General features: G+C 71.7%; 104 protein-coding genes, 2 tRNA genes and 1 pseudogene (1 of these 107 running past the window's edge). 40 read left to right on the forward strand and 67 right to left on the reverse strand.

Annotation, left to right across the window (positions count from 1 at the left end; translation table 11 throughout):
• Positions 1 to 116: 116 nt before the first annotated feature.
• The 10 genes from AB0K18_RS21205 to topA all read right to left on the reverse strand — a co-directional run bounded on the left by AB0K18_RS21205 (position 117) and on the right by topA (position 11646).
• A complete protein-coding gene (locus AB0K18_RS21205; protein ID WP_364916596.1) occupies positions 117 to 506 on the reverse strand; it encodes a hypothetical protein in 390 nt (129 codons plus the stop codon).
• 119 nt (positions 507 to 625) lie between these two features.
• Positions 626 to 699: transfer RNA gene (locus AB0K18_RS21210), tRNA-Thr, on the reverse strand.
• 139 nt (positions 700 to 838) lie between these two features.
• Entirely contained in the window at positions 839 to 1675 is an 837-nt protein-coding gene (gene ricT / locus AB0K18_RS21215; RefSeq protein ID WP_364917152.1) for a regulatory iron-sulfur-containing complex subunit RicT, read from the reverse strand.
• A 222-nt stretch (positions 1676 to 1897) separates the two neighbouring features.
• Positions 1898 to 2812 carry a permease-like cell division protein FtsX gene (locus tag AB0K18_RS21220; RefSeq protein WP_364916599.1) on the reverse strand — a complete coding sequence of 305 codons (915 nt, stop codon included), beginning with the start codon at positions 2810 to 2812 and terminating at the stop codon, positions 1898 to 1900.
• 104 nt (positions 2813 to 2916) lie between these two features.
• The gene (locus AB0K18_RS21225; protein ID WP_364916601.1) at positions 2917 to 3444 is read right to left on the reverse strand and encodes a SigE family RNA polymerase sigma factor; all 528 of its coding nucleotides are present in this window, start codon (positions 3442 to 3444) and stop codon (positions 2917 to 2919) included.
• A 53-nt stretch (positions 3445 to 3497) separates the two neighbouring features.
• Entirely contained in the window at positions 3498 to 4670 is a 1173-nt protein-coding gene (locus AB0K18_RS21230; RefSeq protein ID WP_364916604.1) for a DNA polymerase III subunit delta', read from the reverse strand.
• 59 nt (positions 4671 to 4729) lie between these two features.
• A complete protein-coding gene (gene tmk / locus AB0K18_RS21235) occupies positions 4730 to 6772 on the reverse strand; it encodes a dTMP kinase (RefSeq protein ID WP_364916607.1) in 2043 nt (680 codons plus the stop codon).
• 138 nt (positions 6773 to 6910) lie between these two features.
• Positions 6911 to 7471, reverse strand: coding sequence for a helix-turn-helix transcriptional regulator (locus AB0K18_RS21240; RefSeq protein WP_364916610.1), 561 nt, complete (start codon positions 7469 to 7471; stop codon positions 6911 to 6913).
• A 74-nt stretch (positions 7472 to 7545) separates the two neighbouring features.
• Complete coding sequence (locus tag AB0K18_RS21245) at positions 7546 to 8883, reverse strand: metallophosphoesterase (RefSeq protein WP_364916612.1); 1338 nt, start codon at positions 8881 to 8883, stop codon at positions 7546 to 7548.
• A gap of 72 nt (positions 8884 to 8955) precedes the next feature.
• Entirely contained in the window at positions 8956 to 11646 is a 2691-nt protein-coding gene (topA, locus tag AB0K18_RS21250; RefSeq protein ID WP_364916615.1) for a type I DNA topoisomerase, read from the reverse strand.
• Positions 11647 to 11835: 189 nt separating this feature from the next.
• On the opposite strand from topA, the gene AB0K18_RS21255 reads away from it, so the two are divergent.
• Positions 11836 to 12021: a DUF5703 family protein gene (locus AB0K18_RS21255; RefSeq protein WP_103957247.1), complete on the forward strand. Its 186-nt coding sequence runs from the start codon at positions 11836 to 11838 to the stop codon at positions 12019 to 12021.
• 107 nt (positions 12022 to 12128) lie between these two features.
• On the opposite strand, the gene AB0K18_RS21260 is transcribed toward AB0K18_RS21255, so the two are convergent.
• Together AB0K18_RS21260 and AB0K18_RS21265 are read right to left on the reverse strand one after the other, a co-directional pair.
• The gene (locus AB0K18_RS21260; protein ID WP_364916618.1) at positions 12129 to 14207 is read right to left on the reverse strand and encodes a chaplin family protein; all 2079 of its coding nucleotides are present in this window, start codon (positions 14205 to 14207) and stop codon (positions 12129 to 12131) included.
• A 348-nt stretch (positions 14208 to 14555) separates the two neighbouring features.
• The gene (locus AB0K18_RS21265; RefSeq protein WP_364916621.1) at positions 14556 to 15179 is read right to left on the reverse strand and encodes a hypothetical protein; all 624 of its coding nucleotides are present in this window, start codon (positions 15177 to 15179) and stop codon (positions 14556 to 14558) included.
• 330 nt (positions 15180 to 15509) lie between these two features.
• On the opposite strand from AB0K18_RS21265, the gene AB0K18_RS21270 reads away from it, so the two are divergent.
• The 3 genes from AB0K18_RS21270 (at position 15510) to AB0K18_RS21280 (ending at position 17414) form a co-directional block, all read left to right on the forward strand.
• Positions 15510 to 15595, forward strand: a tRNA-Leu gene (locus AB0K18_RS21270).
• A 194-nt stretch (positions 15596 to 15789) separates the two neighbouring features.
• Positions 15790 to 16014 carry a hypothetical protein gene (locus tag AB0K18_RS21275; RefSeq protein WP_364916623.1) on the forward strand — a complete coding sequence of 75 codons (225 nt, stop codon included), beginning with the start codon at positions 15790 to 15792 and terminating at the stop codon, positions 16012 to 16014.
• A 152-nt stretch (positions 16015 to 16166) separates the two neighbouring features.
• Positions 16167 to 17414: a hypothetical protein gene (locus tag AB0K18_RS21280; RefSeq protein ID WP_364916626.1), complete on the forward strand. Its 1248-nt coding sequence runs from the start codon at positions 16167 to 16169 to the stop codon at positions 17412 to 17414.
• A 429-nt stretch (positions 17415 to 17843) separates the two neighbouring features.
• Here the strand turns inward: AB0K18_RS21280 and AB0K18_RS21285 are convergent, their stop codons facing one another.
• Genes AB0K18_RS21285 through AB0K18_RS21340 form a run of 12 tightly spaced genes read right to left on the reverse strand, consistent with a single transcriptional unit; the run spans position 17844 to position 36808 of the window.
• Positions 17844 to 28031 carry a hypothetical protein gene (locus AB0K18_RS21285; RefSeq protein ID WP_364916628.1) on the reverse strand — a complete coding sequence of 3396 codons (10188 nt, stop codon included), beginning with the start codon at positions 28029 to 28031 and terminating at the stop codon, positions 17844 to 17846.
• A 15-nt stretch (positions 28032 to 28046) separates the two neighbouring features.
• Complete coding sequence (locus AB0K18_RS21290; protein WP_364916631.1) at positions 28047 to 28385, reverse strand: hypothetical protein; 339 nt, start codon at positions 28383 to 28385, stop codon at positions 28047 to 28049.
• Positions 28382 to 28783 (reverse strand): YbaB/EbfC family nucleoid-associated protein, encoded by a 402-nt coding sequence (locus AB0K18_RS21295; RefSeq protein WP_364916633.1) that lies wholly within the window; start codon positions 28781 to 28783, stop codon positions 28382 to 28384. The genes AB0K18_RS21290 and AB0K18_RS21295 overlap by 4 nt, the downstream gene beginning before the upstream one ends.
• A 51-nt stretch (positions 28784 to 28834) precedes the next feature.
• Positions 28835 to 29215: a hypothetical protein gene (locus tag AB0K18_RS21300; RefSeq protein ID WP_364916636.1), complete on the reverse strand. Its 381-nt coding sequence runs from the start codon at positions 29213 to 29215 to the stop codon at positions 28835 to 28837.
• A complete protein-coding gene (locus tag AB0K18_RS21305) occupies positions 29212 to 30069 on the reverse strand; it encodes an SseB family protein (RefSeq protein ID WP_364916639.1) in 858 nt (285 codons plus the stop codon). The genes AB0K18_RS21300 and AB0K18_RS21305 overlap by 4 nt, the downstream gene beginning before the upstream one ends.
• A 25-nt stretch (positions 30070 to 30094) precedes the next feature.
• Positions 30095 to 31273 (reverse strand): ABC transporter permease, encoded by a 1179-nt coding sequence (locus AB0K18_RS21310; protein ID WP_364916641.1) that lies wholly within the window; start codon positions 31271 to 31273, stop codon positions 30095 to 30097.
• Positions 31273 to 31956 (reverse strand): ABC transporter ATP-binding protein, encoded by a 684-nt coding sequence (locus tag AB0K18_RS21315; RefSeq protein WP_364916644.1) that lies wholly within the window; start codon positions 31954 to 31956, stop codon positions 31273 to 31275. The genes AB0K18_RS21310 and AB0K18_RS21315 overlap by 1 nt, the downstream gene beginning before the upstream one ends.
• Positions 31949 to 33688, reverse strand: a complete 1740-nt coding sequence (locus AB0K18_RS21320; protein ID WP_364916646.1) for a peptidoglycan-binding protein — start codon at positions 33686 to 33688, stop codon at positions 31949 to 31951. The genes AB0K18_RS21315 and AB0K18_RS21320 overlap by 8 nt, the downstream gene beginning before the upstream one ends.
• Positions 33689 to 33695: 7 nt before the next feature.
• Positions 33696 to 34586, reverse strand: a complete 891-nt coding sequence (locus AB0K18_RS21325; protein ID WP_364916649.1) for a hypothetical protein — start codon at positions 34584 to 34586, stop codon at positions 33696 to 33698.
• Positions 34586 to 35461 carry a hypothetical protein gene (locus tag AB0K18_RS21330; protein WP_364916652.1) on the reverse strand — a complete coding sequence of 292 codons (876 nt, stop codon included), beginning with the start codon at positions 35459 to 35461 and terminating at the stop codon, positions 34586 to 34588. Before AB0K18_RS21330 ends, AB0K18_RS21325 begins: the two co-directional genes overlap by 1 nt.
• 34 nt (positions 35462 to 35495) lie before the next feature.
• Positions 35496 to 36488, reverse strand: a complete 993-nt coding sequence (locus AB0K18_RS21335; RefSeq protein WP_364916654.1) for a hypothetical protein — start codon at positions 36486 to 36488, stop codon at positions 35496 to 35498.
• Positions 36485 to 36808 (reverse strand): PadR family transcriptional regulator, encoded by a 324-nt coding sequence (locus AB0K18_RS21340; protein WP_364560402.1) that lies wholly within the window; start codon positions 36806 to 36808, stop codon positions 36485 to 36487. Before AB0K18_RS21340 ends, AB0K18_RS21335 begins: the two co-directional genes overlap by 4 nt.
• A gap of 261 nt (positions 36809 to 37069) precedes the next feature.
• Between AB0K18_RS21340 and AB0K18_RS21345 the strand changes: the two genes are divergently transcribed.
• The gene (locus AB0K18_RS21345) at positions 37070 to 38359 is read left to right on the forward strand and encodes an MFS transporter (protein WP_364916657.1); all 1290 of its coding nucleotides are present in this window, start codon (positions 37070 to 37072) and stop codon (positions 38357 to 38359) included.
• Here the strand turns inward: AB0K18_RS21345 and AB0K18_RS21350 are convergent.
• Entirely contained in the window at positions 38320 to 39480 is a 1161-nt protein-coding gene (locus tag AB0K18_RS21350; protein WP_364916660.1) for a globin domain-containing protein, read from the reverse strand. The genes AB0K18_RS21345 and AB0K18_RS21350 overlap by 40 nt on opposite strands.
• A 138-nt stretch (positions 39481 to 39618) precedes the next feature.
• Positions 39619 to 40056: a hypothetical protein gene (locus AB0K18_RS21355; protein WP_364916663.1), complete on the reverse strand. Its 438-nt coding sequence runs from the start codon at positions 40054 to 40056 to the stop codon at positions 39619 to 39621.
• A 278-nt stretch (positions 40057 to 40334) separates the two neighbouring features.
• Here AB0K18_RS21355 and AB0K18_RS21360 point away from each other — a divergent pair, with 278 nt between their 5' ends.
• The 5 genes from AB0K18_RS21360 to hypF are packed head-to-tail and all read left to right on the forward strand — an operon-like array spanning position 40335 to position 44620.
• A complete protein-coding gene (locus AB0K18_RS21360) occupies positions 40335 to 40826 on the forward strand; it encodes a helix-turn-helix transcriptional regulator (protein WP_364916665.1) in 492 nt (163 codons plus the stop codon).
• Complete coding sequence (locus tag AB0K18_RS21365) at positions 40805 to 41407, forward strand: SIS domain-containing protein (RefSeq protein ID WP_364916668.1); 603 nt, start codon at positions 40805 to 40807, stop codon at positions 41405 to 41407. Before AB0K18_RS21360 ends, AB0K18_RS21365 begins: the two co-directional genes overlap by 22 nt.
• A complete protein-coding gene (locus AB0K18_RS21370) occupies positions 41404 to 41613 on the forward strand; it encodes a HypC/HybG/HupF family hydrogenase formation chaperone (protein ID WP_364916670.1) in 210 nt (69 codons plus the stop codon). Before AB0K18_RS21365 ends, AB0K18_RS21370 begins: the two co-directional genes overlap by 4 nt.
• Positions 41610 to 42338: an SIS domain-containing protein gene (locus AB0K18_RS21375; protein WP_364916673.1), complete on the forward strand. Its 729-nt coding sequence runs from the start codon at positions 41610 to 41612 to the stop codon at positions 42336 to 42338. The genes AB0K18_RS21370 and AB0K18_RS21375 overlap by 4 nt, the downstream gene beginning before the upstream one ends.
• 5 nt (positions 42339 to 42343) lie before the next feature.
• Positions 42344 to 44620 (forward strand): carbamoyltransferase HypF, encoded by a 2277-nt coding sequence (hypF, locus tag AB0K18_RS21380; protein WP_364916676.1) that lies wholly within the window; start codon positions 42344 to 42346, stop codon positions 44618 to 44620.
• Positions 44621 to 44675: 55 nt separating this feature from the next.
• On the opposite strand, the gene hypE is transcribed toward hypF, so the two are convergent.
• The 12 genes from hypE to AB0K18_RS21440 all read right to left on the reverse strand — a co-directional run bounded on the left by hypE (position 44676) and on the right by AB0K18_RS21440 (position 55071).
• Positions 44676 to 45761, reverse strand: coding sequence for a hydrogenase expression/formation protein HypE (hypE, locus tag AB0K18_RS21385; protein ID WP_364916679.1), 1086 nt, complete (start codon positions 45759 to 45761; stop codon positions 44676 to 44678).
• Positions 45758 to 46897, reverse strand: coding sequence for a hydrogenase formation protein HypD (hypD, locus tag AB0K18_RS21390; protein WP_364916682.1), 1140 nt, complete (start codon positions 46895 to 46897; stop codon positions 45758 to 45760). Before hypD ends, hypE begins: the two co-directional genes overlap by 4 nt.
• Before the next feature lie 11 nt (positions 46898 to 46908).
• On the reverse strand, positions 46909 to 47181 hold the full coding sequence (locus AB0K18_RS21395; protein WP_345392733.1) for a HypC/HybG/HupF family hydrogenase formation chaperone: 273 nt from the start codon (positions 47179 to 47181) through the stop codon (positions 46909 to 46911).
• A gap of 153 nt (positions 47182 to 47334) precedes the next feature.
• Positions 47335 to 47544 (reverse strand): hypothetical protein, encoded by a 210-nt coding sequence (locus tag AB0K18_RS21400; protein WP_355412822.1) that lies wholly within the window; start codon positions 47542 to 47544, stop codon positions 47335 to 47337.
• A 10-nt stretch (positions 47545 to 47554) separates the two neighbouring features.
• The gene (locus AB0K18_RS21405) at positions 47555 to 48148 is read right to left on the reverse strand and encodes a DUF5947 family protein (RefSeq protein ID WP_364916686.1); all 594 of its coding nucleotides are present in this window, start codon (positions 48146 to 48148) and stop codon (positions 47555 to 47557) included.
• Between the two features lie 68 nt (positions 48149 to 48216).
• Positions 48217 to 48615 carry a hypothetical protein gene (locus AB0K18_RS21410; RefSeq protein WP_364916689.1) on the reverse strand — a complete coding sequence of 133 codons (399 nt, stop codon included), beginning with the start codon at positions 48613 to 48615 and terminating at the stop codon, positions 48217 to 48219.
• Complete coding sequence (locus tag AB0K18_RS21415) at positions 48608 to 50401, reverse strand: nickel-dependent hydrogenase large subunit (RefSeq protein WP_364916692.1); 1794 nt, start codon at positions 50399 to 50401, stop codon at positions 48608 to 48610. The genes AB0K18_RS21410 and AB0K18_RS21415 overlap by 8 nt, the downstream gene beginning before the upstream one ends.
• 36 nt (positions 50402 to 50437) lie before the next feature.
• The gene (locus tag AB0K18_RS21420; protein WP_364916695.1) at positions 50438 to 51496 is read right to left on the reverse strand and encodes a hydrogenase expression protein HypE; all 1059 of its coding nucleotides are present in this window, start codon (positions 51494 to 51496) and stop codon (positions 50438 to 50440) included.
• Positions 51493 to 51852: a hydrogenase maturation nickel metallochaperone HypA gene (locus tag AB0K18_RS21425; protein WP_364916698.1), complete on the reverse strand. Its 360-nt coding sequence runs from the start codon at positions 51850 to 51852 to the stop codon at positions 51493 to 51495. The genes AB0K18_RS21420 and AB0K18_RS21425 overlap by 4 nt, the downstream gene beginning before the upstream one ends.
• Positions 51845 to 52339 carry a hydrogenase maturation protease gene (locus AB0K18_RS21430; RefSeq protein WP_364916700.1) on the reverse strand — a complete coding sequence of 165 codons (495 nt, stop codon included), beginning with the start codon at positions 52337 to 52339 and terminating at the stop codon, positions 51845 to 51847. Before AB0K18_RS21430 ends, AB0K18_RS21425 begins: the two co-directional genes overlap by 8 nt.
• Positions 52336 to 53640, reverse strand: coding sequence for a hypothetical protein (locus AB0K18_RS21435; RefSeq protein ID WP_364916703.1), 1305 nt, complete (start codon positions 53638 to 53640; stop codon positions 52336 to 52338). The genes AB0K18_RS21430 and AB0K18_RS21435 overlap by 4 nt, the downstream gene beginning before the upstream one ends.
• Positions 53641 to 53844: 204 nt before the next feature.
• The gene (locus tag AB0K18_RS21440) at positions 53845 to 55071 is read right to left on the reverse strand and encodes a riboflavin synthase (protein WP_364916706.1); all 1227 of its coding nucleotides are present in this window, start codon (positions 55069 to 55071) and stop codon (positions 53845 to 53847) included.
• Between the two features lie 304 nt (positions 55072 to 55375).
• Between AB0K18_RS21440 and AB0K18_RS21445 the strand changes: the two genes are divergently transcribed.
• Positions 55376 to 55603 (forward strand): hypothetical protein, encoded by a 228-nt coding sequence (locus AB0K18_RS21445; protein WP_364916708.1) that lies wholly within the window; start codon positions 55376 to 55378, stop codon positions 55601 to 55603.
• A 94-nt stretch (positions 55604 to 55697) separates the two neighbouring features.
• On the forward strand, positions 55698 to 56519 hold the full coding sequence (locus tag AB0K18_RS21450) for a hypothetical protein (RefSeq protein ID WP_364916710.1): 822 nt from the start codon (positions 55698 to 55700) through the stop codon (positions 56517 to 56519).
• Positions 56520 to 56607: 88 nt separating this feature from the next.
• On the opposite strand, the gene AB0K18_RS21455 is transcribed toward AB0K18_RS21450, so the two are convergent.
• Positions 56608 to 57525: an NADP-dependent oxidoreductase gene (locus tag AB0K18_RS21455; RefSeq protein WP_364916712.1), complete on the reverse strand. Its 918-nt coding sequence runs from the start codon at positions 57523 to 57525 to the stop codon at positions 56608 to 56610.
• Between the two features lie 103 nt (positions 57526 to 57628).
• Here AB0K18_RS21455 and AB0K18_RS21460 point away from each other — a divergent pair, with 103 nt between their 5' ends.
• On the forward strand, positions 57629 to 58468 hold the full coding sequence (locus AB0K18_RS21460) for a helix-turn-helix transcriptional regulator (protein WP_364916714.1): 840 nt from the start codon (positions 57629 to 57631) through the stop codon (positions 58466 to 58468).
• Between the two features lie 96 nt (positions 58469 to 58564).
• On the opposite strand, the gene AB0K18_RS21465 is transcribed toward AB0K18_RS21460, so the two are convergent.
• The gene (locus tag AB0K18_RS21465; RefSeq protein ID WP_364916716.1) at positions 58565 to 59038 is read right to left on the reverse strand and encodes a MarR family transcriptional regulator; all 474 of its coding nucleotides are present in this window, start codon (positions 59036 to 59038) and stop codon (positions 58565 to 58567) included.
• A gap of 95 nt (positions 59039 to 59133) precedes the next feature.
• On the opposite strand from AB0K18_RS21465, the gene AB0K18_RS21470 reads away from it, so the two are divergent.
• Positions 59134 to 59556 carry a RidA family protein gene (locus AB0K18_RS21470; RefSeq protein ID WP_364916718.1) on the forward strand — a complete coding sequence of 141 codons (423 nt, stop codon included), beginning with the start codon at positions 59134 to 59136 and terminating at the stop codon, positions 59554 to 59556.
• Between the two features lie 5 nt (positions 59557 to 59561).
• Here AB0K18_RS21470 and AB0K18_RS21475 read toward each other — a convergent pair whose 3' ends face one another.
• The 3 genes from AB0K18_RS21475 to AB0K18_RS21485 are packed head-to-tail and all read right to left on the reverse strand — an operon-like array spanning position 59562 to position 61960.
• Positions 59562 to 60614: a LacI family DNA-binding transcriptional regulator gene (locus AB0K18_RS21475; RefSeq protein WP_364916720.1), complete on the reverse strand. Its 1053-nt coding sequence runs from the start codon at positions 60612 to 60614 to the stop codon at positions 59562 to 59564.
• 43 nt (positions 60615 to 60657) lie between these two features.
• Positions 60658 to 60993: a hypothetical protein gene (locus AB0K18_RS21480; protein WP_364367939.1), complete on the reverse strand. Its 336-nt coding sequence runs from the start codon at positions 60991 to 60993 to the stop codon at positions 60658 to 60660.
• A 4-nt stretch (positions 60994 to 60997) separates the two neighbouring features.
• The gene (locus AB0K18_RS21485; RefSeq protein WP_364916723.1) at positions 60998 to 61960 is read right to left on the reverse strand and encodes a DUF6772 family protein; all 963 of its coding nucleotides are present in this window, start codon (positions 61958 to 61960) and stop codon (positions 60998 to 61000) included.
• A 536-nt stretch (positions 61961 to 62496) separates the two neighbouring features.
• Between AB0K18_RS21485 and nikB the strand changes: the two genes are divergently transcribed.
• The 8 genes from nikB to AB0K18_RS21525 are packed head-to-tail and all read left to right on the forward strand — an operon-like array spanning position 62497 to position 70553.
• On the forward strand, positions 62497 to 63420 hold the full coding sequence (gene nikB / locus AB0K18_RS21490; protein ID WP_345392793.1) for a nickel ABC transporter permease: 924 nt from the start codon (positions 62497 to 62499) through the stop codon (positions 63418 to 63420).
• 2 nt (positions 63421 to 63422) lie between these two features.
• The gene (locus AB0K18_RS21495) at positions 63423 to 64340 is read left to right on the forward strand and encodes an ABC transporter permease (RefSeq protein ID WP_364916725.1); all 918 of its coding nucleotides are present in this window, start codon (positions 63423 to 63425) and stop codon (positions 64338 to 64340) included.
• The gene (locus AB0K18_RS21500; RefSeq protein WP_364916728.1) at positions 64340 to 65344 is read left to right on the forward strand and encodes an ABC transporter ATP-binding protein; all 1005 of its coding nucleotides are present in this window, start codon (positions 64340 to 64342) and stop codon (positions 65342 to 65344) included. The genes AB0K18_RS21495 and AB0K18_RS21500 overlap by 1 nt, the downstream gene beginning before the upstream one ends.
• Positions 65328 to 66341, forward strand: a complete 1014-nt coding sequence (locus AB0K18_RS21505; RefSeq protein ID WP_364367947.1) for a dipeptide ABC transporter ATP-binding protein — start codon at positions 65328 to 65330, stop codon at positions 66339 to 66341. The genes AB0K18_RS21500 and AB0K18_RS21505 overlap by 17 nt, the downstream gene beginning before the upstream one ends.
• Complete coding sequence (locus AB0K18_RS21510) at positions 66338 to 66985, forward strand: histidine phosphatase family protein (protein WP_364916732.1); 648 nt, start codon at positions 66338 to 66340, stop codon at positions 66983 to 66985. The genes AB0K18_RS21505 and AB0K18_RS21510 overlap by 4 nt, the downstream gene beginning before the upstream one ends.
• A gap of 19 nt (positions 66986 to 67004) precedes the next feature.
• Positions 67005 to 67814 (forward strand): hypothetical protein, encoded by an 810-nt coding sequence (locus AB0K18_RS21515; RefSeq protein WP_364916735.1) that lies wholly within the window; start codon positions 67005 to 67007, stop codon positions 67812 to 67814.
• A gap of 10 nt (positions 67815 to 67824) precedes the next feature.
• Positions 67825 to 69336 (forward strand): ABC transporter substrate-binding protein, encoded by a 1512-nt coding sequence (locus tag AB0K18_RS21520; RefSeq protein ID WP_364916737.1) that lies wholly within the window; start codon positions 67825 to 67827, stop codon positions 69334 to 69336.
• Positions 69337 to 69359: 23 nt separating this feature from the next.
• The gene (locus AB0K18_RS21525) at positions 69360 to 70553 is read left to right on the forward strand and encodes a phospholipase D-like domain-containing protein (protein ID WP_364916739.1); all 1194 of its coding nucleotides are present in this window, start codon (positions 69360 to 69362) and stop codon (positions 70551 to 70553) included.
• 55 nt (positions 70554 to 70608) lie between these two features.
• Here the strand turns inward: AB0K18_RS21525 and AB0K18_RS21530 are convergent, their stop codons facing one another.
• The 3 genes from AB0K18_RS21530 to AB0K18_RS21540 all read right to left on the reverse strand — a co-directional run bounded on the left by AB0K18_RS21530 (position 70609) and on the right by AB0K18_RS21540 (position 73108).
• The gene (locus tag AB0K18_RS21530; protein ID WP_364916742.1) at positions 70609 to 72045 is read right to left on the reverse strand and encodes an NAD(P)/FAD-dependent oxidoreductase; all 1437 of its coding nucleotides are present in this window, start codon (positions 72043 to 72045) and stop codon (positions 70609 to 70611) included.
• Between the two features lies 1 nt (position 72046).
• Entirely contained in the window at positions 72047 to 72607 is a 561-nt protein-coding gene (locus tag AB0K18_RS21535) for a hypothetical protein (protein WP_364916745.1), read from the reverse strand.
• Between the two features lie 72 nt (positions 72608 to 72679).
• Positions 72680 to 73108: an organic hydroperoxide resistance protein gene (locus AB0K18_RS21540; RefSeq protein ID WP_364916748.1), complete on the reverse strand. Its 429-nt coding sequence runs from the start codon at positions 73106 to 73108 to the stop codon at positions 72680 to 72682.
• Between the two features lie 239 nt (positions 73109 to 73347).
• Between AB0K18_RS21540 and AB0K18_RS21545 the strand changes: the two genes are divergently transcribed.
• The 3 genes from AB0K18_RS21545 to AB0K18_RS21555 are packed head-to-tail and all read left to right on the forward strand — an operon-like array spanning position 73348 to position 75765.
• A complete protein-coding gene (locus tag AB0K18_RS21545) occupies positions 73348 to 74661 on the forward strand; it encodes a molybdopterin-dependent oxidoreductase (RefSeq protein ID WP_364916750.1) in 1314 nt (437 codons plus the stop codon).
• Positions 74658 to 75110 (forward strand): hypothetical protein, encoded by a 453-nt coding sequence (locus AB0K18_RS21550; RefSeq protein WP_364916752.1) that lies wholly within the window; start codon positions 74658 to 74660, stop codon positions 75108 to 75110. Before AB0K18_RS21545 ends, AB0K18_RS21550 begins: the two co-directional genes overlap by 4 nt.
• A gap of 43 nt (positions 75111 to 75153) precedes the next feature.
• A complete protein-coding gene (locus tag AB0K18_RS21555) occupies positions 75154 to 75765 on the forward strand; it encodes an SAM-dependent methyltransferase (protein WP_364916755.1) in 612 nt (203 codons plus the stop codon).
• A 49-nt stretch (positions 75766 to 75814) separates the two neighbouring features.
• On the opposite strand, the pseudogene AB0K18_RS21560 reads toward AB0K18_RS21555, so the two are convergent.
• The 8 genes and pseudogenes from AB0K18_RS21560 to AB0K18_RS21595 form a co-directional block, all read right to left on the reverse strand.
• Positions 75815 to 76624, reverse strand: a pseudogene (locus tag AB0K18_RS21560) (RNA-guided endonuclease TnpB family protein); the annotation flags it as partial.
• 95 nt (positions 76625 to 76719) lie between these two features.
• Complete coding sequence (locus AB0K18_RS21565) at positions 76720 to 78138, reverse strand: glycosyltransferase 87 family protein (RefSeq protein WP_364916757.1); 1419 nt, start codon at positions 78136 to 78138, stop codon at positions 76720 to 76722.
• Positions 78139 to 78222: 84 nt separating this feature from the next.
• A complete protein-coding gene (locus AB0K18_RS21570) occupies positions 78223 to 79212 on the reverse strand; it encodes an NAD-dependent epimerase/dehydratase family protein (protein ID WP_364916760.1) in 990 nt (329 codons plus the stop codon).
• The gene (locus AB0K18_RS21575; protein ID WP_364916762.1) at positions 79209 to 79853 is read right to left on the reverse strand and encodes a TIGR04282 family arsenosugar biosynthesis glycosyltransferase; all 645 of its coding nucleotides are present in this window, start codon (positions 79851 to 79853) and stop codon (positions 79209 to 79211) included. The genes AB0K18_RS21570 and AB0K18_RS21575 overlap by 4 nt, the downstream gene beginning before the upstream one ends.
• A complete protein-coding gene (locus tag AB0K18_RS21580; RefSeq protein WP_364916765.1) occupies positions 79850 to 80515 on the reverse strand; it encodes a glycosyltransferase family 2 protein in 666 nt (221 codons plus the stop codon). The genes AB0K18_RS21575 and AB0K18_RS21580 overlap by 4 nt, the downstream gene beginning before the upstream one ends.
• Before the next feature lie 104 nt (positions 80516 to 80619).
• Positions 80620 to 80742, reverse strand: a complete 123-nt coding sequence (locus AB0K18_RS21585; protein WP_364916767.1) for a hypothetical protein — start codon at positions 80740 to 80742, stop codon at positions 80620 to 80622.
• Complete coding sequence (locus tag AB0K18_RS21590; RefSeq protein ID WP_364916770.1) at positions 80739 to 81086, reverse strand: STAS domain-containing protein; 348 nt, start codon at positions 81084 to 81086, stop codon at positions 80739 to 80741. The genes AB0K18_RS21585 and AB0K18_RS21590 overlap by 4 nt, the downstream gene beginning before the upstream one ends.
• Before the next feature lie 23 nt (positions 81087 to 81109).
• On the reverse strand, positions 81110 to 82174 hold the full coding sequence (locus AB0K18_RS21595) for an AraC family transcriptional regulator (RefSeq protein WP_364916773.1): 1065 nt from the start codon (positions 82172 to 82174) through the stop codon (positions 81110 to 81112).
• 112 nt (positions 82175 to 82286) lie between these two features.
• Between AB0K18_RS21595 and AB0K18_RS21600 the strand changes: the two genes are divergently transcribed.
• Positions 82287 to 83765, forward strand: coding sequence for a nitrilase-related carbon-nitrogen hydrolase (locus AB0K18_RS21600; RefSeq protein ID WP_364916776.1), 1479 nt, complete (start codon positions 82287 to 82289; stop codon positions 83763 to 83765).
• On the opposite strand, the gene AB0K18_RS21605 is transcribed toward AB0K18_RS21600, so the two are convergent.
• The 4 genes from AB0K18_RS21605 to AB0K18_RS21620 all read right to left on the reverse strand — a co-directional run bounded on the left by AB0K18_RS21605 (position 83731) and on the right by AB0K18_RS21620 (position 88365).
• Entirely contained in the window at positions 83731 to 84744 is a 1014-nt protein-coding gene (locus AB0K18_RS21605) for an AraC family transcriptional regulator ligand-binding domain-containing protein (RefSeq protein ID WP_364916779.1), read from the reverse strand. The genes AB0K18_RS21600 and AB0K18_RS21605 overlap by 35 nt on opposite strands.
• Before the next feature lie 119 nt (positions 84745 to 84863).
• The gene (locus AB0K18_RS21610) at positions 84864 to 85682 is read right to left on the reverse strand and encodes a patatin-like phospholipase family protein (protein ID WP_364916780.1); all 819 of its coding nucleotides are present in this window, start codon (positions 85680 to 85682) and stop codon (positions 84864 to 84866) included.
• A gap of 42 nt (positions 85683 to 85724) precedes the next feature.
• Positions 85725 to 87926, reverse strand: a complete 2202-nt coding sequence (locus tag AB0K18_RS21615) for a polysaccharide lyase 8 family protein (RefSeq protein WP_364916783.1) — start codon at positions 87924 to 87926, stop codon at positions 85725 to 85727.
• Between the two features lie 22 nt (positions 87927 to 87948).
• Entirely contained in the window at positions 87949 to 88365 is a 417-nt protein-coding gene (locus AB0K18_RS21620; protein ID WP_364916786.1) for an ATP-binding protein, read from the reverse strand.
• Positions 88366 to 88611: 246 nt separating this feature from the next.
• On the opposite strand from AB0K18_RS21620, the gene AB0K18_RS21625 reads away from it, so the two are divergent.
• Positions 88612 to 88770: a hypothetical protein gene (locus AB0K18_RS21625; RefSeq protein WP_364916789.1), complete on the forward strand. Its 159-nt coding sequence runs from the start codon at positions 88612 to 88614 to the stop codon at positions 88768 to 88770.
• 18 nt (positions 88771 to 88788) lie between these two features.
• On the opposite strand, the gene AB0K18_RS21630 is transcribed toward AB0K18_RS21625, so the two are convergent.
• Positions 88789 to 91077: a xanthine dehydrogenase family protein molybdopterin-binding subunit gene (locus AB0K18_RS21630; protein ID WP_364916791.1), complete on the reverse strand. Its 2289-nt coding sequence runs from the start codon at positions 91075 to 91077 to the stop codon at positions 88789 to 88791.
• A gap of 73 nt (positions 91078 to 91150) precedes the next feature.
• Here AB0K18_RS21630 and AB0K18_RS21635 point away from each other — a divergent pair, with 73 nt between their 5' ends.
• The 5 genes from AB0K18_RS21635 (at position 91151) to AB0K18_RS21655 (ending at position 94822) form a co-directional block, all read left to right on the forward strand.
• Complete coding sequence (locus AB0K18_RS21635) at positions 91151 to 91630, forward strand: MSMEG_6728 family protein (RefSeq protein ID WP_364916794.1); 480 nt, start codon at positions 91151 to 91153, stop codon at positions 91628 to 91630.
• 101 nt (positions 91631 to 91731) lie between these two features.
• Positions 91732 to 92331, forward strand: a complete 600-nt coding sequence (locus AB0K18_RS21640) for a sulfite oxidase-like oxidoreductase (protein WP_364916797.1) — start codon at positions 91732 to 91734, stop codon at positions 92329 to 92331.
• Position 92332: 1 nt separating this feature from the next.
• Positions 92333 to 93061 (forward strand): ferredoxin reductase, encoded by a 729-nt coding sequence (locus tag AB0K18_RS21645; protein WP_364916800.1) that lies wholly within the window; start codon positions 92333 to 92335, stop codon positions 93059 to 93061.
• A 1-nt stretch (position 93062) separates the two neighbouring features.
• The gene (locus AB0K18_RS21650; RefSeq protein WP_345392893.1) at positions 93063 to 93329 is read left to right on the forward strand and encodes a DUF6510 family protein; all 267 of its coding nucleotides are present in this window, start codon (positions 93063 to 93065) and stop codon (positions 93327 to 93329) included.
• A 92-nt stretch (positions 93330 to 93421) separates the two neighbouring features.
• The gene (locus AB0K18_RS21655) at positions 93422 to 94822 is read left to right on the forward strand and encodes an LCP family protein (protein WP_364916803.1); all 1401 of its coding nucleotides are present in this window, start codon (positions 93422 to 93424) and stop codon (positions 94820 to 94822) included.
• A gap of 69 nt (positions 94823 to 94891) precedes the next feature.
• On the opposite strand, the gene AB0K18_RS21660 is transcribed toward AB0K18_RS21655, so the two are convergent.
• Positions 94892 to 95062 (reverse strand): DUF3073 domain-containing protein, encoded by a 171-nt coding sequence (locus AB0K18_RS21660; protein WP_364916805.1) that lies wholly within the window; start codon positions 95060 to 95062, stop codon positions 94892 to 94894.
• A gap of 86 nt (positions 95063 to 95148) precedes the next feature.
• Here AB0K18_RS21660 and AB0K18_RS21665 point away from each other — a divergent pair, with 86 nt between their 5' ends.
• A complete protein-coding gene (locus AB0K18_RS21665; RefSeq protein ID WP_043615149.1) occupies positions 95149 to 95481 on the forward strand; it encodes a metalloregulator ArsR/SmtB family transcription factor in 333 nt (110 codons plus the stop codon).
• Here the strand turns inward: AB0K18_RS21665 and AB0K18_RS21670 are convergent.
• On the reverse strand, positions 95478 to 96035 hold the full coding sequence (locus AB0K18_RS21670) for a hypothetical protein (RefSeq protein WP_364916808.1): 558 nt from the start codon (positions 96033 to 96035) through the stop codon (positions 95478 to 95480). The genes AB0K18_RS21665 and AB0K18_RS21670 overlap by 4 nt on opposite strands.
• A gap of 77 nt (positions 96036 to 96112) precedes the next feature.
• On the opposite strand from AB0K18_RS21670, the gene AB0K18_RS21675 reads away from it, so the two are divergent.
• From AB0K18_RS21675 to AB0K18_RS21685, 3 genes are read left to right on the forward strand one after another with little or no spacing between them, the layout of a single operon-like run.
• Positions 96113 to 96625: a PadR family transcriptional regulator gene (locus AB0K18_RS21675; RefSeq protein ID WP_364916811.1), complete on the forward strand. Its 513-nt coding sequence runs from the start codon at positions 96113 to 96115 to the stop codon at positions 96623 to 96625.
• Between the two features lie 10 nt (positions 96626 to 96635).
• On the forward strand, positions 96636 to 97514 hold the full coding sequence (locus AB0K18_RS21680) for a 1,4-dihydroxy-2-naphthoyl-CoA synthase (protein ID WP_345392905.1): 879 nt from the start codon (positions 96636 to 96638) through the stop codon (positions 97512 to 97514).
• A 9-nt stretch (positions 97515 to 97523) separates the two neighbouring features.
• Positions 97524 to 98453 carry an aminoglycoside phosphotransferase family protein gene (locus tag AB0K18_RS21685; protein ID WP_364916814.1) on the forward strand — a complete coding sequence of 310 codons (930 nt, stop codon included), beginning with the start codon at positions 97524 to 97526 and terminating at the stop codon, positions 98451 to 98453.
• Between the two features lie 67 nt (positions 98454 to 98520).
• Here the strand turns inward: AB0K18_RS21685 and AB0K18_RS21690 are convergent, their stop codons facing one another.
• Positions 98521 to 99444, reverse strand: a complete 924-nt coding sequence (locus tag AB0K18_RS21690; protein ID WP_364916817.1) for an NADP-dependent oxidoreductase — start codon at positions 99442 to 99444, stop codon at positions 98521 to 98523.
• Positions 99445 to 99577: 133 nt separating this feature from the next.
• Here AB0K18_RS21690 and AB0K18_RS21695 point away from each other — a divergent pair, with 133 nt between their 5' ends.
• From AB0K18_RS21695 to AB0K18_RS21705, 3 genes are read left to right on the forward strand one after another with little or no spacing between them, the layout of a single operon-like run.
• Complete coding sequence (locus tag AB0K18_RS21695; RefSeq protein ID WP_364916819.1) at positions 99578 to 100129, forward strand: hypothetical protein; 552 nt, start codon at positions 99578 to 99580, stop codon at positions 100127 to 100129.
• Positions 100129 to 102222, forward strand: coding sequence for a flotillin family protein (locus AB0K18_RS21700; protein ID WP_364916822.1), 2094 nt, complete (start codon positions 100129 to 100131; stop codon positions 102220 to 102222). The genes AB0K18_RS21695 and AB0K18_RS21700 overlap by 1 nt, the downstream gene beginning before the upstream one ends.
• Positions 102219 to 107036: a DNA repair ATPase gene (locus AB0K18_RS21705; protein ID WP_364916824.1), complete on the forward strand. Its 4818-nt coding sequence runs from the start codon at positions 102219 to 102221 to the stop codon at positions 107034 to 107036. Before AB0K18_RS21700 ends, AB0K18_RS21705 begins: the two co-directional genes overlap by 4 nt.
• 116 nt (positions 107037 to 107152) lie before the next feature.
• On the opposite strand, the gene AB0K18_RS21710 is transcribed toward AB0K18_RS21705, so the two are convergent.
• Together AB0K18_RS21710 and dapA are read right to left on the reverse strand one after the other, a co-directional pair.
• A complete protein-coding gene (locus AB0K18_RS21710; protein WP_364916827.1) occupies positions 107153 to 108862 on the reverse strand; it encodes an ABC-F family ATP-binding cassette domain-containing protein in 1710 nt (569 codons plus the stop codon).
• 146 nt (positions 108863 to 109008) lie between these two features.
• Positions 109009 to 109878, reverse strand: coding sequence for a 4-hydroxy-tetrahydrodipicolinate synthase (gene dapA, locus AB0K18_RS21715; protein WP_364916829.1), 870 nt, complete (start codon positions 109876 to 109878; stop codon positions 109009 to 109011).
• Between the two features lie 71 nt (positions 109879 to 109949).
• Here dapA and AB0K18_RS21720 point away from each other — a divergent pair, with 71 nt between their 5' ends.
• Positions 109950 to 110819 (forward strand): LysR substrate-binding domain-containing protein, encoded by an 870-nt coding sequence (locus tag AB0K18_RS21720; RefSeq protein ID WP_364916832.1) that lies wholly within the window; start codon positions 109950 to 109952, stop codon positions 110817 to 110819.
• Between the two features lie 7 nt (positions 110820 to 110826).
• Here the strand turns inward: AB0K18_RS21720 and AB0K18_RS21725 are convergent, their stop codons facing one another.
• The 3 genes in view from AB0K18_RS21725 to AB0K18_RS21735 are tightly spaced (at most 40 nt apart) and all read right to left on the reverse strand, a layout consistent with a single transcriptional unit that may run on beyond the window.
• Entirely contained in the window at positions 110827 to 111762 is a 936-nt protein-coding gene (locus AB0K18_RS21725) for a serine hydrolase (RefSeq protein ID WP_364916835.1), read from the reverse strand.
• Positions 111759 to 112286, reverse strand: coding sequence for a flavoprotein (locus AB0K18_RS21730; protein WP_364916837.1), 528 nt, complete (start codon positions 112284 to 112286; stop codon positions 111759 to 111761). The genes AB0K18_RS21725 and AB0K18_RS21730 overlap by 4 nt, the downstream gene beginning before the upstream one ends.
• A 40-nt stretch (positions 112287 to 112326) precedes the next feature.
• Positions 112327 to 112877 carry the 3' end of an MFS transporter gene (locus AB0K18_RS21735; protein WP_364916839.1) on the reverse strand. The gene runs 811 nt beyond the window's last position, so the window shows 551 of its 1362 coding nt (coding positions 812-1362); the start codon falls outside the window, past its right edge — the gene reads right to left on this strand; it ends in the stop codon at positions 112327 to 112329.

A 112877-nucleotide genomic window follows, 5' to 3' on the forward strand; every position in this document is an offset into this window, starting at 1 on the left:
CGTCGTCATCTGGCACAACTGGAACATCGGCGCACCCGTGAAACGATCCCTGATCGCCTACGATCACTAACCCGAATTTCACATCAACGATCTAGGGGATGGTCTCCGCTGCGGTTCTAGGCGTGGGTCATCTGCAAGTCGCCTCCCCAACTTCGGGCGATGACAGCTCCATCCTCGAACTCGAAGGACATGCGCATGCGTTGGCCGGACAAGTCATCGAACTCCTCCACCAAGCGCCGCAACCGCTGACCGATGTACCTCACGAAGGGAACTTCATCGGGAGCGGTGATCACGTCCACGCGACTGCCCAGTTCCTCCATCACGTAGCCCTCCCCCGGCTCCTCGGGGTCGATCCTGAGTTCCCAATCAGCGGCAACACCTAGGTTGACAGTCAACGCCTCGAATCTGAGCCAGACCTCGCCTATGACCGGGGCTTCAGATCGATGTGTGAACTGACTTGCTACCACGCCCGCCAAGCGCAGATTCTCCAGGGCAGTCACATCCACCGGATCAGCCTAATCCGTAGCCCATCAATGGGCATCGGCTGCAGGGGTTGCTGTATGGCGCTGCTGTACGGAGATCAAAAAGGCCCTCCCGGATCATCCGGGAGGGCCTTTGACCTGGGAGCCGCCTTGGGGATTCGAACCCCAGACCCCTTCATTACGAGTGAAGTGCTCTGGCCGACTGAGCTAAGGCGGCATCTGCCGTGCAGCGTGAGAGAGTCTACAGGAGCCCGAGGGGTTCTCGCTCCCATCGGTCCCCCGATGTCAGGAAAGCCCCCGGCGGCGGGCCGGCTGCGCCCGTGGCCTCACGGCTCGGCCCATATCCGCACCCCGCCCTATGACGTGCCGTCCCCGCCGCCCCCGTACGTCGAGTCGTACGCCTTCCGTGGCCCGCACACGCTGGCCCGGGAGCACGAACAGCGGCGTCCGCCGTCGTTGAGCCGCACCACCACCGAATCGGACGGGACGTTGTGGCCCACCACCGTTCCGGGCCCCTCGGGGGTTTCGACGCTCGTGCCCGTGCGGGGGGCTGAGGCGCGGAACTCCTGGTACAGCGGGTGTTCGTACTTGAGGCAGCACATCAGCCGACCGCATGCCCCCGCGATGCGCAGCGGGTTGACCGGGAGGTCCTGGTCTTTGGCCATGCGTACGGAGACCGGCTCGAAGTCCTTGAGGAAGGTCGCGCAGCACAGGTCGCGGCCGCAGGGGCCGATGCCGCCCTGGAGGCGGGCCTCGTCGCGGGGGCCGATCTGGCGCAGCTCGACCCGGGCCCTGAGGTTGCGGGCCAGGTCGCGCACCAGGGCGCGGAAGTCGACCCGGTGCGGGGCGGAGAAGTAGACCGTGTAGACGTTGTCCTCGTCGAGGTAGTCGATGCCGACGACCTTCATCGGCAGCGAGTGCCGCTTGATGAGCCGCTTGGAGACGCTGCGAGCCTCGGCGCGGCGCCGCTTGTTCGACTCGTCACGGGACAGGTGTTCGTCGCCGGCGAGCCCGGCGCACACCGGCAGGCCGTCAACGTCTTCGCTCGTGTACTGCGGCGCCCAGACGCACTCCGCCACCTCAGGTCCCGAATCCGTTGGTACGAGCACTTTGTCGCCCACCTTGTAGGTGTGCTGGCCGGGATCGAGGTAGTAGAGCCTCCCGTAACGGGTGAAGCTCACGGCCATGATCATTCCCATGGGCTCGAGCTCGCCTCCTGACGGCCTAGGGGTCATTTACCGTCTCCCCTGCCACATTACGTGCGCAGGCCCGCAGTGGTGAGGGGTGGGCGGCGGCGGATCTTGAGCTGGGCCCCCGCCGCCGGTGACCCCACGCCCCCGATCAGCCCGTCGCCCCACAATCAGCCAGCCGCCGTTCGTACGATCAGCAGCCGCCACAACCCTCCAACAGCAGCGTCATCCCACGCCGGAGCACATGACCGAGGCGGGCAGATCCAGGCCGAAGTCGAAGGACAGCGTCCGCCGCGCGGGCACGCACGTTTGAGAGACCACTGCCGCCACCCCCGGTTGCCGGTTCAACCGCTCGACCACCTCGCCATCCTCCGCCTCGTTCTTCAGCGTGATCCTGAAGGACTCCGGCAGGTCCTCCACCTTGGTCGCTCTGACCATCGCCGGACTGCTCTCCTGGAACGACTTCTTGAAGTTCTCGTAGGCCGCCTCCTTGCTCTCGAAGACGTGCTCCGCCACCTGCGGCGCAGCGCCGATCAGCTTGTCGAGCGCGCGCTTCTGCGCGGCCGTGGCGGCCTTTCCCCCATCGCGGCCGGCACCGCACTGGGGGATGCTCGTGCCCTCGTTGCACAGGAAGACGCTGATATGCCACTTGAGATCATCAGCGGTCGGCAGCTTGGTGATGTCGGGCGAAGCTCGGTCGACGATCGTATGGAACCCCTCCAACCTGAAGACGGCTTGGTTCACCTGCGCCCTATCTCCGCCTTTCTTGATCTTCAAGTGGAACGAAGGCGGCAGATCAGCCGGCTTGACCGCGTCGAGCACGGCGGTGTTGCCCGCGTAGCTCTTCCTGAACCGCTCGTAGGCCGTCGCCTGATCCTCGAACGACACCTCGTTGACCTGAGGGAGCCCGCGCAGCACCGCCCCGATGGTTTCGACCTGCTGAGGGGTGGCGTCACGGCCACTGCACGGCGCCTCGGTCACTGCCTTCGAGCACAGGAAGACCGCCATCCCGGCCGCCTCGCTCGGCGCGGGCTCGACCGCCGCCACATGATCCTGGCCGCCGGTGCCCAGGGCCACGGCGGTCGCCGCCCCCGCGAAGACCACCACCGCCGCCGCCACGCCGAGCAGCCGGTAGTCCACGCGCCACCGCCGCTCGGGTGCGCGAAGGGGACGCAGAGTGGCGGGGTCCAGCGAGGCTCCGGCCTCGGCGAGGGCCTCGCGCAGCCTGTCTTCCATGGGACTGCTCATGAATCCTCCCCAAGGGCCCGGCCGAGCGCCGCCAGCCCACGCGTGACCGTGGAGCGTACGGTGCTCGCGTTGATCTTCATAGTCTCGGCGATCTCCTGGTCGGTGAGATCGAAGTAGTAGCGCAGCGTCAGCGCCTCGCGCTGCCTGCCGGGCAGCTCGCGCAGCGCGAGCAGGACCTCCCTGCGCTCCTCCCCCAGCAGCGCGGCGCTCTCCGCGGACCAGACGGGCGGCTCGTACGGCGGCGCCTTGCGGAAGACCGTCGCCCGCCGCCGCAGCACGGAGCGGCACCCGTTGAGCACCGCGGAGCGCACGTAGGACAGCAGCTTGTCGGCGTCGCGCAGCCGGACCCGGCCGGCGCACGTGCGCTCGAACGCCTCCTGCACGACGTCTTCGGCGGTCGCCTGGTCACCGACCATGATGAGGGCCAGCCGGACGAGCCCGACGTGGTGCTCGGCGAAGATCGACGCGACGTCGACCCGGCGCCGCGCGAGGTCTTCTTGCTGGGTGAGTAGTTCGACTTCCACGCAACAGAGACGCCTGGCGTGCTCATCTGCTGCTTCGGTCGGCCAACTGTTTTTCAGCGCAGTGCCAGCATCATCGCCTCGACGGCCATCTGCGGGTTGACGCTGGCCGCGAGGCGTTCGCGGCACTGCATGATCGCGTCGATGCGCCGCAGCGTCTCCTCCGGCGTCGTGGACTTGGCGAGCTGGTCGAGGTCGAAGCGCAGGTCGTCGTTGGCCAGCTCGACGCCCTCGGCCCCGAACTGCATGGTGAGCACGTCGCGGTAGAACGACACGAGCTCCAGCAGGGCGCTGTCGAGCGAGTCGCGCTTGATGCGGGTGGCGCGCGACTTCTGCCGGTCCTCCAGCTCCTTGAGCGCCCCTGCACCGCCCCTGACCAGGCCCCGGTTGAGCCCCTTGCCGGTGGACCCCTCGCCGTACAGCTTGCGCAGCTCCGCCGTCTCGTTCTCGTTGAGCGCGGCCGTGGCGGCGGCGGCCTCCTCCTCGGCGGTCTTCACCAGGCGTTCGGCCGCGGCGATGCACTCGCCGACGCCGGTCAGCGCGCGCGGGATGCCCAGCACGGCCTCTCGCCGCCGCCTGACGCCCTCGTCGAGCGCCAGCGCACGCGCGCGGCTGATGTGCCCCTGCGCGGCCCTGGCGGCGAATCTGGCGGTCTCCCAGGGCACGCTGTCGCGGGTGGCCAGCACGTGGGCGACGGCCTCGGTGGCGGGCGTGGTGAGGGTGACCTGGCGGCAGCGGGACCTGATGGTGATCATCAGGTCGTCGGGCGCGGGGGCGCAGAGCAGCCACACCGTACGCGGCGGCGGCTCCTCGATGGCCTTGAGCAGGGCGTTGGCGGCCGACTCCGTGGCCCGGTCGGCGTCCTCGAACAGGATGACCCGCCACCGCCCCTGCGTCGGCGCCCCGGCCGCGCGCAGGATCAGCTCGCGGGTCTGCTTGACGCTGTAGGACAGCCCCTCGGGACGTACGGACTCCAGGTCGGGGTGCGAGCCGATGAGCACCTGGTGGCACTGGTCGCAGTGGCCGCACCCGCCGTCGGGACAGAGCAGGGCGGCGGCGAAGGCGCGTGCGGCGTCTTCGCGACCGGCGCCCGGCGGGCCGGTGAACAGCCAGGCGTGCGTCATGCCGGCGCCGCGCCCGCCCGCGACGACCTCTCCGGCCGCCGCCGCGGCCCGCGACAGCACGGCGATCGCCTGGTCCTGCCCCACGAGGTCATCGAAAACCGTCACGGGGACAAGGCTAACCGCGCCCGCCACCCCGGAGTACGCCTAACGCCAGGGATCAGGTGTCAGTCTCGGATGGCGGGCATGGTGCCCGTGGCGTCTTCGGACTCGCGCGGCACCGGGTCGGGCAGGATCTCGCGGACCCGGTCATGGATCTGCCGGGTGATCGTCTCCTGTGGCAGCGTGCCGTCGACCACGAGGTAACGCTCGGGCGCCGCAGCGGCCAGCGCGCGGAACTCCTTGCGTACGCGATGGTGGAACTCGAGCGGCTCCGCCTCGATGCGGTCGGCGGCCCCGCCGAGCCGGGTCAGTCCCACCTCGGGCGGCGTGTCGATGAGCACGGTCAGGTGGGGCACCAGCCCGCCGGTCGCCCACGCGTTGACCTTGGAGACGTCTTCGGGGTCGAGGACGCGCCCCGCCCCCTGGTACGCCAGCGAGGAGTCGACGTAGCGGTCGGTCACCACGATCGAGCCCCGGTAGAGGGCCGGCCTGATCACCTTCTCGACGTGCTCGGCCCGGTCGGCGGCGTAGAGCAGCGCCTCGGACCGCGCCGACAGGCCCCGCTCGGCGGCGTCGAGCAGGATGGCCCGCAGCCGCATGCCGACCTTGGTGGCACCCGGCTCGCGCGTCTGCACGACGTCGTAGCCCTGGTCGCGCAGCCAGATGGCGAGCAGCCGCGACTGGGTGGTCTTGCCCGACCCCTCGCCACCCTCGAACGCCACGAACAGCCCTGGCACGTGCTCGGCGGCCCCCGTGGGGAACCGCTCGCCGCGCACCGCCGCGATCAGGTCGGCGGCCAGCGGCACGCCCTTCCTGTCGTCCATGTGGCGCAGCGCCAGCAGGCCGACGACAATGGCCAGCGCCCCGCCGATCACCAGCACGACGTTGGTGCCGTCGAAGCGGTAGCTGATCTGCCCCATGCCGAGGACGTGCACCCCGAACAGCGCCGCCAGCGGGTTGGCCACGGCCACCACCAGCAGCAGCGTCACCCGGGCCGTGGACTGCAGGAACGCGAACGTACGGCCGCGCAGCGCGTCTTCGACCTCGAGCCCGATCAGCGTGTAGCCGATGATCCAGGCGATGCCCGCGCACGCCCCGAGCAGCACGGTCAGCATGACCACGATGACGAGGTTGTGCACCAGCGCGATCGCGATCAGCACCAGCCCTGCGACGGTGATGGCCAGCCCGAACAGCCGCCGCCGCGACAGCTCGCGCAGCAGCCTGAGCCCGAAGAACATGCCGAGCGCCATGCCGACGAAGACCGCGCCGAACACCACGCCGTAGGCCGCGTCGCCGCCGCCCAGCGCCTCGACGTAGATCTTGGCCACGCCCACCACGGCGCCGCCGGCCGCGAAGGCGCCGAGCATGCCGATGACCAGGCCGCGCACCAGCCGGTTGCCGCCGACGAACCGCCAGCCTTCGACGACCTGCTTGAGCACGGACGGCGTGGAGATCGCCCCGTCGCGCTTGGGGATGTCGCGCAGGGTGAAGATGAGGACGGCCGAGACGAGGTAGGCGCAGGCGTTGACGATCAGCGCCAGGCCGGTCGCGCCGTGGCCGGTGAGGAACGGCACCGCCCCGCCGATCAGGTCGCCCGCCACCGACAGCGCCGCGAAGAGCATGGCGGCGACCGGCGCGGTGCCGTAGGTGACCAGCAGGTTGAGCCGGTTGGCCGACTCGAGCTGCGCCTTGGGCACCAGGTTGGGCACCGTGGCGTCCTTGGCCGGGACCCAGAACAGGTTGATGCACTCGACCAGGACGGTCGCGACGATGACCCACTGGTAGCTGTTGACGAACGGGATCGACAGCACGACCGCGAACCTGGCCAGGTCGGCCGCGAACATGGTCAGCCGCCGGTCGAACCGGTCGGCGAAGACCCCGGCGAGCGGCCCGAGCAGCACGGCGGGCAGCATCTTGGCGACGAACACACCGCCGACGGCCAGCGACTGCACGCGGTAGTCGCCCTCGGTGAGGTTGCCCGCGAGGGCGGTCAGTGCCAGCAGGTTGAGCCAGTCGCCCAGGCTGCACACCGACATGGCCGTCCAGAGCCGTCGAAACGGCGCGTTGGCCAGCACGTGGGCCGGGCGACTCCGGCCAGGGGCAGTCATGATTTCAGCGTATCCAGGTGTCGACCGGAAGGGGGTGGTCAAGAGACGGCCCGGATATTCCCGGTCGTCCGTGGCTGAGGGTATTACGACAATAGAGTCGGGCGCAGGTTACACACCTCGAATAGGCCCGCGAAAACCTCATTGATGTGTCACTCCGGCCTCTTGCCGCGCCGTTTCCACCAGGGGCCGCCACGCCGCCGCGATCTCGTCCGGCAGGTCGAGCTCGCGCCACAGGTCGATGAGCAGCACCGCGTCGATGTGGGCGAGCAGCTCGTCGGGCCCGCCGCCGCACAGCAGCGCGGTGTAGGCGGCCCGCCGCTCGTCGCGGTCGGCCAGCTCGTACGTGCGCCCGCCCACCCGCGCGACCCCCAGCGCCGCCGAGACCGGCAGCCGCCGCAACCGGCTGGGCACGTGGAACGTGTGCCCGTCACCCGTCGTGCGGGCGACGCACCCGACCTTGGCCTCCAGCACCAGCTCGAACCCGGCCGCGTCGAGGATGCGCCCTGCGGTCTCCAGCGTCGGCGACTTCCTGCCGTGCTCGTAGGCCGACAACGTGGTGCGCGACGTGCCGCTCACGCTGGCCAGCGCCTTCTGGTTGAGATCTGCCGCCCGTCTGGCCTGACGGAACAACAGCCCGCCGCGCCGGGCCCAGGACGCGACCTCCTGTCCGAACGCCCGCTCCACCGGGGAAGAAGCCATGACCGCCCTCCGAGAGTATCCGCGCGGATACTCTACGCCATAAGAGCGTCACGTGACCACTTCATTACCCCAAGTCAGCTCCGCAGCTCCACCAGGCTGATCTCGGGCGGCGCCCCCACGCGTACGGGCGGCCCCCAGAACCCGGCGCCCCTGGTGACGTAGACCTGCACACCGTCCACCGTGGCGAGCCCCGACACGACCGGCTGCTGCAACCCCACGACCAGGTTGAACGGCGCGATCTGCCCGCCGTGCGTGTGACCGGACAGCTGCAGGTCGACGCCGTGGCGGGCGGCCTCGCTCACCTGGATCGGCTGGTGGGCGAGCAGCACCGTGGACCGGCCATCCGTACGTCCGCCGAGCGCCTTGGCGAAGTCGGGGCCGTCGCCGCTCGACGCGCCGCCGACGTCGTTGACGCCGGCCAGGTCGAGCACGGCCCCCTGGTGCGCGATCTCGACCCGCTCGTTTCGCAGCGAGCGTACGCCCAGCTCGCCCAGCTCCTCGACCCACTCCTCAGGGCCTTCCGGCGAGAAGTATTCGTGGTTGCCGGTGACGAAATAGGCCCCGTAACGGGACTCCAGGCCCTTGAGCGGCCGCGCCAGCGAGCCAAGCTGGGCCACCGAACCGTCGACCAGGTCGCCCACGATGGCCACCACGTCGGCCTCGAGCCCGTTGATCATGCGGACGATGCGCTGGGTGTGACCGATGCCGGTGAGCGGGCCGAGGTGGATGTCGCTGACCACCGCGAACCGCAGGCCGTTGAGGCGCGGGTCGAGCTTGGGCAGCCTGACCGTGACCGGCTCGATCACGGGGTCGCCCAGGGCGCTCGACATGCCGTACGCGACCGTGCCGACCGCGCTGACCCCGGCGATCGCCGCGGTGGCCCGCCCGAGAAAGAGCCGCCTGCTCATGTCACCGCCGGCCGCGGAACCAGCCGGCGCGGAACCGCCCGGCACAGAACCGACCGACACAGAACCGACCGGCACAGAAACAGCGGGCACGGAACCAGCGGGCACGGAATTAGCGGCCGGGGATCCGGCCGGGTCCCCGGTCAGGGTCGCCGTACCACCGCCCGCCTCATTGGCGAAAACCGGCTCAGGCGCCGCAACCGGCTGAGGAGCCGAGGCCCGCCTGCGCAACACCGCCCCCACGACCGCCCGCGGAATCTCCAGCACCGCCAGGATGATCACCAGGTAGAACATCACCGCCAGCCAGACGTAGCCCGCCCAGGCGATCCAGCTCTCCAGCCCCAGCCGCGACCCGATGAACGTCCCCATGAGGACCGCGAGCAGCAGCACCAGCGCCAGCGTCAGCGACGCACGCACCCGGCCGGGCCCGGTGGTGCCGCGCACCAGCCGGCGCCACAGGTAGTAATGCGCGAGCAGCACGCCGCCGGCGAAGATCAGGACGAACACACTGACGATGCTACGTCCGGCGGCCACCACGTGATGACCGCCGGATCCGGCGAAACCATGACTCCGACGAAGCTACGACTTGGTCGCGGGCTTCTTCGCCGCGGGCTTCTTGGCCGCCGTCTTGCGCGTGGTCTTCTTCGGCGCGGGCGCCCGCTCGCGCCGCTCGGCCAGCAGCTCGGCGGCCCGCTCGATGGTGATGTCCTCGACGGTGTCGCCCTTGCGCAGGGACGCGTTGGTCTCGCCGTCGGTCACGTAAGGGCCGAACCGCCCCTCCTTGACCACCACCGGCTTCTTCGAGTTGGGGTCGTCGCCCAGCTCGCGCAGCGGCGCCGCCGCCGCCGCCCGCCCCCTGCCGCGCTGCTTGGGCTGCGCGAACAGCTCCTTAGCCTGCTCGATCGTGACCGTCAGCAGGTCCTCTTCGGAGGAGAGCGAGCGGGAGTCGGTGCCCTTCTTCAGGTAGGGGCCGAACTTCCCGTTGTGCGCCACGACCTCCTCGCCCTCCAGATCGCCGACGACCCGCGGGATCGACAGCAGCTTGAGCGCGTCCTCGAGGGTGATGGTGTCGAGGGACATCGTCTTGAACAGCGAGCTCGTACGCGGCTTCGGCGCGTCGGCCTTCTTCGTCCGCTTCTTCGGCGCGTCCTCGTCAGCGGCCGGCTCCGGCAGGACCTCCGTCACATAAGGCCCGTAACGCCCGTCCTTGGCCACGATCATGTGCCCGGTCGCCGGATCGTGACCGAGCTCACGGTCACCGGTCGGCCGCGAGAACAGCTCCTCGGCCTTCTCCGCCGTCAGCTCGTCGGGCGTCATGTCCTCGGGGACGTTGACGCGAGCGCCGTCGCGGTCGAGGTAGGGGCCGTAGCGCCCGACCCGCAGCACGATGTCGGTGCCCTTGACCGGGAACGAGCTGATCTCCTTGGCGTCGATGTCGCCGAGGTCGGTGACCATCTCCTTCAGGCCCTCGTCGCCGTCGGCGCCGTAGTAGAACCGCCGCAGCTCCGGCTCCCGCTCGGCCCGGTCGTTGGCGATGTCGTCGAGCACCTTCTCCATCTCGGCGGTGAAGTCGTAGTCGACGAGGTTGCCGAAGTGCTGCTCCAGCAGGTTGACCACGGCGAACGCCAGGAAGGACGGCACCAGCGCCGTGCCCTTCTTGAACACGTAGCCCCGGTCGAGGATGGTGCCGATGATCGAGGCGTAGGTGGACGGCCGCCCGATCTCGCGATCCTCCAGCTCCTTGACCAGCGACGCCTCGGTGTAACGCGCGGGCGGCTTGGTGGAGTGGCCGGCCACGTCGAGGCGCGACACGCTGAGCGCGTCGCCCTCCTCCAGGTTGGGCAGCCGCTTCTCGGAGTCGTCGCGGTCGGTGGACGGGTCGTCGGCCCCCTCGACGTACGCCTTGAGGAAGCCGTAGAACGTGATCGTCCGGCCGGACGCGCTGAACTCGACGTCCTCGCCGGCCGACGACCTGCCGCCGGCCTTCACGGTGATCGACTCGCCGACCGCGTCCTTCATCTGGGACGAGACCGTACGCTGCCAGATCAGCTCGTAGAGCCGGAACATGTCGCCGGAAAGCCCGGTCTCGCCCGGCGTGCGGAACTCCTCGCCCGACGGCCTGATCGCCTCGTGCGCCTCCTGGGCGCTCTTGACCTTGCTGGAGTAGACGCGCGGCTTGTCGGGCACGTACGCGGAGCCGTACAGCTTGATCGCCTGCGAGCGCGCCGCGGCCACCGCCGTCTCCGACAGCGTGATGCTGTCGGTACGCATGTAGGTGATGAACCCGTTCTCGTACAGCCGCTGCGCCACCTGCATCGTGTACTTCGCGGAGAACCCCAGCTTCCGGCTGGCCTCCTGCTGCAACGTGGTCGTCCGGAAAGGCGCGTACGGCTTGCGCGTGTACGGCTTGCGCTCGACCGACTTGACCGCGAACGAGACGCCCGCCAGCCGCCCGGCCAGCTCGCCCGCCGCCGCCTCCGACAGGTGCAGCACGTCGGCGCCGCGCTTGAGCTGCCCGGTGCTGGCGAAGTCGCGCCCCTGGGCGACCCGCTTGCCGTCGACCGAGGTCAGCGTGCCGGTGAAGTCGCGCGGCCGCTCGTCGGCCTTGCCGGTGTCGAACAGCGCCTGCAGGTCCCAGTAGTGGGCGGGCGTGAACGCGATGCGGTCGCGCTCGCGCTCCACCACCAGGCGCGTCGCCACCGACTGCACCCGGCCCGCCGACAGCTTCGGCTTGACCTTCTTCCACAGCACGGGGCTGACCTCGTAGCCGTAGAGGCGGTCGAGGATGCGGCGCGTCTCCTGGGCGTCGACCAGGCGGAGGTTGAGGTCGCGCGGGTTGGCCACGGCGTCGCGGATCGCCTGCGGGGTGATCTCGTGGAAGACCATGCGGTGCACGGGGACCTTCGGCTTGAGCACCTCGCGCAGGTGCCAGGCGATGGCCTCGCCCTCGCGGTCCTCGTCAGTGGCGAGATAGAGCTCGTCGGCGTCTTTGAGCAGTTGCCGCAGCTTGGCCACCTGGGAACGTTTGTCGGGGTTGACGACGTACAGCGGCTCGAACCCGTGCTCGACGTTCACACCGAGACGTGCCCAAGGCGCCCCCTTGAACTTCTCGGGGATGTCGTCGGCCTTCTCCGGCAGGTCGCGGATGTGACCGATGCTCGATTCGACGATGTAGCCGCGCCCCAGGTACCCGGCGATCGTCTTCGCCTTGGCGGGCGACTCGACGATCACCAGGCGTGTTCCGCCGGCGCTGCCGTTCTTGGCTGGCACGCTGCTTCCTACCTCGCTGTTCGCTTGCAAATCCCCCTGCCGGGAGTCGGCACAGACTGAAAGGTAACCCGACTCGCGGAATTTTCCTTCCCCCGGGCTACCCACTAGCTTCCGGGTCCACCCACAAGCACGCAGAATAAGGCTCATCGAGCGGCAAGGCGCCCTGACCCACCCTGGAGACTAATCGTTGTGCTCGACTACTCCTACATGGATATCTTCATTCCGCGCGACCTCACTCGCGAAGCAGCACGTCAGCTGCTGACCGAACACGCAGAGTACGGACAGTGGGAGCTGGCGCGCGTGCGGGTGCACCCCGACGGCAGCCGTCACGTACGCCTGCGCAGAAAGATCATGCGAGTCCGCCGCACCCTGTGACCACCGGGCATGACTTTGCCCGTCCCGGGCCGCGCCCCCGGAACGGGCAAAGTTCAACCAGGTAGTGGATGAACGTAGAGGTACCTCAGATAAGTACCTCCTTTCTGTTACTTACGGCCGAGCCGGAACCGGCGAGCAGAGGCGAACAGCGTCGCGGAGGCGGCCAGCATGCCGCCGAACACGAGGGCGATCAGAGATCCGCTGTTCATCCCGGTGACGCCCGCCGGCTGCTCGGCGCTCATGAGGCCGACGCCCCCGATCGGCAGGCTGCGGGTGGCCGAGGCGATGGTGCTGCCGGCCGGGGTGGAGGCGACCAGGTCGGTCGCCGGGGAGAGCGCCGAGATGGGGCTCGACGGAGCGGTGCGGCGCTTGTGGTCGGCGGGGGCGGCGGCGTGCTTGCGCTTCGGCGTGGCCGGGGCCTGGGTCAGGCCGGGCAACTCGGGGAGCGCGGGCAGGCCGAGGGTCTTGGAGATGTCCTCGACGACGGGGACCTGCGGGGCCGCGGCGGGCTTGGTGGCCTCCTTGACGTTGCCGACGCCTTCGAGCCCGCGGGTGACGCCGCTCAGGTCGCCGGCGCCGGGCAGGTGCTTGGTGGCCTCGGTGGCGGGCAGCCCCTGGGCGAGGCCGGCCGCCGCGGCGCCGACGTCCTGGCCGCCGCCGCTCAGCACCGGCAGGGCGGGCGCGATGGGCAGCAGGCCGCGCTTGGCCGCCGCGAACTTGGTCGTGGTACGGGCGAAGCGGTCGAACCTGCTCGGCCCTTGGTGGCCCGGCTTGCCGACCCGGGCGCCGCCGAGGCAGCCGGCCGCCGCGTCACCGAGGACCGCCGCCGCGTTGCCGCAGACGTTGACCGGCGCGGTGATCGGCGCCACCACCTGGTTACCGCTCAGCACGCCGCCCGCGCCCGAGGTGCGGTTGTTGCCGCCGCCGACCCCGTGCTGCGGGTGGACGCCCGCACCGCCGTGGCACTGGGCCCGCGAGAGGCCGAGCACGGCGGCCGCGTTGCCGCAGGCGTTGACGGGGGCCGTGATCGGCGCGACCGCCTGGTTGCCGGCCAGCACGCCGCCGGCGCCCGACGTGCGGTTGCCGCCCGCGCCCCGAGCCGAGTTCTTCACCGTGGCGTCGCCCTTGCACCCGGCGAACGCGTGCCCGACCAATGCCACCGCGTTGCCGCAGACGTTGACCGGCGCGGTGATCGGCGCCACCACCTGGTTACCGCTCAGGACACCGCCCGCACCCGACGTGCGGTTGCCACCGGCGCCCGACTGCCCCGACTGCTCCACCTTCGACCCGCCGCGGCACCCGGCCGAGGCGTTGCCCACGGCGTTGCCGCAGATGTCGATCGGCACGCTGATCGGCGCGATGACCTGGTTGCCGCTCCCGACACCGAAACGCCCGTCGGTGTCGTTGCCCCTGGACCCCGGCGCCTGGTGGCGGGTGTGGTAGCGGTGGCCCGGACCGCCGTTGTTGGTGACCGACGAGCCGCCCTGGCAGCCGGAGAACGCCCGGCCCACCGCGGCGACCGAGTTGCCGCAGATGTTGATCGGCACGCTGACCGGTGCCACCACCTGGTTGCCGCCGAGGACGCTGCCGTTGCCGGACGTACGGTTGCCGCCCGCGCCCTTGCCGGTGTTGTGCACCGTCGCGCCGCCCTTGCAGCCCGCGGTCGCGTCGCCGAAGATGGCGACCGCGTTGCCGCAGGCGTTGATCGGGGCCGAGATGGGCGCGGTGATCTGGTTGCCGCCGAGCACGCTGCCGTCACCCGAGGTGCGGTTGCCGCCGGCCCCGCCCTTGCCGTGGGTGCGGACGGTCGAGCCGCCCTTGCAGCCCGCGTCGGACTTGCCGATGAGGGAGACGGCGTTGCCGCACGCGTTGACCGGGACGCTGATGGGCGCGTCGACCTGGTTGCCGCCCAGCACGCTGCCGTTGCCCGACGTCTTGTTGGGGATGCCGTTGCGGCCGGTGTTGACGACTTCCGCGCCGCCCTGCGAGGTCGCCTCCGACTTGCCGACGGCGGCGATCGCGTTGCCGCTGATGTCGATCGGCAGCGAGATCGGCAGGTCGACCTGGTTGCCGCCGCCGACGGACCCGTTGCCGGAGGTGTCGGCGAGCGCGGTGCCGCCGCCGAACGACATGACGGCCACGGCCAGCAGAGCAGCAGGGCTCGATGCCTTCGCCCACGTACGCATGATGGATGCTCCTAGTGGTTCTGGGGGGATGATGTGAAATCGGTCTCGCGCGCCTTGCCCGGGGCACGGCTGTTGGGACGCCGTACGTTCCACGCGTTGTCACCGCGTGCAGCGGGAGACCCGGGGGATGCGCGAACCCGCGTGAACTGACGTTGGTTTCACCCGCGGGCGGCGAGCTGCGGTGGCGCCTTGATGCGCCTGCGCTGCCGGTGAACCGGCACGCTTCGCCGCCGCGTTCGTACTGGGAAGCAGCGCTCGCTCCGGAGAGCTCGTTCCGGGAAGCCGCGCTCTTCGCGGTCCGGTGGGCGGCCGGGCTGTGGCCGGCCCGCACCCCGGACCTTCGCGGGATCAGTCAGGTGAGAAAGAGGGGTCGTCCGCCGCTGTGCGGACGACGGGGGGAAGCAGGCGCGCCAGAGGTGCGCGACCGGCCTCGAGCCGCGGGTCGAAAGCGGACCTCGCGACGTCCCCCGCAACGGACCCGAACGGCCCGCTGCCACCGCCGTTGGGCACCAAACCGTTGGTGTCCAGGATCTTTCCGGCGCTGGACGGTGACGGCAGGCCAGGATCCTGCTGGCTGTTGAGACCGTCGACCGTGCGCCCCGCCATGGCTTCGGCGTTGACTGACGCCGTCACGGGGCTGGTGAGTGAACGATGAGCTTGGGACGCGGTCTCATCAAGAGAGCCGGCCTCCGAAGCCTGGGATCCGGTCTCTGCCGCCGCCCCTGTCGCCGCGGTGGTCTCCGCGGCCGCCGGAGCGGCGGTGAGCATGCCGAACAGAACAGCGAGCAGCCACCCTGCGGCCACGAGGACGCCGGTGGCGGCTGCGCGAAGGATGACTCGCCGAGCGCCGGCCGCGAACCGCGCCATCCGGTCCGCCCGGTCGATGGTCACGCCCTGCGCTGAGATGGCGACACGCGGGCGGCGAGCAGCCGGGGCCGAAGCCCGCACCTGCCTGTCCGCCTCGCGCGTCATGTGCCCTCCAAAGCTCCAGAACCGGCCTCACGATGTGAGGCCGGTCCGTGGACTCACCCCTCAACGATCCGTAACCGTAGCAGCACCCAAAGTTGCCGCAAGCACTTTTCAGCCGACGGCCAGAAATTCCCCAACTCCCCAGTACACAGACCCACCCCAACCAACCCATCCCCCTCCCCCGAGCCCCACGGAACCCCCATCCCGAGCCCCCGTTCACCCCATCCCGTCCCCTCGACGACCCGGCCCCGGTTTCTCGGTATGACTCAGTGCTCAGAGTTTGCTAACCTTACGGAGCCGACGCGGGATGACGGTCTCGCGTGCAGGCACCAAGTCCGGGTGGCGGAATAGGCAGACGCGCTAGCTTGAGGTGCTAGTGCCCAGTGATGGGCATGGGGGTTCAAGTCCCCCCTCGGACACAGGATTACCCCATGAAGAGCCTGCCCTAAGGGGTGGGCTCTTCTGTGTTGAGCTCAGTCACCACACGGGTCGCCGCGTGGCAGATGATGACCAGGCCATTGGCTCGTAACGCAGATACGATCTCTGCCGGCTCCTTCTGCATCGAAGACACCGCTGGATCGAAGACAGCGCCAAGCTCAGCTGGGCCATCCTCATGAAGGACAAACGCATCCGCTACCGGCAAGCCGAGATCGACGCCGTCATAGGACACCGGGCCCGCTGCTTCGTCGTCACCCGCGGCGATCTCACCTCCGCCGCCTACGCCGAACGCTTCATCACCAACCAACAGCCCATCTTCGCTGCCTCCGCCACCCCTGGGCCCTTCATATTCGCTGTCCACGCCGACCGGCTGGAGCGTCTATATCCCCCGCATCACTGATTCCCGCACTTGCTTCCGGACCCTGCTGTTCATCGCAACCGGGCGTACATGAGTTCATTGAATCCGACCATGTCGGCGAACCTCGATCGTGCGACCCAGCCGGCCGCCTTGGTCAGGATGCGGCTCGGTCACCGGCTGTGGTGGACTGGAGCATGCCCAAGAGTCGCGGCCGCCGCAAGGCCACCGGCAGCAAGCCGGCCCGTCGTTCGCCCCTGCCACCGCGCCGATCTGACCTGCTGCTGCGTGACGCACGGCAGCTCACCGGCCTGGCCGATCCACTGATGGCCGAGATCTGGGCCAGCAGTTGGCTCGGTCAAGCATGGGTGACCGCGGAGCTGAGCGAACGCGAGGCCGAGCATCGGTTGTGCATGGAGGTGACCGGCCGGGCATGCACCAAGCCCACACCGAACGGCTTGGCGGCGATCGCCGCGCTGGCGCGGGTCGCACCAGCGACCGACGTCACCATGCTGGCCGAGACGATCGACATCCTGGTCCGGACGCAGCCAATGCCTCCCTGGTACACCGCCGCATCCGCGGGCGCGGGATGGACCGCGACATCGGCGTGGCGAGCGGTGGACGTGTGGGACAGCGAGCAGGTGCTGCTCGTCGATTACGACGGCCCGCATCCCCACACGTTGATGGCCCAGGTCCTCAAGCCCGGTGGGCTGATGATCGGCAAGATCGCGGTCCTGGAGCCCGGCGCCGCCGCGCAGTGGGACCAGCGGCACGAATCCGAAGAGGTGCCCATGCCGATCACCCAGGCTCCGGTGGCTGAGGTGCTCGCCGACCTGGCCGACGCGTTGCGCACCACGGATATCACCTGGCCGCGCAACGACGACGAGGACTTCGTCGACAATCGGGCTCTGGCCTGGTCCCGCTGCCGCGATCACTTGCCCGCCTGGCCCGAACGCGACAGCCTCCCCAAGGCCGAACGCCACCGCCTGATCCAGGAGTTCACCAGCACCAGTCATCTGGACGACGACGTGAGCAGGTCACTGGCCGAGCTGTTCCTGGACTACGGCGAGGGCTACGTGATCTCCGGCCCGCTGGCTTGGAGCCCGGACGAGGTCATGCTGCTGCTCACGGACTGGCTGCCCCGCAAGGCCGTTCTCGATGCCGACCAGCGTGCGGCCCTTCCCGGCGTTCTGCGCCAGTGGGTGGCTTACGCCCTCGGCCGGCGCGGCGTCGATGCACGCTGGATCACCCCGGTGGTCGACGCCGTCGACGCCCACCTTCCCGCGTTCCGGCAGGCGTTCGATGACGGCACTTCCTGGGGACCCGCCAAACAGATCGCCGCCGCTCTCACTGACCGCGGCATCGACCTCACCGATCGGCAAGCCGTCGACGATGCCATCCACGCCCTCAACGCCGAACGACTCGCACGCCGCCTCCTCCCGTGATCAAGTGCGGGTACCGGTAAGCCGCGTCGCGGTCTCGATTGTGGTCCAAGGAGGAATTCCGTGCCTGGCATCGCTCGTGAACAAGTCGCCGAGTTGCTCGCCACGTCGGCGGAGTCCGCTGCGGCCAGCGCCTTACGAAAGCTTCCAGCAGCCGATCTCTCGTGGCGGTCAACGGACTCGGCCCACTACGGTTTCCCATCGCCGAGGAGCAGGCCGTCCGGCTGCGCGAGCTCGGCCGCCGGGCGCGATTCGGGCTACTCCGACTGCCGGCACCAGGTTCTGCCCGTGAAAAGCGGCAACCGCGTCACCTCACCTACAACCTGCTCCTGAGAGGGGACAACCAGGTCTCGGCGACCGACAGTCCGCTGGTCGGCGGCCCTGCTTGATCAGCGGGCCGATCCGGTTCGAGGCGCCGCCGGTCTCGGGCTCCTAGTCCTGTTCGCGGCTGAAGAGTCCGTCCAGCTCGTCACCGACCAGGACGGCCAGCATCTCGCCGCCGGACCAGGCGTAGCGCAGGATGCGCAGGTCGTCCTCCGCGTGGATGACGTGGAAGCCGGCGTTCTCCAGTTGCTCCCGGTGGGACTGCCGGCGCCGTGAGTACGTGATGGCGGGGCTCTCCGTCCGTTGCGCGCTCGCCCGTACGTCGCCCATGGGGATCAGGTAGGACTCGTCGTTGTAGGAGCTGAAGGTGACCAGCAGGGCCGGACCGACCTCAGCCGCGGGATCCACGTCCAGGACCGCGACGCTACGGCCGAAGACCTTCAGTTCTCTCTTCAGATAGAGCACGGGATCGCCGTCACCGGACCGTCCGACCAGCTGCGACACGCCTCTCCAGTACGGACTGGCGCCGAGCCGGCCACTGCTGGGCCGGTCGGGCCCGGAGACCGTGGCCGAGCCGGGCAGGAGCCCTGAGATGCCCGCGTCGGTGGGCGCCGCCCATGGGAACATGACCGCGATGGCCTGCGGGTCCACGCGCAGCGAGTACGTGTTGTCGCCGTAGAAGCCGTGCGCGGCGATCAGTTCGCCGGCCCGGCCGGGGAAGCGCAGCTCGGTGCCATCGACGAGGTTCGTGACGACGTAGTCGGGGCTGTAGTCCAGCAGGTCACCGTACGGGGATCGCGGGGGGAACAGCGGCATCTCCCGCCTGACCGCGTACTCCTGCCCGCCGATGGTGACGCGGTCGAAACCCGGCAGCACGTCGTCCAGGTGCCTGATCAGGCGCAGCGGCAGCGCGTGCTGGGCGTGCGTCGCTCCCTGCGTCCGTACGAGGTGGTCGTCGTGCCGGAGCACTCCGGGGACGTCGCTCCGCCAGCCCTGCGTGACCTGGTAGGCGAGCTGCCGCTCAAGGGCGCGGATGTCGTCGAGCCGGCCGGTCGGCGCGGCGTCCAGCGCGGCCTGGAGCACGTCCGGGGCGGCGTGCACCACCAGGTCGCGAAGGTGCGGCTCCGCCGGGTGGATCGTCCACTCGGCCAGCGCGTCGCCCAGCCGCACCCCGTCGGCGGAGCCGCCGATCAGGCGGGCGCCGCGGGCGGGAATCCTCTGGTACCGGGTCTCGGGCTGCCCGTCCACGGTGATCGCCAGAGTGGTGTGGGCGCCGGCTCTGATGCGCAGTCCCGCGCCGTCGTCGTGGACCTCCTGGAGGTCTTCCTGCCGGGCGGCGGCGTCTGTGGTCCGCTGGTAAAGCACGACGCGGGAGTCCGCCCCCTGGAGGAGTACGAACGGCCCGCCCTGCCAGAACGGGGTGGCACCCAGTTGCCGGAAGCCCGGCAGGTGCGCGGGCGAGGCGGCCACCTGGCCGAGCGATTGCTCGATCCGCGCGGCCTCGTCGGCCACCACGGGATCGGACGCTCTCGGCGGGGCGGCAGGCAGGTCGAGGTGGACCGAGCCGATGCCCCGGCTGTTGGGGTTGTACAGGCGGCTCTCGGCCTCCTGGCCGGCCGGGACACGGAGCTGGAAGGGGAGGCCGTTGACCTCCAGCTCAAGCCCGCCGTCGGCGTCCGCGTGGATCGTCGCCGCGTCCATCAGCCGCTGCTGCGACGGGGTGAGGGGGACGCCGGTGTACAGTCCGGTCAGTCGCCGGCCGTTCAGCACCGCCAGGATCGTCGTGGCGCCGTGTGTGAGCCGCATGATTCGCAGCCGGCCCTCGTCGATCAGCGGCTGGAAGCCGAGCGCGCGTAGGTGCCGCTCGTTCGCGTTGACGAACCCTTTGGTGGGCAGGAACATGTCCCACATCTTCGCCAGGCCGTGGTCTTCGAAGGACCACCCGGCCCGCGCGTTTCCGGTGCGGTACTCCACGGCGATCATGCCGTCGACCTGGATGCGGGCGATCTCGTCAGGGCTGCCAAGCCGGGCCCACAAGCTCCGCCCGCCGTCGCCGAACTCGATCAGCACGTTGTCGCTCCCCACGAACCTGCCGCCCAGGAGGCGCGTCCCCGCGGGCAGGGCCGCGACCGGCGCGGGCAGGACGGGGAGCTCCGGCGCGCGGGTGCCGGGCGGCGTGGTCGCCGCGACGACGGCGACCACGCCGGAAGGGCGGTCCAGGTCCCTGTCGGCGTAGCCGACGAGCTGGTCCAGGTGGCCGTCCGGCAGACGCTCGTGCAGATGCGTCAGCACGCGGATGATCTGTTCCGGGGAGAGGCGGGCCGGGGATCTCCTGCCACCGTAGAGGCCGTGCGAGGCGGCCGTCTCCGCGATCAGCGGGTGGAAGGTCAGCCGCTCCCCGGTCGTCACGTTGACCACCTCGACGAGGTCGTCCGGCGCGGCGGGACCGAGGGGGTTGCCGGCCGGGCCGGACCTGCGCAGCACGCGCGTGTCGTACGCGTGGCCGTCGATCCGGATGCGGGCCCGATCGACGTGGCGCAGGACGTGGGAGATGCGGCGCAGCGGCTGGGCCAGGTCGTGGTGGGTCCGCCCGGCCCCCAGCACCAGCGTGTTGTCCCTGACCAGCACGTCGCGCACGTCCTCTGCGCGGCCGAGCAGGCCGTGCTCGCGCAGGCGCTGCTCGACCTCGGTCCTCGGCGTGCCGTCGAAGAGATCGAGGTTCGCGATGACCGCGTTGTCGTTGACCCCGCCGCGGGCGAATCCGGTCGCCTCGGTGACGACCTCCGTCCGTCGCATCCCGGGCAGGTCCTGGGAGAGGTCCACGAGCAGGACCTCGGCGTCCACGACGGACGCGTCCTCCAGCACCGTGAACTCCATCCAGCCGTTGTTCACCCTGACGGCTCTGAGCCCGGTCGCCGGATGGGTGAGCGTGCCCAGGGCGGTGGCTCCGGTCAGCAGTCCCGCCAGTTGCTCGTCGCCCACCGGGACGTGCAGCCTGACGAGGCGTCCCTGGGAGAAGGAGGCGATGACGTCCGCGGTGGCGTGGCGGATGCTGCGCAGGCCCGGCTCCTCGTGCACCGTGACGTAGAAGCCCTCCGGTACGCCGACGATCCTGGGCGTCCGTCGCAGCCGGTCGGCCATCTCCGGAGTGAGTTCCGCTGGTGGGACGCCGCGCAACCGCGGGCCGCCGGTCTGCTCGACCCGGAACCACCCATCGCCTTGGAGCACGTGCAGGACGCCGTCGAGGACGTGCACGCTGTGGATGCCGCGAAGGCGGAGCGGGCGGTAGAGCCGGAGCCTCCCCTCTTCCCGGTCCCTCGTCGCCACCCAGCCGTCGCCCTCCTTCCACGCCTCCTCGTTCATCTGCCAGGTCGCCGGCAGGGCGAAGGGGGTGAGTACGGGCCGGTCGCCGCCGGGCGGCTCATCCCGTGCCGTGTTTCGCGCCGCCGGCGCCGGCGCCGGACCGCTGCTGGGCGGGCGGGCGGCGAGGCCGTCGGACAGGATGATCCGCCGCTCCTCGGGGACGAACGTGACGTGGAGCCTGGTCCCCGGCTCGGCCAGCACCTGGCGGAGACCCGCCTGCCACGTGATCGGCCCGAGCTCGCGCGCGCCCGCCACCTCGAAGTCGAACCGGTAGCGCACCGTGCCATCGGGCACCCTCGTCGCGGGGTGCGCCGCCTGGGCGGTCACGAGCATGAAGGCGTCCAGCATGAAGTCCGGCACGGCGGTCCACGCGCTGAGCTCCTGCGGTGTCAGGTCCAGCCAGAACGAGACCGGATGAGCGAGGCGCGGCAGCAGCCGCCACGCGGCCCACATCTCCGCCACCGAGCCGTCGATCGAGCTCTGTCCGGAGGCCGGCGCCTGCCTGATCGCCGCGTTGACCTCCGTGTCGTGTCCGGCGGTGAAGGCACGCAGCGCGACAACGCCCTCGGGCCGGGTGGCGAAGCCGGGTGCGTACCGCCGGATCAGCTCCGGGTCCGCGGCCTGCAGGTCCCACAGGCCGCTCACGAGCCGGTCGAACTCGGTGACGGACAGCCACTCGCGCACGTCCTGCCGGGTCGTCGCGTCGATGCGCGCGTACCGCGGCTCTCCGCGCGCGGTGCGGGTCGCGGCGTGGTTCAGCAGGGCGCCGCTGAACAGGAGGTGATCCCCCGTGGACAGGGCCTGCGTGATCTCCGGGTTTCCGGAGTTCAGCGCCTCCAGCGCGCTCTCGTACACGCCGCGCCGGCCGCCGAGCCGGAACTCGGCCCGCCGCATGGCCGCCTGGCGGTCGCGGGTGCGGGCGTCGTACAGGGCCTCGAGCTGGCCCAGTTGCCGGAGCCGCAGGTCCGGCAGGCCGGTCCAACCCATCTCGGTGGCAACCTGCCGGCCACGACGCAGCGCCGTGTCGCCCGGCTGCCAGCCAGGCGGCGGTTCCGCCGTACGGGTGGCGGTGTCCGCCGTGGACGCGGTCTCGGGGAGGGCCTCCTCCACCAGCGTGGCGAGATCGTAGCCGGACAGGTACTGCCCGGGCGCTCGCGCCGCGAGTGCCTCCCCGATGCGCTCCGCCACGACCGCGAAGCGGTCTCCCGCGTGGCCGAGGGCGATGTGGGGCGAGTGGTCGGCCGCCGCGGCGAACAACTGGGCCACCTTGACGACGGCGCGCGTGCTGTCCATGTCGCCGAACAGTTCTCCGGCGGCGCGCCGGAGCACGGCCACGCCCTGTTCGCCCGGGTAGCGGTGGCCGCCGGTGAAGCGGAACCATTCGACGAAGCGGGCCAGGCCGTCCACGTCCAGGACGGAGGCCCGGTCGCGGCCCATGGCCTCCGCGATCATGCGGAGGAAGGCGTGGGCACGGGGCGGGGCGCCGTCGGTGACGAGCTCGACGAGTGCGCGGATCCGTCTGAGGTCGGCTCCTCTGAACGGGAACTCGGGCGAGGTGCCGTACATGGCGGCGGCGGTGGAGAGCAGGGCGTCGGTGTAGGTGAGGTGGTGCCGGGTGAAGTCGTCCACCGTGACCTCGCGGTGCACGGCCGCCATGCGTTCGAGCCGCAGCACGTGGTCGAAGAACTCGCGGCCGTGAGCGGGGAAAGCCGCCAGGAGCTCGCGTACGTGCTCGGGCAGGCGGATGGTGTCCGGTGCGGGCGTTGCCGGGCGCATGGTGTCGTACGGGACGGCGGGCTCGGCCTGGCCCTTGGCGACCGGCAGGCGGCGCGGACGCGTCTCGGTCCGTGCGGCGGACAAGTCGAAGGCTCCGGGACGCATCGCGCCAGGACGCCGCTGGACGGTGACCTCCATGGTCTCGGCCAGGGCCGACAGCGCCATGAGGTGGCGGTGGCGGAGGCCGGCCCTGGCGGGGAACGGGCTGCCGTACACGTCCGAGACGGAGTCCTCGGCCCACCAGAGCCGCTCCGACCCCATGAAGCTGGGGTCGCGCCGCACGAGGGTGCCGGCGAGCGTGCGCCTGTCCTGCTTGGCCGCCTCCATGTAGTCGTCGTCGAAGCCCAGATGGTGGCCCAGCTCGTGGGCGGCCAGGGCGAGTCCCCAGCCGGCGTAGAGGTGCTCGGCGTTGGGGCGGGCGCCTGGGGTCCTGGGGTGGAAGGTGACCCTGGGCTCGTTCCCCTGGGCGGGCACGAACCGCAGCCTGACGTGCAGCTGGGAGCCGTCTCGGAGCCGGTGCTGGTGGTTGTAGTAGACGTCCACCGCGTCCAGCATGTTCGACTGCTCCAGGAGCAGCTCGGACTCGCTCATGGCGGGGTCGGCGGCGTACCGGAGGATCAGGGTGAACTCGGTGACGGCGTGCGTCGTGCCGGCCTCGTCCACCACGCGTAGCGAGCGCACCTCCAGCCGGGACCTGCTCCGCTCCCAGGGGTGCCGCTCCTGGACCTCCTCGCCCGCGTACTGGCGCAGTCGCGCCCACTGGGACGCTCTGATCGCCTGCCTCGGGTCCATGGAGTAGGCGTTGCCGTCGCGCAGGACGGCCAGCGTCCTTTCGTCGTGCAGGGGCAGCAGGGGTGGGCGTGTGTCGGGGTTGAGGTCGGTGCTGCGCGGTTCCCGTGTCGCCGGGGCCGGTGCGGGCGGGGGCGGTGTGGGTGGGGGCGGTGTGGGAGCCGGCGGTTCCTCTGCCAGCGCGCGGAGCCTGTCCAGGCGTTCACGGCCGGCTCCGGCGGGGACGCCCTCGGTGAAGCTCGCGAGAATGTCGTCGAGCCTGGCCCGCAGCTCGGCTCTGGCCTCGGGGGTGCTCGCGGTCCGGTACTGACGCGACAGCAGGCGGAAGACGTTCTGGCGGGCGTTGTGGGAGGTGTCGCGGCCGTCGGGGTGGCCGGTCAGCGCCGCCATCGTGGTACGCGGGGCGGTCAGCTGCTGGAAGACGTCGGAGACCACGGCCAGGACGGCGGGAGCCACCTGGCCTGGCGCGATCCTGGCGGCCAGGCGTACCAGGTCGGGAGCCTGCGCGGTGCCCTCGCCCAGCCGTACGCGGCTCAGCGCGGCGCCGTCGACCGGGCCCACCTCGAACGTGATGTGCCGGTCGCCGATGAGCAAGGTGGTGTCGTCCACCCAGCTCCACGTCATGGACCGGCTGCCGAGGTCGGCCGGCTCGACCTCGGCGTCGAACGCGGCGCGGGCCTCGGCGACGGTGAGGTCGTCCAGCGCGGGCCGCCTGCCGTCGGCGACGAACCAGTCCCCGATCGGCCGGACCTCGATCCCCGGCTCAGGCCGTGGAGCCTGCCACCCGGCCGGATCCGGCCGGGTCGGGTCGTGGTGGAAGGCCACCGCGCCGTCCGGCAGCCCTGCGAAACCGGCGCGTCCTCGCGGGCCGCGCACGGGTGACCCGGTGAGCGGGTCGACCGGGTTCTCCGGTGCGTACGCGGTTGAGCCCGGATCCGTGGTGTCGCGTGCCACGGGGGCGGCGGTCCGTGCGTTGGTCACGGCGCTCTCGACCAGCTTGGCCAGGCTGTAGCCCGACACCTGCGTGCCCGGCTCCCTGGCGGCGAGCGCGTCGCGGATGGCGGCCACCACGACGCCGAAGTGCTTGCCCACCTCGCCGTACGCCATGGATTGTGAGGACTCCGCCACGGACGCGAACAGCCGGGCGACCTCGACCACGGCCTTTGTGCTCTCGACGTCGCCGAACAGCTCACCGGCGGCGCGCGTCAGCGCCTTCACGCCTCGCTCGCCGGGGAAGCGCTGCCCGCCCGTGGCACGGAACCACTCGGCGAAGCGCGCCAGCCCTTCCACGTCACGGATGCGGAACCGGTCCACGCCCATCGCCTCCGCCAGCTGACGGACGAGGGCACGGGCGTCCGGCACCGCACCGTCCTGGTCGGCGACCAGCTCCAGCAGAGCACGGAAGCGGGTGAGGTCGGGGCCGTCGAACGCGTGGTCGGGCACCGAGTCGTACATGGCGACCGCCGTGGAGATCAGCGCGTCGGTGTAGGCGAGATGGTGCCGGGTGAGGTCCGCGACCGGGACGTCCCGGTACAGGGCCGCCATGCGGTCGAGCCTGAGCGCGTGCTGGAAGAACTCGGGCCCGCTGACCGGGAACCTCTCCAGCAGGTCGCGTACGTGGTCGGGCAGCCGGGTGTTCTCCGCCGTGGGCACCGGCAGGCGCATGGTCTCGTACGGCACCTCCGGACTCGCGGGACCGGTGACGACCGGCAGGTCGCGTGAAACCGTCGTGGTCCGATCGATGAGCCGGCGGCTGTCGCGACGCCGGGGGACGGTGACCTCCTTGGTCTCCGCCAGGTCGGAGAGGATCTCCAGGTGGCGCGGGCGCAGGCCGACCACCGCCGGGAATGCGTGTCCCTGATGGTCACGCACGTCGCTGGCCGATGAGGCCCAGAAGGGCCGTTCGGAGCCCATGAGGGTGCGATCCCGATGGACGTAGGAGGCGGTCAGCGTGCGCCGCCCGTACTCGGTCTCGTCCACGTAGTCGTCCGGGAAGCCCAGATGGTGGCCCAGCTCGTGGGCGTAGAAGGTGATGGCCTGGCCGACGGCGAAGTGGGCGTAGTCGGATCGTCGCCCGGTGTCGGGAGCCAGCAGGACGCCGGGCTCGCTCCCCTTGGCCTCCACGAACTCCACCCGCAGGTGCAGCTGGGAGCCGTCGCGAAGCGTGTGCTGGTGGTTGTAGTACAGATCGATGGAGTCGAGGAGGTCCGACTGCTCCTTCAGCAGTTCCTCCCTGCTCAGGTCGGGGGCTCTGAACCGGACCAGGAGGGTGAACTCGGTGATGGGGTGAGTCGTGCCCGCCTCGTCGGTCACGTCCATCAGGCGCACTTCGAGCAGCGACAGCACTTGTTTGCGGTGCTCCCGCTCCTCGACCACCTCGCCGGGGAACCGGCGAAGGTCGGCCCACTGCGATGCCTTGAGCGCCTTCTTCGGGTCGATGGCGTACGCGTTGCCGTCGCGCAGCGCGGCCAGGGTCCGCTCGTCGTGCTGAGGGAGCAGCGGCGGCCGGGTGTCGGGGTCGAGGTCGGTGCTGCGGGGCCCGCCCTGCGCGGCCGCGGCCGGACCGTCCGGACGGTGGCTCGCGGCCTGCGCGTGCCGGCCCGCGGCCGGGTCGTCCTGCGACGGGGAGTCGGAGTCGGCCTGCGCGGACGGGCCCTCGGCGGTCACGAGGGGTGCCGCCGCGACGTCGGTGGTGGCTGCGGTACGGGCGTCCGGCTCGGTACTGGTGTCCGGCTCGGTACTGGTGTCCAACGCGGCTTGGGCGTCCGGCTCGGTACGGGCGTCCGGCGCGGCTTGGGCGTCCGGCTCGGATCGGGTGTTCTGCTCGGATGGGGCGGGTGCCGTGGGAGGGGTGACGTTTTTCGGCTCTGCTGTGGCTTGACCCTGGGCGGTCTGCGCCTGGTTCTGGGGGTGGGGTGGTGCCTGGCCCTGCGTCGGGCTGCTCGGGTGCCGGGTGTCGTGGTGCGGCGTCGGCGTGGTGGGCCGAGGCGAGCGGTCGCCGTTGAGGAGGCGCTGCAGGTCACCGGAGGTGGGCCGCTGCTGAAGGGTGTCCGTGGCGTCGCGGGTGGTCTGCGCCGGGAGGTCGGACGCGGCCCACTGGGGCGGAACGACCTGCGGCGGCGCTGTGACGGTCGGCCGGGGCCCGTCCGGCGACGGTACGGTCCCGTACGTGTCCGGGCGGTACCCGTCCGTGGTCGTCCCGGCGAGGTGCGTCCCCATGCTGGCGGCGTAGTTCGACAGCGTGGTGACCGGGTGGATGGCCGCATTCATGACGTGCACGTTGAACGGGCTGTACGTGTTCGCCCTGAACCCGCCCGCGGCGGCGGCCCCCACCATCGATTGCAGGGTGATCTGTCCTGGATCGCCGTATACGAGGACTCCGGCACCGACCTGGCCGGCCACGGAGCCTGGCACGTTCGGCAGGGCAGTGGCCAGCACCGCCCGCGGATAGCGCTGGAGCGCGGGCAGCACACCGGTGCGGACGCCCGCCGTCCTGTACAGCGTGCCGATGCCGGGCATCCGGTCGATGTACCCGGTCATGTGGCGGCCGAGCCAGACGCCGGTCGCGGTGCCGATGACGGTGCCGACGACGATGGCTTTGGTGAGCTCCCAGTCCCACTCGTCCCGCAGCCCCTCCTTGATCTGGTCGTGCTGGGCCTTCAGGCCGGCCAGACCTTCCAGGAGCTCTTCTGGGATCTCCGTCGCGAGCTCCCAGGCGAGGAAGCGGCTGCCGGCGCCGGCCGTGAGCACGGTCCGGCCGGCACCCGTGGCGGGTCCCGCGCGGCCGGCGACGAGCAGCAGCCGTCGCAGCAGCAGCTGGGCGCGGACGCTGCCCAACTGCGCGGACAGGCGTACGACCAGCGCCGCGAAGGGGCTGCTGACGGCCACGATGCCGAGCGCGGCCGCGGTGACCGACACCCAGAAGGCGATGTTGATCGACCGTTTGGTGAAGTCGGTCTCCAGCGCGAAGGAGGCGAAGTGCTCTGCCAGCTGGGCGGCCTGGTTCGCTTTGGCGACGACGCCGGTCCGGTCGTCGAACTGCCGGCGGATGACGGTGAACGCGGGTGGTTTGGCGGGGGAGGTGTATCCGGCGTCGATGGCGCTGACGGCGGCGCCGGTCTTCTCCAGCGCATCGACCATGCCGCCCGCCACGGAGTCGAACAGCTGGGCCGCCCGGCCCAGCTCCACCGTCCTGGTGTCGGCGGGCCACGGCTCGCCCGCCGTGAACAGCGGGATGAAGGTGTAGTTGACCCAGTCGGGCAACGCCGACGTCTCCCAGGCGGGGCGTACCTCGGTGGTGGGGACCCGCCTGATCGGCGACCCTCTGCCCGGAACGTAACTCGGATTGATCGGTTTCGCTGTCGCCATCTGACGCCGTCTCCGTCAGATGGAGCCGAGCATGCGGGCCGTGCGTTCCCCCAGCTCCGCGTCGGTGCTCAGCGAGTTGCCGACGACCTTGCGTAACTTGGCCGGCATCTTGTTGATGTCCTGCACGAGCGCGCTGGTGTCGTCGAGCCACAGGTCCAGGCCGCCGCCCGCCTCCAGGGCCCGGATGAACGCGGTGCCCGCCACTCCCGTGCCCCAGATCTGCGCCGCCAGCAGGCCGCGCAGCTCCGTCTCGTCCGACCGGTAGGCGGTGTCGAGATCGCCGGCCATGAACGCGAACTGGGAGATGCCGGTCGAGATCGGCTCGACGATCTCGGTGCCCTCCTCGTTCCTCACCGCTGACCATCCCCCTCGATCATCTGGCCGGCCAGCTGCTGCATGATGGCCTCGACGTCGCCTTCGACGTGCGCGCGCATCTGCTCGGCCGGCACGATCGAGGCGAAGATCTCCACCACCCTGTCCTGGGCCTTGACCGTGGCCCGGTGGATGGTGTCCTTGATCGTGTCCGAGAGTGCGCGGGCGTCTGGGCGGCGGAACACGCGGGGGTCGAGGTCGAGGCTGATCAGTTCGCCGCGGGCGCCCACGGTGGCGGAGACGAGGCCGTCCGCCGACTTCTCCGTGGCCTCGACGGCGCGGGCCTGCTCGTTCAGGGAGAGCGCTTCGCTCTGCAACCGCATGAACCGGGCCTGGAGCTCGTCGGTGTAGGCCTGCAGCCCGCCCGCATCAGCGTTCATCGACATATCCCCCAAAGTGTCTGCCCGGTAACGTACCAATGACAACACCCGTCACAACAGGACATCCACTGGCAGCTCCTGCACCTCCGCGACCTCGGCCCTGGGCACCCACAGCCTGTGGACACCGCGGTCGATCCGGTCGAGGTCCAGCTCCCTGGCCACGGTGACCTGCGCGCCGACGTACTCGATGAGCACTCTGTCCCCCCGCTGCGCGCACAGCCGGAACGGCGCGTCCCGCCACGTGCAGACGGTGATGACGTGGCGGACCCACGCGCACTCCGCGGCGGGGACGGGCCTGACGTACAGGTCGTCCGCCAGCCGCGCGAACCCGGCGGCGGGCGAGATGCGGCGCAGCCGCATCCACAGTCCGTCCTCCAGCAGGTGCGGAGCGGCCTCGTACACGGCTCCCGACCAGGAGGCCAGGTAGGTCATCCGGACTCCTCCACCAGCCACTTCCCGCGATCGGCGTCGAACTGCGCGCGCAGCCGCTCCACACCGCCGGCGCCCAGCTCCAGGATCTCCGCCCCGTACGGCAGCAGAATGCCGTCGATCTTGTACTCCCTGACGATCTCGTCCGTACCGGGCGCGAAACCCATCCCGACGAACGGCGGCTCCTCGATGACCCACCCGGCGACGGCCCGCATGCCCTGCTCGTCCGTCCCGCCGTAGGGCGTGCGATAGAGGGACAGACCGGCGGCGGGCCAGCGCAGGACGTTCACGGTGCCGTCGCGGGTGAGCGCCTCGTCCCTGGCCAGAGCCTCCGCCAGGGCGACCGGCCCGGTGAGGTGCGCCACGTCAGCCGCGAGGTGGCAGTAGCCGGACACCCGCGGCTCTCCCGTGCTCAGCAGCTCCAGGACGTCGAACGGGCGCAGCAGCTTCTGCACGATCGGGACCCCCGCGTCCGGCGCCGCCGCCATGACCTCCCGCAGCGTCGGCGCGGCGAGCCTGGCCACCGTCCCCGGCTCCAGGTAGAAGCAGACCGTTCGCCCCGGGTTGACGGCCAGCCCCCAATGCGGGTGCGGCCAGCGGGCCGCCAGCTCAGGCAGGGTCACGACCCGGAAGCGGGAGGCCACCTCGCCCATCGGCTCCGGCGAGGTGAACACCGCCAGCCACGTGCGCTCGCCCGCCGTGAACGTGGGCCAGACCGCCGGCGTCTCACCCCGCGCGGCCTCGTCGCCGATCGGGAGGACGAAGGCGGCGGTGCGCAGCAGGGCCGAGCAGGCGGGCCAGTCGCCGCGGGCGTGGGCCCGGCCGAGATCCTCCTCGAACGTGTCCGCGACGCGCATGGTGTCACCCTAGTGGGTGCGCCTCTCACCGCAGGGCGTCCACCGGCTCCATCCTGGCGCCGCGCAGAGCCGGGTAGAGGCCGGCCAGCAGGCCCACCACCGCGCCGGCGACGGGGGCGGCGACGGCCAGGCGGACGTCCAGGAGCGGCGTCCACTCCTTGGCGGCCGCCACGGCGACCACGGTGACCACGCCGAGCGCGGCGCCGACCACGCCGCCGATCAGCCCGATCAGCGTCGACTCCAGCAGGAACTGCGCGGCGATGTGCCGGCGTGCGGCGCCGAGCGCGCGGCGCAGGCCGATCTCCGGCACCCGTTCCATGACGGTGACCAGGGTGACGTTCGCGATGCCGACGGCGCCCACGACCAGCGAGACCAGGCCGAGGATGAGGAAGAGCGCGTTCACGTCGTCCTGCGCCTGGTCGCGGGCCCTGGTGGGGCTGGGCGGCGCGACCACGTGCAGCATGTCCGCGTTGCCCGGGCTGAGCGCGGCGGGCGCCTGGCCGGCGATCAGCCCGGCGGCCCCCAAGGTGGTGTTGACCAGCACCCGGGTGACGTCGCGCAGCCCGAACTGCCGGCCCGCCGTCGGCGGGACGATGACCGCCGTGCTCAGGTTCCGCTCGCGGCGCAGGTCACCCATGATGCCGATCACCGTGTACGCGTGCCCGCCGATGAAGATCGCCGGTGACCGATCGAGCCGGGTGACGCCGAGCGCCCTGGCCGCCTGGTCGCCGATGACCGCCACCCGGTCGCCCCGCTGGACGTGTCCGATGTCGTAGAAGCGGCCCTGCAGCATCCGGCCGCGCGCCGCATCGGGCAGCCCGGTCGACGCGGCCAGCACGGTCAAGGACTGCGTGGTGACCCTGGACGGGTCCACGATGTCGTTGGAGCGTACGGACAGGTTGGAGCCGTCGTCGCTCTCGGCCACCGCGGCGGCCGACTCGACGCCGCGCAGCCTGGTCAGCCGGTCGATCGCGGTCCACTCCACGAGCGGCTCGAACTCCTGCTCCGGCACCTCCACGGTGATCGCCGTGGCCACCAGCTCGTCGAAGCGGCCGACGATCTGGTTGCCCGCGGTCGCGGCCACGCCGAGCGTGACGACGAGCGTCGTGATGCCGAGCACGGTGCCGAGCGTGGTGAGCGCCGACCGCACCGGCCTGGCGAGCATGCCGGCGACGGACTCGCCGATCAGGTCGCGTACGTGCATCACGCCTCCTCCGCCGGCACGCCGTCGGTGATGCGCACCCGCCGCCCGGCCCGCGCGCCGACCTCCTGCTCGTGCGTGATGACCACGATCGTCAGCCCCTGCCCGCGCAGCTCGTCGAACAGGCCGAGCACCGCCTCGGTGTTGCGGCTGTCGAGGTTGCCGGTGGGCTCGTCGCACAGCAGCAGGGACGGCTCGCCCATGAGGGCTCTGGCGATGGCCGCGCGCTGGCGTTCGCCGCCGGACAGCAGGCCGGGCGCGAAGTCGGCGCGGTGGGCGACGCCGACCCGCTCCAGCGCGGCCATCGCCCGTGCGCGCCGCTGCCTGACCGTGCCCCGCCGCCGGCGGTAGACCTCGGCGAGCATGACGTTCTCCACGACGCTGCGGTGGGACAGCAGGTGGAACGCCTGGAAGACGAAGCCGATGCGGTCGGCGCGCAGCCGGGTCCTGGCGCCGTCGCGCAGGGTCGTGGTCTCGACGCCGTCCAGCCGGTAGCTGCCCGAGCTGGGCCGGTCGAGCAGGCCGAGCAAGTTGAGCAGGGTCGACTTGCCCGAGCCTGACGGGCCGGTGATGGCCAGATAGTCGCCCCTGCCGACCCGCAGCGTGACGCGGTCGAGTGCGCGGACCGGCGGCTGGGCGGGGAACTCCCTGCACACCTCCGTCAGCTCGATGACCGGCTCAGCCACCGCCGACCACCACCCGGTCGCCCTCCTTGAGCGCGCCGGTGACCTCGACGTTCCCGTCCGCGGCCAGGCCCGTGCGCACCTCGACGTCCTCGGTCTCGTCGCGCGCGTGCTCGACCCGTACGCGGGCCTTCCCGTCGGCAGAGGTGATCACCGCGGCCACCGGGACCACCAGCACCGGCTCCTCGGTCGCGCCCACGGTGACCCGCGCCGTGACCGCCGTGCCGGCCTTGAGCGCCTTGCTCGTGGCGGGCGTGAGCAGGATCGGTACGGCGCCTTCGGGCGGGTCCTCGGCGCCCGGCACCTTCGCCCGGTCGCCGACCGCGGTGAGCGTGGCCCGATACGTTCTGCCCGTGCCGAGCTCGATGCTCGCCTCCATGCCGGCGCGAAGCAGCTCCGACTCCGCCGCCTCCACGCTCGCGGTCACCATGAACGACGAGCTGGTGACGGTGGCGACCTCGTCCTCGACGCGCTGCCCCGCCTGCACCGACACCTTCTGCACCCGCGCGGGCAGCTTCGGCAGGAACACCACCTCGCCGGGCGGGACTGAGGTGCCGTACGTGCGGGCGTACTCGGCCAGCATCTCCTTGGCCGCCGCCACGTCCTTCCTGGCGCCCGCCACCTTGAGCCTGGTGGGTGACAGTTTCCTGGCCTGCCGCAACGCCTGCTGGGCCGTGACCAGGCTCTCCTTGGCCGTGCGCACGGTCTTGCGCAGCTCCTCCAGCCGTTTCTCCCTGGCCTGCCGCGCCTCCTCCACGGCCAGACCGCGCGCCTCGTGGGCGGCGGCGAGGTCGGCCCTGGCGTTCTCGACCCGCATTCGCAACAGGCTCGTGTCAGCGGGCGGCTGACTCGCGGAGACGAAGGTGGGGGTGGGGGTGGGGGTGAGGCTGGGGGTGGGAGTGGGCGTCGGCCGGGTCCTGGCCGCTGCCAGCTCCTGCTCGGCCGCCGCCAGCCTCTCCTCCGCCGCGCGTACGGCCGTGTCGGCCGCCGCCAGCTTCGCCTCGTCCTCGGGCGTCAGCCGCCGCTCCTCGGCCTGCTTCAGCGCCCGCTTCGCCGCCGTCATGTCCGCCTCGGCGTTGTCGAGCTTCACCTTCAGCGGCAGCACATCGCGGCCCTGGTCGAGCGCCTGCTGCTCGGTCGCGAGGGTCTCCTGCGCCGTCTGTACGGCCTTGCGCAGCGTGTCGTACGCCTGCCGGTCGGCCGGCGACGGCTGCTGGGCCTCGTACCCCTTCTTCGTGTACATCCTGGTGACCGCCGCGATCGTGGCCTGGTCGAACACGCCCGTCAGCGGCCCGCCGAAGCCCAGCCTGCGCAGCGCCCGCTGCAGCTGCCTGACGTCGGCGCCCTTGCTGCCCGGGGCGATCGTGCGGTGCATCGGCACGGAGCCGCGCAGCGCGAACACCGGGCGGCCGTTGACCTCCATCAGCACCGCGCCCTCCTTGATGCGGCCCTTGCGCGGCGCCCTGGTCGCCCTTTGCAGCTCCGCCGCGCCGCCGACCGCTCCGGCGAGGGTGATGGGCAGGGGTGAGCCGTACTCCAGGGTGCCGCTGGTCACGACGGTGCTGACGAGCTCGCGGCGCTCGACGGCGGCGGTGACGAGCGAGGGCCTGGGCGCGGCCCTGCGGGCCGCCTCGTCGGCGGGCGAGCGTAACCGGGTGCTCAGCGCCCAGCCCGCGGCGGCGATGACGACGACGCCGGCGATGATGCCGGCGATGAGCCTGCGTGGCGACCTCATGGCGGCTTCACATGCCGAACCGGTCGTTGACCTGCTCGTCTATCGCCGCCTGGCGCGGCAGGTAGGCGGGATAGAAGTCCCTGCCGCACTCCAGGTCGTCGAGCGCCGCCTTGATCTCCCTGTTCAGGTAGGGGCGCGCCTCCTCGGGGGTGAGGGTGGGCGCGTAGATCATCGGCAGCTCGCCCTCCTTAGCCGGAGGCGCGACGTCGGGCACGTCGTCGCGCTGTGCCCGGCCCAGCCTGTCCTCCTGGGCACTGAACATCTCCTGGCCGCGCCTCGCCATGGCCAGCGGCGTGGTGTCGCTGATCGCGTTGCCCTTGCCCTTGAGGCAGGTGGCCATGGCGGCGGCGAGCTCGACCAGCTCGGGGTCGCTGTTGAGGTCGCTCTTGAGCGCGCGCTCGCGGACCTTGTTCTGCTCGGCGTAGTAGTCGGTGCCCGACTTCAGCTTCAGGCCGAGCACCTGGTTGGCCGCGGTGACCATGCAGGTGTCCAGCGCCTTCCTGTAGGCGCCCATCTGAGCCTTGGAGAGCGAGGACTGGATCTCCATGTTGGGATTGATCACAGGGTCGTCGGGTTTGACCGCTGGGTGCCCCAGCTCCTTGGGATAGACGTACAAGTCGAACACCCCGAACCCGTGTTTTGCACGAAATTTCCGCATTGCTTGGTAGTCGCCGGCGGCGCGCTTGCGGCTCTCGTCCGTGTCCGGCACCGGGGGGCGCCAGACGTACGGGACGTACTTGAAGCCCTGCTGCTTCATGCAGTCGGCCTTGGCCGCCTCGATCCGGTGCTTCTTGTCGCTCTTCGCGCTCGGCGACGGCGCGGCGGTCTCCCCGGCGCCCCCGCAGCCGCAGAGCACTGCCAGGGCGGCCAGCGGCACGATCATCCTGCCGATCCTCATCAGATCCCTCCTCCGCCGAACAGGTCGCCGACCTGGGCGCTGATCGCGCGCTTGCGCGGCAGGTACGCGGCGTAGAAGTCCCTGCCGCACTCCAGGTCGTCGAGCGCCGCCTTGATCTCCCTGCCGAGGTACTGCTTCGCGGTGGCCTGCGGCAGGCGCGGCTCGTAATAGCGGCCCTCGGGCAGGTCGCGCTCGGGGATGTCGTCCTTCATGGCGAGCGCCCGCTTCTGCGCCTCGAACTCGCGGGCGCCGCGCCGGTCGAGGTCCACCGGCTTGAGCGAGTCGACCCGATAACCCTTGCCCTTGAGGCAGTCGCCCATGGCGGCGGCCAGCTCGACGAGCCGGGGCTCGCCGTTCAGTTCGCGCTCAAGTGTCTGGTCGATCAGCTTGTTGCGCTGCTCGGCCCGGTCGGCCTCCGAGGTGACGACCCTGCCGGTGACCTGCTTGATCGCCGCGTTTCCGCAGGACGTCAGCGCCTTGTCGTAGGCGGCGCGCTGGGCGTCGGAGAGCTCGTTCTTGATCGTGTGGTTGGGGCTGTCGCTCTCGCTCCAGACCACCCGCTTGCCGCCAGGGTCGGCGAGGAGGTCGAAGACCCCGAAGCCATGCGAGGAACGCTCCCTCCGCATGGCCTCGTAGTCGCCCGAACTCGCCTTGTCGAACTCCTCCAAGGCGTCCTGCTCGGGGACCCAGGCGACGTACTTGAAGCCCTGCTGCTTCATGCAGTCGGCGATGGCGGACTGGATGCGCTGGGCCTGCTGTTTCGACGCGTCGGCGCCGCCGGCTCCTGGCTCCGGGTCCGCCTCCGTCGCGGAGACGCACCCGGTGAGCATGGCGGCGCAGAGCGCGCCGGCGGCCACGCGGTGTCTGTACGGCATGGCGCCCGACCATACTCCGTTGAACGGAGCATGGTCAATCCAGGCAGTGCCGCCGCTGCCGCAGAGGCGTGCCGACGGTCCAGAGCGCCAGCACGGCGAGCACGCCCCAGTAGGCCAGGTGCTGCCCGGTCAGCTGGGACGCGTGCACGGCCAGGTCACCCGAGGCCACCGCCAGATAGATGCCGGCGGCCAGCGCCCACCGGTGGTCGCGCGTCAGATAACCGGCCCAGGCCGCCAGCCCGAACGCCGCCGCCTCCACGGCCATCCTGCTGAGGGAGAGGGACAGCGGGCCCTCCTCCGCCATCCAGTGCGGCCCCGACCACGCCGCCGCCAGGGCCGCCGCGCACCACCACCACGACCGGGCGCGCAGCGGCCGCCCGCGCGCCGCCAGCACCCCCAGACCGGCCAGCGTGGCCGCGTAACCGCCCGCCACCACGTAGGGGTCACTGTCGGAGAACAACGCGTGATCGCCGAGCGGCGACGGATAGACAGGCAGCAGCGTGAGGTCGAAGATCTGCCGACCGGACGCGATCGCCACCGCCTTCACGCCGACGGCCAGCGTGAGCGGGATCGCCGCCCACACCCACCCGCGCAGGACCGCGACCAGGGCGAGCGCCGACACCGCCGTCCACAGGGGCAGCGCCCCCGCGTACGGCAGCAGCGCCGCCAGTTGCACCGCCGCCAGGGCCGTCACGCCGAGGTGCAGGCCGTCCTTCCAGGGACTTCCGGCCGCCAGGTGCACGACGCGGCTGCGCACGCCGCCCGCCAGCAGCCCCCACGCCTCCCTCGGCACGGGCACGGTCCTGCCGGGATCGGCCGACTCCAGCAGGACGTCGAGCAGCTCGTCACCGTGCGCCGTGCGGTAGGCGCGCGGATAGGCCCGCAGCAGCACGCGGTAGCGGCGCTCCAGCGCGCCGCCCTGCGGGCTCTGCGGGCCTTGGGGACTCTGGGGGCCTTGCGGGCTCTGCGGGCTCTGCGGGCTTCGCGGACTCTGCGGCGTCTGTGAAGGCTGCGGGACGACCGTCATGTGCTGGAGGGCCGCAGCACGAGGGCGGCGGCCTCGTGCATCCGCCTCGCCTCCGCCTCCACGAGCGCCTGGCCCTCGTCGGTGATCCGGAAGTAGCGGCGGTTGCGGCCGTTGACCGTCTCCTCGCGGTCGACAGTGATCACGCCGCGCTCGTTGAGCCGCTCCAGGATGCCGTAGAGGGTGCCGACCGACGGCTGCACCCTGCCCGCGGACAGCTCCTTGATCGACTTGCTGATCGCGTGTCCGTGCAGCGGGCCCGCACGCAGGGCGGTGAGCACGAAGTACATCGGCTCACTGACTTCAGATGTTCCCCTCGGCATGGGGCGACATTATTTCGTTGAACGAAGTGTACGCAACACTGCGACGGCCACATAGGCCCGCGCCACCGGCCGGCCGAGTGGTTGCCGCTGGGCGGACATGCGTCCGATTGACTACCCCGTGCCCTCCTCACCAGCCCCACCACCCCCTTGACAGGTGTCGCACCACGCATCATTCTGAGGCCAACCTGTGCCGACCGCTGTACGGACGAGTGTCCGATAGCAGGCACGGGTTCACCCCCTGCACCGCTGAGGAGCCACTTGATGAGCAGCGCCACCGAGGGCGGAAGTGCCCCTACGAGCTCCGACCACTTGACGAAGACCTCCATCGCGATCGGCTTCGCGGTCCTGTGCGCCTCGTACATGCTCAACGCGATGGACCGGCAGATCTTCTACCCCCTCCTGCCCGAGATCAGGAACGAGCTCGGCTTCTCCCTCGAACAGGGCGGGCTCCTCGCCACCGGCTTCACCCTCGGTCTCGCGCTCGCGGGGCCGCCTGCCGGATACCTGGCCGATCGGCTCTCCCGCAAGGCCATCGTCGTCGTCAGCGTGCTCGTCTACTCGCTCGGCACCCTCGCCATCCCGCTGGCCGTGGGCTTCGTCGACATGAGCATCTACCGGCTGGTCTCCGGCGTCGGCGAGGGCGTGCAGGCCACCGCCCTGTACGCGGTGATCGGCGCGTTCTTCTTCCACCGCCGCGCGCTGGCCGCCGGCGTCGTCGGCGTCGCCTTCGGCCTGGGCGTCTTCCTCGGACCGCTCCTCGGCAACGGGCTCGCCGCGGGCTGGGGCACCTGGCGGGCGCCGTTCTTCCTGTTCGCCGCCGCCGGTCTGCTCATGAGCCTGCTCATCGCGGCGACGGTGTCGCGCAGGATGACCGAGGCGGTCACCGGCGCCGCCACGGAGACGGCGGGGGCGACGTACGACCACGTGCCGGCCTCGCCGTACAACCGCAACACGCTCGGCATCGGCATCGCCTGCGCCGTCTCCGGCCTGGTCTTCTACGGCTACCTCGGCCTCTACCCGACGTTCCTGCGCGAGGCGCTCGCCTTCACGCCCGACCAGGCCGCGTTCGCCGTGTCGATGGGCGGGCTCGGCGCCATGATGGCCCTGCCCGCGGGCTGGCTGGGCGACCGGTACAACCAGGCGCGCCTGCTGATGTTCGCGATGGTCGCCACGGGCGTCACCGCGTACCTCATGTACCAGATCGCCACCTCGGCGCCCGCCCAATACCTGCTGTCGTTCCTGATGGGCACGTTCGCCAGCGGTTTCCTGTTCACCAACTGCAGCACGGCCATGCAGCGGGCCGTCCGCCCGCATCACGTGGGCCGTGGCGCCGGGCTGTTCATCCTCACCTACTACGTCGCCGCCGCCTTCTCGGGGCTGCTGTTCGCCCGCCTGGTGGGGGCGCTCGGCTGGGACGGCGCGGGTCTCTGGCAGCTCACCCTGCTCCCGATCATCGGGATCGCCGGTCTCCTGCTGGTGGACGCATCCCGGATGGTGCTGCCGAAAGCGGCTCAGCCGGCCAGCCAGAGGTCGGGGCCGAAGACCTCGTAGTTGATGTCGCGGGCGGCCACCCCTGCCTTCAGCAGCTGGGCGCGTACGTCGCGCATGAACGGCAGGGGGCCGCACAGGTAGGCGACCGCGCCGGCGGGGATCTCGACGTCCGCGAGGTTCATCAGGCCGTCGCGGTCGGGGGTGGCGGCGCCCTGTTCGTACCAGAAGATGCGCTCGTCGGCGAGGTTCGCCATGTCCTCGCGCAGCGCGTGGTCGGCGGGTGAGCGGTCGGCGTGCAACATCAGGACGCGGCGGTCCGAGCCGGCGGCGGCCAGGTGCTGGAGCATCGCCACGATCGGGGTGCCGCCGATGCCCGCCGAGGCCAGCACGAGCGGCGCGCCGCCGTCGTCCAGCGTGACGTCGCCGAACGGCGCGGACAAGGTCAGCTCGTCGCCCGCGCGAACGGTGTCGTGCAGCAGCGTCGACACTTCCCCGTCCGGGACGCCCGTCACGCGCTTGACCGTGATCCTGCGCAGGTCGCCCGCGTCGGACAGGGTGTACTGGCGTAGCTGGTGCACGCCGTCGGGCATGCGGACGCGGACGCTGACGTACTGGCCGGGACGCGCGGGCGGAACGGGGCCGCCGTCGAGCGGGCGCAGCAGGAGGGAGACCACGTCGGGTGTCTCCTCCCGGCGGGCCACCACCCGCCATCGCCGCCACGTGTCGCCGTTACGCGCGTGGGCCGCGGCGTAGAGCCTGGCCTCCTGGGCGATCAGCGCACCGGCCATCAGCCAGTACACCTCGTCCCAGGCCGCCGCGACCTCCGGGGTGACGGCGTCCCCCAGCACGTAAGCGATCGCGGCGAAGAGGTACTTGTGCACGATCACGTACTGGTCGTCGGTGACGCCCACGGCGGCGTGCTTGTGCGCGATGCGGGTGAGCAGCGCGTCGGGACGCTCGTCCGGGTGCTCCAGCAGCCGCGTGGCGAACGCGGCGATGGATCCGGCCAGCGCCCTGCGCTGCTCGCCGTTGGCCTGGTTGCCCCGGTTGAACAGGCCGTCGAGCAGCTCCGGCCGATCGGCGAACATCGTGTCGTAGAAACGCGCGGTGATGGCGTCGAGCGAGGCGCCGACGACGGGCAGCGTGGTACGGACGATCGCCGCCGAATCCGCGGACAACATGGGACCCCCAGAGAGCAGATGGACACGGCCCGCGCAAGCGTGCGGGCCGGGATCCAACCTACGAACCAGGGCAGGTGCCTTCATCAGGGCGAACGTCCGTATTCGCAGGGCCGAAAGTCCCTGATCGGACCGCCGCGATCAGGTGACGGGCAGTGCGGCGGCCAGCAGGACGACGCCGAGCGACCCCGCCAGCGAGCCCACCGCCATGACCCGGGCCAGCAGGGGACGGCCCCCGCCGCTCGCCCAGCCGTGCACGCCGGCCGCGGCCATGACCGCGCAGAACACCAGGAGCTTGGCGGCCAGGATCCGGCCATAACCGGGCTCGGCGAGCGAGGCCCAGGTGACACCCTTGTGCCAGGCGATGGCCACGCCGGTGGCCACCTGCACGGGCAGGAACGCGGCGACGGTGAGCAGGCCGAAGCGCCGGCCGACCGCGTTCAGCACCTGACCGCGCCGCTCGTCGTCCAGCAGGCGGCGGGCCGGCGGCAGCACCACCAGCGACACCGTGAGCTGCCCGCCCACCCAGAGCGCGGCCCCGAGCACGTGCAGGAACCGCACCACCGACCACCACGTCATGACGCGCCCTCCCGGCATACGCAGTGCGACGCCCCTAGCTCTGGCGCTGTGGCCGGGGCACCGGATCGGACCAGGATATGACCACGCTCCGCCGGGCCCCGGTCGAGGAGGGCCCGCCGGCCGGCCGGCTGCCTGGCCGGCTGCGCGGGCGTTCGGAAATCCTCGGCCTGCCCACGGCGATGAGTCGGGCAAATGCCGGACGTGCCGCCCTGGCCTGTGGCACGCGGCGGCCTACTGTCCTTACCGACCGGCCGTTCCCGCAGCGGAGGAGGGGATTCATGTCGGGCAGTGACGTTCGTGGGCTGCTCTCTCCCTTCCTGTTGCTGCTCATCTGCGAGCGGCCCGGTCACGGGTACGACCTGATCGAGCGGCTGGCGCGGCTGGGGGCGTCCGACGCGGAGCCGGGGCAGGTCTATCGGGCTCTGCGTTCGCTCGAACGCGCCGGCCACCTGGCCTCCGACTGGGTCGCCTCCGAGGCGGGGCCTGCCCGCCGGCGCTATGAGCTGACCACCGGCGGGATGGCTGAGCTGCGGGCGTGGATGCGGCGGTTGACCGAAGTGCGCGGGTTGCTGGAGACCTGCCTGGACAGATGGACGCGGATCAGTTCGGAAGCCGATACCCACGGCGTCCCCGGTGAGGGCACCCGGAGCATCTCGGCTGTGGCGGGTGAGGACGGGCGAGGCGTCTCAGGCGGGCCGGGTGGGCGGGGCTCGGGCGTGCGTGAAGGGTCGGGGTGGGAGGAGGCGTCGTGGGCGAGCACTCAGCGATGAGCGCCGTGTCCGCCGTGTCCGCCGTTTCCGCCGCGTTCGAGCGGCGGGCGCAACCGGCGGCGGCCGTGGGTGGGGACGCCGAGCTGATCGTCCGCGCCTGCCAGGAGATGGCGGAACGGTTCCGCGCGGGCGGGAAGCTGCTGGTGTTCGGCAGCGGCGGGTCGGTGGCCGATGCCCAGCATGTCGCTGTCGAGTTCGCGCATCCGGTCGTCGTCGGCAAGCCGGCGCTCCCTGCTCTCTCGCTGGCCACGGATCTGGCCCTGGCCACGGGGATCGCTCGCACCCAGGGTCTGGACGGGATCTTCGCCGCTCAGTTGCGGCTGCTGGGCGCGCCGCACGACATCGCGCTTGGTCTGTCGGCCGGGCCCGGCTGTCCTGCCGTACGCGATGGGCTGGCGGCGGCGCGCGAGCTGGGTCTGCTGACGGTGGCGCTCGCCGGAGGGCGCGCGGCGCCCGAGGCGGATCACGTGGTGGTCGTGCGCTCCGGCGATCCGCTGGTCGTCAAGGAGGTGCACATGACGATCTATCACGTGCTGTGGGAGCTGGTGCACGTCTTCTACGAGCTGGAGGCGGTCCGATGACGGAGTCGTGTCACGACGGGGTGTGCGTCACGTGTTCGGACGTGGCGGTGCCGGTGCGCGTGGTGCGGCTGCTGGAGGACGGCATGGCGCTGGTGGAGACGGAGCCGGGGACGCAGGAGGAGGTCAGCGTGGCGCTGGTGGACGCGCGGCCCGGTGACGTCGTCCTGGTGCACGCCAAGGAGGCCATCGCGAGGAGGAACCCTTGAGTACGGTCGGTGAGCCCGGCGGGATCGAGGCCCTGTACCCGTTCCTCGCCCCGGCGCCGGCGGACAGGGAGGCGGTCGTCGCCGACCTGTGCGCGTCCACGCGGAGGAAGGCCGGCGAGATCGTCGCGTTGCGCCGGTCCCTGGTCGCGCTGCACGGCGAGCGGCTGGTGGCGTGCGCGCGGGCGATGGCGGCGGCGATCGAGGCAGGGGGCCGGCTGTTCGCGTTCGGCAACGGTGGCAGCAGCACGGACGCCCAGGCCGTCGCCCAGCTCTTCGCCGCCCCACCGGAGGCAGCCCACACGACCGCCGCCCCACCCCAACCGGCCCGCACGGCCGCCACCCCACCCCAACCGGCGCGGGCGGTGGCGGCGGTGGCGTTGGCGCAGGATGTTGCGCTGGTCACGGCCTTGTCGAATGACGTCGGGTATGAGCTGGTGTTCGCCAGGCAGCTCGCGGCGCTCGGGCGGCGGGGTGACGTGGCCGTGGGACTGTCCACCAGTGGAGGGTCTCGGAACGTGGTCGATGCCATGGCGGAGGCGTCCAGACGGGGCATGGTGACCGTGGGGATGGCGGGTTACGACGGCGGGGCGATGGCGCAGGAGGGGCGGGTGGCGTACCTGTTCGTGGTGCCGTCGGCGTCCGTGCACCGCATCCAGGAGGCGCAGATCACGCTCTGCCACGTGCTGTGGGAGCTGACCCAGCGGGTGCTGGCCGGCGAGATGTGACGGGCATGGCCGGTACGGGGGTGCGCCGGGTCAGGGTGCGGGTCGAGGGGCTGGTGCAGGGGGTGGGGTTCCGGCCGTTCGTGTGCGGGCTGGCCGGGACGTACGGGGTGTCGGGGTTCGTCGGCAACGACCCCGGCGGGGTGTTCATCGAGGCGGAGGGCGAGCCGGGGAGGCTGGAGGCGTTCACGGCCGGGCTGACGGGTCAGGCGCCGCCGCTCGCGCTGGTCGAGCGGGTCTCGGTGGAGGTGGCGGAGCCGGTGGGCGAACCGGGTTTCCGCATCGTGCCGAGCAGGCGCGGGGAGCGGCCGAACCCCGCCCTGGTACCCCCGGACGCCGGTACGTGCGCCGCCTGCCTGCACGAACTCCGCGACCCTCAGAACCGAAGGCACCGGTACGCGTTCGCCAACTGCACCGACTGCGGGCCGCGGTTCACGATCGTCACCGGCGTCCCGTACGACCGGTGCGCCACCACGATGGCGGACTTCGCGATGTGCGCCGCCTGCGCACGGGAGTACGGCGACCCCGGCGACCGCCGCTTCCACGCCCAGCCGGTGTGCTGCCCCGCGTGCGGTCCCGAGCTGCGCGCCCTCGACGCGGCCGGCCGGCCGGTGCCAGGGGATCCGGTCGAGGTGGCGGCGGGGTGGCTGGAGGAGGGGCGGGTCGTGGCGATCAAGGGGCTGGGCGGCTATCACCTCGCCGTCCTGGCCGCCGACGACACCGCCGTGGCCGTGCTGCGGGGCCGCAAGCGCCGCGAGTCCCGGCCGTTCGCCGTGCTGGCGCGGGACGTGGCGGCGGCCGGGACGCTGGTCCACCTGCATCCGGCGGCCGAACGGCTGCTCACCGGCACGCTCCGCCCGATCGTGCTGGCCCCGCGCCGCCGCGACGCCCCGGTGGCCGACGCCGTGGCGCCCGGGGCCCGCGGCCTGGGGGTGATGCTGCCGTACACGCCGCTGCATCACCTGCTCGCCGACCGGCTGGCCGCGCCGTACGTGCTGACCAGCGGGAACCTCACCGACGAGCCGATCGCCCACCGCGACGAGGACGCGCTGCGGCGGCTGGCGGCCGTCGCCGACGGGTTCCTCGTGCACGACCGGCGGATCGAGGCGCCCGCCGACGACTCGCTGGTGCGGGTCTTCCGCGGCAGGGAGCTGGTCGTACGCCGATCGCGCGGCTACGCCCCCGCCCCCGTCCCCGTGCCGTGGCGCTTCCCCCGGCCGGTGCTCGCCTGCGGCGCCCAGCTCAAGAACACCTTCTGCGTGGCCAGGGGCGACCAGGCGTTCCTGTCGCAGCACATCGGCGACCTGGAGAGTTACGAGACCCTGCGCCTCTTCACCGAGTCCGTCGAGCGCTTCTGCCGGCTGTTCGGCGTCCGCCCTGAAGTGGTCGCCCACGACCTGCACCCGGAGTACCTGTCCACCGCGTACGCGCGCGACCGCACCGGCGTCGACCTGGTCGCGGTGCAGCACCACCACGCGCACGTCGCCTCCTGCCTGGCCGAGCACGGGCACGGCGGGCCCGTCATCGGGGTGGCGTTCGACGGGCTGGGCCTGGGTGACGACGGCACGCTGTGGGGCGGGGAACTGCTGGTCGCCGACCTGGTCTCCTACCGGCGGGCCGGGCATCTGGAGTCGGTGCCGATGCCGGGCGGCGCGGCGGCGGTACGCCAGCCGTGGCGCATGGCGGCGGCCTGGCTGGACCGGCTGCACGGCGACGGGTTGCCCGATCTGGCGGTGGCCGCGCGGCATCGGGAGCAGTGGCCGGTGGTGGCCGGGATGGCGCGGTCCGGGCTGAACGCGCCGCTCACGTCCAGCGCGGGGCGGCTGTTCGACGCGGTGGCGGCGATCGCGGGGGTGCGCGATGTCATCGGGTACGAGGGGCAGGCCGCCGCCGAGCTGGAGGCCCGGGTGGATCCCGGGGAGCGGGGGGCGTACCCGGCGCGGGTGATCGCGGGCGAGCCCCTGGTCATCGCCGCGGGCGACCTGGTCGGAGCCGCGGCGGAGGACGTCGCGGCCGGTGTGGACGCGGGACGGATCGCCGCCCGCTTCCACCACGGGCTGGCCGCGGCGGTGGTCCGTGCGGTCACGATCCTGGGCGAGGAGACGGGCCTGCGGACGGTGGCGCTGTCCGGCGGCGTCTTCCAGAACACGGTCCTGCTGGAGGCGGTGGTGTCGGGCCTGGAACGCGAGCACTTGCAGGTCCTGACCCATTCGCGAGTCCCGCCGGGCGACGGCGGTCTCGCCCTCGGCCAGGCCGTCATCGCCGCCGCCCACGACCGCCGCTGACCGCGCCACCCGCCGGCGCGCGGCTCCCCGGTGAACGGCACCCCCCGCCCGCCGGTCAGCAGATGCGTGGGAGGGGATCGCCGACCAGGAGGTCGACGATTCTGGTGCCGCCGAACGCGGTGTTGAGAAGGACCATTCCTGCGGGGTCGGGCTCGATCGTGCCCACCACCGCCGCGCCCTCGCTCACCGGGTGCCGCCGGAGCGCCGCGACGGCAGCGTCGGCGTGTTCGCCGTCCACGACGGCGACGAATCTGCCCTCGCAGGCCACGTACAGCGGGTCGAGGCCGAGCAGTTCGCAGGCGCCGCTCACGATGGGGCGGACCGGGACCGCGCGTTCGTCCACGCGTACGGCCACCCCGGCGCCGCGGGCCACCTCGTTCAGGACGGTCGCGACCCCGCCCCTGGTGGCGTCGCGCATCATCCGGACCGGGGCGGCGTCGAGGAGGACGGCGACGGCGTCGTGCAGGGGCGCGGTGTCGGAGGTCAGGTCCGCCTCGATGTCGAGGTCGCCCCGGGCGATCATGACGGTGATGCCGTGCTCACCGATCGGCCCCGACACGATCACCGCGTCCCCCGGCCTGACCTGCGCGTCGCCCAGCGTGAGCGGCCGTTCGAGGGCCCCGACGCCGGACGTGGTGACGTAACAGCCGTCGGCCTTGCCGCGCTGCACCACCTTGGTGTCGCCGGTCACCACCCGCACGCCGGCCCGCTCGGCCGCGGCCGCCATGGAGGCGGCGATCCTGCGCAGGTCGGCGATCGGGAACCCCTCCTCCAGGACGAACGCCGCCGACAGGTACATCGGCCTGGCCCCGCACACCGCGAGGTCGTTGACGGTCCCGTTGACGGCGAGGTCGCCGATGTCGCCGCCGGGGAAGAACAGCGGCGAGACGACGTACGCGTCGGTGGTGAGGACCAGCCGGCCGGTGCCGAGGTCGAGCGTGGCGCCGTCGTCGAGCGGGTCGAGCGCCGGGTTGCGGAAGGCGTCGGCGAAGACCGCCTCGATCAGCGTCCGCGACGCCTTGCCGCCCGCGCCGTGCGCCAGCGTGACCCGCTCCTCGGTGAGCTTGGGCCTGCGGCTGCGGGCCCGTTCGATCCGCTCCAGCACCTGCACCTCACGGGAGGCCGCGGCTTCGTCGTTCACGGCCGGCTCCCCAAAGTCAGCGGTACGGGCTCACGCCGCCGGGCGAGGCGGCCGAAGTTGTAGTAGGCGGCGCAGGCCCCCTCGGACGACACCATGCAGGTGCCGATGGGCGTCTCGGGCGTGCAGGCGGTGCCGAAGACCTTGCACTCCCACGGCTTCAGCACACCCTTCAGCACCTCACCGCACTGGCACGCCTTGGGATCGGCCACCCGCACCCCCGGTACGTCGAAGCGCACCTCGGCGTCGTACGCCGCGTAGGCCTCCCGCATCCGCAGCGCGGAGTGCGCGATGAACCCCAGCCCGCGCCACTCGAAGTGCGGCCGCAGCTCCATCACCCGCGAGATCGCCGACAGCGCCCGCGGGTTCCCCTCCCACGGCACCACCCGCGTGTACTGGTTCTCCACCTCCGCCCGCCCCTCGGCGAGCTGGCGGAGCAGCATGTAGACGGACTGCAGGACGTCCAGCGGCTCGAACCCGGCGCACACCAGCGGCTTGCCGTAGTCGCGGGCGATGAAGGAGTAGGGCGTGCAGCCGATGACGGTGGAGACGTGGCCGGGCCCGATGAACCCGTCGATCCGCTGGTCGGGCGAGTCGAGGATGGCCTTGATCGCCGGGATGATCGTCACGTGGTTGCAGAAGACCGCGAAGTTCGGGAGGTTCTCGGCGGCGGCCCGCAGCACGGTCATCGCCGTGGACGGGGCCGTGGTCTCGAAGCCGATGGCCATGAAGACGACCGTGCGATCGGGGTGCTGCCTGGCGATCTTGAGCGCGTCCAGCGGCGAGTACACCATGCGGATGTCCGCGCCCGCGGCCTTGGCGTCGTAGAACGAGCCCTGGCCTCCGGGGACCCGCATCATGTCGCCGAACGACGTCAGGATCACGCCGGGTTCGCGGGCGATGGCGATGGCGTCGTCCACCCGTCCCATCGGGATGACGCAGACCGGGCAGCCGGGGCCGTGCACCAGCGACACCGCCTCGGGCAGATGGTCCTCAAGGCCGTGCTTGTAGATGGTGTGCGTGTGGCCGCCGCACACCTCCATGAACGTGTAGCGCCGCCCTGGCTCGCACAGGTCGCTGATCCGCGCCGCCAGTCTCCTGGCCTCGCCCGCGTCGCGGTACTCATCGACGAACCGCACTGTCCCGCCTCTCAGGTGATGTCGGATTCCGCGAGCGCTTCGAGCTCGTCGGTGTACGCCTGCCCGAGACCGCGCAGGAGCGCGAGCGTGGCCGCCGCCTCCCGCTCGTCGATCTTGGACATGGCGAAGCCGACGTGCACGAGCACCCAGTCGCCCGGACGGATGCCGTCCTGGTCGACCAGCCCGACGTTGATGACCCGCCGCACGCCCGCCACCTCGACCTTGGCGAGTTCGGGCTGTCCGGGGATGAGTTCGACGATCTCGCCGGGAATGCCCAGGCACATCGGCCGCCTCGCTCCTCTCACATTCGTCGCATGGTGATGTAGCGCTTGAGGGCGGGCAGTTCCCGCCAGATCATCGCGATGACCGCGGCCCCGGTGAACAGGGCCAGCAACTTGCCTAGCTGGCGCATGTCGGCTTCCACCTCCTCTCGCGTCTCAGCTGGGAGACAGGTTCGGCATGGTCGGCGCGATCGGGTTCCCGTGGCGGGGACGTACGCCGGTCGAGCGCCGCGCGTCGGCGGTGCCGTCCTTGTGGTGGCCCCGCTGACGGCGGTAGGAGCCCTTCGCGTTGCCCTGGGGCACGCCCTTGACGTGCGAGGGCGTGTCGGGCGCCACGTCGGGTACGCCTACGCGAATCCGTGCCATGTCGTCCTCCTCATCGGTCGAGTTCGGCGAAGAAGGCCGCGATCCGGTCCCAGAGCCGAGGGCCGCCGGACATGCCCGTCCATTCCTGGCGGACCACGGCGACGAGCCGGTGACAGTCGTCGATCGGGACCAGCCAGCGCTCGTCCAGGCCGCGTACGACGGCGACCAGGAACGCCTCCACCGCCGGCCGCATCGACGCCAGCTCCGCGTAATGGCCGGCGAGCCGGTCCCACGCGCCGGCGTCCACGTCCCAGCGGGTGGCGCCCACCGGGCTCGGGTAGTGCGCCACCACCGTGCCGTCGGAGCGGCGGACGAAGAACGCCAGGCCCACGGGCACGCCCAGCTCGGACGGCGGCCCGGTGAGGCGCAGCCGCCGGTCGGGCACCAGCAGGAACCTGCCGGGACCGTTCGTCCCGTGCTCGAACAGCAGCGCGCAGGCGCGGCAGGCGCACAGCACCAGGTCCTTGCGCTCCTCCAGCAGGTGGGCGTGCGTGTCACGCAGCGGCTCCCCGCACAGCTCGCACGGCTCCGCGGCCCGCCGCCCACCGACCGGCCGCCCGACCACCCGCCCCAGCGCCCCCGCCCCGACCACAGAGCCGGTCACAGAGCCGGTCACAGCGCCGGTCACAGCGCCCGTCGCAGCGCCCGTCGCAGCGCCCGCCCCGGGGCCGGTCATGGGGCCGCCCTTGAGGTGGCGGGGCGGCGGGTGAGCGCGTCGAGCGGGATGAACGCCTCACGGCCGGCAGCCGCCGCACTCCTCTGAGCCCCGCCACTCCCCTGGGCCGCGCCGCTCCCCTGGGCCGCGCCGACGGACACCCCGTGCAGCACGAACAGGTGCGCCAGCAGGACGTCGTCCGCCAGCGCCGCACCCACCTCGGGCGCGGCGGCGACGACCCGCTCGGCGATGCGGGCGAGCGCCTCCCCGTACACCCCGGCGAGCGTGGCGAGCGCGTCGAGTGCCAGGTCGGCCGTGGGCCCGGAGGCCGACTCCAGCTCGCTCAGCAGCTCGTCGAGCAGCTCCAGGTGCCCGGCGACGGCCCGCTCGTCCAGCCTCGGCCGGCCGTCAGTCATGGCCGCCGCCGAACATCGGCGAGTGCAGCTTCCGCACCGTACGCCCCTTGCCGACGTACATGTGGACGCCACACGGCAGGCAGGGGTCGAAGCTGCGCACGGCGCGCATGATGTCGACGCCCTTGAAGTTCTCCGGCCCGTTCTCCTCGAAGATCGGCATGTCCTGGACGGCGTCCTCGTACGGCCCAGGAGTGCCGTAGCGGTCACGCGGGCTGCCGTTCCACGGCGTCGGCGGGTAGGGGTGATAGTTGGCGATCTTCCCCTTCTCGATCACCAGGTGGTGCGACAGCACGCCGCGCACCGCCTCGTGGAACCCGACCCCGATGGCCTGGTCGGGCACGTCGAAGTCCTGGAACACCTTGGTGTCCCCGCTGCGCACCCGCTGCAGCGCCCGCTCGACGAACCACACCGCCATGGCGGCCGCGTAGGCCACGAAGTACACGCGGGCCCGGTTGCGCTCGAGGGCGTTGGACCACTGCGGGATCCGCCACTCCAGCGTCACCTCGGGCAGCTCGGGCCCCTTGGGCAGGTTGATCTGCACGCTCGACCCGGTGGACTTCACGTACGGCGTGTCCACGAGCCCCGCCAGCGCGGTGGTGTAGAGGCGCGCGAACGGGCCGCCGCCGGTGTCCAGCGCCAGGTGGTCGCCGGTGCGCGGGTCGAGCCAGCGCGGGCTCATCACCCAGCTGTAGTTGCCGTCGAAGTCGCGCTTCTGCGGGGCGGGCAGCGTGGTCTGGTTCCACGGGTGGCGCATGTCCACCGGGTTGCCGAGCGGGTCGTGGGTGACGAACGGCTCCTCGTTCACCCAGTCCTCGTAGTAGGAGCTGCCGAGCAGGATGCGGATGCCGAGGTTGATGTCCACCAGGTTCGTCGTGATGAGCTCGCCGTCCACGACGATGCCGGGGGTGACGTACATAGCCCTGCCCCACTCGTTCATCGTCTGGTAGCGGTAGTCGACCACCTCGGGGTCCTGGAACGCGCCCCAGCAGCCGAGCAGCACCCTGCGCCGGCCGACCTCCTCGTAGCCGGGCAGCGCCTGGTAGAAGAAGTCGAAGACGTCGTCGTTGAGCGCGACGGCCTTCTTGACGAAGTCGATGATGTTCATCAGCCGCGACAGGTAGTCGGTGAAGACTGACGGCGACGGCATCGTGCCGACGCCTCCCGGATAGATCGTCGAGGGGTGCACGTGCCTGCCCTCCATCAGGCAGAACATCTCCCGCGTGACCCGGCTGACGGTCAGCGCCTCCTTGTAGGCGTCCCCCTCGAACGGGTTGAACGCCTGCATGATGTCGGCGATCGTGCGCTTGCCGTGGATGGCGGCGTTCGGCGCCTCGGTGGTGGTGGCCCGCTTGAGCACGCTCGGGTTGGTGCCCTTGACCATCGCCTCGCAGAAGTCGACGAACACCAGGTTGTCCTGGAAGAGGGTGTGGTCGAACATGTACTCGGCGGCCTCGCCGAGGTTGATGATCCACTCGGCGAGCTTCGGGGTCTTGATCCCGTACGCCATGTTCTGCGCGTAGACCGAGCACGTCGTGTGGTTGTCACCGCAGATGCCGCAGATGCGGCTGGTGATGAAGCCGGCGTCGCGCGGGTCCTTGCCCTTCATGAAGACCGAGTAGCCGCGGAACAGCGAGGACGTGCTGTGGCACTCCACCACGCGCTGGTTCTCGAAGTCGATCTTGGTGTAGATGCCGAGATTGCCGATGATCCTGGTGATCGGGTCCCAGGACATGTCGACGAGCTGGCCCTTCGTGGGCGCCGCTTTCTCCTGCTGTTCGATGGCCATCGGCCGTGCTTTCCTCTCTTGTCGGAGCCGACGGCTCTACGGGCGCCAGCGCGGGTCGTAGCCGCTGGTCAGCGCCTCACGGTTGTGCCGCCACCGGGGTTCCCTGTTGACGGTGTGGTTGGTGATGCCGCGCATCCGGCGGATGAAGGCGCCGTACGGCTTGATGAGCATCGAGGACAGGCCACCACCGGGCGGCATGTCCATGAACGGCATGAACTTGTCAGGGAAACCCGGCATGGTGCAGGCGATGCAGATGCCGCCCACGTTCGGGCAGCCGCCGATGCCGCGCATCCACCCGCGCTTGGGCACGTTGCAGTTCACCACCGGGCCCCAGCAGCCCACCTTCACCTGGCACTTCGGCGAGTTGTAGTCGTGCGCGAAGTCGCCCTGCTCGTAGTACGCGCCCCGGTCGCACCCCTCGTGGACCGTCTTGCCGAACAGCCACTGGGGACGCAGCAGCTCGTCCAGGGGAGGCGGCGGCGCGCTGCCCGCGGCGTGGTGGAGCACCCAGGTCAGGGTCTCCATGAAGTTGTCCGGCTGGACCGGGCAGCCCGGCACGTTCACGATCGGCAGCCCGCCGGTCGAGCGGAAGTCCCAGCCGAGGTAGTCGGCCAGGCCCATGCAGCCGGTCGGGTTGCCGGCCATCGCGTGGATGCCGCCGTACGTGGCGCACGTGCCGATGGCGACGACCGCCCACGCCCGCGGCGCGAGCCGGTCGATCCAGGAGTTCAGGGTCAGCGGCTGCCCGGTGCTCGGGTCGTTGCCGAACGACGTCCAGTAGCCGTCGCCGTTGATGTTCTCGTTGGGCACCGAGCCCTCGATGACGAGGATGAACGGCTCCAGCTCCCCGCGCGCGGCGGCCCTGAACGGCGCCAGGTAGTCCTCGCCGCCGAGGCTGGGCGAGAGCACCTTGTTGTGCAGGTGCACCTTGGGCAGGCCGGGGATGGTGCCGGCGACGACGTCCTCGATCGCGGGCTGGGTCGCCGCGGTGATGGAGACGGTGTCGCCGTCGCAGCTCATGCCCTCGGAGATCCACAGGATGTGCATCTCGTCGTAGCCGGCGGCCTGACCGCCCTTCTGCTCCGTCTGTGTCATGCGCGCACCTCGTCCTGCTGGTAGGTGATCGACTCGACGACGACCCCGGTGCCGGGCGCGAGCTCGACGTCCACGCCGCCGCAGCGCGGGCAGGCGACGAGCGCGAGCGCGTCGGTCGCGGGCGTCCGCGCGCCGCAGCCGCCGCAGCTCACGGCGGGCGGCTCGGCGACCAGCTCGACCCGCGCGTCCTCGGCCGGGGTGCCGGCCGCGGCCACGCGGAAGCCCTGCTCGACGACGGCGGGATCGGGCCGGTGCCCGGCGAAGGGGGCGCGGACGCGTACCGCGGCCACCTGCCGTCCCTCCGCTTCGCGCAGGACCGCCTCCACGATCTCGTCGCACATCCCTGTCTCATGCATCGGCGCGCTCCCTGTCGGTTCGTCGGTACGCCTCGTCACGCGCCAGCGCCGTCACCGCCGCGACCGCGCCTTCGACGGCGGCGGCCACCGGCTCCGACAGGCCCATGACCTCGTCGACGGTCTGGGGCCTGCAGCCCACCAGCAGCACCCTGGGCACCCGGCCGCCCAGCCTGGCGAGCAGGTCGAGGACGGCCTGGGGATGCATGCCGTGCCCGTCGACCTGGGCCACGCCCACCGGCTCGTCGTCGATCTCCAGCACCGCGACGGTGCCGGGCGGGCCGTCGATCTCGACCGCGTCCACCATGATCAGCGTGTCGTACGCGCCGCCGAGCAGCTCGTACGCCAGGTGCACGCCGCGGATCCCGTAGTCCGACACCGACACCGAGCCGGGCAGCGCGGCGGCGTCCATCCGCCTGACCACCTCGACGCCGAACCCGTCGTCGCCGAGGAACACGTTGCCGATCCCGGCCACCAGCACCCTGTTCATGCGGGCTCACCCTCCAGCGGCTCGGTCTCCTCGGGGGCGAAGTAGCGGTAGCGGCCGTACCACTGGTTCAGCTCGGCCGCCGGGTCGTCCTCCAGGGTCACGGCGAGGTGGCGGGCGCCGTCCACGTCGAGCAGCACCGCCTCCACCACGGCCGTCCTGCCGTCGAGGAACATGTCCTGCGGGTCGGTGCCGCGCAGCCGGGGCCGCAGCCGCACCCTGCTGCCCTTGCCGACCAGCGTCCCCGCCACCTCGACGACGTCCGATTCCGGGTCCGTTTCCGGGTCTCTGATGGTGCCGTGCAGGCGGGCGAGGTCCTCAGGGGTCATCGCCTCGACCCGGTCGATGATGTCGGCGGCGCGCGGGTCGGTGGCGCGTGCCTCGCGCTTCTCCGCGTCGGTGAGCGTCAGCGTGCGCAGCGACAGGATCTCGTCGATCTCCGCCGCGTCGTGCAGGTCGCCGTGGCTCTCCGGGGCGACGCGCGGGTTGTCGTAGAGCAGGATCGGCGACGACAGCACCACCCGGTCGCCGCTCAGCACCGGGTACGTGTGCGCGTTCACGCACTCGGCCGCCGCCTTCTCCGCCCAGTCAGGCGGGTCGAGCAGCGAGACGAACCGGCCGCCCGGCACGGTCAGCAGGGTGTGGCAGGCGATCAGGGCGTGCCGGAGCGCCTCATCCCTGGGCGTGTCCGGTGACGGCTCCCGCGCGGCGTTCTCCGTCCGTACGCGGAGCCTGAACAGCGGCTCCCCCTCGCACGGGGTCAGCGACAGCGTCACCCGGGCGGTCAGCGGCCACGTGCGGCGGCGCGTCCGCCCGGCCGGGCCGGGCAGCGGGGTGACCGTGTCGGAGCCGGGAACCCGCAGGTCGAGCCGCTTCTCACCGGACAGCAGCTCCGCCACCGACGCCTGGACGTCCAGCTCGCACGGCACCGCCTCGTCGAAGCTCAGCGCCTCACCGACCCGATCCGCCGCGCGGTGACCGCCGTCGGGCAGCCGCTCCTCGGGCGTACGACGGCGCAGCTGCAGGAACCGGAGCCGGCCGCTGACGACGGCGTCGGCGGGCGCGACGAGCAGGCACTCGGTCTGCTGCCACCACGACTCGGCGGAGCCCGCGACCCCGCCGCCCTCCAGCCCGTGCGCCCGGGCCCACCGCTCCGGCAGCAGCACCCCGAACTGCCATCTGACCTGGTTCTTCGGCGAAGATCGGCGGTAGGGGTAGAGCAGGTAGCCCTCGTACAGGACGGAGTCAGCCACCGCCAGCGCCGCGCGGAAACCGGGCGCGGCATCGATGCCGTTCGCGTCCACGGCGAGTGGCCCCCTTGCTGCCCTGGTCGTACGTGACCCTTTCGGTATAGCCACGCCGTCCCAGGCCAAGTAGGTGAGCCACTCCCCTAGGTGCGGACCGCACTTAGCGGCTCTTGGTGCTCCACCCGGGCGGGCAGCGGCACTCGCGCCTCCAAGCCCCGCTCAGCCCCAACAGGATTTGAACGTCAGCTTGCCGAGGCCGGCTCACAACCACGTACGCAGGTCGTCGATGTCGACCAGCGGCAGGCCCCAGCGGAGCGCGGAGGCCTCCAGATCGGCGGCGCCGGCCATCGTGCCGTCGCGGCGCATCACCTCGCAGCACACGCCCACCGGCGGCAGGCCCGCGGCCACGCACAGCGCGACGGTCGACTCCGTGTGGCCGGCGCGCTCCCGCAGCAGACCGGGGCGGGAGGCGATCGGGATGACGTGGCCGGGTGCGGTGAAGTCGGCGGGGGTCGAGTCGGGGCGGGCGAGGTGGCGTACGGTGGCGGCGCGTTCCGCGGCGCTGACCCCGGTGCCGGTGGCGGCGGCCAGGTCGACGGGCGTGTGGAAGGCCGTGCCGTGGCGGTCTCCCGCGCCCTCCAGTGCCGGGATCTCCAGCCGGTCGAGGACCTCGGGCGCGCACGGGACGCACGGGTAGCCGTACACCTCGGTCAACAGGAACGTGAACGCGGCGGGACGCAGGTCCGCCCCGGCGAAGATGACGTCACCCTCGGCCTCGCGCGCCGGGTCCCACACCATGACACCGCCGCCGGCGGCGAGCTGGCGTACCACCTTCTCCACGCCGACCCGGCCCGACAGATGCCCGGCCCAGCCCAGCGCGGCGACCGCCTTGGCGACGTGCGCGCTCGCGGAGGCGGGGCCGCCCGCCGCCAGCCGGCTCACCATGTCGGACTCCAGGTTGACGCGGTCGCCCACGGACAGCGCGGCCAGGGTCGTCCCGGCGAGCGTGGACGGGATCAGCGCCACCGAGAAGCGGTCCTTGACCACCTCGGCCACGGTCAGGCTCACGCCGTCGACCGCGATGGAGCCCTTGGCCATGACCTTGCCGATGAACCGGTCAGGCGGCCTGATCCACAGCCGCCGCCCCAGCCCGGGGTCGTCGTCGACGCGCACGACCTTGCCGACCCCGTCGACGTACCCCTGGACCAGGTGCCCGTCGAGCGGGTCGCCGACGGCGAGCGGCGTCTCCAGGTTCACCCGCCGTCCCGGCTCCCGCATCTCGTCGAACGTGGTGCGGCGCCGGGTCTCGGTGCTGACCGACACCCTGATCAGGTCGCCCTCGACGTGCTCGGCGGTCAGCTGGACGCCCGCGACGTTCAGCGAACCGCCCGTCGCCAGCCGGTCCGCGCTCTTGGCCGCCCGGATCTCGATGGTGTTCGCGCCGACGGACTCGATCAGGCCGATCTCGTGGATTCTGCCGGTGAACATGCCCTTCCCCTTCGCACAAGTGACTGATGGCGTCAGGGACCCGCTCATCGGAGTCCGAGAAGGGGCGGGGTATCACCGCATGGCTCCGGAATCGCACCGGATCGTTCCTCCGCGGGGAGGAACCGGCGGGCTGTCACCGCCGCACCTGGCTTCGCACCACCGTCCACGATAACCGCCCCGGCCGGACCGAGGAAGGGGCCTCTTCCGCGCGCGGGAAATGTCCGGTGAATGCCCTGCTTATTACCTGACATTATTTCGCGGCGACCATTAGCGTCTTCAGAACAACGACGAGAGGATGTGCGAAATGAAGCGGAAAATCGCCGGAAGAATCGCCGTCGCCGCGGTCGGCGGACTCGCGGCCCTCGTGGTCTCCGTCAGCCCCGCGCAGGCCAAGGAGGCGGCGGGCCACTGGTACGGGCCCTACTCCACGCAGGGCATCTGCGAATACTGGAGAAACGGCGTGCAGGCGGGCGGGACGCAGACCCGTCCTTGCTTCTATGACATCGGCTGGTATTTCTGGGCCGCGGCCTGATTTCCCCGCCACCGGGCCAGGCGATCTTTCGCGGATCGCCGGACCCGGTGACGAGCGGGGACCTGCGGGTCCCGCGCTGATCGCCGCATCCAGCATGCGGGTCAAGGCGCTTTTGCAGCATGGCCGGATGGTGCGCTTCCCGGTTGTGGCGGCCTTCTTACTGGTGCTCGCCACGAGCTGCACCACGGCCGCCGATCGACGGGCTCTGGTGTGGGTGAACGCCTTGGCCGTCGCCCGGCCGGACTATCACGTCGTGCACGAAGAACAACTGCTCAAACGTCATCAGCTCGAAGACGACGAGGCGATCCGCGTCGTAGTCGAACCGCGGTGGGCCAACTGGTCGCATACCGAGGTCTTCGGCCGGCGAACCCTGAAACTGCGGGACGGTCACCTCAGCGGCGCCGAGTTGCCCGGCTGGAAGCTGACCGGCGCCATCCGTGCGCTCTCCGGTGCGGGCGACGACCGTCACCTCGTCATGAAGCGCCTCGATGCGCTCGCCGAGGTGGAGGACATGAAGGTGACGGTGGTCGTCGGCTTCAGGAAGCCGATGCAGGAGAACGACGTACGTCGGTTGTGGGAGAAGGTCCCCGACGTGGCGTTGTTCTCACCGCCCGAGCCTGACGGCCTGCCGACGTCATGGGATTACTCCGGCTATTGCCACGCCCGCGGCTTCGACGACTGCGATCCCGATGTCCGTTCCTCCCTCACCTCGTCGTTCCGGCTGTGGACGAGCCTGCTGCGGGAGTCCGACAGAGAGGCGCTGGCCGCGTTCAGCGTCGACCTGGACGACGTCCGGACGAGGGCGGAACAGGGTCTCTGGTCCGGGATGATCACCACCGCGTGGCCCGCGGATGCGAAGGAGATCGTCGAGGACCCGCGGGTGGGCTCCTTCGCGATCGGGCAGGTGGCGCTCTGAGCTGACCCGTCTCAAGACCCGAGCCCGCGTGCCGGCACCTTTCCCGCTCTCGCCGCCGCCCCGCACACGCGCGGCAAGTGGGTCGTCTCTATGCCTTGAGCGGCTGGACGACGACCTTGCCCTTGGCATGGCCCGCGGCGACGTGCTCGTACGCGGCGGTGGCGTCCGCCAGCGGGACGACGCGGTCGACGACGATCTCCAGGCCCGCCGCGGCCACCTTCGCGAGGCGGGCGGCGTCCGTCTCGTGGTGCACGAACGCGGCACGCAGGCCGCGGGCGGCGGCGCGGTCCGCGTCCGGGGGGACGTTCAGGGCGAGCAGCAGGCCGCCGGGGACGAGGACGTCGAGAGAGGCGGTCTCCACGTCGCCGCCGATCGGGTCGATGACCACGTCCACCCCCGAGGCGCGCTCGCGGAAGTCGGTCGCGGTGTAGTCGATCACTTCGTGGGCGCCCAGCTTCACGGCGAGCGAGGCGCCCGCCGGCGAGGTGGTGGTGAGGACGTGGGCGCCCGCCTTCCTGGCCAGTTGCAGGGCGAAGCCCCCCACTCCCCCGGCGCCGCCGTGGATCAGCACCCTCTGGCCGCTCCGGAGCCCGGCCACCTCGTACACCGCCTGCCAGGCCGTCGCGGCGGCGGTCGCGAGCCCTGCGGCGAGGCCGAGCGGCACCGCCGGCGGCGCGGCGGTGAGATGGGTGACGGGGACGGCGGCGTACTCGGCGACGGCCCCGCCCTCCGTCGGGTCCGTACGCGCGAGCACCGCGTCGCCGACGCGCCGGCCGGCGACGCCCGGACCGAGCCGGACGACGGTGCCGGCGAGGTCGGTGCCCGCCACCGAGGGGAAGGTGACCGGGAAGAAGTCCTTGACGCGGCCGTGGCCGATCTTGACGTCCAGCGGGTTGAGCGCCGCCCCGGCGATCGCGACCAGGACCTCGCCCGGGCCGGGCTCCGGCCGGGGGATCTCGGTGACGACCGGACGGACGCCGTACGCGGTGTACTGCAGTGCCTTCATGCGACCCACGCTCGCCTGGCCCGGGTCCGTACGGGAAGGCGGAGCTCACACTGGTGATGACGGCGCCTGCCTCCACCCCGGCCGCGGGACCACAATGAAAGGCATGGATCTGCAGGAGTTCGGGGCGTTCCTGAGGTCGCGGCGCGACCGCATCAAGCCGGGCGAGGTGGGGCTGCCGGCGGGGACCCGGCGCCGGGTCCCCGGGCTGCGCAGGGACGAGGTGGCGGTGCTGGCGGGGGCGTCCACCGACTACTACAACCAGCTGGAGCAGGGGCGCGGCGCGCAGCCGTCCGAGCAGATGGTGGCGGCGCTGGCCCGCGCGCTCCGGCTCACCGCCGACGAGCGCTCCCACCTCTACTTCCTGGCTGGACGCCCGATGCCGCCGCGGCACAGCCTCTCCGCCCACGTGCACCCCGGCATGTTGGACCTCCTCGAACGCCTGCCCGCGACGCCCGCCGCGGTGATCACCGACCTGCACGCCGTCCTCGTCCAGAACCGCCTGGCCACCGCGCTCCTCGGCCCGATCCCGCCCGTTCAGGGCCGCGCGGCCAGCTTCGTCCACCGGTGGTTCACCGACCCTGACGCCCGCTCCCGCTACCACCCGGACGAGCACGATCATCAGTCGCGCGTGTTCGTCGCCGACCTGCGGGCCGTGGCGGCGCGGCGCGGCGGTGACGAGCAGGTGAGCGGGCTCATCGACGAGCTGCTCGCGACGAGCGCCGAGTTCGCCGGGCTCTGGGCCCGGCAGGAGGTGGCGGTACGCCGCGCCGACCGCAAGCGGCTCGTCCACCCCGAGCTGGGCGTCATCGAGCTCGACTGCCTCAGCCTGCTGAGCGAGGACGGCTCGCAGCGCCTGCTGTGGTTCACCGCGCCGGCCGGGGGCGACGCGGCCGAGAAGCTCGCCCTGCTCGACGTCCTCGGCAGCCAGGACGTCGGAGCCTAGGCCAGGTCCTCGGAGCCTAGGCCAGGTCCTCGGAGCCTAGGCCAGGACGTCGCAGCCTAGGCCAGGACGTCGCAGCCTAGGCCAGGACGTCGCAGCCTAGGCCAGGTCGACCGGACGGATGCGCAGCTTGGCGGCGATGCGGGCCAGCGCCTTCTGGTCGGCGGCGGTGAGCGGGTCGAGCACGAAGCGCCGCACCGAGCGTACGTGGGTGGGCGCGGCGGCGACCACCACCTCATAACCGGCGTCGGTGAGCGCGGCGATCGTGTAGCGGCCGTCCTCCGGATCGGGCGAGCGCTCCACCCAGCCGCGCTGCTCGAAGCGCTTGACCACATTGGACAGCCGCGAGAGCGAGCCGTTGGCCAGGTAGGCCAGCTCACTCATGCGCAGGCGGCGGCCGGGGGCCTCGGAGATGTGGCTGAGCGCCAGGTATTCGAACAGGCTCAGGCCGGACTCGTGCTGCAGGGGCGCCTCCAGCCTGCCCGGCAGCAGGAGGACGAGGGAGACGAGCCCGGTCCACGCCTCTTTCTCGTCCGGGGTCAGCCACGGCGGCTCGTCAGGGGTGCTGGCCATGAGGTTCAGCCTATCGGGGGCCCGTCACTTCACGCTTGAAGTGAATAGGTGGTAGCTTTCACTTCAAGCGTGAAGTCAACCAGTGAGGATTCGTGATGAGTGAGCCGGAGTTCTTCGCCACCCCCGGGTACGGCGATCGGCAGCTGACCACCATGCATTACAGCCAGGCGGTGCGCATCGGCGACCGGGTGGAGATCTCGGGGCAGGGCGGGTGGGACGACGACTTCCGCTTCCCCGAGTCCCTGGAGGACGAGATCGTACGGGCCTTCGACAACGTGGAGCGGACCCTCGCCACGGCCGGCGCCACCTGGCGTGACGTCGTGGCGGTGGACTCGTACCACATTCCCGACTCGCCGGACTTCATCGGCGAGGTGCACAACCGGGTGATGGTGGAGCAGTTCCGCAAGCGCATGGGCGACCGCGCCCCCATCTGGACGGAGATCGGCGTCGCCGCACTCGGCGCCCCGAAGATGCGCGTCGAGATCCGCGCCACCGCCGTGGTCGGAAGCGGCGCCTGAGCGAGCTAGGGGCGCAGCGTGGAGCCGCGTTCGACCAGGGTGGGGGCGATGAGCTGCTTCAACGGACGGGCGTTGCGGCCGCCCGCGATCTCCTCCAGGAGCAGGTCCACCGCTATGGTGCCGATCTCGTCGGCGGGCAGGCGCACGGTGGTCAGCGGCGGGGAGAGGAAGGCGGAGAAGGGGTGGTCGCCGAAGCCGATCACCATCATGTCGTCGGGCACCTTGAGCCCGTGCTCCTCCAGCGCGCGGTAGAGACCGAGCGCGAAGTAGTCGTTGCCGACCACGACCGCGTCGGGCAGCCGGGAGCGGCGCAGCATGCGGCGGGCCACCTGGTACGCCTGCTGCGGCTGCCACGGCAGCGCCACGTGCTCGTGCCGGCGGGTGGGGACCCGCATGATGCTGCCGCGCGGCACCGGCAGCCCCGCCTCCGCCATGGCGCGGCGGAAGCCGGCGATGCGGTGGTCGATGGTGGTGATGGGCAGGTCTTCTTCGAGCACCACGATCGAGCGGGCGCCACGGGCGATGGCGTGCGCGGCGGCGCGGTAGCCGCCCAGCTCGTTGTCGGTGCCGACGAAGCGGTAGCCCAGGTCGGGCAGATCACGGTTGATCAGCACGGTCGGGACGCCGACCGAGCCGAGCCGCCGCCACGCGTCGGCCCCCGCCTGGACGGGCACCACGATCGACCCGCTGACCGAGGAGCGCAGCAGCGACTCGGCGGCGCGCATCTCGTGCTCCTCCGACTCCTCGGTCACCGTCAGCAGCAGCGAGTAGCCCTGGGCGCGGGCGCGCAGCTCGATGGTGGAGATGAGCTGCGCGTAGAAGGGGTTGGACGGGTTGGTGATGACCAGGCCGAACGTCATCGCGGAGCCCAGGACGAGCGACCTCGCCATGGAGTTGGGGACGTAGCCGACCCGTTCGGCCTCGGCGCGTACGCGGGCCCTGGTCTCCTCCCCTATGCCGTCCTTGCCGGAGAGGGCACGCGAGACGGTGTTGACGGAAAGGTTCAACGTCGCGGCGATGTCCCGCAGGGTGTGACGCCGAGCCCCAGCCATTCGCATGCCCTCTCTCGTTGGAACTCCGCCTAGAAGCCCGCGGCCGTTCTCAGCTCTTGACCGTGAGATAGATGCGCAGTTTGGCGGACGGGTCGGCCCCCGTCACCGTGCCGCGCAACCGTAGCCATTGTCCGAAATGATCGACCGGCCATGTGACCAAACCGGGTTCTGTGATGACATGTTCTTCGCCGTCCAGGTCACACCAGGTCAGGCCGTCGGGCGAGATCTGGGTGACCAGCCGCACCTCGGCGTCGTCGCCGGACGTCGCCAGGGTGTGGACGAACCACCGCGCTTCGCCGGCCCACGCCACTTCGTAGGGCTCCGTCGCGAAGTCGGAAACGAACGTCGTGTCCCGTTCGAGGACCGCCGTCTGCACCTGCCGCATTACGTCACCAATCCGTGGAAATGAGGACCGAGTCAAGGAAGAGGAAGTTGCGGACCTTCGAGTGGGTCCGTACGGAGAAGTAGAAATTCAGGAGGCTCTCCAGAGAGTCGTACCGCTCCTTGTACGGCGGGACCGGGACGTGCGACATGTCCATGACCCGATCGTTGATCTGTAGCTCGACGTTACGCCGCGCCTCGGTGTCGATGACCCAGCGCAGGTAATGCCAGTTGACCTTCGTCGGCACCTCGTTGTAGCAGAGTTCCTGCGGTTCGCCGAACGGGTGCCAGTCATCGGGGTTAGGCGCGGTGAAGTCGGCCCCGTACTTCAGCTTGATCTTGCCTTCGAGGTGCTCGCGCGGCGTCGGCTCGGGGACGCTCGGATAGACCCATTGCCGGGCGAGCTTGTTGTCCAGCGACGTGTTCAGGTAGCGGGCCACCGTGTGATAGCGCAGGCCGCCGTCGCCGCACAGGTCGGTCGCGACGGTGAAGCAGCCGAACTGCGCCTCGGAAGGGTGCAGGTTGCCGTCCCAGGTGACGTCGCCGAACTCGTCGCTCGCGCTGCCGTCGATGGTCGCCTCGGCCTTGTAGGTGAAGTACGCCTCGAGCTGCAGCAGGCCGCGCCCGCTCATGGTGAGCCGGCGGATGGCGGTGGCGGTGTGGCCCTGGTAGGGCCGGGTGGCGAGCTTGAGCGCGTACGAACCGGTCATCGCGCCGTGGCTGCCGATGTCGAAGAACGTGCAGTTCGACAGCTGCGGGGGCCGGAAGTCCCGCATGTGGTCGTCGACCGTGGACAGGTCGCCGTTGCCGTTGTAGTTGCCCAGCAGCTCCGTCCAGCCGTGGGTGCCCGAATTGAAGTCGTCGTGCGCGAGAATGCGCCGAAGCGGGTTGAACTTCGACAGCCTCGGATCCGCCGACAAAATGGCGGAGCGAAGTTCTGCGGCCAGGTCGGGCCGCTCCATCGTGGTCATTGCCGAATGCTCCTGAAAAGGTCTTGGCAAAAGAAAGTAGCGAATGCCTACGCCTGACCGATCGACCGGAGTGAGTCATGCGGTCGCAGTCGGACGTTAACGTTAATGTTTCACGGCAGTCAACCCCGCCGCCTACCGTGCGGAGGGTGCGCCACCCCCTGGCGGCAGTCGTTACGAACCGTTACGATGCCACGTTCATGCAGGTCAAAACCCTAGAACCAGGTTCGGTGGAGCCGCATGAGAGGCAGGAGATGTCGGCGGGACCCTTGACGGTCAGGGCCGGTCACCCTAGCATCGGCGATCAATCGCATTAACGTTAATGTTCCCGGCGCGAAACCCGGCCGCCACACCGGTGACCGACGATCCGCCGCCTCCGCACCGCTCCCCCCCCACGACCGGACGGCCCCGCCGCCGGCCTCGCCCCTACTACAAAACCCCCGAAAGCCCCCGCCATGCGCCCACGGGCGTCGTGGCTCGATCAGGAGTTGCCTGTCGATGCTGAAACGGGATGCCGACCGACAGCGATCGGGCCGGCCATGACCGCGTACCTCATCCGGCGCACGCTCTTCGCCGTGTTCGTGTTGTGGGGCGCCGTGACCATCGTCTTCCTGGTACTGCGCCTGGTGCCCGGCGACCCGGCCCTGCTCATCCTCGGCTCCGACGCCACACCGGTCGAGATCGCGGAGCTGCGCGAGCAGATGGGCCTCAACCAGCCCATGCTCGTGCAGTACGGGATCTACCTGGCCGACGTGGCCCGCTTCGACTTCGGCGACTCCTACCGCTACCACGCCGACGCGATGGGGCTGGTGCTGGACAGGTTCCCGCTCACCCTGCAGCTGGCCGTCGTGGCGATGGTGATCGGCATGGTGCTGGGCATCGCGCTCGGCGTCGTCGGCGCGCTGCGGGTGAACCGGCTGGCCGACCGCATCGTGTCGGTGTTCGCGCTGCTCGCCCAGTCGATGCCGTCGTTCTGGATCGGCATCATGTTCATCCTGGTCTTCGCCCGGCAGCTGCACATCTTCGCGAGCGGCGGTCACGGCGGGCTGGACAAGCTGATCATGCCGGGCATCACGCTGGCGCTGCCGCTGATCGCGATCCAGATCAGGCTGACCCGCAGCGGCCTGCTCGACGTCGTGCACGAGAACTACATCCAGACCGCGCGGGCCAAGGGCCTGTCGGAGCGGGTGGTCATCTTCCTGCACGCCATCCGCAACGCGATCATCCCGATCGTGACGGTGGCCGGCCTGGAGTTCGGCAAGCTGCTCGGCGGCGCGGTCATCGTCGAGACGGTGTTCTCCTGGCCCGGCGTCGGGCGGCTGCTCATCGACTCCATCTCGGCCCGCGACTACAACGTCGTGCAGGCCTCGATCCTGCTGATCGCCGGCGGGTTCGTCCTGATCAACCTGGTCGTGGACGTCCTGTACGGCTACCTCGACCCGCGTATCCGGCTGGGACGGTGACCATGGACAGGCCAATGGACCAGGTGCTCGCCGACGACCCGATCGCGCCGGCGGACGCGCCCGCGCCCCGCCCCGGCAAGACCCGGGTGAAGCTCGGACGGCTGCGCATCATCGTCTCGCTGTCGGTGATCGGCTTCTACGTGCTCGCCGCCGTCGTGGGCCCGATCCTGCTCAAGTACGACTCGGTCGCGACGAACCTGAGCGCCCGGCTGAAACCGCCCGGCACCACGCTGCCGAACGGGCAGATCGCCCTCTTCGGCACCGACCAGGTCGGCCAGGACGTGCTCGCCCAGATGATGCAGGGCGCGCGGGTGTCGATCACCGTCGGCGTGGCCACGCTGGTGCTGGCCGGCGTCATCGGCGTCGCCGCCGGCATCGCGGCGGGCTATTTCGGCGGCTGGCTCGACATGGTGCTCATGCGCCTCGCCGACGTGCAGCTCACGTTCCCGTCGATCCTGCTCGCCATCCTCATCGCGGCGATCCTCGGGCCGAGCGTGGTGAACGTCGTCATCGTCCTGTCCATCTCGAACTGGGTGACGTTCGCCCGGGTGACCCGCAGCCAGGTGCTCGGGCTCAAGAACAGGGACTTCGTGGACGCCACCCGCACGCTCGGCGCGCGGACCTGGCACCTGCTGACCCGCAGCATCCTGCCGTCGATGATCGCGCCGATCCTGGTGGTCGCGACCGTCGAGCTCGGCCACGTGATCCTGGCCGAGGCGTCGCTGAGCTTCCTCGGCCTCGGCACCCCGGCCAGCACGCCGAGCTGGGGCATGACGATCGCCAACGGCCGGGACTACCTGTCCAACGCGTGGTGGATCTCCACGATCCCCGGCATCGCCCTGGCCGCGCTGGTCATCAGCTTCGGCGTGCTGGGCGACGCCCTGCGCGACCGGTTCGACCCGCGGCTGAGGAGCATGTGATGGCCGACCCCCTGCTGTCGGTGCAGGACCTGACCGTACGCTTCCGCACCAGGGCGGGCACGATCACCGCCGTCGACAAGGTGAGCTTCGACCTCGCCGAGGGCGAGACGCTGGCCATCCTGGGCGAGACGGGCAGCGGCAAGAGCGTCACCGCCCAGGCCCTGATGGGGCTGGTGCCGCGCCCCGCGGGCGAGGTCGCCGGCGGCCGGATCGTCTACGCGGGCCGGGACCTGCTGGCGCTGCCCCGCTCGGAGACCCGCAAGCTCAACGGCACCGACCTCGCCATGGTCTTCCAGGACCCGCTCAGCTCGCTCAACCCGGTCTTCCGGGTCGGCGCGCAGATCGGCGAGCTGTTCCGGCGCCGCCAGGGCCTGCCCAGGGCCGAGGCGCGGCGCAAGGCGATCGAGCTGATGGACCGGGTGGGCATCCCGGCGCCCGACCGCCGCGTGGACGACTTCCCGCACCAGTTCTCCGGCGGCATGCGGCAGCGGGTGATGATCGCGATGGCGATCGCGCTGAAGCCGCGCGTGCTCATCGCCGACGAGCCCACCACCGCCCTCGACGTCACGGTCCAGGCCCAGGTGATGGCGCTGCTCGCGGAGCTGAAGGCGGAGCACCGCATGGCGATGATCCTCATCAGCCACGACCTCGGCGTGGTGGCCGGCGTCGCGGACCGGGTGCAGCTCATGTACGCCGGCCGGGTGGTCGAGACCGGCGACCTGCGGGAGGTCTACGAGACGACCGGGCACCCGTACACGCGGGGTCTGATGGCCTCGATCCCCGAGCTGGACGGCCCGCGCGAGCGCCTGACGCCCATCAAGGGCTCGCCGCCCGACCTGACCCGGCTGCCGTCGGGCTGCGCGTTCCAGTCCCGGTGCGGCTTCGCCACCGATCTGTGCGGCGCCGAGCGGCCCGAGCTGGCGCCGGTGCCGGGCCGCCCCACCGCGCACCGCGCCGCCTGTCACCACGCGAAGGAGGTCGTCACCGATGTCGTCACCGGCTGAGCCGCTGCTGTCGGTCAAGGACCTGCACACCAGCTTCCCCGTCCGCTCCTCCCTGCTGCGCCGCAAGATCGGCGCGGTGCACGCCGTATCGGGCGTCTCGTTCGACCTGCCCAAGGGCCGTACGCTCGGGCTGGTCGGCGAGTCAGGCTCGGGCAAGACGACGCTGGCGCGCACGGTCATCGGCCTCGCGCCGCCGGAGTCGGGCCAGGTGCTGTTCGACGGCCAGGACCTGCTGACCCTCTCGGGGGACGAGCTGCGCCAGGTGCGCAGGCAGATCCAGATGATCTTCCAGGATCCGTACGCGTCGCTGAACCCCCGCCTCACGGTCGAGCAGATCATCAGCGAGGCCTGGCTGGTCAACCCCGGCGTGCTGCCCCGCGACAAGTGGGCGTCCGAGGCGCGCGAGCTGCTGGTCAGGGTCGGGCTGAACCCGGACCACGCCGACCGCTACCCCCACCAGTTCTCCGGCGGGCAGCGCCAGCGGGTCGGCATCGCGCGGGCGCTCGCGCTGCGGCCCCGGCTGGTGATCTGCGACGAGGCGGTCTCCGCGCTGGACGTCTCGGTGCAGGCGCAGGTGCTGAACCTGCTCGTCGACCTGCAGCAGGAGATGGGGCTCAGCTACCTGTTCATCGCCCACGACCTGTCGGTGGTGCGGCACATCAGTGACGAGGTGGCGGTGATGTACCTCGGCAAGGTGGTCGAGCGGGGGACGACGGAGGAGATCTTCGCCGCCCCCGAGCATCCGTACACGCAGGCGTTGCTGTCGGCCGTGCCGGTGACCAGGCCGTGGGCGGCGCCGCCTCGGGAGCAGATCATCCTCACCGGCGACATCCCGTCACCGGTGTCGCCGCCGTCCGGCTGCCGGTTCCGTACGCGGTGCTGGAAGGCTCAGGAGCGGTGCGCCACGGAGGAGCCCGCGCTCACCGACCGGCTGAGCGCGCACGTCTCCGCCTGCCACTTCCCCGAGCTGCCCGCGGCCTCGGCAGGTGCCCGATGACCGCCCCCGTACGCCTGGTGCTGGTCCGCCACGGCGAGTCGCACTGGAACGTCGAGGAGCGCTACCAGGGCCAGGCCGACTCCGGGCTCACCGGCACCGGGAGGGAGCAGGCCGAGGTGGCCGCCGCGGCGCTGCTCGCCCGCTTCCCGAAGCCCGACCTGGTCGTCTCCAGCGACCTGCCGAGGGCGTGGGACACCGCGCAGGCGTACCTGCGCCACCTCGACATGGAGGCCGAGAAGGACGCCCGGCTGCGCGAGGCCGACATCGGCGCCTGGGTCGGCCGCACGTTCACCGAGATCGCCGCCGAACACCCGGATGTCCTCGCCGAGGCCGCGCGCGGCGGCGACCCGCGCAGGGGCGGCGGCGAGACCTTCGCCGACCTGCGCCGGCGGGTGTGGGCCGCGCTCGTCGACGCCGCCGCCAAGGCGGGGCCCGGCGCGACCGTCATCGTGTTCTGCCACGGCGGGCCCATCAGGGTCGCCGCGGCCGCCGCACTGGGCCTGCCCGAGCCGGGCCACCTCAGCTTCGCCCCGCCGGTGAACACCTCGCTGACGGTCATCGGCTACGCGGGCGAGCGGGGCAACGCGGTGGCCGAGTACAACGCGCCGACCGCGTGGGCGGCGCACGCCACGCGTACCGACTGATCGGAAGGACCTTCCCAGCATGCTGACCGGATCGTTCACCTTCGTCGCGATGACCTACAACCTGTGGGGCGACGCGCACCTGGAGCAGCGAGAGCCGGCGATCCGCGACCTGTTCGCCACCCGGCCGCCGGACCTGCTCGCGACCCAGGAGCTGCGTCCCCGCTCGCGCGCGGTGGTGGACGAGATGCTGCCGGGTCACGCGCGGGTGCACGACGACTTCCCCGGCTGGGGCACGCAGAGCAACCTGTGGTGGCGCGAGGAGCTGTTCGAGCTCGTCGAGTACGGCACCCGCGACGTCGGCATCCTCGCCGAGCACGCCGAGCTGTTCTGGGTGCGGCTGCGGCCGAGGACCGGCGGCGCCGAGCCGCTGGTGTTCTCCACCGCGCACCTGACCTGGCCAGGCCACCCCCAGGAGCGGGCCGACGGCCGCAACCTGCGCGCCGGCCAGGCCGGGCGGGTCGTCGCGGCGCTCGACGAGATCGCCGGAGCCGCGGCCTGCCTGTTCACGGTGGACATCAACGACATCGGGGCGCCGCTGTGGGCGCTCGGCAACGGCGGTTTCCTCGACTCGTTCACCTCGCTCGGCCGCACCTCGCCGGTCACCCACCCCGTCTCGCCGATGCCGTGGATCGCCGAGCGCGGGACACGGCTCTCACCGCTGATGTCACCGTCGAAGGCCATCGACTGGATCTTCTCCCGTGGCCCCGTGGCCACCAGGGCCAGCGAGGTCGTCGACTTCTTCTCCGCCGGGAACGCGCCGTCGGACCACAAGCCCGTCGCGGCGACCTTCACCCTGTCGCCCGCCGCGGCTGTTGCCAGAACGAAATGAAGGAGAGGCAATGATCTCACGATCCCGGGCCATGGGCTGTCTCGTCGCAGCCGCCCTGGCGCTCGGCCTCGCGGCCTGCGGCGGCTCCGGCGGCACCGGTGACTCCGCCGGCGGCGAGCAGGTGCTGCGCTACGCGCCGCAGCTGTTCCCCGTCTCGCTGGACGTCCAGCAGTACCCGGCGGAGGAGGCGGTGCAGACCACGGTCCAGCAGAGCCTCGAGACGCTGACCGTCATGAAGGACGGCAAGCCTGAGCCGAAGCTCGCCACGTCGTGGGAGAGCCCCGACGACAAGACCTGGGTGTTCCACCTGCGCGAAGGGGTGACCTTCACCGACGGCACCCCGTTCACCGCCAAGGACGTCAAGGGCTCGGTCCAGCGGCTGATCGACCTCAAGGGCTCGCTGACCCCGCTGCTCACCGGCATCGAGGAGATCGAGGCCACCGACGACCACACGGTGACGTTCAAGACCTCGGCGCCGCTCGGCACCCTGCCCAGCACGCTGTCCCTGGTCTTCATCGGCCAGGGCGACAAGGTCACCAGCGACGCGTACTGGCAGAAGCCCATCGGCACCGGGCCGTTCGTGTTCGACTCCTTCAGCCCCGACGACAAGGTCGTGCTCACCCGCAACGACAAGTACTGGGGCGCCAAGGCCAAGGTGGACCGGCTGGAGATCCTCAACATGCCGGAGGTCTCGGCCAGGATCACCGCGCTGAACAACGACGAGGTGGACGTGCTGGCCGCGATCCCGCCGGACCAGGTGCCCGAGGTGCAGGACGTGCCCGGCATCGCGTACGGCAACGGCCCCAGCTACAACTACTACTTCCTGTGGTTCAACCAGAACAACAAGCCGTTCGACAACGTCAAGGTCCGTCAGGCCATGCTGCACGCGGTGGACGTGAAGAGCGTCGTCGGCGACCTGTTCGGCGACCTCGGCGCGGTCGGCCAGGCGCCGATCACGCAGGCGGTCTTCGGGGCGACGCAGCTGGAGCCGTACTCGTACGACCCTGAGCTGGCGAAGAAGCTGCTCGCCGAGGCCGGCTACCCGCAGGGCATCACCACCACCATCCAGTGGCCGCTGGAGGGCGGGCCGAACATCAGGCCCATGGCGCAGGCGTTCATCTCGGCCTGGGAGAAGGTCGGCATCAAGGTGCAGCCGCAGGAGAAGGAGCGGGCGACCTGGCTGAAGGATCTCAACTCCCTCAACTGGGACATGAACCTGCAGACCAACACCACCGGCACCGGCGACGCCGACTTCACCCTCAACCGCCTCTACAACTGCGACGCCAAGCGCATGGGCTACTGCAACAAGGACCTGGACAAGGTGCTCGGCAAGGCGCGCGAGTCGCTCGACCAGGAGGAGCGCAAGACCCTGTACGCCCAGGCCGCCAAGATCATCTGGGATGACGCGGTCGGCCTCTACCCGGTGGACCTGAAGAACAACTACGCCGTCCGCGACGACGTCAAGGGCCTGGAGATGCCGGCCAGCGGACGGCCGGACTTCTCGCAGGTATCCGTCGGCTGACCTCCCCCACCTTGGAGCCCCCCATGCCTCGTAAGCGTTCCCTCCTGATCGCCGGCCTCGCCGCCGCGGTGACCCTGTCGGTGCAGCCGACGGCCGCGCAGGCCGCGCTGCCCGAGCCGGCCCGCAGCGCGTGCCGCAACGCCGCGACCGTGCCGGTCGAGACCGGCGCCGCCTTCAACGACCCGGTCGCGGGCACCGCGACCGCGGTCGTGGAGCGCCTCTGCTCGCTCATCAAGCAGGCGCCCGCCGGATCGTCCATCGAGATCGCCGAGTTCGTCATCTCGGGCGACGCCGGCGCCGACTACGTGGCCGTGCTGCTCGACGCCTACCGCCGCGGCGTCGAGGTGCGCATGGTCATCGACGGCTACCAGATCGACAACCCGGCCGCACAGGAGCTGATCACCACGCTCGGCACCGACAAGTCGGCCACCTCGTGGGTGCACGTCTGCGGCCACCTGAGCCCGGAGGGCAACACCTCCTCCTGCCAGGGCACCAAGGGCATGCACAACAAGTTCTCGCTGTTCTCGGAGACCGGCGGCCGGCGTGACGTCGTCGTCCAGGCGTCCAACAACATCACCGACGTCAACTCCACCAGCTACTGGAACAACCTGGTCGTGCTGCCCGGCAACCGGGGGCTCTTCCAGGGCTACGGGAAGTACTTCGACGACCTGGCCGCCGAGGTGCAGAACCCGGACTACGACACCACGGTCGTCACCGGCGGGCCGACCGGCAAGGTCACCGCCCAGTTCTACCCGGTCGCCGACCGCGACCCGATCGCGCAGCGGCTCGCCAAGGTCGGCTGCAAGTCCAAGGGCCGCACCAGCGTCGAGATCGGCCAGTCCGAGTGGGACGGCACCCGCCTGGCCATCGTGGACGAGCTGGCGAAGCTGGTGGCGGCGGGCTGCGAGGTGCGGGTGGTGCACGGACTCGCCGACGCCGAGGTCACCGCCGCCCTGGACGCCGCCGGCGTGCAGCGGCGGGTGCTCGACGGCAAGACGCCCGCCGGCCGCATCCACTCCAAGTACATGGTCGTCACCGACTCGACCGGCCCCGGTTCCGGCCGAGGCTGGGTGATGACCGGCAGCCACAACTTCAACGCCACCTCGCTGCGGCGCAACGACGAGGCGATGGTCGAGCTGTCCGAGCGCGGCGTCGTCGCGGCGTACGCGGCCAACTTCGCCCGGCTGTGGGAGGCCGGGGTGACGCCGCAAGCCTGAGCGTGACCGCCGGCTCGTTCCGCCGCCCCCTCCCGGCGGGACGAGCCGCGCCCGGTCAGCGGCCGTAGGCTTCGAGCAGCCGCAGCCAGACCTCGCTGACCGTGGGGTACGACGGGATCGCGTGCCAGAGCCGGTCCAGCGGCACCTCGCCGACGATCGCGATGGTGGCGGCGTGCAGCAGCTCGGCGACGTCCGGCCCGACGAGCGTGAAGCCGACGATCACCTTGCGGTCCTCGTCGACGACCATGCGGGCCTGGCCCTTGAACCCCTCGGCGTGCAGCGCGGAGCCGGCGACGGCGCCGAGGTCGTAGTCGATGACGCGGGTCCTGATGCCGGCCGTCTCCGCGGCGGCCGCGGTGAGGCCCACGGAGGCGATCTCCGGCTCGGTGAAGATCACCTGAGGCACGGCGCGCTCGTCGGCGGTGGCGGCGTGCCGGCCCCAGCGGCCGTCCTCGACCCGCTCGCCCTTCGCCCTGGCCACGATGACGTCGCCGACCGCGCGGGCCTGGTACTTGCCCTGGTGGGTGAGCAGGACGCGGCGGTTGACGTCGCCTGCCGCGTAGAGCCAGCCGTCCCCGACCGGGGTGCCGTCGCCGCCGAGGACGCGCAGCGTGTCGTCCACGGTGAGCCAGGAGCCCGGGGTCAGGCCGACGGTGTCCAGCCCGATGTCCTGCGTGTTGGGGACGCGGCCGGTAGCGACGAGCACCTCGTCGGCCTCGACCTGCTCGCCGTCGGTGAGCGTGAGGTGCACCTTGCCGTCGCCGTCGCGCTTGACGGACGCGGTCTCCGCGCCGATCCGTACGGAGACGCCCGCCTCGCGCAGCGCCTCGGCCACCCGCGCACCGGCGAACGGCTCGGCGTGGGGCAGCACGCCGTCGCGGGCCAGCACCGTCACCGACGAGCCGAACGCGGCGAACGCGGTGGCCAGCTCCGACGCCACGACACCGGCGCCGATGATCGCGAGCCTGCCCGGCACGGCGCTCGCGGCGACGGCCTCGCGGCTCGTCCACGGGGACGACTCGCGCAGGCCCGGAACGTCGGGGACCAGCGCGCCGCTGCCGGTCGCGACGACGACGGCGTGCCGCGCGGTCAGCGTCGTCACGGTGCCGTCGCCGCGCACCTCGACGGTCTTCTCCCCGGTGATCCTGCCCTGCCCGCGATGGAGCGCGATGCCGGCCTGGTCGAGCCAGGCCACCTGGCCGTCGTCCTGCCAGTTCGAGGCGAAGGAGTCGCGGCGGCGCAGGACGGCGGCCACGTCGAGGTCGCCGGTCACCGCCTCGCGCGCCCCCGGCACCTGCCGGGCCGCCCTGAGCGCAGCCGCGCTGCGCAGCAGCGCCTTGGTCGGCATGCACGCCCAGTAGGAGCACTCGCCGCCGACCAGCTCGCGCTCGACGATGGCGGCGGTCAGCCCGCCCTGGACGACGCGGTCGGCGACGTTCTCCCCGACCGGGCCCGCGCCGATGACGACGACGTCGTACGTGGTGGTGTCCATGTCACTTTCCCTTCGCGGCGCGGCCGAGGCGCAGGGCGGAGATCAGGAAGAAGATGCCGCCGAGGACGGCGTAACCGGCGATGTTGGTGAGCATCGGGTTCGGCGCGGCGGCGCCCATGAAGAACGAGGCGCCGGCCAGGACGGAGATGCCGCCGCTCAGGATCATCGGCCACTGGCCGCCCATCCTGCGCCGGACGACGCCCACGACGAGCTGGACGATCCCGGAGACGATGGCCCAGGCACCCCACACGCGCAGGATTCCCGGGACGCCGGCGGTGCCGGCGACGCCCAGGCCGATGGCGGCCAGGGTGCTGATGGCGATGTTGACGTACAGGCCGTAGGGGGTGCCCGCGACCTTGGACGAACGGGCGTCCACGATGGCCGCGCCCACGTCGAACAGCGGGTAGATGACGACGAGGGCGATGCCGAGCGGGCCGAGCTGGGAGGCGGTGGCGAACACCAGGCCGGCCCAGACGAGCTGGAAGGCGAAGCGCACGAAGTAGAGCTTGCGCAGGGCCTGGGCGACGCTGCTGGTGGTGGCGGGCGTGTCGACGGTGGTCACGATGATCCTTTCAGGGGGTCGGATTCGAGAGGCGGCCGGGCCGGTGGGTCCGTCACGGCCCGGCCGCCGGCTTCATGCGACGGTCGCGTCCACGGTGACCGGGATGTTGCCGCGCGTGGCGTTGGAGTAAGGGCAGATCGCGTGGGCGGCCTCGACGAGCTGGTCGGCCACCTCCTGCTCGATGCCGGACAGCTCGGCGTGCAGGGCGGCGCTGAGCGTGAACCCGCCCTCCGGCGTCGGGTGCACCTGCACCTCGGCGATCACGGCGGAGTCGGTCACCGGGGTCTTCCGCTGCGCGGCGACGGCCTTGAGCGCCGAGTGGAAGCACGAGGCCCAGCCGGCCGCGAACAGCTGCTCCGGGTTGGTGGCGCCGCCGGGGCCGCCCATCTCCTTCGGGATGGCCAGGGTGACGTCGAGCAGGCCGTCACTGGTCCTGACCTGTCCTCCCGCCCTGCCGTCGCCGGTGGAGGTGGCGATGCCGGTGTAAAGGGTGTCGCTCATGATGTGCCCTCGGGTTTGGTATACCGAACGTTCTATCTCCCACATCATGCACCTGGAAGGGCGGAGGCGTCAATACCGAACGTTCTACCCTGGACTCGGAAGCTGCTGCGCGAGGGCGGCCAGGCCACCGGCCCGGGCAGTCTGGCGCAATGTTTACCGAGGTCAGGCATCGAGGACGGCGCTTTCGGTAAGGACACCTGGCAAACGCATGACGCCGTCCGGGGGAGCCAGTGCCTGACATGCCGCCTGAGAGGGAAGCGCCGGGACGGCTCGCGCGGTGGTGGCGGACGGGACCGCCCGGACCGTTCCGTCCGGGGTTCTGGCGCAGCCCGCTGCGCGGGCCGTGGCTCACGGCGGTGTTCGGGATGGTGCTGCTGGTCGGGCTGGCCGTCGTCGTGATCACCGGGCTGCTGTCGTACGCGGCGTACGAGCCGCGGCTGCCGGGCAACGACACCACCCCGGGCAAGGGGCTGCTGGGTTTCTACCTGTTCGAGTGGCCCACCGATCCCGCCTGGCTCTACCGGGTCACCCAGGGGGCGCACGTCATCCTCGGGCTGACGCTCGTGCCGGTGTTGCTGGCCAAGCTGTGGTCGGTGATCCCCAAGCTGTTCGACTGGCCGCCCGCGCGGTCGGTGTCGCAGGCGGTCGAGCGCGTCAGCCTGGTGCTGCTGGTCGGCGGGGCGGTCTTTCAGTTCGCCACCGGGATACTGAACATCCAGCTCTTCTACGTCTTCCCGTTCTCCTTCTATCCGGCCCACTTCTACGGGGCGTGGATCTTCCTGGCGGCGCTCGTCGTGCACGTCGCGGTGAAGCTGCCCACCGCCGTGCGCGCCCTGCGGTCCAGGGACTTCCGGCGCGAGCTGCGTACCGGCCTGGCCGACACCCGGCCTGAGCCGCCCGATCCCGACGGGCTGGTGGCGGCCTCCCCGGCCGAGCCGACGATCTCGCGGCGCGGGGTGCTGGCGTTCGTCGGTGGCGGGTCGCTGCTGATGTTCGGGCTGTCGGTGGGGCAGACGCTGGACGGGCCGCTGCGGCGTACGGCGTTGCTCGCGCCGCACGGCCGCTCCTACGGGCCGGGGCCGAACGACTTCCAGATCAACAAGACCGCCGCCAGCCTGGGTGTGACCGCCGCCGACACCGGTGACGCGTGGCGGCTGACCCTCGCGGGGTCTCGTCCCGTGGTCCTGACCAGGTCCGAGTTGCTGGCGATGCCGCTGCACACGTACGCGCTGCCGATCGCCTGCGTGGAGGGCTGGTCCACCGAGCAGGAGTGGACGGGCGTCCGGCTGGCCGACCTGGCCCGGCTGGCCGGCTTCGCGCCGGGGACGGCCGGGGTCACCGCCACGTCGGTGCAGCGGGTCGGCTACTTCGGCTCGGCGTCCTTCAGCCCCCGCCAGGTGGCCGACCCGCGCTCACTGCTCGCCCTGCGCGTCAACGGCGCCGACCTCTCGCTCGACCACGGCTTTCCCGCCCGGATCATGGTGCCTAACGCACCCGGCGTGCACACCACCAAGTGGGTGCACCGGCTCGACTTCCACCAGGAGCCCTCGTGACCGGCCCCGGTGGGTGGCGGCGGATCTACGGTGCCTCGCCGTGGCATCTCGCCGGGCTCGCCGCCTGCTTCGCGGTGGCGGGCTACGCGCTGACGCGGGTGGTGGGGGCGGGGATCCTCATGGGGTTCGCCGTGTGGTTCGTCGGCGCGATCATCCTGCACGACCTGGTCATGTGGCCGCTCTACACCGCCGCCGACGGTGCGCTGCGCGGGCGGAGGCGTCGCCCGTGGCTCAACCACGTGCGGGTGCCCGCCGCGCTGTCGCTGCTGCTGTTGCTGGTGTGGTTCCCGCTCATCCTGGGCAGGGCCGAGGCCGACTATCGGGCGGCGGCCGGGCTGAGCACCGCCCCCTACCTGCTGCGATGGCTGATCGTCACGCTGGTGCTCTTCGCCGGCTCCGGCCTGCTCTACGCGATGCGGCGGCGGACCGCGGGACGGCCGGATCGTTGAGCGGCCGCGCGACGAGCGCGAGCCACGAGGACGGCGCAGCGGCATGATCGGCGCCTTCTACGAGCACGGCCTGCGCGGCGGGTACGTCGAGGTCGAGTACGCCGACGGCCGCGTCACCCCGCTCGCCGCCGAGCGGTGGCTGCGTCCCATCGAGGGCGACGAGGGCGTGCTGGCCCGCTGCGGCGGCCCCACCTTGGACGTCGGCTCCGGCCCAGGCCGGCTGACCGTGGCGCTCACCAGGCGCGGGGTGTTCGCGCTCGGCATCGACGTGACGCCGCTGGCCGTCGAGCTGACTCTGCGGGCCGGCGGTCTCGCCCTGCAGCGCTGCGTCTTCGGCCCGCTCCCCGGCGCGGGCCGGTGGGCGGAGGCCCTGCTGACGGACGGCAACATCGGCATCGGCGGCGACCCGGCGGCGCTGCTGCGCCGGATGCGGCAGCTCGTCAGGCCGGGCGGGACGGTGCTGACCGAGGTCCGCCCGCCCGGCTCCAAGAGCTCTGTGGACCGGATCAGGCTGCGGTACGGCGGGCGGGCCGGCGAGTGGTTCACCTGGGCGACCGTCTCGGCCGACGACATCGGGCCGCTCGCCGGGCGCTGCGGGTTCCCGCACGTCGAGCAGTGGAGCGTGGCGCGGCGGTGGTTCGCCGCCCTCTCTTGACATCCTCCCCACGGCCGAAGCCGGGGATTCCGACCCTCACGGGTCGGGTTTCCTGCTTCACCGCCGGTCGCCCGCCGGGCCTGTGCCCTTGAGGTCTTACACCGGCTCCACAGGCGTTTCACCTCTCCGCCAGCCCGGCGGCGAGGATGTTGATCGCGGCGTTGACGTCCCGGTCATGCATCGTGCCGCAGGCGCAACCCCAATTCCGCACGTTCAGCGGCATCTTCTCCTGCAAGGTGCCGCACGCCGAGCACAGCTTCGAGGAGGGAAACCACCGGTCCACGACCAGCAACTCCCGCCCGTACCACCGGGCCTTGTACTCCAGCATGCCGCGCATCTGGCGCCATGAGGCGTCGCAGATGGCAGGGGCGAGCGAATGGTTCTTCACCAAGGTGCGAACGGTGAGGTCCTCGATCACGACCGTTTGGTTTTCACGGACGAGACGGGTGGTGAGCTTGTGCAGAAAATCGGTACGCCGGTCGGCGATGCGGGCATGGACACGGGCGACTTTCAGCCGGGCCTTGGCCCGGTTCGCACTGCCCTTGGCCTTGCGCGCCAGGGCACGCTGGGCTCTGGCCAGCCTGCGGCGGTCGGCGCGCTCATGCCGCGGGTTGACGATCTTCTCCCCGGTGGACAGGGCGACCAGGGACGTGATCCCGGCGTCCACGCCCACGCGGGCACCGACGGGAGCCGGCGCAGCAGTGATCTTCTCCTCCACCAGCAGGTAGGCGCGGGTGCGCTCCTCGAGTGCCTTGTTGTAGACGAGACGGACGCAGCCGAGCGTCCGGGCAAGGTCAGAGGCTTGCCCGGGAGTCGGGTAGAAGCGGTACTTGTAGGCCCGCTTCACGACCTGCGCCACGGTTCACTTCTATCATGCGATCAGTTGATTATCGAGATTATGTTCGAGACAGGGCGGCACCGTGCCGCGTTTCCTCCCCGGGGCTGAGGCCCGGGCTATCCACGCTCAAGGAGTTTTGATGACCGGCTCCTGCGAACGACGGCTCCCGTCACCACGGCGATCGCCGCCAGTGCGTACGCCACCGTGCCGACGTCCTGCTGGATGCCCAGGTAGGCCGCGGCCCCGGCGAGCGGGACGCCCAGCCACTCCCACCGGCCGTCGAGTGCGACCAGCGCCACGACCAGCAGGGCGTACCAGGGGTAGCCCGGCGTGACCGCCAGGAACGCCACCCCCGTCACCACCAGCGCCCCCTGCCACGGCCGGTCGGGGTCGGCGCGGCGGAGCACGAGCAGGGCCGTGACCGTGAGGACCGCGAGCGCCGCCGCCGGCGCCGCCGCGTCGGGCAGGAGCAGGCGCAGCAGCGCGTACCGGGTGCCGCCGCTGCTCGCGTAGCCCTCCTCGTCCAGGTAGCCGGACAGGTAGCCGAGGACGGAGCCGCCGGACGTGAGCGCGTACGGCAGGTAGGCGAGGGCGACGACGAGCGCGGCGGGGACGAGGATGGCCGCCGCGTCGCGTACCCGCCGCCGCAGCGGCACTCCCCCGGCGAGCAGCCCGGACAGCGCGCCCGGCACCGCCAGCGCGGGCACGAACTTGACCGCGATCGCCGCCCCGAGCAGCGCTCCCCTGCCGCGCGTGACGACCCCCAGGGCGAGCACGGTGAGCAGCACGCCGAGGACGTCCACGTGGGCGTTGTTGACCGCTTCGAGCGGCACGGCCGGGCACCACGCCCAGCACGCCGCCATCACAGGATCCCGCCCGCGCCTGCGCAGCGCGGCGAGCAGCGCCAGCGACGTCCCCGCTGCCAGCAGCGCGCCGCCTGCCTGGAGCGCTTCGTGGCGGCTCGCGTCGGGTGAGAGCAGGTGCACGACCAGGAAGTACGCCTCCGCCAGCGGCGGGTAGATGGTGTGGACGGCCGGACGGTTGATGCGGGTGCAGCCATCGGGGTCGTGGACCGGGTACCGGTAGGGGTGATGGCAGGCCGTACCCCTCGGGAACAGCCAGGGGTCGCGCAGCGGGGCGAGGGCGGGGTCGCCGGGCGCGTGCGCGTACGGGGAGATACCCGCCGCCTGCACCCGCCCGTCCCAGACGTACCGGTGGGAGTCGGTGCTGGTGGTGGGCGGCGCGAGCAACCCCGTCGCGGGTACGACGACGGCCCCCGCGACCAGCAGGAACACCGCCCACCGCCCCGGCACCTTGCGCACCGCCCACACGGCCGCCGCGAACAGCACCCAGGACACCGCATACCAGCGGATATGCCGCGAGAAGTCCCCCGTGAGCGAACCCGCCGTAACGGTCAGAACGAGCGCACCGACCAGCCCGAGCAGCAGCGCCCCCGCCCCCACGCCCCACCCCCACGGCACCCCGCCGGCGGCGCGCCGACGCGGCGCAGTGCCCCCGCCCCGGCGCCACAGCACGGCGCCGCGCGTCGCCCTCCCCCGCCGCCCCCTCCTCAGGACGGGCTCGTTCGGACGGCTCGCATACTCCTCCACGGTCGGGCCTCAGGCGAGGGGGGCGGTGGCGAACTCCTTCATGCCTTCCGTGAAGCCGGTGCGGGCCTGGAAGCCGAGGTCGGTGGCGGCGCGGCAGGGGCTGGCGACGATGTGGCGGACGTCGCCGAGCCGGTACTCGCCCGTGACGACCGGTGCGGGGCCGCCGCGCTCGGCCGCCAGGGCCTCGGCGAGGTCGCCCACCGTGTGCGGGACGCCGCTGGCCACGTTGTAGGCGGTCAGGGTGCCGGGGGTGCCGCCGCCGAGGGCGGCCACGTTGGCGTCGGCGACGTCGCGGACGTGGATGAAGTCGCGCGTCTGGCCGCCGTCCTCGAACACGCGCGGCGCCCGCCCGGCCTCCAGCGCCGACCGGAAGATCGCCGCCACCCCCGAGTACGGCGTGTCGCGCGGCATCCCAGGCCCGTACACGTTGTGGTAGCGCAGGGCCACCGCCGTGCCGCCGGTCTCGCGGGCCCAGTTCGCGGCCAGGTGCTCCTGGGCCAGCTTCGTGGTGGCGTACGCGTTGCGCGGGTCCACCGGCGCGTCCTCGTCGATCTCGGCCAGGACCAGCCGGTCCCCGCAGCGGGGGCAGCGCGGCTCGAACGACCCCCGCGCCAGGTCGTCGGCCGAGCGCGGGCCGGGGCGCACCCGGCCGTGCCGCGCGCAGTCGTACGCGCCCTCGCCGTAGACCACCATCGACGAGGCCAGCACCAGCCGCCGCACCCCGTGCCTGGCCATCGCGGCGAGCAGGACCGCGGTGCCGTACACGTTGACCGAGGCGTAGCCGGGCAGGTCGGCGACGTCCACGCCGAGCCCCACCTTGGCCGCCTGGTGCACGACCGCGCCGACGCCGGGCAGCAGCCGGTCGAGCCGTTCCGCGTCGCGTACGTCGTCGCCCGACCGCAGGTCGAGCCCGGTCACCCGGTGGCCCTGCGCCTCCAGCGCCGCCACCACGTGGCCGCCGATGAAGCCATCGGAACCGGTCACCAGCACCGTCGTCATCGTCGTGCTCCCATTCCGGCGAGCGCCGCCGCGTACCGGGAGCCCCGGGCCAGCGCCGCCACCTCGATCGCGTCGGCCATCGTGTCCACGTCGGTCAGGCACGGCATCAGGGCGACGCTCATCCCGGCCTCCCAGATCCTGCGTAGCTGGATCTCGCCCGTGGTGGGCACCGACATCGGCACGCCGACCAGCAGCCCCGGATCTGGCGCGCGCAGCCCGAGCAGCCAGAAGCCGCCGTCCACCGCCGGGCCGAACACCGCGTCGTACTTGTCGAGCAGGGCGAGGGCGTCGGCCAGCATGCCGGGGCCGACCTGCGGGGTGTCCATGCCGACGAGCACCATGGGGACCGGCCGCAGCCGGTGCGCGTCCTCGAAGGCCGCCGCCAGCCGCTCGTCCAGCCCGTCCCCACGCTGGGGAAGCACGGTGAACCCGGCGGGCAGCCACGGCCCCGGCGCCCCGTCGAGTGCGAGCACCCGCCCGGCGCCAGGGACGCGGGCCACCGTGCGCAGGGTGTCCTCCAGCGCGGCGCCGGCCAGCTCGGCCGCCTCCTCATGTGTGAGCGGCGGCACCAGCCGCGTCTTCACCCGCCCCGGCACCGGCTCCTTGGCGATCACGATGACCTGCCCGTCAGGCGGGGTCATGCGGCGGTGCGGTGGCGGGTCATGACGCGGCGCATGTCGCCGACCGCGCGGAGTGTGCCGCGTACCGTGCCGGTCACCTTCGAGCGGCCCCTGCGCGGCAGGTAGGCGACGTCGGTCTCGCCGATGCGCCAGCCCGCCGCGCCGGCGCGCAGCACCATCTCCAGCGGGTAGCCGAAGCGGCGGTCGATCAGCCCCAGGTCGAGGAGGGGTACGCGGCGGGCCGCGCGCATCGGGCCGAGGTCGCGCAGCGGCACCCCCGTACGCCGGCGCAGCACCGAGGCCAGCACCGCGTTGCCGATCCTGGCGTGCACCGGCCAGGAGGCGCCGGGCGCCAGAACGCGGCGGCCCAGCATCAGGTCGCGCTCCCCGGCCAGGACGGGCCCGGCGACCAGGGGCAGCTGGGCGGGGTCGAGCGAGGCGTCGGCGTCCATGAAGCACACGACGTCGGAGGCGGCGGCGGCCAGCCCCGCGTGACAGGCGGCGCCGAACCCGCGCCTGGGCTCGCTCACCACCGTCGCGCCCAGCTCGGCGGCGATCCGCGCGGACCCGTCGGTCGAGCCGTTGTCCACCACGATCGGATGGAAGTCATCCGGCATGCGCCCGAGCACCCACGAAAGGGCGGCCGCCTCGTCGAGGCAGGGCAGCACCACGTCGATCTTCATGCCGCCGACGCTAGGCCGACCGGCACTCGCACCCCACGACGGGACGTGGCGGTCTTCCCGAGAAATTACCTGCTATGAGGGCATTGCTGGGGCCGAGCGGACGGCTAGGACTCGTCCTCGGCCGGCTCGCCGAACGCGTACGACAGAGCGACCGCGAAGCACATCGCCATCGGGAGACCCAGCAGCAGGTTGTCCACAGCCAGCCCGAGTCGTATGACAGGTGTCATGTGGTGCCGTGCGCGTGCATGGCCGTCTCGGCGTCGGGGTGGATGTCGAAGGCCGGCCAGGCGCCGGAGATCCGCAGCACGCGCGCGGGCGCGTCCTGGACGGCCGCCAGGCGCAGCGCGCCGCCCCGCTCGCGTACGGCGGCGTCGAGGCGGAGCAGCAGGTAGAGCCCGCGGCTGTCGATGAAGGTGAGCCCGCCGAGGTCGAGGATCAGGTCCTGACCCGGGCGGTGGTGCTCGTGGACGAAGGACTCCAGACCGCGTTCGTTGGTGGAGTCGAGCTCGCCCCCAACCGTGATGAGCAGGCCGCCGGGCAGGTCACGGCGATCGTAGGTCAGGGGCGACATGGCGGTGCGGTTTTCCGTTGCAGCTAGGGCTCCGTGGTGCTCGTCGTTTCCTTACCGTCCACTGTCGTCCCGGTTCGGGGGACGGTCAGCACGTCAGGCGAAGCGCCGAGTGACCGGACGTCCACGGAACGAAGGCCGTGCAAGGTCTCGCTCGGCGTGCGGCCGTAGACGGCCCGGTAGGAGGCGGCGAAGCGGCCGGGGTGGAAGAACCCCCAGCGGGCGGCGACCGACGTGACCGTGAGGGTGGCGGGGTCGCCGGCGCGCAGCTCGTCATGGGCCCTGGCCATGCGGACCCGGCGCAGGTAGCCGAGCGGGGTGGTGTTCAGGTGCCGGCGGAAGGCGTATTGGAGCGCGCGTGGGCTGACGCGGGCGGCGGCCGCGATCTCGGCGATGCCGAGCGGCGCGTCGGCGTGCTCGTCGATGAAGGCGACCGCGCGGCGCAGGGTCTGGGTGTGGGCGTCGCGGCGGTCGGCGGCGACCTCGTCACCGGGCAGCGCGGCGTTGCTGGGCAGGGTGGCGAGCACGGTGGCGGCGAGCAGCTGCCCGGCGCCGGCGGCCACGAGCGGCTCCGCGGCCAGGCCGGGGTCCGACAGTACGTCGTCGCGTACGTACGTCAGCGTCCTGTACAGGTGGCGCGCGGCGGCGGCGGAGACGGGCCGGTGGCCGAACACCTGGACCGGCTCCGGCGGCCGGCCCGGCAGGACGCCCGCCACCTGCTGTAGCAGGTCGGTGTCGAACATGATGATGGTGAAGCCGGCCCGGCTGATGAGCCCGTTGTAGGGCCGGTCGGGCGGGGTGATCAGCACCGCGTCACCCGGCCGGAACACGTCCTCCTCCTCGCCCTCGACCCGCTGGTCGATGCGGCCCGACTCGACCACGCACAGGCACACCTTGCCGAGCGGATCGACGGCGTAACTCATGTGGAAGTCGAACTCCACGTGATCGACGCTCACCGCCCCCGCCACGCGGCGCGAGACGCGGGTGTGCGGGCGGTCGACGTCGGAGCCGATGCTCATGCTGGCGTACGCCCTGCTGAGGAACTCCTCGGCCTGGCCGAGATCACGGCTCTCGAAGGTCAACGGCTCCATCGGTCGCTCCGCTCGTCAGCCCCTTAACGAGATGGTACGGCGCGCCTCGGTCACGGATCACGCGTGTTCCTGTCACAGACCGGCACCGGGCCGCGCACTTAGCGTCGCCGGCATGGTGAAGAGACTCGACCGGCGGTGGCTGTGGCTGGCCGCCGGAGCGTTGTTGTGGTTGTTGTCCGTGCACGGGCGGTTCGACGTCCCCGTGGCGGCCTGGCTGTCGCCGGTCTTCCTGCTGCGGTTCGTCAGGACGGGTCCCGCGCTCACCGGGCTGCTCGCGGTGTGGGCGGCGTCGGTGGTGTCGGGGGTGTTCTGGCTGGTGGAGACGGCGGTGCCGGTGACGCCGCTGGTCGTCGTGGGCATCATCGCGCTGGGCACGCTGACCGTGGTGCCGTACGTCGTGGACCGGCTCGTCACCCCGCGCGCCGGCCTGCTGACCGGCCTGCTGGCGTTTCCCGCGGCGTCGGCGGCGTGCGCGTTCCTGATGACGGTGCTCAGCCCGTTCGGGACGGCGTTCGGGGTGCCGGCCGCCACCCAGCACGGCAACCTGGCACTGCTGCAGGTGGTGGCGGTGACCGGGCCTTATGGGATCGGGTTCCTCATCGGCTGGTTCGCGACCGTGGTCAACCACGTGTGGGCGCGCGGGGCGGCGATACGGGTCGTGGGCTCGTACGCGGCCGTGCTGCTCGCGCTGCTGCTGGCGGGCGGGGCGCGGCTGGCGTTCGCCCCGGTCGGCGAGGCGAGCGTGCGGGTGGCCGGGATCAGCCCCGACACCTCGGTGACCCGCGAGCTGCGCGGCGTGATCGGTGACGACTTCACCGCGCGCAGCGTGGTGGAGCAGGACCGGCAGGCGGTGCGCGCGGCGTTCGCGAAGGCCAACGACAACCTGCTGACCAGGACGCGGGAGGCGGCCCAGGCGGGCGCGCGGATCGTGATCTGGTCGGAGCAGGCGGCCAACCTGCTGGAGGGGGACGAGGAGGCGTTCCTGGGGCGGGTCGCGGCGGTGGCCAGGGAGCAGCGGATCTATCTCCAGGCCGCCGTGTACCACTTCCTGCAGGCCGAACCGTACGCGGCCAACCGCACCTACCTGTTCGGCCCCGACGGCGCCCGCTTGTGGCGGTACGACAAGTCGCACCCCATCCCCGGGCTGGAGTCGTACCCGGCGGGGCCTGGTGTGGTGCCGGTGGTGGACACCCCGTACGGGCGGCTCGCCACCGTGACCTGCTTCGACGCGGACTTCCCCGAGCTGATGCGGGTGGACGCGGACATCATGATCGTCCCCGCCCGCGACTGGGCGGAGATCGGTCCCGTGCACAGCCAGAAGGCGAACCTGCGCTCGATCGAGAACGGCTACGCGATGATCAGGCAGGCGGAGTTCGGCGTGTCGGGCGCCTTCGACGCGCGCGGCAGGAGTCTGGCCATGCACGACCACGGCGGCTCCGAGCGGCACGTGGTCTTCTCCGACGTGCCCACGGGCGGCGGCGGCGCGACGCCCTACCGGCTGATCGGGGACGTGTTCGCCTGGGCGTGCCTGGCCGGCGTGACCGTCATGATCGGGCTCACGGCCCGGAAGCGGCGAGTCCGGACGCAGTGAGTCCGGAAGCGGTGGGTTCGGACGCAGTGAGTCCGGAAGCGGTGAGCGTGGCGCGGTACTCGCCCGGCGGGCGGCCCGTCCAGCGCGCGAACGCCCGGCGGAACGCGCTGGGCTCGGAGAAGCCGAGCCGCCGCGAGATCTCCTCGACCGACGCGCCGCCGAGCCTCAGGTCCGCGACGGCGAGGTCGCGCAGCACCTCCTCCTTGATGCGCTGGAACGAGGTGCCCTCTTGCCGGAGCAGCCGCCGCAGGTGCTGAGGGCTGATCGACAGCCGGGCGGCCACGTCGGCGGCCTGGGTGCGGCCGGCCGCCTGCGCACGTTCGATGATCGTGCGTACGCGGTCGGCGGTCGTCGTACCGTAATCGCGGTGGTGGATGAGGTCGGCGGGTGACCTGCAGAGATACGCCAGCAGGTCGCCCTCCTCGCGGACGACGGGAGCGCTCAGCTCGCGGGCGTCGAACTCGATGGCCGCCACCGGCGCGTCGAAGGCGGCCACGACGCCGAAGACGGACACGTACTCGGCGCTGTGGCCGGGCTCGGGAAAGGGCAGTTCCAGAGCCGTCAGCGGCACCCGCCGCGCCGCCAGCCAAGCCGCGAACCGATGCACGAGAGCGAGCATCAGCTCGGCGGCGAGCGGCCTGACGACGGCTCCCGGTTCGGCGGCGATCTCGATGCGGCACGTCCCGCCGCCGACGACGAGCCGGCTCCGCGAGAACCCGGTGGTGAGCGCCGCGAACTGGACAAACCGGTCGAGCGCCGTCCTCAGGTCAGGAGCATGGATCAGGCCGAGAAAGATCATCCGGAACGTGCCAGGAGGCACCGGACGCGGTCCGAGGGCCAGCAGCTCGTCATTCGTGCGCTGCCAGAGCTCCCGCACCAGCTCGATCGCCTCGTCACACGCGACGCGGGTGGCCCCGGGCCGCCACAGCGAAGGCAGATCCGCATCCGCAGCGGCCACCGCCTCCCGCACGAACTGCACGGCGACCCCACGATCCGACGCCCCGCCATCCACCGCACGGACGGGCCGAACGCCGTCCCCGTGCTCCGACGCCCCGCCATCCACCGCGCGGGCGGCGATCCCCTGGCCCGGCACCTCCGTCAGCCCCAGAGGGTGGCGATCTTGGTGGCGACGGCGCGGCCCTGGGCGTGGCCGGCCTTGGCGCTCGGGGTGCGGGAGGCGGGGGCGAGCGGGTTCGTGCCGAAAGCGGCCAGCGAAGCCTCGCCGGGCTCGATCACCTCGACCGCGCCCTTCAGCCCGGACCAGGCCGGCTCCCCCATGTCGGGCATGGGCGCCAGCACGAGCACCCGCTCGAACCCGGCCGCCAGGTCGGCGTTGGTGCTGGAGCGGATGCCGCCGTCCATGTAGCGGGCGCCGCCGATGGTCACGCAGGGCCACACCCCGGGCACCGCGCAGCTGGCCGCCACCGCGTCCACCAAGGGCACGCCGTCGTCCGGCCCGAACAGGCGAGGCTCGCCCGTCCGCGCGTCCACAGCGACGACGACGAGATCACGCTCCGGCCAGTCGTGAACGGGCAGCCGGGCCTCGATCACGGCCCTGCGCTCCGCCTCGGCGACGGTCTCGGCGGCCAGCGCCAGCGCGCCGATCTCGCGCCGTTGCGCCTCGAGGTCAGAGGTGCTCTCGGCGATCTGCTGGAAGCGAGCCCACAGCTCCTCCATCGGCACCCCGGAGTCCAGCTCGGGCGTGTGCAGGGCGGGATCGGTCTGGCGGGCGAGCAGATCGGGCAGCGGAACACCGCTGGTGATCTGCGCGGCCACCGTGGACCCCGCCGACGTGCCGATGATCCGATCGGCGCCGAGCACGTCGACGCCCTGCTCCGCCAGCCCGGCGATCACCCCCGTCTCCCACGCGATGCCGGCGATCCCGCCGCCGCCCAGAACCAACGCCCGCCCGCTCATCGCTGCTCCCATAGGATCCTTCAACCCCGGCTCCCCCGGTTCTCATCCCGTGCCGAGGCGCAAGGTGACGGTCACCGAGCCGCCCTCGAGGCCGCCGAGCCGCTCGAAGATCAACGTCCTTCCCGATGACCGGGCAGGTCCGCGCAGCAGCCCGGCCACCGGAGCCGCCCAGGTGACGGCCAGTCCGGCGAGGTCGCGGCGGGGGTCGGCGACGGTCAGCGTCGCGGTGCCGTCGGCATGCTCCTGGGCCAGCACGGCGCACGGTGCGGATGCGGTCAGGCCCCCGGCGGTGCCCGCGTTCCAGAAGCAGGCGGCGGTGAGACGCCGCGCGGGCACGTGGACGGCCTGGAGCCTGGCGGTGTTGGCGAGCACCCGCACCCGCCCGGGGTCCGCGGCCCAGGCGCGGGTCCGCTCCAGGTCCGCGCCGGGCAGCAGCGTGTACTGGTAGGAGGCGGCGCGCGGATCGACGCCGTGGTCGAGCCAGAGCGTCACGTAGTCGCGCCGGACTCCGCCGCCGGACCGGCGTTCCCGCAGTGTGCGGAGCCGCTGTCCCGGGACGACGTAGCCGCCGTGGCCCTCAAGGTGGGCCCAGCCGCCGGCGGCGGTGAGGAGGGCGGTGGTTCTGCGGTTGTCCACGATCGTCTCCACCGGTACGCCGTCGCGTGCGGTGATGCCGGCCCCGAGGCAGATCACGGCGTCGTCGAGGAAGAACCACGACTTGAACGCCTCCATCGTGCTCTCCAGCCCGCTCAGGTGCTGGCCCACCGCCGCGTACGTGCCGTCGCTCGCGCCGCCCACCCACCGCCACGGCGTCCGCGTGCCGCCCCACGCCTCCCCCGCCCCGTCGGGCAGCCGCCGGGTGGAGACCGTCGTGCCGGGCAGCCGGTAGGGGTCGACGGTCGCCCAGAAGCCGTCGGAGTAGTGGTCGCCGTGCCCGCCCGCCCACCAGTAGAGCAGACCGGAGCCGGTGTGCCAGCCGCGCGGGTTCTCGCCGTTGCCGTGCTCGTAGTGGCCGATGCGGTCGGAGGCCATGCTGAGCGCCGCGCACCAGCCCGGCCTGCGGTGCACGGCCCGGGCGCTCATCGGCAGCAGCCGGTGACCGACCGGCTCGGGCGCGGCGGGCACGGCGGCGTCGGACATGATCGGCGCGAGCCGGGCGTGCAGGGCCGGCGCGGCGTGCTCCAGCATCGGCCGGTACGTCCCGCGCACCGCCCACCCCTTGACCATGGCCTGCCACCGCTCCCGGTACGCGGCCGGTGCGCTCTCGCCCAGCAGCAGCACGGCGGCGGCGATCTCCCTGCCGCGCTCGTGGTCGCCCCACGACCTCCTGCTGATCCCCCGGCCGCGGACGAGATCCATGCAGGCCCCGTCACGAACGAAGGGCGCGAAAGAGCGCTCCACCAGGTCGAACGCCCTCTCGTCCGCGAGCTCCCACGGCGTGCCGCGCAACACGGCGTACAGGGTGGCGAGACCCGACAGCAGCGTGACGCCGTAACCGCCCTGGTAGGGCACGGACGTGTGCTGCACGAACGAGCCGTCCCGGTAGAACCCGTCGCCCTCCGACACCGGCACGAGCACCGGCGCCAGCGCCGAGACCGCCAGCTCGGCGCGGGCGTGGTCGTCGGTGAGCATGGCGCGCAGCAGCGTCACCAGGCACAGGTCCACCCGGTTGGCGGCGGTGCTGGTGCCGGTGTAGTGGCGCAGCCGGCGCGGCGGCACGAAGTGGTCCACCGACTCGGCCAGCGCCGGATCGTCCGCTCCGGTCAGCACGACGGCGTCGAGCAGCGCCCGCGGGATGCCGATCTGCCAGTGCCACCAGTTGCCGACCGGGTCCGCGCCGGCGGCGTAGACGTGGCGGCGGTAATGGGCGACGCCCTCCTCGACCGCCTCGGCGAGGGCCGGGTCGCCGGTCAGGCCGGTGCCGTCGATCACGTACGCGTGCGCCATCGTCCGCAGCCGCCCAGGCGTGACCGTGGACGAGGGGAAAGGCTCGTCGGGCCAGAGCGAGGAGGAGCGAGGGGCCATCGTGGCGAGGTGGCGGGCGGCGGCCCGGCCCAGCGCCCGGTAGGTGCGGGCCCGCGGATCGTGCGGCGGCCCCGCCGTCACCTCCCGCCAGCGGCGGCGCAGCAGCACGAACGCGGTGTCCGGCGTGTACGCCGCCCGCGCGGGCGCCAGCGCCCCGGCCGTCCCGGCCACGGCCACGCCGCCCAACCGCAGTAAGGAACGCCTCGATGGCCGCAGCACGCCTCGATTATCGGTCAGAGCGTCAGAGCCCCGCCCGGATCGGTACGACGTTGCCCGCCGCCCCCTGGCGCGGGATCGCGAACCAGGTGGCCTTGCCGACCAGGTCGGGCCGGGTGACGTAGCGCTGCGGGTGACAGCCGTAGAAGCCGTCGGACAGCCGCGCCACGATGCGCAGGCCCCGCCCGTGCTCGGCGGCGAGGTCGTGCGGCGCGGGGGCGGGCAGCAGGGGGCTGCCGTCCACGACGACGCACATGACCTCCCTCGGGTCCACCAGGAGCAGCAGCTCGTACGGGTCGTCGCCGTACATGAGGGCGTTGGTGACGAGCTCGCTCACCATGAGCACCGCGTCGTCCACCAGGGAAGGAGGGAGGGCGATTTCCGCCAGCTGTTCCCGCGTGAGGGCTCGGGCGTGGCCGGCCGTCCGTGCGTCCTCGCGCAACGGCCACGCATACTGCTGACGGCTCCGGCGAGTCGATCGCAGCCTGGTCATGGCGTCTCTTTCCGATGCTGAGGGGCGGCTGACGCGCTTGTCGCTCAACAAGAGGACCTGCCTAGGGGTTGACGTACACGGCCGTCGAAACGTGTACGTATGGAAGGCCCCAACGGGTCAAAGTTTCGGGGAGAAATCGGCAGGGATTTGCCTGTCGCCGCGCACGACGGCGACAAGCCGGGTACGCACACCCGCATGAGCAGTGCAGACCACAACGCACCCAAGAACGACGCCAAGCGCCGCAAGCGGCCGGAGGCCGAGCACAAGCCGGCCGGCCGGCAGGCGCTGGAGCGGGCGCTGTCGGAGTCGGGCAAGGCCCTGGAGGACCTCATCGGCGGCCCGTCCCCGGCCTGACCACGAGCAGGAAAGCTCCTATCGCGCCTGCCGCAGCAGGGACCAGACGGTGGACGGGGTGAGCGGGACCTGGGTGATCGCGCCGGCGATCTCCGGGAGGGCGTCGGCGACCGCGTTGGCGATGGCCGCGGGCGGCCCGATCGTCCCGGCCTCACCCGCGCCCTTCATGCCACCGGGCGTCACCGGCGACGGCGTCTCCATCATCACGACCTCGATGTCGGGTATCTCGCGCGTCGTCGGCAGCAGGTACTCGGTGATCGGCTGCCCCTCCTCGGTGTAGACGATCTCCTCGGTCAGCGCCTGCCCGATGCCCTGCGCCACGGCGCCGCGCAGCTGCCCCTCGACGACGGTGGGGTTGACCAGCACCCCGGAGTCGTTGACCACCCAGTAGCCCTCGACCTCGACGGCCCCGGTCTCGGGATCGACGGCCACGGCCGCCGCGTGCGCCCCGTACGCGAAGGTGTAGGCGGGCGGGTCGTAGCTGACCCGCTCCTCAAGGCCGGGCTGCATGCCGTCGGGCAGGTCCCAGCCGCGCCAGGCCGAGGTGGCCAGCTCGCGCAGCGTCAGTGCGGCCCGCGGGTCGCCCTTCACCCGCACGGCGCCGCCGGCGATCTCCAGGTCGCCGACGGCCGCTTCGAGCCGGTGCGCGGCGATGGCCAGCAGCTTGCCGCGCAGCCGTTCGGCGGCCTGGGTGAGCGCGCCGCCGCCGAGCGGCAGCGAGCGGCTGGCCACCGACCCGACCGACGAGTACGGGGTCGCCGCCGTGTCGCCGAGCACCACCCGTACGGACTCGATGGGCACGCCCATGCGGTCGGCGGCGAGCTGGGCCAGCGTCGTCTCGATGCCCTGGCCCATCGAGACGACGCCCGAGGTGACGACCACGGAGGCGTCCTGGTCCATGCGCAGCACGGCGCTCTCGTAGCCGGCGGCCAGCATGCCGATGGCCTTCATGTCCATCGAGGGGCCCATGCCGGTGGACTCGACGTGGCAGGAGTAGCCGATGCCGCGCCTGCGCCCGTCGTCCTTCGCAACCGGCCTGACCAGGTCCTTCACCGTGCTCAGCGCGCGCGGGTAGTCGCCCGAGTCGTACGTCTGGTACACCCGGGTCGTGCAGGGCAGCTCGTCCGGCCGGTACATGTTGCGCAGCCGCAGCTCGACGCGGTCGATGCCGAGCCTGCGGGCCGCCTCGTCGATCAGCCGTTCCCTGGTCAGGGTGGCCTCGGGCATGCCGAAGCCGCGGTAGGAGCCGGTCGGGGTGGTCGTGGTGAGGACGCCGCGCACGCGGACGGCGAACCGGTCGAACCGGTACGGCCCCGGCAGCAGCGTGGCCGTCACCGCGAACGTCGAGCAGCCCACGTTCGACGGATGGGCGCCGAGGTCGCCGAGCACGTCCACGTACATCGCGACGAACCGCCCGTCGTCGTCGAGCGCCAGCCGGGCCCGGTGCACGGCCTGCCGGGCGGGCAGCGTGGCGATCACCCGGTCGCCCGGCGACTCCGTCCAGCTCACCGGGCGGCCGGTGCGCATCGCGGCCAGGCAGATCAGCGCCTCGTCGGGATAGACGTGCTCCTTGCCGCCGAAGCCGCCGCCGGTGTCGCGGCTGATCACGCGTACCCGGTCGTGGACCATGCCGAACGCGTCGGCCAGGTGCTCGCGCACGTGGTGGGGCGCCTGGGAGGAGATGTGCACGGTCAGCTCGTCGCCGTCGTACGCGGCCACCACGCCGCGCGGCTCCATCGGGTACGGCGAGACCCGGCCCATCCTGAACGTCATCTCGACGACGTGCGCGGCCCCGTCCACGGCGGCCTGGCAGTCGTCGTCGCCCATGGTGTAGTCGGCGAGCACGTTGCCGCCCAGCTCCGGGTGGATGGCGGGCGCGTCGTCCTCCAGGGCGCGTTCGACGCCGACGACGGCGGGCTGCTCGTCGAGGTGGGGGTCGAGGAGGTCGGCGGCGTCCCTGGCGGCCTCCGGCGTACGGGCGACGACGACGGCGAGCGGCTGGCCCGCGTACCTGATCGTGTCGTCGAGCACCGGGTAGGAGTCGAGTTGCTGGCCCGGCGTCACGCTGACGCAGGGCAGGCGCAGGCCGGCGGCCTCCTCGGAGGTGATGACGTCGATCACCCCCTCCAGGGCCCTGACCGCCTTGGCGTCGCAGCCGAGGAACCGGCCGTGGGCGATGGGGCTGCGCAGCACGTACGCGTGGAGCGTGCCGGGCAGGCGCACCGCGCCGACGTAGCGTCCCTTTCCGGTGAGTAGCCTGGCGTCTTCCCGTCGCGGCGTCCGAGCACCGACATAGGCGTCTCCCATGGCTTGATTGTGAGCGCCGGGCGGCGGGCGGTCTATACGATCCGCGAGAAGGGGCACGTCAGCGGGGGGACCGATGCAAACATTCCTGCCTTATCCGGATTTCGCGGCATCGGCGGCGGTTCTTGACCCGCTGCGGCTGGGCAAGCAGCGCGTCGAGGCGCTCCAGGTGCTGCGCGCCCTCACCGTCCCCGGCTACGGCTGGCGCCACCACCCCGTCGTCAAGATGTGGACCGGCTACGCGGAGGCGCTCGTCCGCTACGGCCTCGAAGTGTGCGTGCGCTGGTGCTCCCTGGACCGCTCCGACACGTGCGCGGGCACGATGACGACCGAGCTGGCCGCGCATCTGGGCAGGCCGGGCGTACGCGACCAGAGCGAGCTGGCCGCGGCCGGCGAGCTGCCGCCCTGGCTCGGCGACGAGGCGCTGCACCTCAGCCACCGCTCGGCGCTGCTGCGTAAGGAGCCGGACTTCTACCGGCCGGTCTTCGGCGACGAGCCGGACGACCTCCCCTACGTCTGGCCGCGCTCCGACCGCCTGCCCGACCCCGCACCTTGACCGCGCACCTTGACCGCGCACCCTGACCGCGCACCCCTGAGCCCGCGCGTCGCCGGCGACCATCGGGGCGGATCGTGGTGAAATGGCCTCGGGAGGCGGACGTGGCCATCATTTCGCGCGGTTTCACAGGTAGACGCAGGGACGAGAGCGAGCGGCTGCCGCCCGGCCAATATCTGGTCGAGGACTTCCCCGTGCTGTCGGCGGGCCCGACGCCGCGGATCCCGCTCGACCGCTGGGAGTTCGCCATCGACACCGAGGACGGGCAGACCCACCGCTGGTCGTGGCCGGAGTTCATGCAGTTGCCCACCGAGACGCCGACCGTCGACATCCACTGCGTGACCAAGTGGTCGAAGCTCGACACCACGTGGGAGGGCGTCTCGCTGGACGTGCTCTTCGAGGACGTCGAGTCGGCCGCCGAGTACGCCCTGGTCTACTCCTACGGCGGCTACACCACGAACCTGCCGGTCGAGGACCTGCTCGACGGCAAGGCGTGGATCGTGCACCGCTTCGACGGCGAGGAGCTGGAGCCCCGGCACGGCGGCCCCGCCCGGCTGATCGTGCCGCACCTGTACTTCTGGAAGTCCGCCAAGTGGGTACGCGGCATCCGCCTGCTCAACGAGGACTGGCCGGGCTTCTGGGAGACCGCCGGCTACCACAACTACGGCAACCCGTGGCGCGAGCAGCGCTACGAGGGCGACTGAGGTGCGCCGCCGCCTCGTCTGGCGGCCCGCCGAGCTGGTCGCCGCCAGGGCCGAGACCCCGAGCGCGCGCACGCTGCGCCTCCGGGTGCCCGGCTGGCCTGGACACCTCGCGGGCCAGCACGTGGACGTGCGGCTGACGGCCGAGGACGGCTACACCGCGCAGCGCAGCTACTCGCTGGCCGCGCCGGCCGACGGCGACATGATCGAGCTGACGGTCGAGAGCGTGCCCGACGGCGAGGTGTCCCCGTACCTGACCGAGGTGATGGAGACCGGCGACCAGATCGAGATCCGCGGCCCGGTGGGCGGCTGGTTCGTCTGGCGTACGGAGAGCAAGCCGCCGGTGCTGCTGGTCGGCGGCGGGTCGGGCATCGTGCCGCTGATGGCGATGATCAGGGCGCGCCGGCAGGCGGGCAGCCGCGTGCCGTTCAGGCTGGTGTACTCGCTGCGCGCGCCCGACCGCCGCTACTACGCCGACGAGCTGCGCAGCCCCGACCCCGGCCTCGACGTCTCCTACCTCTACACCCGCTCGGCCCCCGGCGGCGTGTCCCGCCCCGCCCGCCGCATCATGCTGGACGACCTGGCCGAGGGCGGCTGGCCGGCCACGTTCGAGCCCGACTGCTACGTGTGCGGGCCGACGGGGTTCGTGGAGGCGGCGGCCGACCTGCTGCTCGCGCTCGGCCACGCCCCCGAGCGCATCAGAACCGAACGATTCGGTCCCACCGGAGGCTGACATGACGGCGGAACACCTCGACGGCAACGCGCTGGCCGGCCCGCTGGGCGAGATCTTCGCGGTGGACGTGGTCTCCGCGACCGGCCGCTGCGCGAGCTGCGGCCTCACCGGGCCGGTGGCGTCACTGCGCGTGTACGGGCCGGAGCCCGGCCTGGTCGCCCGCTGCCCCGGCTGCGACGAGGTGGTGCTCAGGCTGGTGCGCGGCCCCGGCACCGCCTGGCTCGACCTGCGAGGCAGCGTATCTCTGCGCATGAGCGTGCCTGACTGAGTACACTCTGGCACTGTTCACCGGCCGAGATCTGTACGGCGAGGCTCTTGGCCACGGGCGGCTACCCTCGGCCCCGGTCTAGGGGGAGTCACGTGAGCAGCGGGCTTGTCGAGGTGCCACCGTCCGGTCATCGCACTCCGCGGCGGCGCCGCCACTGGTTGCGCTGGGTCATCACGATCAGCGTGGTCGTCGTGCTCCTCGTCGTCGGGGTGGCGGTGGGCGTCTTCGCCCGGCTGACCGGCAACGTCAAGCACACCGACCTCACCGCCGACGACCTCGGCGCCACCCGCCCGCCCAAGGTGGCAGGCACCGCGATGAATCTCCTGGTCGTCGGCTCCGACCAGCGCAACGGCAAGAACGCGAAGTACGGCCGGGTCGCCGGCGAGCGCACCGACACGATCATGCTGGTCCACGTGTCGTCGCGGCGCGACAACGCGATGGTGGTCAGCTTCCCGCGCGACTCGCTCGTCCAGTTGCCCGCCTGCCGGGCCACCGGCGCCTTCCCCGGCCAGCAGGCCCATCTCGGCATGATCAACGAGTCGTTCAACTCCGGCGGCATCGGCTGCACCTGGAAGACGATCGAGTCGCTCACCGGCATCCACATCGACCACTTCGTGAAGGTCGACTTCACCGGCTTCAAGGGCATCGTCAACGCCGTCGGCGGCGTCGAGGTGTGCCTGCCCGAGCCGGTCAACGACAAGAAGGCGCTGCTGCACCTGCCCGCCGGGCGGCAGAGCCTCAACGGCGAGCAGGCGCTCGGCTACGTACGCGCCCGCTACAGCCTCGGCGACGGCTCCGACATCGGGCGCATCCAGCGGCAGCAGATGTTCATCGCCTCGATGGTCAAGAAGGTGCTGAGCGGCGAGACGCTCACCGACCCCGCCAGGCTGCTCGCCATCCTCGACGCGGCCACCCAGGCCGTCACCACCGACCGCGGCCTGACCCTCGGCGTCATGAAGGACCTCGCCACCAGTCTCCAGGGCATCGACGTCGGCAAGATCCGCTTCATCACCACCCCGTGGCACTACTCGCTCACCCAGCCGGGCCGCGTGGAGTGGGTGCAGCCGCAGGCGCGCAGGTTGTTCCAGATCGTCGCCAAGGACGAGAGCGTCGAAGGCGTCAAGGGCGGCCAGGAGAAGGTGACCCGCTCGAAGATCCAGGTCGAGCTGCGCAACGGCACGTGGCGTACGGGGCTGGCGACCGAGGTGGCCGCCGCCCTCGAACAGCGCGGCTATCACATCGCCAAGATCGGCGACACCGCCCGCAAGCCGCAGAAGCAGACCACCGTCTTCTACGGGCCCAACGGCGAGACCCGGGTGCCCACCCTGTCCAAGGACGTGCTCAAGAGCCGGCCGAAGGAGCTGGCGGCGGCGCGTACGAGCCGGTTGGTGCTGGTCATCGGCGACGACTGGCAGGGGCTCAAGCCGCTGCGGGCGGGCGACACCGAGGCGCTCAAGGGTTTCGACGCCACGCACGACACCTGCGCCACCTGACCGGCGGACGCGGCGTCATGGGAGTCGCCGGAGCCCAGGGCTCCGGCGATCCGCGCAGCGGGCCCCTGGTCAACGCCCGCGTTCGGACTCCTGATCCGACGGCGTAGGCGGGTAGATCTCCTCGCGTCGCGTGTCGGCGCCCAGCTCCTCGCGCAGCCGGTCGTAGTCGATGTTGTGGTTGGCGTACTTCAGCTGGCGAGCGACCTTCGTCTGCTTCGCCTTGGCTCTTCCTCGGCCCATGGCTTCTCCCTAGTCCCCGCTGTCATGCTATCCAACAACATAGCGACTTGAAGAATTATGCAACTGAACTAGATTACTCTGAAGCTATGCACGTGGAGGTCTACCAGGCCAAGGCCGACTTCTTCCGAACGCTCGGCCACCCCGCTCGCATCCGAGTGTTGGAGCTACTCCAGGAAGGGCCACTGCCCGTCAGGGACCTGCTGGCCCAGATCGACATCGAGGCCTCGAGCCTCTCCCAGCAGCTCGCCGTCCTGCGCAGGGCCGGCATCGTGAGTGCGATCCGCGAGGGCAGCACCGTGGTCTACACGCTGGCCACGCCCGAGCTCGCCGACCTGCTGGGCGCCGCCCGACGCATCCTCACCGACATGCTGGCCGACCAGGGGGAGCTGCTCGCGGAGCTGCGCGCCGAGGTCACCTAGCCGACAGCACCAGCCCGCCGCACGTGGTTCGGATACCACGCGGTGAAGGCGGCGGGCACCACGAACGAGAGCACCTTGATGGCGACCACCGTCGCCGTCGCATGAAGGGAGGCGTGCAGCACCACGGTCAGGGCGATGGCGGCGACGGTGAAGGCCACCGCCCAGGTCGTGGTGAGCACCACGTTGAGCCGGATGAAGCGCGGGTGGTCCCAGACCTGCCTGGGCGCCTTCGTCCGCGCGATGCCCAGCGTGAAGGGCTTGCGGACGGCCAGGGAGCCCCATGCGGTGCCGGCCAGCCAGACGTTGACGAGCGCGGGTCCGTACGGCGTGAGCGGGGAGTGCGGGTCCGCCAGCGAGAGCACGGTCAGGCAGGCGAAGAAGACGGCCGCGCTGCTCTCGATGACCGTCTCGTCCCATGCCCGGCCTGAGCGCCGGTCGAGGATCACGAGGACGACGGCGATGACCAGGCCGGTGACGGCGCCCCAGCGCCACTCGTCGCTCGTGGCGACGACCGCGTAGACGATCCAGGGCAGGAATCCGAGCATTCCGCGCATAGGTAATCCCCCAATGACATTCCACTTATGACATGTCGAAGCTTGAACCTCCTCGCCCGATATGTCAACATAGGAACATGAGTCTTCGACACGCCGTGCTGGGACTGCTCGCCGAGCGTTCCGCGAGCGGATATGACCTGATGAAGCTGTTCGACGTCTCGCTCGCCAACGTCTGGCCGGCGACGCAGAGCCAGCTCTACTCCGAGCTCGGCAAGCTCGCCGACACCGGTCTGGTGGACGTCAGCGCCGAGGGCCCGCGCGGGCGCAAGGAGTACACGATCACCGAAGCGGGCCTCGCCGAGCTGCGCCACTGGCTCACCGACGTCCAGCCCACCCGGGTGGTGCGCAGCGACATGCTGCTGCGGGTCTTCTTCCTCGGCCGGCTCTCCCCCGAGCAGGCCAGGGCCTATCTCCACGGCCAGGCGCAGCTCGCCCGCAAGCAGCTTGAGCACATCGAGAGCATCCGCGCGTTCGTCGAGAGCGGCAGCGACGACCTCTCCGTGTACGGCCGCCTCGTCCTCGACTACGGCCGCCGCCTCGCAGAGAGCCAGCGCGAGTGGGCCGAATGGGCGGAAAACCAGATCGGTTAGGCTCTCGGCCATGGTCTCCGAGTTGTTCGATCCCAAGGCGTGGCAGCCCGTCGAGGGCTTCGACTTCACCGACATCACCTACCACCGGGCCGTCGACCACGGCACCGTGCGCGTCGCGTTCAACCGGCCCGAGGTGCGCAACGCCTTCAGGCCCCAGACCGTGGACGAGCTCTACCGCGCGCTCGACCACGCCCGGCAGACCACCGACGTCGGCTGCGTGCTGCTGACCGGCAACGGCCCCTCGCCCAAGGACGGCGGCTGGGCCTTCTGCTCCGGCGGCGACCAGCGCATCAGGGGCAAGGACGGCTACCAGTACGCCGACGGCACGCCCTCCACCGGCCGCCTGCACATTCTCGAGGTCCAGCGGCTCATCCGGTTCATGCCGAAGGTCGTCATCTGCGTCGTGCCGGGGTGGGCCGCGGGCGGCGGGCACAGCCTGCACGTCGTCGCCGACCTCACGCTCGCCAGCGCCGAGCACGCCCGCTTCAAGCAGACCGACTCCGACGTCGCCAGCTTCGACGGCGGCTACGGCTCGGCGTACCTCGCCCGGCAGGTCGGGCAGAAGTTCGCCCGCGAGATCTTCTTCCTCGGCGAGACCTACAGCGCGGCCGACGCCCACCGCATGGGCATGGTCAACGCCGTGGTGCCGCACGCGGAGCTGGAGGCGACCGCGCTGGAGTGGGCCCGCAAGGTCAACGGCAAGTCGCCGACCGCGCAGCGCATGCTCAAGTACGCCTTCAACGCCGTGGACGACGGGCTGGTGGGTCAACAGCTGTTCGCGGGCGAGGCGACGCGGCTGGCGTACATGACGGACGAGGCGGCCGAGGGCCGCGACGCGTTTCTGGAGAAGCGCGAGCCCGACTGGTCGCCCTACCCCTGGCACTACTGACCCGGGGCCATGCGGATCACGGTGCCCGCCGCGCTGACCGCCTCGCACCTGCGTCACGCGGACGACGCGGGGCCCGCCTGGGTGGCCGCGCTGCCCGGGCTGGCCGAGCGCTTCCTCGACGAGTGGGAGCTGCGGCCCGACGGCGAGCCGAGCCACGGCATCGTGGCGCTCGTGCTGCCCGTGGTGCGGGCCGACGGGACGCGGGCGGCGCTCAAGCTCCAGCCCGTCACGGAGGAGACCGCCGACGAGGCATTGGCGCTGCGTACGTGGGCGGGTGACGGCGCCGTACGCCTCCTCGCTTCTGACCCCGAGACCGGCACGCTGCTCCTCGAACGGCTGCACGCCCGCCGCTCGCTGGAAGACGTCCCCGACGTCACCGCGGCCCTGGAGACCCTCACCGCCCTCCTGGGCCGTCTCTCCTCCCGCCCCGCGCCGCCGTCCGGGTTGCGGCGGCTGGAGGACGTCGCGTGGCGCATGCTGGACGAGGTGGACGCGGCCGTCGCCGCGTTGCCGCGCGAGCGGGACCGCGCCTGGTTGCGGCGGTGCGCCGGCGCGGTCGCCGAGCTGACCCCCGAGCTGGCGGGCGGGCATCGCGACCGGCTGCTGCACTGGGACCTGCACTACGCCAACGTGCTGGCCGCCGGCCGGGAGCCGTGGCTGGTCATCGACCCGAAGCCGCTGGCCGGCGACCCGGGGTTCGAGCTGCTGCCCGCCCTGTGGAACCGCTGGGACGAGGCGGTCGCGACCGGCGACGTACGCAAGGAGACGCTGCGCCGCTTCGACCTCATGACCGAGGGGCTCGGCGCCGACCGGCGGAGGGCGGCCGGCTGGACGCTCGGCCGGGTGCTGCAGAACTGCCTCTGGCTGGTCCGCGGAGGCGATCGCGAACTGGACGACGTCCAGCTCACGATCGCCGAGGCCGTGCACACGCGCTGGTGACCGGCCGAGCGACCAGAGACACTCCACCCACCCTCGAACGCCTGCCGGCCGCCGCCCCATGGCGGCGTCAGGGCGTGATGACGACCTTGCCGGCGCCGTGGCGGCCCTCGACGTCGCGGTGCGCCTCCGCCGCCTCCGCCAGCCGGTACGTCCGCCGCACCCGCCAGGAGAAGGAGCCTTCCGCGTACAGCCGCGCGTACCGCCCGAGCCGCTCGGCCGACCGCTCCCCCTGCACCAGCCGCACCCCGAGCGCGCCGGCCTTGTCGTGCTCGACCATGGTGACGATGCGCCGCCGGTCGGCGACCAGGTCGAGCGAGACCTCGAGCGCGTGCCCGCCGGCCCCGTCGAGGGCGGCGTCCACCCCGCCGGGCGCGAGCGCGCGGACCCGGTCGGCCAGTCCCTCGCCGTAGGTGACGGGGATCGCCCCCAGCTCACGCAGGTAGTCGTGGTTGGCCTCGCGGGCGGTGCCGATCACGGTGGCCCCGCGCCGCCTGGCGATCTGCACCGCCGCCGTGCCCACACCGCCCGCCGCAGCGTGCACGAGCAGCGTCTCGCCGGCGGCCAGCCCGAGGTTGTCCAGGGCCATCTCGGCCGTCTGCACCCCGGCGGTGAGGCTCCCCGCCACCTCCCACGGCACCTCGGCCGGCTTGGGCGTCACGTTGGCGGCCGGCACCACGACGTACTGGGCGCAGCAGTTGAGCACGTTGAACCCGAGCACCTCGTCGCCCGCCGAGAACCCGGTCACGTCCGGCCCGACCTGGTCGATCACGCCGGCGAACTCGTTGCCTGGAATGCGCGGGAAGGGGATGTCATCGAGGTAGCCGGGCATCCAGCCCGCCCGGAAGGACGTGTCGAACGGCTGCACGCCCGCCGCCCGCACCCGGACCCGCACCTGGCCGGGCCCCGCCTGGGGAGCGGGCAACTCCATCATCTTCAGCACTTCCGGTCCGCCCGTTTCCGTGAAGGCGGCCGCTCTCATCAGATCACTCATGCGATCAAGCCTGCTACCTCAACTTGGCTTGAGGTCAACACCATATCGACTCGGGAACTTTTTCCTTTACTCGTGCTTTATCTAGATATAGTCCGATTGGACACACACGGGGACGGGGCAACACCGGGGCGGCATGACCGACTTCTTCAGCATCGCGTTAGGTTTTCCGACTGTCATTTTCACCTTCCTGCTCGGGGTGGTCGTCGCCTATTGGCTGACCGTGATCACCGGTCTGTTCGAGATCGAGGACGACGCCGCCTGGCTGGGGTTCGGGGGAGTTCCCGCCGGCGTCGCGCTGTCGCTGCTCGTCGCGCTGGCCTGGCTGCTCTGCCTCATCGGCGCCGTGCTGACGAGCGGCGGCCTGCTGATCGTCGTGCCGCTCGCCGCGTCGGCCGTGGCCTGGCTCACCGTCCGTGCCCTGCTGAGACCGCTGCGCGCACTCTTCCCTCAAGGAGAGACCCGCTCACGCGACGAGTTCGTGAGCCGGATGTGCGTGATCCGCACCGGCACCGCCACGCCCGGCTTCGGCCAGGCCGAGGTCACCTCCGCCGACGGCTCGTCCGCGATCGTGCAGGTGCGTACGACCGGCGCCGACCGCCTGAAGCGCGGCGACGCCGCCCTCATCTTCGACTACGACAAAGACGGCGAATTCTTCTTGGTCATGCCGTACGAAAGTGAGCACTGATGGACGTCATCTCCACCGGCTTCGGCGTATTCCTCGCCGTCGTCCTCGTCATCGTGATCGGCCTGCTGCTCGTGATCGGCCGCCTTTTCCGCAAGGTCGAACAGGGCAAGGCACTCATCGTGTCGAAGGTCAACAAGGTCGACGTGACGTTCACCGGCGCGGTGGTCCTTCCGGTCGTCCACAAAGCCGAGATCATGGACATCTCGGTGAAAACGATCGAGATCGAACGCACCGGCCGCGAGGGCCTGATCTGCCGCGACAACATCAGAGCCGACATCAAGATCACTTTCTTCGTCCGCGTGAACAAGACCGCCGAGGACGTCATCAAGGTCGCCCAGGCCATCGGCACCGCCAGGGCCAGCGACGAGACGACCCTGCAGGAGCTGTTCAACGCGAAGTTCTCCGAGGCGCTGAAGACGGCGGGCAAGCACCTCGACTTCGTCGACCTCTACACCAAGCGCGACGAGTTCCGCGACGAGATCGTCCGGCTGATCGGCACCGACCTCAACGGCTACAGCCTTGAGGACGCGGCCATCGACTACCTGGAGCAGACCGCGCTGAACCAGCTCGACAAGAGCAACATCCTCGACGCGCAGGGCATCCGCAAGATCACCGAGCTGACGGCGATCGAGCACGTGCGGACGAACGAGTACCAGCGCAACGAGGAGAAGGAGATCACCCGGCAGAACGTGGACGCCCGCGAGGCCATCCTGGAGCTGGAGCGCCGCCAGGCCGACGCCGAGCTGAAGCAGCGCCGCGAGATCGAGACCGTCAAGGCCCGCGAAGAGGCCGAGACCGCCCGCGTCCAGGCCGAGGAGCGGCTGCGCGCCCACGCCGCGAACCTCAAGACCGACGAGCAGCTCGGCGTCGCGAACGAGAACAGGGCCCGCGAGATCGCCGTCGCCGAGAAGAACCGCGAGCGCGTGATCGCCATCGAGGCCGAGCGCATCGAGAAGGACCGCCTGCTGGAGGTCATCGCCCGCGAGCGGGAGACCGAGCTGTCGCGCATCGCGAAGGACAAGGAGGTCGAGACCGAGAGGCGGTCGATCGCCGAGGTCATCCGCGAGCGCATCGCGGTGGACAAGACCGTCGCCGAGCAGGAGGAGTCGATCAAGCGGCTGCGCGTGGTCGAGGAGGCCGAGCGCACCCGCCAGCAGGTCATCATCGCCGCCGAGGCCGAGGCCCAGGAGAACCTGGTCAAGGACATCAAGGCGGCGGAGGCGGCCGAGGCCGCGTCCAAGTTCAGGGCCCGCGAGGAGCTCGTGCTGGCCGAGGCCAGGCAGCAGGCGGCCGATCTGGACGCGCGCGCCAAGATCCGGCTGGCCGAGGGCATCCAGGCCGAGACCGCCGCGGCCGGCCTCGCGGAGGTCCAGATCAAGGAGCGCGACGCCGAGGCCATCGAGAAGGTGGGCCGCGCCGAGGCGCTGGCGCTGAAGGAGCGGCTGGCCGCCGAGGCCGACGGCGCGAAGGCGATGGCCCTGGTCGAGGGCGAGCGGCTCAAGGCCCGCGCCGAGGGCGAGCAGGCCATGGCGCTGGCCGGCGCCGCGGCGGTGGGCGAGAAGCTCAAGGCCGAGGCCGAGGGTCTGACCGAGAAGGCCGCCGCGATGGCCGCGCTGGACGAGGCCAGCAGGGCGCACGAGGAGTACCGCCTGCGGCTGGAGGCCGACAAGGAGATCAGGCTCAAGCACATCGACGTCAACAGGCAGGTCGCCGAGTCGCAGGCCAGCGTGCTCGCGGCGGGTCTGGCCAAGGCCAACATCGACATCGTCGGCGGCGACACCATGTTCTTCGACAAGGTGGTCGGCTCGATCACCGCGGGCAAGGTCGTGGACGGGTTCGTGGGCCACTCGCAGGTCGCCGAGGCGGTCGTGTCGCCGTACGTGAACGGGACCGCGAGCCTGGCGGACGACCTCGCGCGCGTGGTCGGCGGCGTCAGCACAGAGGACCTCAGGAACGTCACCGTCTCCGCCCTGCTCATGAAGCTCATCCAGGACGGCGGCCCGCAGTCGTCGGCTCTGGGCGAGCTGCTGGAGACCGCCCGCAGGCTCGGTGTCGCCGACTCGCCGGTGGCGGCGCTGGCCGGCGCGAAGTGAGCACGCTCGAAGCGAGCCTGGAGGCGGGGACGTACGAGGTCCTCAGGAACCGCCTCCAGGCTCAGGCCAAGGCGCTCGCGGAGGCGGCGGCCAGGCTCAACGACGAGCGGCTGAAGGTGTTCGGCGGGGCCGAGCTGCGCCTGCTCGGCACCGAGCGCATCCGTACGGAGCACAACTGCGTCCCCAGGGACATCGTCTCCCTGGGCGACGTGATGTTGTTCGGCTACAACGTCTTCATCGGGCTCAAGCCGGAGACCACGGTGGCCGACGTGTTCGCCGTGCACCGCTTCTCCAGGGACGGCGACGCCTTCAGGTTCGACACCGACCGGCTGGCCGCGCTGGACGACCCGGCGTTCAGGAAGGACTTCGCCGAGCTCTACCGCTACTACAAGGAGACCCGGCTGCAGCAGCTCAGGCGGGTCGAGGGCAAGCTGCTCGCGGTCTTCAGGACGGGTCCTGGGGACACGCGGGTGCTGCGCTGGACGGTCAACACCGCCGGAGTCCCGAAATATCTGGACAACAGGGGTGAGCGCGACCACGAGTTCCCCCCGTCCCACGACTTCGAGTGGACCGCCACCACCCGCGATGACCACGTGCTCGGCCGTCACCCGCACATCTCCATCGACGGCGAGGTGTTCGTCGAGACCGTCGGCGGCGACCTCACCATCAAGGTCGAGGACAACACGGAGACAGGCGCCGGCATCTACTCCGAGCCCGTGGCCGAGCCGCTGCAGAGCCTCGGGGACGCCGACGTCGAGTACGCCCGCGTCGGGCCGCTCATCCTCATGCGGATCCGGCCGTACAAGGAGCCCGACTGGCGCCACCTCGTCTTCAACACCCGCACCAAGGGCGTGGAGCGGCTCGACGGCATCGGGCAGGCGTGCCAGCGGCTGCCCGAGGACCAGGGACTCATCTTCCCCGGCGGCTACTACCTCGCCACCGGCGTCAGCAAGACGTTCGACACCGACGTGACGGACCTGGAGTTCGAGCGGATGGTGCGCTCCCCCAACGGCGAGGACGTCCTGTACGTCTTCCACGCCAGGGGCGACGGGCGTTCGCTGCTGCTGCCGTACAACGTGATCAGGAAGGAGGTGGCCACCCCGATCGTCTGCCACGGGTACTCGCTGTTCGACGACGGCACGATGGTGGTCTTCCGCGCCACCTCCGACGAGCCCACCCGCGTGCATCCGATGCAGGTGTGGCAGACCCCGTACGTGTCCGACACCTACGCCGCCACCCAGCCCGTCGGCACCGGGCCGCTGGAGCGCATCGGCAACGCCGAGCTGGTCCGCGGCATCTCCGACTGCCTGTCGGTGGCGCGGATGGTCGCGGAGATGGCGCCGTCCGCCGGCACGTTCGAGGGGCTGATCGGGGCCTGCACGCGCGCGTTCGACTCCTACCACTGGCTCGGCGAGCACGGCCTGCTCGGGCCGCTGACCGACGTCCGCGCCACCGCCGAGCAGGTGCTCGACGAGTACGAGAACGTCGAGCAGCTCACCCGCCAGGCCGCGCGCACGCTGGAGTCGGCCGCCGAGGAGACCACCCAGCTCGTCCGCCGCGCCCAGGCCGACGACCCGGACACCGCCGACGCGTGGGTGACGCTGCTGGCCACGCTGCGCCGCGCCCAGGGCCATCTGGTGACGCTGCGCGAGACCCGCTACATCGACCTCGCCGCGCTCGACGAGCTGTCCGCCGCCGTCACCGAGGCGGTGGCCGGCACCGGGCAGCGGGCCGTCGCGTTCCTGTCCGGCGAGGACGCCTTCACCGCCTACCACGCCGCCGTCGAACGCCTGGCCGCCGACGCCGCCGCCATCGGCACCGCCGCCGAGGCCGCGCCCGTCGCCGACCGGCTCGCCGAGCAGGCAGAAGGGCTCGAAGTCGTCACCGAGGTCGTCGGGTCGCTGGACATCGCCGACGCGACCGTCCGCACCTCCATCCTCGGCCGCATCGCCGAGGTGCTCGGCGGCGTGAACCGGGCGCGGGCCGTGCTCGACGGCCGCCGCCGCGAGCTGCTCGGCGCGGAGGGCAGGGCCGCGTTCGCCGCCGAGTTCGCGCTGCTCGGGCAGGCCGTCACCGGCGCGCTCGCGATGGCCGACACGCCCGCGCGATGCGACGAGCAGCTCGGCCGGCTGATGCTGCAGGTCGAGACCCTGGAGTCGCGCTTCGGCGAGTTCGACGACTTCGCGGCGCAGCTCGCCGCCAAGCGCGACGACGTCTACGAGGCGTTCTCCGCCCGCAAGCAGACCCAGCTCGACGAGCTGGCCAGGCGCGCCGACCGGGTCTTCGCCTCAGCCGAACGGGTGCTGGCCGGCGTCACCAGGCGGCTCGGCACGCTCGGGTCGCTGGACGAGGTCAACACCTACTTCGCCACCGACCCGATGGTGGCGCGGGTCCGCTCGGCGGCCGGCGAGCTGCGGGAGCTGGGCGACGCCGTACGGGCGGAAGAGCTCGAAGGCCGGGTCAAGTCGGCGCAGCAGGAGGCGGGACGGGCGCTGCGCGACCGCCTCGACCTGTACGACGACGGCGGCGAGACGCTGCGCCTCGGCCACCACCGCTTCGCGGTCAACACCCAGCCGATCGACCTGACGCTGGTGCCCCACGACGGCTCGATGTTCTTCGCCATCACCGGCACCGACTACCGCGCGCCCGTGCCGGAGTCGTTCGCCGACACCCGGCCGTTCTGGGAGCAGTCGCTGGTCTCGGAGACACCGGAGGTCTACCGCGCGGAGTACCTCGCCGTCTCCCTGCTCGACGGCGTCACGGCCGGCGCGCCGCTCGCCGACCTGGTCAGGCAGGCCGCCGAGTCGCGCTACGACGAGGGGTACGAGCGCGGCGTCCACGACCACGACGCCACGCTCATCCTCGACACGCTCGTCCGGCTGCGCGAAGGGGCCGGGCTGCTGCGCTATCCGGCGGAGGTACGGGCGGCGGCGCAGCTCTTCTGGGCCTTCGGGACCGACGACGTTTCACGTAAAACATTGACCACCCGGGCCGTGTCGCTGGTGCGCGCGCGAGAGCTCTTCGGCACCGCGCCCGCCCTGGCCGAGCTGGCTGAGGAGCTGGGCACCGCCATCGCCCGCTTCACCTCCGAGACCTCGGGATCCCCTGATCAGGAGGGGATCGCGCGGCTCGCCGGCGAGTACCTGGTGGAGGAGCTGGGCGGGACGCCGGCCGGTTTCGTGACCGGGAAGGCGGCGCGCGACCTGCTCGACGGGTTCAGGCACGAGCTCGGCCCGGCCAAGAGCCGCGAGTTCGAGGACGACCTCAAAGCACTCCCCCTCCCCGAACGTCTCCAGCTCGCCCGCGCCTGGCTCACCGCGTACCGCCAGGGCCCAGAGCTGCCCGAGGCTGTCGCCGTGCTGCTGTGCGACCTGCCCCGCCACGACTCCAGCGCCGCCACCGCCGAGACCGTGCACGGGCTGCTCGGCAGCCACCCCCGCATCCGGGACCGCGCGCTCGAGCTGCGGCTGGACGAGATCCTGCCGCGCATCAGACGGTTCGCGGCCGAGCGGGTGCCGGCCTTCCGCGCCTACCAACGGTGCCGGAGCGAGCTGGTCGAGGCCGAGCGCCGCCGCCTGCGCCTCGACGAGTACAAGCCGAAGGTCATGAGCGCCTTCGTCCGCAACCGGCTGCTGGACGAGGTCTATCTGCCGCTCATCGGCGACAACCTCGCCAAGCAGCTCGGGGCGGCGGGCGCGGGCAAGCGCACCGACCAGAACGGCCTGCTGCTGCTCATCTCGCCGCCCGGCTACGGCAAGACCACCCTCATGGAGTACGTGGCCAGCCGCCTCGGCCTGGTCCTCGTCAAGGTCAACGGCCCCGCCCTGGGCCACGCGGTGACCTCGCTCGACCCCGCCGACGCGCCCGACGCCACGGCCAGGCAGGAAGTCGAGAAGATCTCGTTCGCGCTGGAGAGCGGCAACAACACCCTGCTCTACCTGGACGACATCCAGCACACCTCGCCCGAGCTGCTGCAGAAGTTCATCTCGCTGTGCGACGCCCAGCGCCGCATCGAGGGCGTCTGGAACGGCCGCACCCGCACCTACGACCTGCGCGGCAAGCGGTTCGCGGTGTGCATGGCGGGCAACCCGTACACCGAGTCGGGGCAGCGCTTCCGCATCCCCGACATGCTCGCCAACCGGGCCGACGTGTGGAACCTGGGCGACGTGCTGGCCGGACGCGAGGAGCTGTTCGCGCTGAGCTACATCGACAACGCCCTCACCTCCAACCCGGTGCTCGCGCCCCTCTCCGGCCGCGATCGCTCCGACGTCGAGCTGCTCGTACGCCTGGCCAAGGGCGACACCGCCGTCCGGCCGGACCAGCTCACGCATCCGTACACCAAGCCCGAGCTGGAGCGGATCCTGGGCGTGCTCGCCAAGCTGGTGCGCGTCCAGGAGGTGGTGCTGGCCAACAACCGGGCCTACATCGCCTCGGCCGGGCAGTCGGACGCCGCGCGCACGGAGCCGCCGTACCGGCTGCAGGGGTCGTACCGGAACATGAACAAGCTGGCCGAGCGCATCGTGCCCGCGATGAACGACGCCGAGCTGGAAGCCCTGATCGACGACCACTACCTGGGCGAGGCGCAGACGCTGACCACCGACGCCGAGGCCAACCTCCTCAAACTCGCCGAACTCCGCAACCGCCTGTCCCCCGCCCAGGCGGAACGATGGGCCACGGTGAAGGCCGCCTACCTGAGGGACAAGGCACTGGGCGGCGCCGGGGACGACCCGATGACCCGCGCGGTAGGCGCCCTCGGCCTGCTGGCCGACCGAGTGGGCGAGGTAGGCACCGCCATCAGAAAGTCAGACCACTGACCCCACCCGGGCTGCCCTGCCACTGACCCCACCCGGGCTGCCCTGCCACTGACCGCCGCCCGGCGGCTGGTCCGCGGCCGGGCGGGCGAGTGGCGGGGCGGCGGGGCGGGCGTGGGTCAGGCTGGGGAGCCGTTGCGGAGCTCCAGGTGGGAGCCGGTGAAGGTGGCGCGCAGGCGGCGGTCGTGGGTGACGATCACCAGCGCGCCCTCGTAGGAGGCCAGCGCCTCTTCGAGCTGCTCGACGAGGTCCGGCGACAGGTGGTTGGTCGGCTCGTCGAGAAGCAGCAGGTCCACCGGGTCGCTGACCAGGCGGGCCAGCTCGACCCTGCGGCGCTGCCCGTACGACAGCTCGCCCAGGCGCAGCCGCAGGTCGGCGGGCCGGAACAGCCCCAGAGCCAGCAGCGCGTCCGCGTGCTCGTCCAGCGACCCGGGCCGCCCGTGCGCGTAGGCGGCCAGCAGGGTGCGCTCCGGCGGCCCGGCCGCCTCGTCCTGGCGCAGGAGGCCGGCCCGGCCCGTACGCACGACCGTACCGGCGTCCGGCCGCAGCTCCCCGGCCAGGACGCGCATGAGCGTGCTCTTGCCCGCCCCGTTCGGCCCGGTGACGAGCAGCCGCTCGCCGGCCCGCACGGTGAGGGCGTCCAGCCGCAGCCGCCCCACCACCTCCACCTCATCGAGCGCCACCACCGCACCGGGTTCGGCCGCTCCCGCAACCGCGGCCACGGCGGCGGTCGCGGGGACAGCGCCGGTCGCGGGCACTCCGCTGACCACGGGGACGGCGTCGGCCGCAGGCGCGGCGGTGGTCGAGGGGACGGTGGTGAAGCTCAGGGGGTCGGGGGGTGGGGTCAGCGGGTTGGCCGTGAGGCGCTGCACGCGCTGCTGCGCCTGCCGGATGCGGCCCGCGGCGCCGTGCGTGCGGGAGCGGGCTCGCCACGCGCCGGTGCCCATGCTCGCCAGGGTCAGCTTGCGCGGCACCGCGGCCAGCCGGCCGGCGTTGGCGGCGACCAGCGCGGAGTGACGGGCCAGCTCCTGGCGCCACTCCTCGTACGCCCGCAGCCGCGCCGCCCGCTCGGCGGCCTTGGCGGCGAGGTAGCCGTCGTACCCGTCGCCGTAGCGGCGCACCCGTCCCTCGCCGACCTCCAGGACGGTGGAGGTCACCCGCTCCAGGAACATCCGGTCGTGGGTGATCGCCACGACCGTGCCCCGGTGGGCGCGAAGGCGCTGTTCGAGCCAGGCCACGGCCCGGTCGTCCAGGTCGTTGGTGGGCTCGTCCAGCAGGAGCAGCTCGGGCTCGGCGGCAAGCGTGGCGGCCAGCGCCAGCCGGGAGCGCTCGCCCCCGGACAGCGTGGCCACCGGCCGGGACCGGTCGAGCCCCGGCAGCCCGAGCCCGTGCAGCGCGGCGTCCACCCGCGCGTCGGCCTCGTACCCGCCGCGCGCTTCGAACTCCGCGACCAGCCGGGCATAGGCGTCCATGGCGGAACCGCCGGCGGCCAGCGCGTGCCCGGCCTCGCTGATCCTGGCCTCCAGTGAGCGCAGGTCGGCCAGCGTACGGTCGATCGCGTCGGCCACGGTCGCGTCCGGCGGCAGCTCCAGTGACTGCGGCAGGTAACCGACGCCGCCCGGCGCGACGACGGTCAGGTCGCCGTTGTCCGGCCGTTCGGCGCCGGCCATGAGCTTGAGCAGCGTGGACTTGCCTGCTCCGTTGTCCCCGATGACCCCGATCCGCTCGCCGGGGCTGACGGTGAAGGAGACCCGGTCGAGGACGACCCGGGTGTCGTAACGCTTGGTGATGTCGTGAAAAGTCAGTTGGGCTTGGGCAGCGGTACGCATGAAGCGCGTTCCCCTTCGATCGGTACGGAAGATGACCGATGCGGGGCGGCACGGGCGGAGCTCAGGCTCGACGCGCGTGCGCCCCGGGGGCGAAGATCACAGAGTTCCCATTGGGGGAAGAACCTAGCCCGATGCCCACTGAACGGTCAAGCCCTTAGTTCGGCCAGGGCGCGGGACACCGTCTCCTCGGCGGCGGGCAGCAGCGGCAGGCGTACGTCCGGCGTCGGGATCAGCCCCCGCGCGTGCAGCACGCCCTTGATGACGGTCGGGTTTGGCTCGGCGAACAGCACCGCCGACAGCCGGGCCAGCCGCCGCCCGAGGTCGCGGGCGCGCGCGACGTCCCCGGTGTGCCAGGCGTCGGCCAGGTCGGCGAAGCTCCTGGTCTCCAGGTGCGCGGAGGCGAGGATGCCGCCCGCCGCGCCCAGCGCCAGCAGCGGCGAGATGACCGCGTCGTCGCCGCCCAGCACCGCGAAGCCCTCGGGGACGTCGCCCACCAGGTCGATGGCGTCCGGATCGACGCCGCCCGTCGCGTGCTTGACCCCGGCGATCCCCGGGTGCGCGGCGAGCCGCCGCAGCGTGGCGGCGCTCACGGCCTGCCCGGTGCGGTAGGGGATGTGGTAGATCACCAGCGGCACCGGCGACTCCTCGGCCAGCGCCTCGAAGTGCGCGACGACGCCGCGCTCGCCGGGCCGCAGGAAGTACGGCACGGTGACCAGCGCCGCGCTCACCCCGGCGGGCAGCTCCCGCAGGGCCGCCGCCGTCGTCCGCGTGTCGTTGCCGGTGACCCCCGCCGTCAGCGGCGCCTGCCGCTCCTCGCAGACCCGCGCGCACGCCTCGATGACCCGCGCCCGCTCGTCCGGGGTGAGCGCCGCCACCTCGCCGGTGGTGCCCAGCGCGACCAGCCCGGACGCGCCCTCGTCGAGCATGTGCCTGCCGAGCTTCTCGACGGCGTCCACGGCCACCGCGCCGGCGGCGTCGAAGGGAGTGATCAGCGGTACGTGGATTCCTGTCAGCATGCTCCGAGCCTGCCGCCCGCCGACCCGTTAGGTCCAGCACGGATTTCTGACTTCGAGCTTAAGCTGAACTTATGCTCGATCCGCGCAAGCTCCGCCTGCTCCGCGAACTCGCCCGGCGCGGCACCATCGCCGCCGTGGCCGAGGCGGTCATGTTCACCCCGTCCGCCGTCTCGCAGCACCTCGGCGCGCTGGAGCGGGAGGCGGGCGTGCCCCTGCTGGAGCGCACCGGCCGTACGGTGGCGCTGACCCCGGCGGGGCGGCTGCTCGTCGAGCACGCCGACGCCGTCCTGGAGCAGCTCGAACGCGCCTCGGCCGCGCTCGCCGCCGTCAAGGGCGGCCCTGCCGGGGCGCTGCGGATCGGCGCGTTCCCGACCGCCGCCCGCGTGCTGCTCCCGCCCGCCCTCGCCGAGCTGGCCGGCGCGCATCCCCGGCTGGAGCCGATGGTCTCGGAGATCGACCCGGCGGACGTCTCCGCCGCGCTGCGGGCCGGTGAGCTGGACGTCGCGCTCGTCCACGAGTACGACTTCGTCCCGCCCGTCACCGACGCGTCCATCGAGACGGAGCCGCTGTTCAGCGAGCCGATGTACCTGACCGACCGGCCCTCGATCGCCGCCGCCCGCGCCGACGCCTGGATCACCGGCAAGCCCGGCACGCTCTGCCACACGATGGCGATCAGGGCCTGCCAGGCGTCCGGCTTCGAGCCGCGCGTCCGCCACCACATCGACGACTTCGACACCGTCCTGGCCTTCGCCGCCGCCGGCCAGGGCGTCGCGCTGGTCCCCCACCTGGCCGCCACCACCCCGCCCAACGGCGTGACCCTCACCCGCCTCGACCTGAGCCGCCGCACTCTTGCGGCCTTCAGACGCGGCAACAGCGCCCACCCCGCGATCAAGGCAGCGGTGGCCTCCTTCCGCACCGCCACCGCAACCCTCCCCCTCTGAGGGGGTGTCAGCGGCCGAGGACGGCGTCCAGGGCCGCTTCGGCGCTCGATTGCTCCCGGTCGTACTCGCCGGCCGTCACCGCCACCACCAACCGGTCGTCCGGGGCGATGAGGAGGCGCTGGCCGCCGTTGCCGATGGCCTGGGCCCGGCCGTCGTGGAGGTACCACTGGTAGCCGTAGCGGGTGCCGGCGTCGATTGTGACCCGGGGGCGGAGGGTCTCCTCGATCCAGGAGCGGGGCACGATGTCGCGGCCGCCGTCGAGCACGAGCTGCCCGATCGCGGCCAGGTCCAGCGGACGCAGCCGCAGCCCGGACGCGGCCCTGGTGACGCCGTCGTCACCCCTGGACCACTCGTACCGGGTGATGCCGAGCGGGCCGAAGAGCCGGTCGGCGGCGTACTCGGCGAGCGGCCGCCCCGCTCCCCTCGTGATGATCTCGCCGATGAGCGCGCTGGCCCCGCCGCAGTAGTGCCACCGCTTGCCCGCCTCCTCGACGACGGGCCGCTCCAGGACGTACCGGTGCCGGTCGGGCGCCAGCTCCATGGCGATCTCGCTGTTGGCCGCGCTGGTGTAGGGGGCGTCCTCGTTCCATTCGAGGCCGAGCGTCATGGTCAGGGCGTGCTCGATCGTCAGGTGTTCGCGCCCGGCGGGCGAGCACTCGGGGAACGACGCGAGCAACGACGCCCCCACGTCGGGCACCAGCCCCTCGCGCAGCGCGATGCCGTACACCAGCCCGACCACGCTCTTGGACACCGAGCGCAGGTCGTGCAGGGTGTCGCGGTCGAAGACGACGTGCCCGAGCGGCTCGTCCAGCCGATGGTCGGCGCCGGCGCCGTAGCGTTCGAGCACCACCTGCCCGTCCCGCAGCACGACGAGCCCGTGCAGTCCCGGCGCCCGCCCGGCCTCCAGCGCCGCGTCCACCCGCTCGGTCAGCCCCACCCTCATCCCTCCGGTGAATCCGCGGTCACCGCACGCAGCTCGCCCAGCGTCCGCCGCCACGGGTCGCCGCCGTGGTCACCGCCGTGGTCGCCCTCCGGGTCGAGGACGACGCGCACGCCGTCGGCCCGCAGGTCGCGCACGCTGCGCCGGTACGCGGTGCGCGCCGACAGCGCCTCGTTCACGAACGGCAGCACGACCACGGGGATGCCCAGCCCGGGCGCCTCTGCCAGCACGCCCAGCGCGTACGTGTCGGCGATCCCCTGGGCGAACTTGTTGATCGTGTTGTACGTCGCCGGCGCCACCACGAACGCGTCGGCCCTGGGCGGCTTCGGCTCATGGGGCTTGCGGTAACGGCTGCGCACGGGCCGGCCGGTCTGCCGTTCGAGTGCGGGAACGTCGATGAAGTCGAGCGCCGACGGCGTCGCCACGACCTGCACCACCCACCCGTCGTCCTGCGCCAGCGCGACGAACCGGCCGACGTCGGCGGCGGCACCGGCGGCGCAGACGACGAGGTAGAGCACACGCACCACGCCAGCATCCCCTATTTCACCGGGAATGACGAAACGACCGTCAGGTGGCCTTGGTCGCCTCGGCGGCGGAGAGCGGCGCCGCGATGTCCTCCAGCCCCTTGCGTTCGGCCTTGACGCCCAGGAACAGCTCCACGAGCCCGCCCGCGATCATCACCAGCCCGCCGATGGTGAACGCCAGCGCCGTGTCCCCCGGCACCCCGCTCTCCACCAGCGTGGCGAACACCAGCGGACCGGCGATGCCACCGGCCGCCGTGCCGATGGCGAAGAAGAACGCGATCGCCATCGCCCTGGTCTCCATGGGGAAGATCTCGCTCACCGTCAGATAGGCCGAACTCGCCCCCGCCGACGCCACGAACAGTACCACCGACCAGCACGCCGTCAGCGTCACCGCCGTGAGCACCCCCTGGTTGAACAGCCACGCCGTGCCCAGCAGCAGCACCCCTGACCCGATGTACGTGGCCGAGATCATCGGCACCCTGCCCACGGTGTCGAAGAGGTGCCCGAGCAGCAGCGGCCCGAGGAAGTTGCCGACCGCGATGACCGCGAAGTAGTAGCCGGTGTGCGTGTCGATGTTGAAGAAGGTGGACAGGA

It is taken from the genome of Nonomuraea sp. NPDC049421 (genome assembly GCF_040677005.1).
Lineage (GTDB): Bacteria > Actinomycetota > Actinomycetes > Streptosporangiales > Streptosporangiaceae > Nonomuraea > Nonomuraea salmonea.

Coding starts and splice junctions, on each gene's coding strand:
- AB0K18_RS21320 (WP_364916646.1), bottom strand. CDS start 33,688: ATGAGGTCGCCACGCAGGCTCATCGCCGGCATCATCGCCGGCGTCGTC.
- AB0K18_RS21520 (WP_364916737.1), top strand. CDS start 67,825: ATGATCTCACGATCCCGGGCCATGGGCTGTCTCGTCGCAGCCGCCCTG.
- AB0K18_RS21480 (WP_364367939.1), bottom strand. CDS start 60,993: ATGCGGCAGGTGCAGACGGCGGTCCTCGAACGGGACACGACGTTCGTT.
- AB0K18_RS21675 (WP_364916811.1), top strand. CDS start 96,113: ATGAGTCTTCGACACGCCGTGCTGGGACTGCTCGCCGAGCGTTCCGCG.
- AB0K18_RS21345 (WP_364916657.1), top strand. CDS start 37,070: ATGAGCAGCGCCACCGAGGGCGGAAGTGCCCCTACGAGCTCCGACCAC.
- AB0K18_RS21495 (WP_364916725.1), top strand. CDS start 63,423: ATGGACAGGCCAATGGACCAGGTGCTCGCCGACGACCCGATCGCGCCG.
- AB0K18_RS21710 (WP_364916827.1), bottom strand. CDS start 108,862: ATGCGTACCGCTGCCCAAGCCCAACTGACTTTTCACGACATCACCAAG.
- AB0K18_RS21610 (WP_364916780.1), bottom strand. CDS start 85,682: ATGAGCGGGCGGGCGTTGGTTCTGGGCGGCGGCGGGATCGCCGGCATC.
- AB0K18_RS21545 (WP_364916750.1), top strand. CDS start 73,348: ATGCCGCCTGAGAGGGAAGCGCCGGGACGGCTCGCGCGGTGGTGGCGG.
- AB0K18_RS21355 (WP_364916663.1), bottom strand. CDS start 40,056: ATGACGTGGTGGTCGGTGGTGCGGTTCCTGCACGTGCTCGGGGCCGCG.
- AB0K18_RS21510 (WP_364916732.1), top strand. CDS start 66,338: ATGACCGCCCCCGTACGCCTGGTGCTGGTCCGCCACGGCGAGTCGCAC.
- AB0K18_RS21300 (WP_364916636.1), bottom strand. CDS start 29,215: ATGACCTACCTGGCCTCCTGGTCGGGAGCCGTGTACGAGGCCGCTCCG.
- AB0K18_RS21440 (WP_364916706.1), bottom strand. CDS start 55,071: ATGTTCACCGGCAGAATCCACGAGATCGGCCTGATCGAGTCCGTCGGC.
- AB0K18_RS21310 (WP_364916641.1), bottom strand. CDS start 31,273: ATGCACGTACGCGACCTGATCGGCGAGTCCGTCGCCGGCATGCTCGCC.
- AB0K18_RS21630 (WP_364916791.1), bottom strand. CDS start 91,077: ATGGGAGACGCCTATGTCGGTGCTCGGACGCCGCGACGGGAAGACGCC.
- AB0K18_RS21475 (WP_364916720.1), bottom strand. CDS start 60,614: ATGCGAATGGCTGGGGCTCGGCGTCACACCCTGCGGGACATCGCCGCG.
- AB0K18_RS21500 (WP_364916728.1), top strand. CDS start 64,340: ATGGCCGACCCCCTGCTGTCGGTGCAGGACCTGACCGTACGCTTCCGC.
- AB0K18_RS21420 (WP_364916695.1), bottom strand. CDS start 51,496: ATGACACAGACGGAGCAGAAGGGCGGTCAGGCCGCCGGCTACGACGAG.
- AB0K18_RS21635 (WP_364916794.1), top strand. CDS start 91,151: ATGCAAACATTCCTGCCTTATCCGGATTTCGCGGCATCGGCGGCGGTT.
- AB0K18_RS21370 (WP_364916670.1), top strand. CDS start 41,404: ATGACGGAGTCGTGTCACGACGGGGTGTGCGTCACGTGTTCGGACGTG.
- AB0K18_RS21600 (WP_364916776.1), top strand. CDS start 82,287: ATGGTGAAGAGACTCGACCGGCGGTGGCTGTGGCTGGCCGCCGGAGCG.
- AB0K18_RS21395 (WP_345392733.1), bottom strand. CDS start 47,181: ATGTGCCTGGGCATTCCCGGCGAGATCGTCGAACTCATCCCCGGACAG.
- AB0K18_RS21540 (WP_364916748.1), bottom strand. CDS start 73,108: ATGAGCGACACCCTTTACACCGGCATCGCCACCTCCACCGGCGACGGC.
- AB0K18_RS21595 (WP_364916773.1), bottom strand. CDS start 82,174: ATGGAGCCGTTGACCTTCGAGAGCCGTGATCTCGGCCAGGCCGAGGAG.
- AB0K18_RS21455 (WP_364916712.1), bottom strand. CDS start 57,525: ATGAAGGCACTGCAGTACACCGCGTACGGCGTCCGTCCGGTCGTCACC.
- AB0K18_RS21410 (WP_364916689.1), bottom strand. CDS start 48,615: ATGACTGACGGCCGGCCGAGGCTGGACGAGCGGGCCGTCGCCGGGCAC.
- AB0K18_RS21525 (WP_364916739.1), top strand. CDS start 69,360: ATGCCTCGTAAGCGTTCCCTCCTGATCGCCGGCCTCGCCGCCGCGGTG.
- AB0K18_RS21325 (WP_364916649.1), bottom strand. CDS start 34,586: ATGAGGATCGGCAGGATGATCGTGCCGCTGGCCGCCCTGGCAGTGCTC.
- AB0K18_RS21700 (WP_364916822.1), top strand. CDS start 100,129: ATGGACGTCATCTCCACCGGCTTCGGCGTATTCCTCGCCGTCGTCCTC.
- AB0K18_RS21570 (WP_364916760.1), bottom strand. CDS start 79,212: ATGACGACGGTGCTGGTGACCGGTTCCGATGGCTTCATCGGCGGCCAC.
- AB0K18_RS21725 (WP_364916835.1), bottom strand. CDS start 111,762: ATGAGGGTGGGGCTGACCGAGCGGGTGGACGCGGCGCTGGAGGCCGGG.
- AB0K18_RS21585 (WP_364916767.1), bottom strand. CDS start 80,742: ATGACACCTGTCATACGACTCGGGCTGGCTGTGGACAACCTGCTGCTG.
- AB0K18_RS21505 (WP_364367947.1), top strand. CDS start 65,328: ATGTCGTCACCGGCTGAGCCGCTGCTGTCGGTCAAGGACCTGCACACC.
- AB0K18_RS21685 (WP_364916814.1), top strand. CDS start 97,524: ATGCGGATCACGGTGCCCGCCGCGCTGACCGCCTCGCACCTGCGTCAC.
- hypF (WP_364916676.1), top strand. CDS start 42,344: ATGGCCGGTACGGGGGTGCGCCGGGTCAGGGTGCGGGTCGAGGGGCTG.
- AB0K18_RS21625 (WP_364916789.1), top strand. CDS start 88,612: ATGAGCAGTGCAGACCACAACGCACCCAAGAACGACGCCAAGCGCCGC.
- AB0K18_RS21285 (WP_364916628.1), bottom strand. CDS start 28,031: ATGGCGACAGCGAAACCGATCAATCCGAGTTACGTTCCGGGCAGAGGG.
- AB0K18_RS21720 (WP_364916832.1), top strand. CDS start 109,950: ATGCTCGATCCGCGCAAGCTCCGCCTGCTCCGCGAACTCGCCCGGCGC.
- AB0K18_RS21415 (WP_364916692.1), bottom strand. CDS start 50,401: ATGGCCATCGAACAGCAGGAGAAAGCGGCGCCCACGAAGGGCCAGCTC.
- tmk (WP_364916607.1), bottom strand. CDS start 6,772: ATGACTGCCCCTGGCCGGAGTCGCCCGGCCCACGTGCTGGCCAACGCG.
- AB0K18_RS21350 (WP_364916660.1), bottom strand. CDS start 39,480: ATGTTGTCCGCGGATTCGGCGGCGATCGTCCGTACCACGCTGCCCGTC.
- AB0K18_RS21530 (WP_364916742.1), bottom strand. CDS start 72,045: ATGGACACCACCACGTACGACGTCGTCGTCATCGGCGCGGGCCCGGTC.
- AB0K18_RS21465 (WP_364916716.1), bottom strand. CDS start 59,038: ATGGCCAGCACCCCTGACGAGCCGCCGTGGCTGACCCCGGACGAGAAA.
- AB0K18_RS21575 (WP_364916762.1), bottom strand. CDS start 79,853: ATGACCCCGCCTGACGGGCAGGTCATCGTGATCGCCAAGGAGCCGGTG.
- AB0K18_RS21460 (WP_364916714.1), top strand. CDS start 57,629: ATGGATCTGCAGGAGTTCGGGGCGTTCCTGAGGTCGCGGCGCGACCGC.
- AB0K18_RS21335 (WP_364916654.1), bottom strand. CDS start 36,488: ATGACGGTCGTCCCGCAGCCTTCACAGACGCCGCAGAGTCCGCGAAGC.
- AB0K18_RS21515 (WP_364916735.1), top strand. CDS start 67,005: ATGCTGACCGGATCGTTCACCTTCGTCGCGATGACCTACAACCTGTGG.
- AB0K18_RS21590 (WP_364916770.1), bottom strand. CDS start 81,086: ATGTCGCCCCTGACCTACGATCGCCGTGACCTGCCCGGCGGCCTGCTC.
- AB0K18_RS21295 (WP_364916633.1), bottom strand. CDS start 28,783: ATGAACGCTGATGCGGGCGGGCTGCAGGCCTACACCGACGAGCTCCAG.
- AB0K18_RS21485 (WP_364916723.1), bottom strand. CDS start 61,960: ATGACCACGATGGAGCGGCCCGACCTGGCCGCAGAACTTCGCTCCGCC.
- AB0K18_RS21265 (WP_364916621.1), bottom strand. CDS start 15,179: ATGACGCGCGAGGCGGACAGGCAGGTGCGGGCTTCGGCCCCGGCTGCT.
- nikB (WP_345392793.1), top strand. CDS start 62,497: ATGACCGCGTACCTCATCCGGCGCACGCTCTTCGCCGTGTTCGTGTTG.
- AB0K18_RS21425 (WP_364916698.1), bottom strand. CDS start 51,852: ATGCATGAGACAGGGATGTGCGACGAGATCGTGGAGGCGGTCCTGCGC.
- AB0K18_RS21690 (WP_364916817.1), bottom strand. CDS start 99,444: ATGAGTGATCTGATGAGAGCGGCCGCCTTCACGGAAACGGGCGGACCG.
- AB0K18_RS21450 (WP_364916710.1), top strand. CDS start 55,698: ATGCGGGTCAAGGCGCTTTTGCAGCATGGCCGGATGGTGCGCTTCCCG.
- AB0K18_RS21240 (WP_364916610.1), bottom strand. CDS start 7,471: ATGGCTTCTTCCCCGGTGGAGCGGGCGTTCGGACAGGAGGTCGCGTCC.
- ricT (WP_364917152.1), bottom strand. CDS start 1,675: ATGATCATGGCCGTGAGCTTCACCCGTTACGGGAGGCTCTACTACCTC.
- AB0K18_RS21340 (WP_364560402.1), bottom strand. CDS start 36,808: ATGCCGAGGGGAACATCTGAAGTCAGTGAGCCGATGTACTTCGTGCTC.
- AB0K18_RS21360 (WP_364916665.1), top strand. CDS start 40,335: ATGTCGGGCAGTGACGTTCGTGGGCTGCTCTCTCCCTTCCTGTTGCTG.
- AB0K18_RS21660 (WP_364916805.1), bottom strand. CDS start 95,062: ATGGGCCGAGGAAGAGCCAAGGCGAAGCAGACGAAGGTCGCTCGCCAG.
- AB0K18_RS21470 (WP_364916718.1), top strand. CDS start 59,134: ATGAGTGAGCCGGAGTTCTTCGCCACCCCCGGGTACGGCGATCGGCAG.
- dapA (WP_364916829.1), bottom strand. CDS start 109,878: ATGCTGACAGGAATCCACGTACCGCTGATCACTCCCTTCGACGCCGCC.
- AB0K18_RS21275 (WP_364916623.1), top strand. CDS start 15,790: ATGAAGGACAAACGCATCCGCTACCGGCAAGCCGAGATCGACGCCGTC.
- AB0K18_RS21665 (WP_043615149.1), top strand. CDS start 95,149: ATGCACGTGGAGGTCTACCAGGCCAAGGCCGACTTCTTCCGAACGCTC.
- AB0K18_RS21670 (WP_364916808.1), bottom strand. CDS start 96,035: ATGCGCGGAATGCTCGGATTCCTGCCCTGGATCGTCTACGCGGTCGTC.
- AB0K18_RS21445 (WP_364916708.1), top strand. CDS start 55,376: ATGAAGCGGAAAATCGCCGGAAGAATCGCCGTCGCCGCGGTCGGCGGA.
- AB0K18_RS21280 (WP_364916626.1), top strand. CDS start 16,167: ATGCCCAAGAGTCGCGGCCGCCGCAAGGCCACCGGCAGCAAGCCGGCC.
- AB0K18_RS21400 (WP_355412822.1), bottom strand. CDS start 47,544: ATGGCACGGATTCGCGTAGGCGTACCCGACGTGGCGCCCGACACGCCC.
- AB0K18_RS21580 (WP_364916765.1), bottom strand. CDS start 80,515: ATGAAGATCGACGTGGTGCTGCCCTGCCTCGACGAGGCGGCCGCCCTT.
- AB0K18_RS21330 (WP_364916652.1), bottom strand. CDS start 35,461: ATGCCGTACAGACACCGCGTGGCCGCCGGCGCGCTCTGCGCCGCCATG.
- AB0K18_RS21430 (WP_364916700.1), bottom strand. CDS start 52,339: ATGAACAGGGTGCTGGTGGCCGGGATCGGCAACGTGTTCCTCGGCGAC.
- AB0K18_RS21260 (WP_364916618.1), bottom strand. CDS start 14,207: ATGCGTACGTGGGCGAAGGCATCGAGCCCTGCTGCTCTGCTGGCCGTG.
- AB0K18_RS21650 (WP_345392893.1), top strand. CDS start 93,063: ATGACGGCGGAACACCTCGACGGCAACGCGCTGGCCGGCCCGCTGGGC.
- AB0K18_RS21695 (WP_364916819.1), top strand. CDS start 99,578: ATGACCGACTTCTTCAGCATCGCGTTAGGTTTTCCGACTGTCATTTTC.
- AB0K18_RS21305 (WP_364916639.1), bottom strand. CDS start 30,069: ATGCGCGTCGCGGACACGTTCGAGGAGGATCTCGGCCGGGCCCACGCC.
- AB0K18_RS21680 (WP_345392905.1), top strand. CDS start 96,636: ATGGTCTCCGAGTTGTTCGATCCCAAGGCGTGGCAGCCCGTCGAGGGC.
- AB0K18_RS21555 (WP_364916755.1), top strand. CDS start 75,154: ATGATCGGCGCCTTCTACGAGCACGGCCTGCGCGGCGGGTACGTCGAG.